This is a genomic window from Aggregatibacter sp. (genome assembly GCF_057314075.1).
Window position 1 is genome coordinate 54,536 of record NZ_DBHLAR010000005.1, and the last position, 115,343, is coordinate 169,878.

The 115,343-nt window shown below is 42.3% G+C and carries 97 protein-coding genes (2 of these 97 running past the window's edge); 46 read left to right on the forward strand and 51 right to left on the reverse strand.

Annotated elements, in window-relative coordinates; genetic code table 11:
- Both zevB and zevA read right to left on the reverse strand, forming a co-directional pair.
- Window positions 1-136, reverse strand: the start of a protein-coding gene (gene zevB / locus ACO5E4_RS03800; protein ID WP_485862125.1) for a zinc transporter permease subunit ZevB. The gene continues 899 nt to the left of window position 1, outside the view; the window shows 136 of its 1,035 coding nt (coding positions 1-136); its start codon is at window positions 134-136; its stop codon lies beyond the left edge, outside the window.
- Window positions 137-150: 14 nt separating this feature from the next.
- Window positions 151-783, reverse strand: a complete 633-nt coding sequence (gene zevA, locus ACO5E4_RS03805; protein ID WP_485862126.1) for a zinc transporter binding subunit ZevA — start codon at window positions 781-783, stop codon at window positions 151-153.
- A 435-nt stretch (window positions 784-1,218) separates the two neighbouring features.
- On the opposite strand from zevA, the gene ettA reads away from it, so the two are divergent.
- Both ettA and ACO5E4_RS03815 read left to right on the forward strand, forming a co-directional pair.
- Window positions 1,219-2,889 carry an energy-dependent translational throttle protein EttA gene (gene ettA / locus ACO5E4_RS03810; protein WP_485862127.1) on the forward strand — a complete coding sequence of 557 codons (1,671 nt, stop codon included), beginning with the start codon at window positions 1,219-1,221 and terminating at the stop codon, window positions 2,887-2,889.
- 198 nt (window positions 2,890-3,087) lie between these two features.
- Entirely contained in the window at window positions 3,088-3,459 is a 372-nt protein-coding gene (locus ACO5E4_RS03815; protein ID WP_314956069.1) for a DsrE family protein, read from the forward strand.
- Between the two features lie 80 nt (window positions 3,460-3,539).
- Here the strand turns inward: ACO5E4_RS03815 and ytfE are convergent, their stop codons facing one another.
- Complete coding sequence (gene ytfE / locus ACO5E4_RS03820) at window positions 3,540-4,217, reverse strand: iron-sulfur cluster repair protein YtfE (RefSeq protein ID WP_209363092.1); 678 nt, start codon at window positions 4,215-4,217, stop codon at window positions 3,540-3,542.
- Window positions 4,218-4,410: 193 nt separating this feature from the next.
- Here ytfE and ACO5E4_RS03825 point away from each other — a divergent pair, with 193 nt between their 5' ends.
- The 3 genes from ACO5E4_RS03825 (at window position 4,411) to parC (ending at window position 10,011) form a co-directional block, all read left to right on the forward strand.
- A complete protein-coding gene (locus tag ACO5E4_RS03825; protein WP_485862128.1) occupies window positions 4,411-5,574 on the forward strand; it encodes a cytochrome-c peroxidase in 1,164 nt (387 codons plus the stop codon).
- 124 nt (window positions 5,575-5,698) lie between these two features.
- Complete coding sequence (parE, locus tag ACO5E4_RS03830) at window positions 5,699-7,597, forward strand: DNA topoisomerase IV subunit B (protein WP_485862129.1); 1,899 nt, start codon at window positions 5,699-5,701, stop codon at window positions 7,595-7,597.
- Between the two features lie 161 nt (window positions 7,598-7,758).
- On the forward strand, window positions 7,759-10,011 hold the full coding sequence (gene parC, locus ACO5E4_RS03835; RefSeq protein ID WP_485862130.1) for a DNA topoisomerase IV subunit A: 2,253 nt from the start codon (window positions 7,759-7,761) through the stop codon (window positions 10,009-10,011).
- Between the two features lie 33 nt (window positions 10,012-10,044).
- Here parC and ACO5E4_RS03840 read toward each other — a convergent pair whose 3' ends face one another.
- The 3 genes from ACO5E4_RS03840 to ACO5E4_RS03850 are packed head-to-tail and all read right to left on the reverse strand — an operon-like array spanning window position 10,045 to window position 11,924.
- Entirely contained in the window at window positions 10,045-10,479 is a 435-nt protein-coding gene (locus ACO5E4_RS03840) for a nuclear transport factor 2 family protein (RefSeq protein WP_485862131.1), read from the reverse strand.
- Between the two features lie 13 nt (window positions 10,480-10,492).
- On the reverse strand, window positions 10,493-11,221 hold the full coding sequence (locus tag ACO5E4_RS03845; protein WP_485862132.1) for a tetratricopeptide repeat protein: 729 nt from the start codon (window positions 11,219-11,221) through the stop codon (window positions 10,493-10,495).
- The gene (locus tag ACO5E4_RS03850; protein WP_485862133.1) at window positions 11,208-11,924 is read right to left on the reverse strand and encodes a YwiC-like family protein; all 717 of its coding nucleotides are present in this window, start codon (window positions 11,922-11,924) and stop codon (window positions 11,208-11,210) included. The genes ACO5E4_RS03845 and ACO5E4_RS03850 overlap by 14 nt, the downstream gene beginning before the upstream one ends.
- Before the next feature lie 101 nt (window positions 11,925-12,025).
- Between ACO5E4_RS03850 and ACO5E4_RS03855 the strand changes: the two genes are divergently transcribed.
- Window positions 12,026-12,379, forward strand: a complete 354-nt coding sequence (locus ACO5E4_RS03855; RefSeq protein WP_485862134.1) for a RidA family protein — start codon at window positions 12,026-12,028, stop codon at window positions 12,377-12,379.
- Here ACO5E4_RS03855 and ACO5E4_RS03860 read toward each other — a convergent pair.
- Genes ACO5E4_RS03860 through seqA form a run of 10 tightly spaced genes read right to left on the reverse strand, consistent with a single transcriptional unit; the run spans window position 12,376 to window position 25,100 of the window.
- On the reverse strand, window positions 12,376-13,254 hold the full coding sequence (locus ACO5E4_RS03860; protein WP_485862135.1) for an endonuclease/exonuclease/phosphatase family protein: 879 nt from the start codon (window positions 13,252-13,254) through the stop codon (window positions 12,376-12,378). The genes ACO5E4_RS03855 and ACO5E4_RS03860 overlap by 4 nt on opposite strands.
- Window positions 13,254-15,314: a DNA polymerase III subunit gamma/tau gene (dnaX, locus tag ACO5E4_RS03865; protein WP_485862136.1), complete on the reverse strand. Its 2,061-nt coding sequence runs from the start codon at window positions 15,312-15,314 to the stop codon at window positions 13,254-13,256. The genes ACO5E4_RS03860 and dnaX overlap by 1 nt, the downstream gene beginning before the upstream one ends.
- Window positions 15,315-15,339: 25 nt before the next feature.
- Entirely contained in the window at window positions 15,340-15,951 is a 612-nt protein-coding gene (gene apt / locus ACO5E4_RS03870) for an adenine phosphoribosyltransferase (protein WP_485862137.1), read from the reverse strand.
- 21 nt (window positions 15,952-15,972) lie between these two features.
- Window positions 15,973-16,929 (reverse strand): lauroyl-Kdo(2)-lipid IV(A) myristoyltransferase, encoded by a 957-nt coding sequence (lpxM, locus tag ACO5E4_RS03875; RefSeq protein ID WP_485862138.1) that lies wholly within the window; start codon window positions 16,927-16,929, stop codon window positions 15,973-15,975.
- 36 nt (window positions 16,930-16,965) lie between these two features.
- Window positions 16,966-17,733 (reverse strand): TSUP family transporter, encoded by a 768-nt coding sequence (locus ACO5E4_RS03880; protein ID WP_485862139.1) that lies wholly within the window; start codon window positions 17,731-17,733, stop codon window positions 16,966-16,968.
- Window positions 17,734-17,736: 3 nt separating this feature from the next.
- Window positions 17,737-18,609 carry a penicillin-insensitive murein endopeptidase gene (gene mepA, locus ACO5E4_RS03885; protein ID WP_485862140.1) on the reverse strand — a complete coding sequence of 291 codons (873 nt, stop codon included), beginning with the start codon at window positions 18,607-18,609 and terminating at the stop codon, window positions 17,737-17,739.
- A 21-nt stretch (window positions 18,610-18,630) separates the two neighbouring features.
- Window positions 18,631-19,704 (reverse strand): chorismate synthase, encoded by a 1,074-nt coding sequence (gene aroC, locus ACO5E4_RS03890; protein WP_485862141.1) that lies wholly within the window; start codon window positions 19,702-19,704, stop codon window positions 18,631-18,633.
- Window positions 19,705-19,726: 22 nt separating this feature from the next.
- A complete protein-coding gene (gene mscK / locus ACO5E4_RS03895) occupies window positions 19,727-23,053 on the reverse strand; it encodes a mechanosensitive channel MscK (protein WP_485862142.1) in 3,327 nt (1,108 codons plus the stop codon).
- A 2-nt stretch (window positions 23,054-23,055) separates the two neighbouring features.
- Window positions 23,056-24,477 (reverse strand): o-succinylbenzoate--CoA ligase, encoded by a 1,422-nt coding sequence (menE, locus tag ACO5E4_RS03900; protein WP_485862143.1) that lies wholly within the window; start codon window positions 24,475-24,477, stop codon window positions 23,056-23,058.
- 5 nt (window positions 24,478-24,482) lie between these two features.
- Window positions 24,483-25,100, reverse strand: coding sequence for a replication initiation negative regulator SeqA (seqA, locus tag ACO5E4_RS03905; protein ID WP_485862144.1), 618 nt, complete (start codon window positions 25,098-25,100; stop codon window positions 24,483-24,485).
- An 86-nt stretch (window positions 25,101-25,186) separates the two neighbouring features.
- Here seqA and ACO5E4_RS03910 point away from each other — a divergent pair, with 86 nt between their 5' ends.
- The 6 genes from ACO5E4_RS03910 (at window position 25,187) to ACO5E4_RS03935 (ending at window position 30,608) form a co-directional block, all read left to right on the forward strand.
- Complete coding sequence (locus ACO5E4_RS03910; protein ID WP_485862145.1) at window positions 25,187-25,987, forward strand: alpha/beta fold hydrolase; 801 nt, start codon at window positions 25,187-25,189, stop codon at window positions 25,985-25,987.
- Window positions 25,988-26,104: 117 nt separating this feature from the next.
- Window positions 26,105-26,383, forward strand: a complete 279-nt coding sequence (gene ybfE, locus ACO5E4_RS03915) for a LexA regulated protein (RefSeq protein ID WP_314955569.1) — start codon at window positions 26,105-26,107, stop codon at window positions 26,381-26,383.
- Between the two features lie 8 nt (window positions 26,384-26,391).
- Window positions 26,392-26,916, forward strand: coding sequence for a flavodoxin FldA (gene fldA, locus ACO5E4_RS03920; RefSeq protein WP_314955472.1), 525 nt, complete (start codon window positions 26,392-26,394; stop codon window positions 26,914-26,916).
- A 19-nt stretch (window positions 26,917-26,935) separates the two neighbouring features.
- Window positions 26,936-27,376 carry a ferric iron uptake transcriptional regulator gene (fur, locus tag ACO5E4_RS03925; RefSeq protein ID WP_314955475.1) on the forward strand — a complete coding sequence of 147 codons (441 nt, stop codon included), beginning with the start codon at window positions 26,936-26,938 and terminating at the stop codon, window positions 27,374-27,376.
- A 163-nt stretch (window positions 27,377-27,539) separates the two neighbouring features.
- Window positions 27,540-30,197 (forward strand): DNA topoisomerase (ATP-hydrolyzing) subunit A, encoded by a 2,658-nt coding sequence (gene gyrA / locus ACO5E4_RS03930; RefSeq protein ID WP_314117009.1) that lies wholly within the window; start codon window positions 27,540-27,542, stop codon window positions 30,195-30,197.
- A gap of 60 nt (window positions 30,198-30,257) precedes the next feature.
- On the forward strand, window positions 30,258-30,608 hold the full coding sequence (locus ACO5E4_RS03935) for a SirB2 family protein (protein WP_485862146.1): 351 nt from the start codon (window positions 30,258-30,260) through the stop codon (window positions 30,606-30,608).
- Between the two features lie 31 nt (window positions 30,609-30,639).
- Here the strand turns inward: ACO5E4_RS03935 and yciH are convergent, their stop codons facing one another.
- The 11 genes from yciH to ACO5E4_RS03990 form a co-directional block, all read right to left on the reverse strand.
- On the reverse strand, window positions 30,640-30,957 hold the full coding sequence (gene yciH / locus ACO5E4_RS03940; protein WP_485862147.1) for a stress response translation initiation inhibitor YciH: 318 nt from the start codon (window positions 30,955-30,957) through the stop codon (window positions 30,640-30,642).
- Window positions 30,958-30,963: 6 nt separating this feature from the next.
- Window positions 30,964-31,656 carry an orotidine-5'-phosphate decarboxylase gene (gene pyrF, locus ACO5E4_RS03945; protein ID WP_485862148.1) on the reverse strand — a complete coding sequence of 231 codons (693 nt, stop codon included), beginning with the start codon at window positions 31,654-31,656 and terminating at the stop codon, window positions 30,964-30,966.
- 33 nt (window positions 31,657-31,689) lie between these two features.
- Window positions 31,690-32,880: a lipopolysaccharide assembly protein LapB gene (gene lapB / locus ACO5E4_RS03950; RefSeq protein ID WP_230621437.1), complete on the reverse strand. Its 1,191-nt coding sequence runs from the start codon at window positions 32,878-32,880 to the stop codon at window positions 31,690-31,692.
- Window positions 32,880-33,176, reverse strand: a complete 297-nt coding sequence (locus tag ACO5E4_RS03955; RefSeq protein WP_006717608.1) for a LapA family protein — start codon at window positions 33,174-33,176, stop codon at window positions 32,880-32,882. Before ACO5E4_RS03955 ends, lapB begins: the two co-directional genes overlap by 1 nt.
- A gap of 97 nt (window positions 33,177-33,273) precedes the next feature.
- Window positions 33,274-33,558, reverse strand: a complete 285-nt coding sequence (locus tag ACO5E4_RS03960) for an integration host factor subunit beta (protein WP_109103673.1) — start codon at window positions 33,556-33,558, stop codon at window positions 33,274-33,276.
- Window positions 33,559-33,618: 60 nt separating this feature from the next.
- Window positions 33,619-35,265 (reverse strand): 30S ribosomal protein S1, encoded by a 1,647-nt coding sequence (gene rpsA / locus ACO5E4_RS03965; RefSeq protein ID WP_485862149.1) that lies wholly within the window; start codon window positions 35,263-35,265, stop codon window positions 33,619-33,621.
- A 97-nt stretch (window positions 35,266-35,362) separates the two neighbouring features.
- Window positions 35,363-36,040, reverse strand: coding sequence for a (d)CMP kinase (gene cmk, locus ACO5E4_RS03970; RefSeq protein WP_485862150.1), 678 nt, complete (start codon window positions 36,038-36,040; stop codon window positions 35,363-35,365).
- On the reverse strand, window positions 36,033-36,881 hold the full coding sequence (locus ACO5E4_RS03975) for a VirK/YbjX family protein (RefSeq protein ID WP_485862151.1): 849 nt from the start codon (window positions 36,879-36,881) through the stop codon (window positions 36,033-36,035). The genes cmk and ACO5E4_RS03975 overlap by 8 nt, the downstream gene beginning before the upstream one ends.
- A gap of 198 nt (window positions 36,882-37,079) precedes the next feature.
- On the reverse strand, window positions 37,080-37,412 hold the full coding sequence (locus tag ACO5E4_RS03980) for a branched-chain amino acid transporter permease (protein WP_485862152.1): 333 nt from the start codon (window positions 37,410-37,412) through the stop codon (window positions 37,080-37,082).
- On the reverse strand, window positions 37,413-38,141 hold the full coding sequence (locus ACO5E4_RS03985; protein ID WP_485862153.1) for an AzlC family ABC transporter permease: 729 nt from the start codon (window positions 38,139-38,141) through the stop codon (window positions 37,413-37,415). It abuts the gene before it with no gap.
- 4 nt (window positions 38,142-38,145) lie between these two features.
- Window positions 38,146-39,078, reverse strand: a complete 933-nt coding sequence (locus tag ACO5E4_RS03990; RefSeq protein ID WP_485862154.1) for a LysR family transcriptional regulator — start codon at window positions 39,076-39,078, stop codon at window positions 38,146-38,148.
- Between the two features lie 269 nt (window positions 39,079-39,347).
- On the opposite strand from ACO5E4_RS03990, the gene metE reads away from it, so the two are divergent.
- Complete coding sequence (metE, locus tag ACO5E4_RS03995) at window positions 39,348-41,621, forward strand: 5-methyltetrahydropteroyltriglutamate--homocysteine S-methyltransferase (RefSeq protein ID WP_485862155.1); 2,274 nt, start codon at window positions 39,348-39,350, stop codon at window positions 41,619-41,621.
- Window positions 41,622-41,755: 134 nt separating this feature from the next.
- Here metE and ACO5E4_RS04000 read toward each other — a convergent pair whose 3' ends face one another.
- Window positions 41,756-42,469: a UTRA domain-containing protein gene (locus ACO5E4_RS04000; RefSeq protein ID WP_485862156.1), complete on the reverse strand. Its 714-nt coding sequence runs from the start codon at window positions 42,467-42,469 to the stop codon at window positions 41,756-41,758.
- Window positions 42,470-42,667: 198 nt separating this feature from the next.
- On the opposite strand from ACO5E4_RS04000, the gene malQ reads away from it, so the two are divergent.
- The 9 genes from malQ to ACO5E4_RS04045 all read left to right on the forward strand — a co-directional run bounded on the left by malQ (window position 42,668) and on the right by ACO5E4_RS04045 (window position 53,945).
- On the forward strand, window positions 42,668-46,441 hold the full coding sequence (gene malQ / locus ACO5E4_RS04005) for a 4-alpha-glucanotransferase (protein WP_485862157.1): 3,774 nt from the start codon (window positions 42,668-42,670) through the stop codon (window positions 46,439-46,441).
- A gap of 12 nt (window positions 46,442-46,453) precedes the next feature.
- Window positions 46,454-47,245: an endonuclease/exonuclease/phosphatase family protein gene (locus ACO5E4_RS04010; RefSeq protein ID WP_485862158.1), complete on the forward strand. Its 792-nt coding sequence runs from the start codon at window positions 46,454-46,456 to the stop codon at window positions 47,243-47,245.
- A 10-nt stretch (window positions 47,246-47,255) separates the two neighbouring features.
- Complete coding sequence (locus tag ACO5E4_RS04015) at window positions 47,256-48,920, forward strand: PTS transporter subunit IIBC (RefSeq protein ID WP_485862159.1); 1,665 nt, start codon at window positions 47,256-47,258, stop codon at window positions 48,918-48,920.
- 375 nt (window positions 48,921-49,295) lie between these two features.
- Window positions 49,296-49,958, forward strand: a complete 663-nt coding sequence (locus ACO5E4_RS04020) for a Bax inhibitor-1 family protein (protein WP_006717583.1) — start codon at window positions 49,296-49,298, stop codon at window positions 49,956-49,958.
- A gap of 84 nt (window positions 49,959-50,042) precedes the next feature.
- Entirely contained in the window at window positions 50,043-50,372 is a 330-nt protein-coding gene (locus ACO5E4_RS04025) for a TusE/DsrC/DsvC family sulfur relay protein (protein WP_109859058.1), read from the forward strand.
- 99 nt (window positions 50,373-50,471) lie between these two features.
- Window positions 50,472-51,353, forward strand: a complete 882-nt coding sequence (gene afeA, locus ACO5E4_RS04030; protein ID WP_021616593.1) for an iron ABC transporter substrate-binding protein AfeA — start codon at window positions 50,472-50,474, stop codon at window positions 51,351-51,353.
- Window positions 51,353-52,243, forward strand: coding sequence for an ironABC transporter ATP-binding protein AfeB (afeB, locus tag ACO5E4_RS04035; RefSeq protein WP_212510551.1), 891 nt, complete (start codon window positions 51,353-51,355; stop codon window positions 52,241-52,243). The genes afeA and afeB overlap by 1 nt, the downstream gene beginning before the upstream one ends.
- A complete protein-coding gene (locus tag ACO5E4_RS04040; protein WP_109859061.1) occupies window positions 52,243-53,100 on the forward strand; it encodes a metal ABC transporter permease in 858 nt (285 codons plus the stop codon). The genes afeB and ACO5E4_RS04040 overlap by 1 nt, the downstream gene beginning before the upstream one ends.
- The gene (locus ACO5E4_RS04045; protein WP_212510550.1) at window positions 53,097-53,945 is read left to right on the forward strand and encodes a metal ABC transporter permease; all 849 of its coding nucleotides are present in this window, start codon (window positions 53,097-53,099) and stop codon (window positions 53,943-53,945) included. The genes ACO5E4_RS04040 and ACO5E4_RS04045 overlap by 4 nt, the downstream gene beginning before the upstream one ends.
- Here ACO5E4_RS04045 and ACO5E4_RS04050 read toward each other — a convergent pair.
- Window positions 53,920-54,192, reverse strand: coding sequence for an acylphosphatase (locus ACO5E4_RS04050; protein WP_109432895.1), 273 nt, complete (start codon window positions 54,190-54,192; stop codon window positions 53,920-53,922). The genes ACO5E4_RS04045 and ACO5E4_RS04050 overlap by 26 nt on opposite strands.
- 156 nt (window positions 54,193-54,348) lie before the next feature.
- Here ACO5E4_RS04050 and ACO5E4_RS04055 point away from each other — a divergent pair, with 156 nt between their 5' ends.
- The 4 genes from ACO5E4_RS04055 to yccS all read left to right on the forward strand — a co-directional run bounded on the left by ACO5E4_RS04055 (window position 54,349) and on the right by yccS (window position 58,183).
- Window positions 54,349-55,023, forward strand: a complete 675-nt coding sequence (locus ACO5E4_RS04055; protein WP_109432894.1) for a curli polymerization inhibitor CsgI-related protein — start codon at window positions 54,349-54,351, stop codon at window positions 55,021-55,023.
- Window positions 55,024-55,096: 73 nt separating this feature from the next.
- The gene (gene mgsA, locus ACO5E4_RS04060; RefSeq protein ID WP_006717566.1) at window positions 55,097-55,555 is read left to right on the forward strand and encodes a methylglyoxal synthase; all 459 of its coding nucleotides are present in this window, start codon (window positions 55,097-55,099) and stop codon (window positions 55,553-55,555) included.
- 8 nt (window positions 55,556-55,563) lie between these two features.
- Complete coding sequence (locus ACO5E4_RS04065) at window positions 55,564-56,019, forward strand: YccF domain-containing protein (protein ID WP_485862160.1); 456 nt, start codon at window positions 55,564-55,566, stop codon at window positions 56,017-56,019.
- 22 nt (window positions 56,020-56,041) lie between these two features.
- Window positions 56,042-58,183: a YccS family putative transporter gene (gene yccS / locus ACO5E4_RS04070; RefSeq protein ID WP_485862161.1), complete on the forward strand. Its 2,142-nt coding sequence runs from the start codon at window positions 56,042-56,044 to the stop codon at window positions 58,181-58,183.
- Here yccS and smrB read toward each other — a convergent pair.
- Entirely contained in the window at window positions 58,180-58,686 is a 507-nt protein-coding gene (smrB, locus tag ACO5E4_RS04075) for an endonuclease SmrB (RefSeq protein ID WP_212510546.1), read from the reverse strand. The two genes, yccS and smrB, sit on opposite strands and share 4 nt — an antisense overlap.
- A gap of 62 nt (window positions 58,687-58,748) precedes the next feature.
- Here smrB and prmB point away from each other — a divergent pair, with 62 nt between their 5' ends.
- The gene (prmB, locus tag ACO5E4_RS04080) at window positions 58,749-59,699 is read left to right on the forward strand and encodes a 50S ribosomal protein L3 N(5)-glutamine methyltransferase (RefSeq protein ID WP_212510545.1); all 951 of its coding nucleotides are present in this window, start codon (window positions 58,749-58,751) and stop codon (window positions 59,697-59,699) included.
- Window positions 59,700-59,779: 80 nt separating this feature from the next.
- On the opposite strand, the gene sucD is transcribed toward prmB, so the two are convergent.
- From sucD to proQ, 9 genes are all read right to left on the reverse strand, one after another.
- Window positions 59,780-60,652: a succinate--CoA ligase subunit alpha gene (sucD, locus tag ACO5E4_RS04085; RefSeq protein ID WP_109432890.1), complete on the reverse strand. Its 873-nt coding sequence runs from the start codon at window positions 60,650-60,652 to the stop codon at window positions 59,780-59,782.
- 11 nt (window positions 60,653-60,663) lie between these two features.
- Window positions 60,664-61,833 carry an ADP-forming succinate--CoA ligase subunit beta gene (sucC, locus tag ACO5E4_RS04090; RefSeq protein ID WP_485862162.1) on the reverse strand — a complete coding sequence of 390 codons (1,170 nt, stop codon included), beginning with the start codon at window positions 61,831-61,833 and terminating at the stop codon, window positions 60,664-60,666.
- A gap of 85 nt (window positions 61,834-61,918) precedes the next feature.
- Complete coding sequence (gene odhB, locus ACO5E4_RS04095) at window positions 61,919-63,124, reverse strand: 2-oxoglutarate dehydrogenase complex dihydrolipoyllysine-residue succinyltransferase (RefSeq protein WP_485862163.1); 1,206 nt, start codon at window positions 63,122-63,124, stop codon at window positions 61,919-61,921.
- Between the two features lie 116 nt (window positions 63,125-63,240).
- Window positions 63,241-66,045 (reverse strand): 2-oxoglutarate dehydrogenase E1 component, encoded by a 2,805-nt coding sequence (gene sucA / locus ACO5E4_RS04100; RefSeq protein ID WP_485862164.1) that lies wholly within the window; start codon window positions 66,043-66,045, stop codon window positions 63,241-63,243.
- A 219-nt stretch (window positions 66,046-66,264) separates the two neighbouring features.
- Window positions 66,265-66,906: an MBL fold metallo-hydrolase gene (locus ACO5E4_RS04105; RefSeq protein WP_485862165.1), complete on the reverse strand. Its 642-nt coding sequence runs from the start codon at window positions 66,904-66,906 to the stop codon at window positions 66,265-66,267.
- A 67-nt stretch (window positions 66,907-66,973) separates the two neighbouring features.
- Entirely contained in the window at window positions 66,974-67,534 is a 561-nt protein-coding gene (mepK, locus tag ACO5E4_RS04110) for a peptidoglycan L,D-endopeptidase MepK (protein WP_314953467.1), read from the reverse strand.
- A 67-nt stretch (window positions 67,535-67,601) separates the two neighbouring features.
- Window positions 67,602-69,065: a L,D-transpeptidase family protein gene (locus ACO5E4_RS04115; RefSeq protein WP_485862166.1), complete on the reverse strand. Its 1,464-nt coding sequence runs from the start codon at window positions 69,063-69,065 to the stop codon at window positions 67,602-67,604.
- Between the two features lie 74 nt (window positions 69,066-69,139).
- Window positions 69,140-71,197, reverse strand: a complete 2,058-nt coding sequence (gene prc / locus ACO5E4_RS04120) for a carboxy terminal-processing peptidase (RefSeq protein WP_485862167.1) — start codon at window positions 71,195-71,197, stop codon at window positions 69,140-69,142.
- A gap of 76 nt (window positions 71,198-71,273) precedes the next feature.
- A complete protein-coding gene (gene proQ / locus ACO5E4_RS04125; protein WP_314953462.1) occupies window positions 71,274-71,882 on the reverse strand; it encodes an RNA chaperone ProQ in 609 nt (202 codons plus the stop codon).
- A 222-nt stretch (window positions 71,883-72,104) separates the two neighbouring features.
- On the opposite strand from proQ, the gene ACO5E4_RS04130 reads away from it, so the two are divergent.
- The 3 genes from ACO5E4_RS04130 to ACO5E4_RS04140 all read left to right on the forward strand — a co-directional run bounded on the left by ACO5E4_RS04130 (window position 72,105) and on the right by ACO5E4_RS04140 (window position 76,496).
- Window positions 72,105-73,385: a PqiA/YebS family transporter subunit gene (locus ACO5E4_RS04130; protein ID WP_485862168.1), complete on the forward strand. Its 1,281-nt coding sequence runs from the start codon at window positions 72,105-72,107 to the stop codon at window positions 73,383-73,385.
- Complete coding sequence (locus tag ACO5E4_RS04135) at window positions 73,351-75,993, forward strand: PqiB family protein (protein WP_485862169.1); 2,643 nt, start codon at window positions 73,351-73,353, stop codon at window positions 75,991-75,993. Before ACO5E4_RS04130 ends, ACO5E4_RS04135 begins: the two co-directional genes overlap by 35 nt.
- 158 nt (window positions 75,994-76,151) lie before the next feature.
- Entirely contained in the window at window positions 76,152-76,496 is a 345-nt protein-coding gene (locus ACO5E4_RS04140) for a YgiW/YdeI family stress tolerance OB fold protein (RefSeq protein ID WP_109432879.1), read from the forward strand.
- An 81-nt stretch (window positions 76,497-76,577) separates the two neighbouring features.
- Here ACO5E4_RS04140 and pepT read toward each other — a convergent pair whose 3' ends face one another.
- Window positions 76,578-77,819, reverse strand: coding sequence for a peptidase T (pepT, locus tag ACO5E4_RS04145; RefSeq protein WP_485862170.1), 1,242 nt, complete (start codon window positions 77,817-77,819; stop codon window positions 76,578-76,580).
- Between the two features lie 266 nt (window positions 77,820-78,085).
- Here pepT and potA point away from each other — a divergent pair, with 266 nt between their 5' ends.
- The 5 genes from potA (at window position 78,086) to cdd (ending at window position 83,057) form a co-directional block, all read left to right on the forward strand.
- Window positions 78,086-79,204 carry a spermidine/putrescine ABC transporter ATP-binding protein PotA gene (gene potA / locus ACO5E4_RS04150; RefSeq protein WP_021617030.1) on the forward strand — a complete coding sequence of 373 codons (1,119 nt, stop codon included), beginning with the start codon at window positions 78,086-78,088 and terminating at the stop codon, window positions 79,202-79,204.
- Window positions 79,188-80,048 carry a spermidine/putrescine ABC transporter permease PotB gene (gene potB / locus ACO5E4_RS04155; RefSeq protein ID WP_021617029.1) on the forward strand — a complete coding sequence of 287 codons (861 nt, stop codon included), beginning with the start codon at window positions 79,188-79,190 and terminating at the stop codon, window positions 80,046-80,048. The genes potA and potB overlap by 17 nt, the downstream gene beginning before the upstream one ends.
- Window positions 80,048-80,821 (forward strand): spermidine/putrescine ABC transporter permease PotC, encoded by a 774-nt coding sequence (gene potC / locus ACO5E4_RS04160; RefSeq protein WP_290521082.1) that lies wholly within the window; start codon window positions 80,048-80,050, stop codon window positions 80,819-80,821. The genes potB and potC overlap by 1 nt, the downstream gene beginning before the upstream one ends.
- Before the next feature lie 129 nt (window positions 80,822-80,950).
- On the forward strand, window positions 80,951-82,048 hold the full coding sequence (locus tag ACO5E4_RS04165; RefSeq protein ID WP_485862171.1) for an extracellular solute-binding protein: 1,098 nt from the start codon (window positions 80,951-80,953) through the stop codon (window positions 82,046-82,048).
- 112 nt (window positions 82,049-82,160) lie between these two features.
- Entirely contained in the window at window positions 82,161-83,057 is an 897-nt protein-coding gene (gene cdd, locus ACO5E4_RS04170) for a cytidine deaminase (RefSeq protein ID WP_485862172.1), read from the forward strand.
- A gap of 76 nt (window positions 83,058-83,133) precedes the next feature.
- On the opposite strand, the gene serS is transcribed toward cdd, so the two are convergent.
- On the reverse strand, window positions 83,134-84,450 hold the full coding sequence (gene serS / locus ACO5E4_RS04175; RefSeq protein WP_485862173.1) for a serine--tRNA ligase: 1,317 nt from the start codon (window positions 84,448-84,450) through the stop codon (window positions 83,134-83,136).
- Window positions 84,451-84,760: 310 nt separating this feature from the next.
- Here serS and ACO5E4_RS04180 point away from each other — a divergent pair, with 310 nt between their 5' ends.
- Window positions 84,761-86,428: an anaerobic C4-dicarboxylate transporter gene (locus ACO5E4_RS04180; RefSeq protein WP_314953445.1), complete on the forward strand. Its 1,668-nt coding sequence runs from the start codon at window positions 84,761-84,763 to the stop codon at window positions 86,426-86,428.
- 129 nt (window positions 86,429-86,557) lie between these two features.
- Here ACO5E4_RS04180 and ACO5E4_RS04185 read toward each other — a convergent pair whose 3' ends face one another.
- The 4 genes from ACO5E4_RS04185 to lrp all read right to left on the reverse strand — a co-directional run bounded on the left by ACO5E4_RS04185 (window position 86,558) and on the right by lrp (window position 91,844).
- Window positions 86,558-87,898, reverse strand: a complete 1,341-nt coding sequence (locus ACO5E4_RS04185; RefSeq protein WP_485862174.1) for a replication-associated recombination protein A — start codon at window positions 87,896-87,898, stop codon at window positions 86,558-86,560.
- Window positions 87,899-87,909: 11 nt separating this feature from the next.
- Window positions 87,910-88,527, reverse strand: coding sequence for an outer membrane lipoprotein periplasmic chaperone LolA (gene lolA, locus ACO5E4_RS04190; RefSeq protein WP_314953442.1), 618 nt, complete (start codon window positions 88,525-88,527; stop codon window positions 87,910-87,912).
- 108 nt (window positions 88,528-88,635) lie between these two features.
- Window positions 88,636-91,347 carry a DNA translocase FtsK gene (locus ACO5E4_RS04195; RefSeq protein WP_485862175.1) on the reverse strand — a complete coding sequence of 904 codons (2,712 nt, stop codon included), beginning with the start codon at window positions 91,345-91,347 and terminating at the stop codon, window positions 88,636-88,638.
- 17 nt (window positions 91,348-91,364) lie between these two features.
- Window positions 91,365-91,844: a leucine-responsive transcriptional regulator Lrp gene (gene lrp / locus ACO5E4_RS04200; RefSeq protein WP_314953436.1), complete on the reverse strand. Its 480-nt coding sequence runs from the start codon at window positions 91,842-91,844 to the stop codon at window positions 91,365-91,367.
- A 374-nt stretch (window positions 91,845-92,218) separates the two neighbouring features.
- Between lrp and cspE the strand changes: the two genes are divergently transcribed.
- Window positions 92,219-92,428, forward strand: a complete 210-nt coding sequence (gene cspE, locus ACO5E4_RS04205; protein WP_314953433.1) for a transcription antiterminator/RNA stability regulator CspE — start codon at window positions 92,219-92,221, stop codon at window positions 92,426-92,428.
- Between the two features lie 94 nt (window positions 92,429-92,522).
- Here cspE and radA read toward each other — a convergent pair whose 3' ends face one another.
- Window positions 92,523-93,896 (reverse strand): DNA repair protein RadA, encoded by a 1,374-nt coding sequence (radA, locus tag ACO5E4_RS04210; protein ID WP_109432870.1) that lies wholly within the window; start codon window positions 93,894-93,896, stop codon window positions 92,523-92,525.
- 4 nt (window positions 93,897-93,900) lie between these two features.
- On the reverse strand, window positions 93,901-94,974 hold the full coding sequence (locus ACO5E4_RS04215; RefSeq protein ID WP_485862176.1) for a CYTH domain-containing protein: 1,074 nt from the start codon (window positions 94,972-94,974) through the stop codon (window positions 93,901-93,903).
- 158 nt (window positions 94,975-95,132) lie between these two features.
- Here ACO5E4_RS04215 and ACO5E4_RS04220 point away from each other — a divergent pair, with 158 nt between their 5' ends.
- The 9 genes from ACO5E4_RS04220 to ACO5E4_RS04260 all read left to right on the forward strand — a co-directional run bounded on the left by ACO5E4_RS04220 (window position 95,133) and on the right by ACO5E4_RS04260 (window position 104,984).
- Window positions 95,133-95,813: a TIGR00153 family protein gene (locus tag ACO5E4_RS04220; protein ID WP_006717512.1), complete on the forward strand. Its 681-nt coding sequence runs from the start codon at window positions 95,133-95,135 to the stop codon at window positions 95,811-95,813.
- 25 nt (window positions 95,814-95,838) lie between these two features.
- Window positions 95,839-97,104 carry an inorganic phosphate transporter gene (locus ACO5E4_RS04225; RefSeq protein ID WP_454905090.1) on the forward strand — a complete coding sequence of 422 codons (1,266 nt, stop codon included), beginning with the start codon at window positions 95,839-95,841 and terminating at the stop codon, window positions 97,102-97,104.
- A gap of 77 nt (window positions 97,105-97,181) precedes the next feature.
- Complete coding sequence (locus ACO5E4_RS04230) at window positions 97,182-97,793, forward strand: TIGR04211 family SH3 domain-containing protein (RefSeq protein WP_454905088.1); 612 nt, start codon at window positions 97,182-97,184, stop codon at window positions 97,791-97,793.
- A complete protein-coding gene (locus ACO5E4_RS04235) occupies window positions 97,793-99,061 on the forward strand; it encodes a multifunctional CCA addition/repair protein (protein ID WP_485862177.1) in 1,269 nt (422 codons plus the stop codon). Before ACO5E4_RS04230 ends, ACO5E4_RS04235 begins: the two co-directional genes overlap by 1 nt.
- A gap of 74 nt (window positions 99,062-99,135) precedes the next feature.
- On the forward strand, window positions 99,136-99,762 hold the full coding sequence (lolB, locus tag ACO5E4_RS04240; RefSeq protein WP_314953424.1) for a lipoprotein insertase outer membrane protein LolB: 627 nt from the start codon (window positions 99,136-99,138) through the stop codon (window positions 99,760-99,762).
- Window positions 99,759-100,679 carry a 4-(cytidine 5'-diphospho)-2-C-methyl-D-erythritol kinase gene (gene ispE / locus ACO5E4_RS04245; protein WP_485862178.1) on the forward strand — a complete coding sequence of 307 codons (921 nt, stop codon included), beginning with the start codon at window positions 99,759-99,761 and terminating at the stop codon, window positions 100,677-100,679. The genes lolB and ispE overlap by 4 nt, the downstream gene beginning before the upstream one ends.
- A 41-nt stretch (window positions 100,680-100,720) precedes the next feature.
- The gene (locus tag ACO5E4_RS04250; RefSeq protein WP_006717500.1) at window positions 100,721-101,671 is read left to right on the forward strand and encodes a ribose-phosphate pyrophosphokinase; all 951 of its coding nucleotides are present in this window, start codon (window positions 100,721-100,723) and stop codon (window positions 101,669-101,671) included.
- A 182-nt stretch (window positions 101,672-101,853) separates the two neighbouring features.
- A complete protein-coding gene (locus ACO5E4_RS04255; protein WP_006717498.1) occupies window positions 101,854-102,000 on the forward strand; it encodes a putative periplasmic lipoprotein in 147 nt (48 codons plus the stop codon).
- A 230-nt stretch (window positions 102,001-102,230) separates the two neighbouring features.
- Window positions 102,231-104,984 carry a hypothetical protein gene (locus ACO5E4_RS04260; protein ID WP_485862179.1) on the forward strand — a complete coding sequence of 918 codons (2,754 nt, stop codon included), beginning with the start codon at window positions 102,231-102,233 and terminating at the stop codon, window positions 104,982-104,984.
- 74 nt (window positions 104,985-105,058) lie between these two features.
- Here the strand turns inward: ACO5E4_RS04260 and pbpC are convergent, their stop codons facing one another.
- From pbpC to tldD, 4 genes are all read right to left on the reverse strand, one after another.
- The gene (gene pbpC / locus ACO5E4_RS04265) at window positions 105,059-107,416 is read right to left on the reverse strand and encodes a penicillin-binding protein 1C (RefSeq protein ID WP_485862180.1); all 2,358 of its coding nucleotides are present in this window, start codon (window positions 107,414-107,416) and stop codon (window positions 105,059-105,061) included.
- A gap of 105 nt (window positions 107,417-107,521) precedes the next feature.
- On the reverse strand, window positions 107,522-108,535 hold the full coding sequence (locus tag ACO5E4_RS04270) for a YeiH family putative sulfate export transporter (protein ID WP_314953411.1): 1,014 nt from the start codon (window positions 108,533-108,535) through the stop codon (window positions 107,522-107,524).
- A 150-nt stretch (window positions 108,536-108,685) separates the two neighbouring features.
- Window positions 108,686-114,445 carry an alpha-2-macroglobulin family protein gene (locus tag ACO5E4_RS04275; RefSeq protein WP_485862181.1) on the reverse strand — a complete coding sequence of 1,920 codons (5,760 nt, stop codon included), beginning with the start codon at window positions 114,443-114,445 and terminating at the stop codon, window positions 108,686-108,688.
- A 52-nt stretch (window positions 114,446-114,497) separates the two neighbouring features.
- Window positions 114,498-115,343: the 3' portion of a metalloprotease TldD gene (tldD, locus tag ACO5E4_RS04280; protein WP_485862182.1), read on the reverse strand. The gene runs 603 nt beyond the window's last position; only the last 846 of its 1,449 coding nucleotides appear in the window; its start codon lies off the right edge, out of view — the gene reads right to left on this strand; it ends in the stop codon at window positions 114,498-114,500.

Below are 115,343 nucleotides of genomic sequence, written 5' to 3' on the forward strand. Positions count from 1 at the left end.
CATGTAAATAGGCAGAGATGATTTGATTAAATTCCCGTTGCCAAAGTACAACATGGGAAAATAACCATGGAAACAAATAAATACAGGCAATTAGCAATATGCCTAACAACAGGAAATAAAATAAACGGGATTTCATGAATCTCTTAAAAACTATTTGCAAATTAACCGCACTTTTTGTGCAAACTGCGCGCCAAGGGTATTATCTTCGTTGCGTTGAGACTGATCTAACGAAGAAGCGTAAGTTTTGAGTTTTTCATTAACATCAGGCTCCAGCACTTCGCCATGACAATTTTCCGGTAATTGAGAAAAATCGACAGCCGAATGAAAAGGTTGATCGTAATACATAGAAACATAATAAGTCGGATCGTAAGTACTTAATGTAAATTCGTTATCCTGCAAAAGCTGCGGTTTTGACAACATAAAATCAAAATAATACAACACCTGCGCCCCACTACTCTTCATGCCGTAATTTTGTGGTTTCGCGCTGTATTTTACTTTATTGCCTTGCTTATCAAATAAATAGCTAAAGTAATGCTCATTGACCACATTGCCGATAACCTCATCAATCAATTTCTGCAATGCTTTCTTGTCACCTTTCGCTTGTTTTACATCATATAACACAGCAGCTGAACTGGGCTCATCTAAAATCCATTGCATCGAAAACCCGACTAATTGTTGTTTGTCAACCAACACCTTCGTTTTCATGTCAATAAACGCATGAGGATGCGCAAAAAGCGTTTGGGCACAAATTAAGGTTATAAAAAATAAGCTTATTTTTTTCACTGGTTCACCTTCCCGGTAAATTTGACTTCATTATTTTAGCATAAATAAAAATGCACCACAGTGCGCTCAAAAAAGCATCCATCATGAAAAAATCACTCGTTTTTTCTGATTTATATCAAACAAACCTAATTTTGCATTTTGCTTCTCACTAAAAAATCGATAACATTCAACACCATCAAGTGATTGCTTGATATTCATAAAGTTCCTAAATAAAATAATCATAAATAGCTAAACTACTTTCCTACCTCTCTTCGGAGAGGTTTTTTTATGTCTAAAATTTTACTGCGATAAATTGGCACAACAGCAAACATCAAGTAGAATGAGCCGCCTGAATCATGACAATAATCTTTATGATTTATTGTTTCTTTAGGGTCATTTCGCATGTCAAAACATCAATAAAAATGACCGCACTTTTCCCTTAACCAGAGAAAAATTATGTCAACACAATTCGTTTACACGATGCACCGAGTAGGCAAAGTGGTTCCGCCGAAACGTCATATTCTAAAAGATATTTCCCTAAGCTTTTTCCCAGGAGCCAAAATTGGTGTGCTCGGCTTAAACGGCGCCGGTAAATCCACGTTGCTTCGCATTATGGCGGGCATTGATAAAGAAATCGAAGGGGAAGCGCGTCCGCAACCCGGCATTAAAATCGGTTATCTTCCTCAAGAACCCAAACTGGAACCGCAACACACTGTGCGTGAAGCAATTGAAGAAGCCGTGGGTGAGGTTAAACGTGCGTTAACGCGTTTAGATGAAGTTTATGCCTTATATGCCGATCCTGATGCAGATTTCGACAAACTTGCCGCTAAGCAAGCGGAGTTGGAAGCCATCATTCAAGCGCATGACGGGCATAATTTAGACAACCAATTAGAACGCGCCGCCGATGCGTTACGTTTACCGGATTGGGATGCCAAAATCGAACATTTATCCGGGGGTGAACGCCGTCGTGTGGCACTTTGCCGTTTATTGCTCGAAAAACCAGATATGTTGTTATTAGACGAACCGACCAACCACTTAGATGCAGAATCCGTGGCTTGGTTAGAGCGCTTCTTACACGACTACGAAGGCACCGTGGTGGCAATTACCCACGACCGTTATTTCTTAGATAACGTTGCCGGCTGGATTTTAGAACTTGACCGTGGTGAAGGTATTCCTTGGGAAGGCAACTATTCTTCTTGGTTAGAACAAAAAGAAAAACGCTTGGCACAAGAACAAGCGCAAGAATCTGCCCGCCAAAAATCTATTGAGAAAGAATTGGAATGGGTGCGCCAAAATCCAAAAGGTCGTCAAGCAAAAAGCAAAGCGCGTATGGCGCGTTTTGAGGAACTTAATTCCGGCGAATATCAAAAACGTAACGAAACCAACGAACTCTTTATTCCACCTGGCCCACGCTTAGGAGATAAAGTCATTGAAGTACAGCATTTAAGTAAATCCTACGGCGACCGCACTTTAATTGATGACTTGTCTTTCAGCATTCCGAAAGGCGCTATCGTTGGGATTATCGGGGCAAACGGTGCAGGTAAGTCGACCTTATTCCGCATGCTTTCCGGAAAGGAACAACCGGATTCCGGTTCCATCACTTTAGGTGAAACTGTCGTATTGGCTTCCGTAGATCAATTCCGCGATGCCATGGACGACAAGAAAACCGTGTGGGAAGAAGTTTCTAACGGACAAGATATTTTAACTATCGGTAACTTTGAAATTCCAAGCCGTGCTTATGTAGGACGCTTCAACTTCAAAGGCGTGGATCAGCAAAAACGCGTAGGTGAACTTTCCGGTGGTGAACGCGGCCGTTTGCATCTAGCAAAATTGTTACAAGCTGGCGGCAACGTATTGTTACTGGACGAACCGACCAACGACCTTGATGTGGAAACCTTACGCGCATTGGAAAATGCTATCTTAGAATTCCCGGGCTGTGCCATGGTGATTTCCCATGACCGCTGGTTCTTAGACCGTATCGCTACACATATTTTAGACTACGGTGATGAAGGCAAAGTAACCTTCTATGAAGGCAACTTCTCCGATTATGAAGAATGGAAGAAGAAAACCTTCGGTGCTGAAGCTCTTCAACCACACCGCATGAAATATAAACGTATTGCGAAATAAGCCTTTGTCGTTTAACCCCAGACTCCATTGAATCTGGGGTTGTTTTTTATATTTCCTCAGTATATTTACATGCCATATTTCATTTATTTCTCATTTTGTGATTTTAATCACAGCCAAATGAAATAAAACTCCTTAAAATCAAAAAATATAAATATATAAATTATTTTATTTGATAAGCCAAAACATAGAGGAAACATCATGAAAAACATTGATTTATTAATTACATTAACTGCCCATGAGCGCGATTCAAATAATGTTACGATTGCTTTTACTGTCGGAATAAACGCCCTCGAAAAAGGCAAAGACACTGTCATTTTATTGCTTTCCGATGCCGTTCATCTCGGCGCTAAAGGTTACGGAGATAAAATCAATATTGGCGTACCGTTCAAACCGGTTCATGAACTCATTGATACCTTTATTGCAAAAGGTGGCAGAATTGCCGTATGTTCTTCCTGTATGCAACATAACGGCGTATCCGAAGAAAGCCTTTATTCTGAAGCAGAAATTGTGACTGCTAGCTTTATCACAGAAGCCTTATTTGTTTCACAAAGACAACTTCAACTGAATTAATCTTTTTATAGTATTTAAATAAAAAGCCATTAAACATCATATTTAATGGCTTTATACACATCAAATTGTTGAAACAGAGTTTATCTGCTACCTTCTTCAATCACACGTGGAAACAGAATATTATTTTCCGTATGAATGTGCATCATCAAATCATCCATAAATTCTTTAATGCCGCTATAGAGTGCACGCCAAGTATTGCAAGCATCTGCCGGTGGCGTTAAGTTATTGGTCAAGGCTTTTAGCACCTCTAAATGTTCGCCATGTTCGGCGTGTTCATGTTCCATCACCTGAATCGGCATTCTTGCCATGGCATAATTGCCCATCTTGATCATTGGAAATAAAATTTGCTCTTCTTTCATCATATGGCTGCTTAAATCGGCATAAACATTGTGTAATTCAGCTGCCACACCTACCGGGCAATCATCACGATCACCATGTACAGATTCTACGCGTTCAGCAAGTACAATAAGCTCTTGTAACTGAGCACGATGGCGCTCATGATAACGATGAATAATATGATCGATGATTTCTGCATACGGTGCAGTCAACCAACGTTGCTCATCATCTTGCTGTTTACTCTCTTGTAGTTCGGTTAAACGCGCTTCAATTTCCGCTAAATTTAAATTTTTCTCGGCAACCGCAGCACCTAAGGTATCCGCACCACCACAACAAAAATCAAGATCGTATTCACGTAAAAGTGCGGTAGATCCCGGAATCGAAATCGCAATTTCACTTAATTTCTTATCGGCAAAAGACATTCTAATTTCCCCCATAATGTGTTAATAACAAAAACCTAGCAAAATAGTAAACTATTTTGTAAAAAGATAAAGCGCTTTTTCAAAAAAAGTGATTTTGTATGATTCAGGTCAAAAGCCATACCCTAAAAGAGTAAGACAGAAAAAAGAAAAAAACGGTATGCTAAATAACATCATTTTATTACTAGGACACACCATGAACCGTTTATTGACCACGCTATTTGCCGTATGGCTACCTATCTCAACCCTTGCCTTAGAAAAAGAAGCCCGTGAAATGCCGAAAGGCGGAATTGATAAAGCGCTATTGGGACAAATTTTATTTTTTGACAATAACCTTTCTTTTCATGGTAATCAAAGCTGCTCCAGTTGTCACAGCCCGGATACCGCCTTTGTTGACTTACGGGAAAACAGTGCAGACAAAATGGTCTCCCAAGGCGATGATCCGAAACTGTTCGGCACACGCAATGCACCAACCATGCTTTATTCCAGCTACGCGCCCGAATTTCATTATGATGAAAAAATTCAAGATTATGTAGGCGGTCAATTCTGGGATGGGCGAGCCAAGAACTTAGCTGAACAAGCCGGTGGGCCACCAATCAATCCGGTGGAAATGGGAATGCCGGACAAACTTTCTGTGGCTAAACGGATCTACAATACACCGATGTATTTCATGCTCTTAACCCAACATTATGGCGAAGCCACGTGGGACAGCGTAGATAGCGTTTATGCCGCGATGGAAGATGCACTTGCCGTATTCCAAAAAGAAAAACGCTTATTACACCCTTTTGATAGCAAATACGACAAATCTTTGCAGGGTAAATATGCGATGACTGCGCAAGAAAAGCGTGGTCAGCAATTATTCTTTGATAACACCAAAACCAACTGCAGCAATTGCCACCAAGCGCAACAAGCTGAACACAAAGAAGAAACCTTCACAAATTATCGCTATTACAACATGGGTGTGCCGAAAAATCGGCGGTTAATCGCTCATAATCAGCTCAGCGAAGATTTTATCGATAACGGCTTGTTGGATAACCCAATGGTCAAGGGGGATCAACGCCAAAAAGGCAAATTCAAAGTGCCAACCCTGCGCAACATTGCCGTCACCGCACCTTATATGCACAACGGCGTGTTTAAACATCTGCGTACCGTGTTAGAATATTTCGATCATTTCAACAACTCGGCACGCAAACTGAACCCTGAAACTCATCAACCTTGGGAAGCACCGGAATACGCCGCAACGATGAATCTTGAAGAACTCAAAGCCCCACCGTTAAGCGATGAACAACTGGATGACCTTGAAGCCTTTCTGAAGACCTTAACGGACGAACGCTACGAAACGCTACTCAAACAACAGTAAAAACGCTCGCCAAAATGACCGCACTTTTCTCTTCTCTCAGCACGAAAAGTGCGGTTAAAAATCCCGTTGTTTTTTGCTATAATCCTGCGCAGTTTTGCTTCCAAGATTTTATTAATGAATGACTATGACAACGAATTATTCCGCCAACGAAATCACCGTTTTAAAAGACCTTGAGCCCGTACAACTCCGCCCGGGCATGTATACCGACACCACCCGCCCAAATCACCTCGCACAAGAAGTTATCGACAACAGCGTGGACGAAGCCCTTGCCGGTTTTGCCACGAAAATCGAAGTAATTTTGCATAAAGATCAATCTATTGAAGTGATCGATAACGGGCGTGGTATGCCGGTGGATATTCACCCGGTGGAAAACGTCTCCGGCGTAGAAGTCATCATGAGCAAACTGCACGCCGGCGGTAAATTCTCCAATAAAAATTACACCTTCTCCGGTGGTTTGCACGGGGTGGGAATTTCTGTGGTGAACGCCTTATCCGAGCGAGTTGATGTCACCGTTAAACGTAACGGCGAAATGTATAAAATCGCCTTTGAAAATGGTCAAAAAGTGGAAGACCTCACCGTTATCGGTACCTGCGGTCGTCGCACGACCGGTACCACCGTACATTTCAAACCGAACCCTAAATATTTCGACAGCGAAAAATTCTCCGTCAGCCGTTTGCGTCATTTACTCCGCGCCAAAGCCGTGCTGTGCTCAGGGCTAGAAATTAAATTTATCGATAAAGTGAATGACACAGAAGACACTTGGCTTTATCAAGACGGCTTGAACGACTATTTAATGGAAGCGGTAAACGGTTTAGTCACCTTACCCGAACAACCGTTCATCGGTGAATTTAAGGGCGAAAAAGAAGCGGTATCTTGGGCGTTATTATGGTTGCCGGAAGGTGGCGAACTCATCGGCGAAAGCTATGTAAACCTGATTCCGACCGCACTTGGCGGCACGCATGTCAACGGTTTACGCCAAGGCTTATTGGACGCCATGCGTGAATTCTGTGAATTCCGCAATTTATTACCGCGTGGTGTGAAACTCACCGCTGACGATTTATGGGATCGTTGTGCTTATGTACTTTCCCTTAAAATGCAAGATCCACAATTCGCCGGACAAACCAAAGAACGCCTTTCCTCCCGTCAAAGTGCGGTGTTTATTGGCGGCGTTGTGAAAGATGCTTTCAGTTTGTGGCTAAACCAAAACGTTCAAACTGCCGAATTATTGGCAGATATGGCGATCAGTTCCGCCCAACGCCGTTTGCGTGCAGCGAAGAAAGTGGTGCGTAAAAAACTGGTCAGTGGCCCTGCGCTACCGGGCAAACTCGCCGACTGCAGCTCACAAGATCTCAATTTAACCGAATTATTCCTCGTGGAAGGGGATTCCGCCGGTGGTTCTGCCAAGCAAGCTCGGGAGCGTGAATACCAAGCGATTTTGCCGTTGCGCGGTAAGATTCTGAACACCTGGGAAGTCTCACCAGAGCAAGTGTTAGCCTCACAAGAAGTGCATGATATTGCCGTGGCATTGGGTATTGACCCTGACAACGATGATTTATCCCAATTACGCTACGGCAAGGTCTGTATTCTCGCTGATGCGGATTCGGATGGTTTACACATTGCCACCCTACTTTGTGCCCTCTTCCTACGCCATTTCCCGAAACTGGTAGAACAAGGCCATGTGTATGTGGCGATGCCACCGCTCTATCGAATCGACTTAGGCAAAGAGGTGTTCTATGCCCTCGATGAAAGCGAAAAAGACGCTATCTTGGATCGTCTGAAAGGGAAAAAAGGCAAGCCAAACGTACAGCGTTTTAAAGGGTTGGGCGAAATGAACCCAATGCAATTACGCGAAACCACAATGGATCCGAACACCCGTCGTTTAGTGCAACTCACCTTTGAAGCACAAGGTGAAGAAAGCCAAGAAACGATCGAAACCATGGATATGCTACTGGCCAAAAAACGCGCTGAAGACCGCAAAAACTGGTTGCAAGCGAAAGGGGATCAAGTGGATTTGGCTGTGTAAGAAGAAAAGTGCGGTAACATTTTTAAACACCTCAAAACATTTCAAAAATCAACCGCACTTTAAATCTCCCCTCGCCCCTCTTTACAAAAGAGGGGGAAATTTGGCGAAAGCCAATAAATTAAACGAATATTATCGACATAAATAAAACGCAAAAATAAATCATGACTGACTCCATCAACTATGAAGGCATTGAACAAATGCCACTACGCCACTTCACCGAAAGGGCGTACCTCAACTACTCCATGTACGTCATCATGGATCGCGCCTTGCCGTTTATCGGTGATGGTTTGAAGCCGGTACAGCGACGCATTATTTATGCCATGTCCGAGCTTGGGCTGAATGCGGCGGCAAAATATAAAAAATCTGCCCGTACTGTGGGGGATGTGTTGGGTAAATTCCACCCGCACGGTGATAGTGCTTGCTATGAAGCCATGGTGTTGATGGCGCAACCTTTCTCTTACCGTTACCCATTGGTTGACGGGCAAGGCAACTGGGGCGCAGTGGACGACCCGAAATCTTTTGCGGCGATGCGTTATACAGAATCCCGTTTATCTAAAATTTCAGAAGTGCTATTGGCGGAGCTCGGTCAAGGTACCGTAGATTATCAACCGAACTTTGATGGCACCTTAGAAGAACCCCAATATTTACCGGCACGTTTGCCACATATTTTACTCAATGGCACAACAGGGATCGCGGTAGGGATGGCAACGGATATTCCTCCGCATAACATTAATGAAATCGCCGATGCTGCAGTGATGTTGCTGGATAATCCGAAAACAACCTTAGATGATTTGTTGACTGTGGTGCAAGGCCCGGATTTCCCGACAGAGGCGGAAATCATTTCGCCGAAAGAAGAAATTCGCAAAATATATCAACAAGGTCGCGGCTCTATCAAAATGCGCGCAGCATGGAAGAAAGAAGACGGGGAAATCATTATCAGCGCCCTCCCGCACCAAGCCTCACCATCCAAAGTAATTGCGCAAATCGCTGAGCAAATGACCGCGAAAAAATTGCCGATGGTAGAAGATATTCGTGATGAAGCAGATCATGAAAATCCGGTGCGCATTGTGATCGTGCCGCGTTCTAATCGTGTAGATACCGATGCCATGATGGCGCATTTATTTGCCACCACCGATTTGGAAAAAAGCTATCGTGTCAACATGAACATGATTGGTTTGGATTACAAACCGGCAGTGAAAAATTTGTTGGAAATCCTCACCGAATGGCTGACTTTCCGTCGCACCACCGTGACCCGCCGCTTGCAATATCGCTTAGACAAAGTGCTTGCCCGCCTGCATATCTTGCAAGGTTTGATGATTGCCTTTTTGAATATTGATGAAGTGATCGAAATCATCCGCAACGAAGATGAGCCGAAAGCTGAATTAATGGCTCGTTTCAACTTAAGCGATGCACAAGCGGAAGCCATTTTGAACTTGCGTTTGCGTCATTTAGCGAAACTGGAAGAACATCAGTTACAAGCGGAACAAGCGGAGCTGGAAAAAGAGCGGTCATCTTTGGAAGAGATTTTAGGCTCCGAACGTCGTTTAAATACGCTGTTGAAAAAAGAAATTCAACAGGATGCCAAAACATACGCCAGCCCACGCCGTTCGCCGTTGGTTGAACGCGCGGAAGCCAAAGCCATTGCAGAAAACGAAATGCTACCGACAGAACCGGTGACGGTGATTTTATCAGAAATGGGTTGGGTGCGTTGCGCGAAAGGGCATGACATTGATCCTCAAGGCTTAAGCTACAAAGCCGGCGACAAATATTTGGCGCATGCCTACGGTAAAAGCAATCAACCGGCGGTGTTTATCGACAGCACGGGGCGCAGTTACGCACTGGATCCGTTAAGTCTGCCGTCTGCCCGCTCCCAAGGCGAGCCGCTCACCGGTAAACTTACCCTGCCGGCAGGCGCAACCATTGATCAGCTGCTCATTGAAAATGAAGATCAACCATTGCTCATGGCATCCGACGCCGGCTATGGCTTTATTTGTAAATTCGCCGATTTAGTCGCTCGTAACAAAGCCGGTAAAGCGCTCATTTCCTTACCGGAAAATGCCAAAGTGTTACCGCCACTAACACTGAAAAATCCGACCGCACTTTTGGTGGCACTCACCTCTGCCGGCAGAATGCTGATTTTCCCTGCACAAGATTTACCGGAACTGTCCAAAGGCAAAGGCAACAAAATCGTCACTATTCCATCCGCTAACGCCAAAGCGCGTTCCGAATTACTGGTACGGTTATTGTTGATTGAAGAAAATTCCAGTCTGATCTTCCATTCCGGGAAACGTAAAGTGACCTTAAAACCGGAAGATTTACAGAAATTCCGCGCCGAGCGAGGTCGCAAAGGGACGCAGTTACCGCGTGGGTTGCATAGCAACGTGGACATCGAAGTGGTGGCACCACAGGAATAAAAAAGATAAGGGTGCCAATGGCACCCTTATTTTTTAGGTTGAAGAACTTTTTTGATTTTCCTGCAATCTCGCTAACCCCTGACTAATCAGCAAACATCCTTTCCAGCCCCAATAGATTCTATGTTGTTGAATGAGCCCGTTTTCGATTTCCATCAATTCTAGAATATCAATTTGCTCACCCTCATCGGTTTGCCTTGGATATTCCCAAACTAATAAACGCCCATTTGTGAGATAGTCACCACGCCGAAACCATTTGACCAACTCATTAGGACGACGCTTTGTCCCTTCCTGTAAGAAAAATTTAATCTCATCCTTGCCATTCAGTACGCCATTTGTTCTATCTAAGATAGCCTGAACCAAAGGACTTTCAAATACCGCATGATCCGCGTACAACGCAATTAACGCCTCAACATCGCGCTCTTTTGCATACTGGTGCCATTTTTCGTATATGTATCGAATCTCATCCATTTATTGTATCCACTTAACCTTCTAATAACGCTAGACGCTCTTTTGCTTCCTCAGAGAAACGGCTTTTTTGTGCGATTAAATCTTTATAAATAGAAATCGCCATCGGTCGATTACGTTTTGTGCCTTCGCCTCGTTCATACATTAACGCTAAGCGGAAAATAGCCTCTTCATTACCTTGTTTAGCCCCTTTTTCTAACCACTTAAAGGCTTTATTAAAGTCTCTAATTTTAATTTCGTTATAGTACAGAGTACCTAAAACGAGCATCGCCTGTGAGTCATTAGCTGATGCGGTTTTCTCCAGCAAAGAAATGCCATGATTAAGATTCTTTTTTACGCCATAACCACCGGCGTAAAGGATGCCTAAATTGGTTACAGCAATTCTGCTTCCTTGTTCTGCGGCTTCGCTAAACCACCAATAGGCTTTTTCATAGTTCTGTTTTACGCCTTCTCCACGAAAATAAAGTCGACCGAGGTCCAGCTGTGCACGTCGATCATCTTTCAATGCAAGAAGATACATCACATTAAACACGGAGGACATATCATTGCGTTGAAAAAAAGCTCGTCCCCAATCTCTTAGCTGATCATTCGTAAGTTCATTACGCAACAGTTTCCCACTGTCTCCCACGGCATATGCCACAGAAAAAGCCGGCGTTTCTACAGCAAGTGCAGAAAAACTAAACAAGCCGAGACCGATTGCAAAATGCTTTAACTGTTTTTTCATCATCTGTCTACAACGTGGCATAAAGTAAATTCGCAAAAAACAATAGGGAAATCCCCATTTCGGTGAAACCCACTTGTTTTACCGACATTTTTTTCTGTGGCAACCAAATGGCACGAATGAATGGCGGCACAAACGCCAATGCCATGAGATATTGTTGGACAAAAACAAATCCGAGAATACAAAGGGCGTGAAAACCAATGGATAATTTTAAATACAACGGATTTTTACGCTCACGCATAACAGATTTCACATATAAAGTGGTTCCAATAAAAAATAAGCTCGGATACAGCGCAACCAGCCAAATTTTGTTATCAAAAGTGCGGTCAGAAAAATAATAGGATCCCATACCGGCAATCGCAAAAATCACGATCCCTGCCAAATCATTTAAAAAAGCGCGCTCATCTTTTTGCTTAACGTAATAAATACTGATCAACACGAACGGCAACATGGCTGCCACAAATAACACCGTATGCCAGTTATAAATCAATACCGGAATGGCAAAAATGACACAGGCGAAGAAATAAATCCACGACCATTTGATATACAACTCCAAATTTCTGCCTTTAAATAAATTCAGAAACGGATAAGTCATTAAATACAAGGAAAACCACGCCAACAAAAAGAAAATATGTTGCCAAATCGGATGACTGAGCAACATTCCGTATAAAAATGGCATAAGTGCCATCACAATGGCACCGTGTTGATTCGAAATTAATAGTTTCATAAATCAGATGAATTATTGAATGGAAGGTCCATGAATTTTAGAGGTTTTTTGTGAGGATTGGTATAATCTCTGAGAATTATTTTTATTCAGAGGAAGATGATATGACACAAATTCAACGCATTGACACCAACGATCGTCTTGCGGAAGCCGTAATTTATCAGGGGGTTGCTTATTTTGCAGGGCAAGTGCCGGAAACCAGCATAGAAAAGAATGCCTATGATCAAACGAAAGAAGTCTTAACGCTTATCGACAAATTGCTGGAAAAAATACATTCCCATAAACGCCGTATTCTAAACGCACAAATTTTTTTGGCGAATATGCAAGATTATGCGTTAATGAATCAAGCTTGGGATGAATGGGTTGATGTGCAAAATCCCCCAGCGCGTGCTACCGTGGAAGCTAAACTTGCGGATCCTCGCTGGAAAGTAGAAATTGTGATCACGGCTGCGGTTTAATCCGCTAATTCCACCTCTAACAGCAACGGTGCATGATCAGAGCTTTCCGTAGGTTCTGTTGTGGCGTTCAACACATTCAGTCCACGCACAAAAACATGATCGAGCGGATTGCCTAAAAAGCGTAAGCGATGATCCTGTGCAAAAGACACTTCAACCAAACCGAATTCGGTGATCAATTTTCGGATAATCGCCATGCGATAACCGCTCCAAGAATTAAAATCACCGGATAACACAAGTGGGCCTTGATGTTGCGCCACCAACTGCATCAGCGTGCGAAGTTGTTCTTCATAAGCCGTCGGATACATTTCAAAATTAATCAAATGCACGTTGACCAATAACAGCGCTTGCCCATGAGCCAGCGGCACACTCATCGCCGCCCCCACTTTGGGAATGCGAATCCAAGGTTCGGATTTTGCGCCGGCACAGTAAAAGTGCGGTGCAAATTGAGAGAGAATTTCAACACCGGATTGCTGTTGTAAATAGGCAAAGGCGCTGGCATAAAGTGCGGTAGGAAATCGCGATGAATATTGCGCTGCCAATTCTTGTGTGTTTAAGACTTCCTGTAATAGCAAAACATCCCGCTCTTGCGCAAAACGTTTTAGCGCCTGTTGCCAGCCGGCATCTTGTCCTTTATGCAAATTCCAAATCAACAAGCGAAATGTCTTCTGTGTGATTTCGGGGAGAAGCTGCTCTGCTTGATAACAAATTAACTCATCCTGTTTTTTTATCGGATGATAGGTGAGATTTGGCGTCGTGCTAAAGTGAATATTGACGGGGGAGAAAATCGTTAGGCTATAAAAAAGATAGCCGGCAATCGCTGCGACAAGTAAAACGAGAAAAGTGATGAATTTAAAGGCATGTTTTTTAAACATCATTACACCGGACGAATACTTTTCATATCAACGCTACAATCAAATTCGCGTTCTAATAATTGCAATTTTTGATCCTGCAATAAATCTTGTTTCGCCTGCTCCCGTAATTGGGCATAAATTTTTCGGCGGTAATCCGTCGGCGTGAGATACTGTTCGTCATCATTGATTTCAACGGTCAATGCAATGGTTTTTCCTAACACTTGTGAAATCGCCTGCTGTAGCAATTTGCAATGCTTATCTTGATTCAAATGCCCGTGGCTGGAACGCACACCCAATTTAAGTTCACTCTCGGTTTCCGTCCAAATAAAGGTATTTAACGCAAATTCTTTGGTGAGATTTTCCACGCCACTTTGTTCAATCAACTGTGCCCAGCGATCTTGTTCTTCCGTTAAATGGACAATTTTTTGCTGTAATTCCGGGGTGATGTCTTGCAGAATGGCAGCCTTGATGTCAGAAGGTTTGGGACCTTGTTCAATCTGTGCCAGTTCCGGATTGCTCCACTCCCAACGGTAATCTTCGCCCAGCACCTCGGAATCATTTTCTTCACGTTCTGATTCATTTGGATTTTCCACCGCACTTTTGGTTTCCGGCGTCTCCACCACATGAGAAAGTGCGGTCAGTTTTTCTGATGAATGTTGTGCTAGGCGATCAGACTTTTTTTTTTCTTGAGAAGGGCTGCTCGGCATCGCATCCAATTGGTCTAAGCCGTTTAATGCGCCAAGGACCGGCGAATTCACTAAGGGTTCTGCCAACTGTGGCGATTGAGGTTGCGCTACTTGAGATTGCGCAGTTTTCGCTACGCTTTCATTGGTAGCGGATTTTTTACGATCTTGATAATGGGCTTTTATTGCCTGAGAAACAACCGGCATTTCAATTGCCGGTGAAACCGTTTGACTAGAAGGTTTAACGCGATTTTCCACCGCACTTGATGGGCTTTGAGGTGAACTTTCTTGCGTACTGACTTCAACATTTAGCGGCTGACCAATGAATTTCGGATGAAACGCCAACGCACGCAATAACACCATTTCTGCGCCCATGCGCGCCGTCGGAGCCAAACTTAATTCTTTCCGGCCGCTCACCACCACTTGATAGAAAAACTGTACGTCCTGTGGTGCGATATGTTTCGCTAAAAAGCCAATGTGATCCGCTTCTGTTAACGAGGTCTGTGGTAATAATTGTTGCATTGCGATCTTGTGCAAATTTTCTGCAACTTCACGCAATAGCTCATCCCAATCACCTGCTTTATTCGCCACGGCATCCACCACTTGCATGAGCTTTTCGCCATTGCCTTGTTGCAGCGCATAAATCATCTCAATGGCTTGGGTTTCATCCAACAACCCCAACATTTCATTGACAATATTGAGCGTTACATTGCCGTTACTCATTGCAATGGCTTGATCTGTCAAACTGAGACTGTCACGGAGACTGCCTTGTGCCGCATTGGCGAGTTTATCCAATGCCAACGACTCAAAAGGAATCTGTTCCTGATTTAGGATGTATCCCAAATGGTTGGCAATTTGTGATGGCTCCAAGGCTTTCAAATGGAACTGCATGCAACGAGATAAAATCGTTACCGGCAGTTTATGAGGATCGGTAGTCGCCAACAGAAATTTCACATATTCCGGCGGCTCTTCCAAGGTTTTTAAGAGCGCATTGAAAGAATGACGGGAAAGCATGTGTACTTCATCGATAAGATACACTTTATAACGCCCCAACACCGGCTTGTACTGCACGTTATCCAACAGCTCGCGTGTATCTTCCACTTTGGTGCGGGATGCCGCATCGATTTCAATTAAATCGATAAAATTGCCTTCTTCAATGGCTTTACAATGTTCACATACGCCACAAGGCTCGGCAGTCACGCCATTAATGCAATTTAGCCCTTTGGCAAATAAACGGGCAATGGAGGTTTTCCCCACGCCGCGCGTGCCGGAAAATAAATAAGCATGATGTAGGCGATTTTCACGCAAGCCGTTAGCAAGTGCGGTCAAAACATGTTGCTGACCGATAACATCAGCAAAGGTTTTTGGTCGCCATTTTCTTGCTAATACTTGATAACTCATGCTTTATCCCTGCCCGTTTAGAAAATTAATGACCGGCAAAATTAACTAAAGTATAAGGTTCTACGCCTAAATTGCGTAAGCGTTGTTCACCACCTAAATCCGGTAAATTAATCACGAATGCGGCATGCTTCACTTCGCCACCCAAACGTTGTACTAATTTAACCGTGGCTTCAACGGTACCGCCTGTTGCCAATAAGTCGTCAATAATCAATACGTTATCACCTTTTTGAATGGAATCCACATGAATTTCCAAGGTATCTTGTCCATATTCCAATTCATAAGATTGCGCAATGGTTTCTCGTGGCAATTTACCCGGTTTACGTACCAATACAAAAGGCACATTTAATGCCAACGCCACCGGCGCACCAAAAATAAAGCCGCGGGATTCCGTCCCAATGACTTTATTAATGCCTTTCTCTTTGCAATGTTGCACCATCAAATCGATTGCCGCACGAAAAGCCGCCGGGTTCTCAACTAAGCTGGTAATATCCCGAAAAATAATTCCCGGTTTTGGATAATCAGGAATGGATTTAATTGAAGAAGCAATAAGTGCAAGTTGTTTTTCCATTTTTTTACCTAAAAGTGCGGTTGTTTTTCCACGTGAATTAAAATGATAAGCCGGCGCGCATATTATCATAAATCGCTGGATTGCCGAACATTAATCATAAAGATCTTCGCCATTTTTTCGGGTGCGCAGAAGCTGTAAAATCCACACGTATTGTTCCGGAGTTTCGGTAACAAAACTTTCAATTTCTGCGTTCATGGCACGAGCAGATTGCTGCGGATCTTCACTCAGTGTCATTGGCGGATGAATTTCCATTTGGTATTTACCCAGCTGCGCGTTATAACGCGGAAACATGGGAATCACAACGGCTTTTGCCAACTTCGCCATTTTATTAATCCCCGGCAAGGTTGCTTTGTAAGTCGCGAAGAAATCTACATACACGCTTTGTTCTTCACCAAAATCTTCGTCCGGCAAATAATACCCCATTTGTCCTTGTCGAATGTGGCTCAAAAACGGTTTGATACCATTTTGGCGCGCATGCATTTTGCCACCAAAACGTTGGCGCGCCAGCGTCCAAAGCCAATCCACCAACGGATTGCGATGCGGGTTATACATGGATGTCATCGGAATGCCATGAGTGTGCAAAATAATCCCTGACGCATCAATCGCCCAACCGTGCGGCACCAATAAAATCACATTTTTACCCTGTTCTTTTGCCTGTTTAATATGTTCAATGCCAATAAATTCACTGCGCTGTTGCAAATGTTTTTTTGAACGCACCGCAATTTCGCCGATCCCTAACATCACTTGCGCCAATACAACAAACATGTCATCAATCACCTGTTCGCGGTGTTGTTCCGACCATTGCGGAAAGCAATATTGCAAATTAATTTGAGCGCGTTTACGTTGTTTTTTCGCTTTATGTCCTACAAATAAGCCAATCTTGGCGGCGAATTTATCGCGCAAACGAAAAGGAATAAACGCCAGTAACAGCAAAATTAAAATACCGAGCCAAATGCCCCAGTATTTAGGCTTTAAATAGGACCACGAGAAATGCGGCTCATAGCCGACACGTGCCGTTAAACGAATATTTTGTTGAGAATCTGTCATAAAAAACGTTGCGGAAATTCACCGCACTTTATCCCGTTAGAAATTGAACCAGCCTTGATCAAAGGCCATTTTTATCGTCATGATAAAAGACATGGCGACCACCATTGGGCGAATCAATGTTTTACCTTTGGTCATTACCATTTTTGCGCCTAAATTGGCACCGATAAATTGGCCCGCCATCATGGTCAAACCGACCGTCCATAAAATTTGCCCGCCGATAAGGAAGAAAACTAAGGAAGCCAAGTTAGAAGTAAAATTCATGACTTTGGCATGCGCGGTTGCCTTGGCTAAATTAAACCCCAGTAATGTCACACAGGCTAAACTCATAATTGAGCCGGTGCCAGGCCCGAAAAATCCGTCATAAAAGCCCATCAATGTACCGATACAAAAAGCAAAAATCGGATAAGACAGGCGTTGTTTACGATCTTCATCGCCCAGTTTAGGCGTCACTAAAAAATAAACGCCGATCGCTAAAATTAAAAATGGCAGCATTTTTTTAATGACGGAGGCGTCAATCAGCTGAATTAAAATCGTTCCGGCGACAGAACCAAAGAAAATCATCAGCAAAATTAACCAAACTTCCGAAAAATTGACCGCTCTTTTACGTAAAAAATAAAGACTGGCGGAAAAGGAACCGCCACAGGCTTGTAGCTTGTTAGTCCCCAACGCGACCGCAGGCGGAATGCCTGTCATTAGCAATGCCGGAATCGTGATTAATCCACCACCGCCGGCAATCGCATCAATAAAACCGGCAACAAACGCCACCCCAAATAAAATGGCTAAAATATCAAGACCGAATTCCATCGCTTACTCCAACCATTCACTCCGATTGGGTGAGTTTAAGATTTGTTGACACAAAAACGGCTCCGGCGGAGTGACTTTGGGTTTGCTTGGTGTTGCCCCCGGTTTTGGCGGTTCAAACCAAGAATAAAGTTCACTATCACAACCATCTCCGGCTGGCACCGGTGCCTGATTTTCACAATGTTGTGCGCCTTGTGGACAAGTGAGCCGCACATGAAAATGGGAGTCATGCCCAAACCACGGGCGAATTTTGTGTAACCAAGCACGATCTGAACCGGCAGTTTCACAGAGCTTTAACTTAATCGCCGGATTAACAAAAATACGCGTCACTTTCGGATCTTCCGCAGCCAACTTAATCAGTTTTGCGTGATTGGCTGTCCAGACACTGTCATCCACCCGTTGCGCTTTGCGGTTCACCACCAACAAACCTTTACCGTCAGAATTCAACGCATCAGTGTCAGACATACTGCCCATACGCAACCAAATGTCCGCATCCAAGCCCATTTGATGGCTGGCATGTCCCGTCAAAAAACGTCCGCCCCCCGGCATGGCAATATCGCCCACCAACATAGTCGGTAAGCCGGCCGCTTTGGCGCGTTGCCCTAGACGTTGCAAATAACGAATCATGTCCGGATGACCATAATAACGGTTCTTATTCATCCGAATAACTTGATAGCCTTCGCCTTTATAAGGCAAGGGTTCTGCGCCGATAATACAGCCGTTGGAATAGCTACCAATCGGCTCGGCTTTGCCATTTTCCGTCGGAATTGGGCGTTTAATTTGTTGCCAGTCTTGTGGGGCGGCAAAAGTGGACGCCGCAAAAAAAACGCTGCTAAAAATGACCGCACTTTTGATGACGTAATAAAGAATCTTATTCACTATGAATGCCCTTGTTACAAATTATCGACACTGCGCTTGAAATCGTAATAAATGATCTAACAACACAATCGCCATCATCGCTTCGGCAATCGGCACGGCACGAATCCCCACACAAGGGTCATGGCGACCTTTGGTTACTACCTCCACGGGTTCGTTATTAAGATTAACGGAACGCCCCGGAAGGGTGATGCTGGAGGTAGGTTTTAACGCAATGGTCGCAATAATTGGTTGTCCTGAGCTAATACCGCCCAAAATGCCGCCCGCATGATTAGAAAGAAATCCCTCCGGTGTCATTTCATCACGATGTTCACTGCCGCGTTGTTCTACGACGGCAAAACCATCGCCAATTTCTACGCCTTTTACCGCGTTAATGCTCATGAGAGCGTGCGCTAAATCTGCATCTAAACGATCAAATACCGGTTCGCCTAAGCCTACAGGCACATTTTCAGCAACGACGGTTAATTTTGCGCCGATGGAATCGCCCTGCTTTTTCAATTCACGAATTAATTCATCGAATTTTTCCACCGCACTTTTATCCGGACAGAAAAACGGATTACTATTCACTTCCACCCAATCGATGTTTTCAAAGGATTGGGGCGCGATTTTTACCTTGCCGATTTGGCTTAAAAAGCCTCGCACTTCAATACCGAATTGTTCACGTAAATATTTTTTTGCAATAGCGCCTGCCGCCACACGCATGGCGGTTTCACGGGCAGAAGACCGACCGCCACCGCGATAATCACGAATGCCGTATTTTTGCTGATAAGTGAAATCGGCATGCCCCGGGCGAAAACGATCTTTGATTTCGCCATAATCTTGCGAACGTTGATCGCCGTTTTTGATGATCATGCCAATGCTGGTGCCCGTGGTTTTCCCCTCAAAGACGCCGGATAAAATTTGCACTTCATCGTCCTCACGACGTGGCGTGGTGTAACGAGAAGTACCCGGTTTGCGGCGATCTAAATCCGGCTGAATATCGGCTTCCGAGAGCGCCATATTCGGTGGCATGCCATCGACAATACAACCTAATGCAATGCCATGAGATTCACCAAAGGTGGTCACGCGAAATAATTGCCCAATCGTATTTCCTGCCATAATCTTCTCTCTTCAATTCGATTTATGATTTCACTTCCACCAACGGCATAATCGCGCCGGTATCTTGATTTTTGATAAAGATATCAAGCTGATTGAAGGCGATCTCAATATTATTTTCCGCAAATAATTCGTTAACACGGCGGTTTAACGCATCAATAGTGTTTGTACGCTCAGAGACTTGAGAAACATAAACCCGCAATTCATGATCCAAGGTGCTGGCGCCAAAACTGAGGAATAAGGCGCGCGGCTCCGGATCTTTCATAATATTAGTTTGTTCAGCTGCCGCTTGTAACAATAAGCGTCTGACCAATTCTAAATCAGAGCCATACGCCACACCAATGGAGATCACCACGCGAGTAATCGTGTTAGACAATGCCCAGTTAGTGACCTGTCCGGTCACGAAAGATTTATTTGGTACAATCACTTCTTTACGATCAGGATCGATAATCGTAATCGCACGAATACGAATTTTCGCTACCGTACCGGTCACATCGTTAATGGTGACAGTATCGCCAACTCGAATCGGACGTTCAAATAAGAGAATAATACCCGACACGAAGTTCGCAAAAATTTCCTGCATACCGAAACCGAGACCTACAGAAAGTGCGGCGAATAACCACTGTAATTTTGACCATGACATGCCCAAGGTGGCAAACGCCCAAGCACTTCCGATAGCCACTAACGTGTACGTTAATAAGGTATTAATCGTATAAGGCGTGCCTTGCGACAACTTCACGCGGGAGAAAATCAACGCTTCTAAAATCCCCGGCAAGTTGCGCACTAAAATGTAAGTAATACCGATAATCACTAACGCCACAAGTAAGTTAAATAGCGAAATACTTTCGGTCACTACGCCGGCTTCTGTTGTGGTCGTTTGTTGCCATAACGTAATGTCGCGTAAGTAACTTGCTACAGTAACTAAATCCGACCACACATAATAGAAAATCGCAAATAATGCCGTCCAAATGAATAAATCGGCAAAGCGTAACAACTGACCACGGACTTGGTTAACCGCCATGCCTTCTTCTTGTTCACTTACCACAACCACATCATCAGAAGGCGAACCATCATTCAACTCAGCCGCTTTTTGCTGACGTTTTTCTTGCAAGCGACGGTATGCTAAACGACGGGAGGAAACCGTAATCGCACGATATAGCGTGTAACGAACCAGAGACCAAATCACCCAAGCGATGTAGGTGTTAATCATGTGGTTAATCAAGTTAAGTGCGGTGTAGTAATAACCGAGCGCGACCAATACAATCAATCCGACCGGCACTAATTGCAATAAAATGCGGACAATTTTTAAAACCAGTTCGTCTCGGTGATCACGGTTTGTCTGGCCTAATGTTTTTGAGGCTTTACGAAAACGTGGCGCAATAATGGCGATACAAAAAATCAAGGCGACCATGGTATTCAATTCGCCAAGCACATCATTGGCTAAACCGCTATCCATAACATTACTGAAAACCGAGGTATTCAATAATAATACTACCGCGACAATGATTCGTTTCGTCACCGCTCTCAGTTTTTCCGCTTCATCCTGAGAGAATCCAAAATGACGAACGGAGATACCATTCGGTCGTAAAAGTGCAAGCACAAAGCTAAAGAACCACCAATATGCCGCCATACTCAACGACCATTGCCAAAATTCCGCCGGATTTCGAACAAAGAAAAAGCCCAACAGTTGGCACACGGCTAAAAACCATAATGTGGATGGCAAAGCAATAATCGCCGTCAATAAAAGTGCCATTGGCGTATGCCACTGACTGTCGGAACGAAGTGTATTAATTTCACTGTTAATGGTAGCTAAACGTTGTTTAATCAGTGTTTTAAATCTGAAAATAATACCGCCAATCAGTACCAAAATTGCCACAAACATGAGCAAATAAGGCAAGTTATCAAAATTTTTCGGAAAACCTAATTTTTTACTAATTCCCTCAAATTGCTCACCAAGTGACATCGGTAACTGCTTAAACCACGCTAAATTGATCGGGTTATTGCTTTTAACCCAAAAGCTTTGCTGATCCAACTTCGCCTGAATTTGATCGCTAAGCTGTGTAATTTGCTGTTGTGTCAATTCTAAAGAAATCGCCAAATTTAATTGGTTATTTAAAGACTTAATCACATCGGAGGCAATTTTACGGCGCTCTGTCAACAAATTGGTGAGCTGTGCTTTTTCTTCTGCCGTAAAGGTTTGGTTCTGCTCGGCTTGAACTTTCGCTAAATACGCCTCCAAATCATAAAGCTCATTGCGGCGTTGGGTCATGTCAAAAATTTGCACACGCAAATCTGCAATTTGTTTTGATAGACCTTGGATATTCAAGTTTGTCGGTAATTTTTGTTTTTGCTGTTGGATGATCCGTGATAGCACCAAGGTGCCTTGTAACGCACTAATTTGCTCATCAATGGTACGCTGCGTTTGCGTTAAGCTGTCTAACACGCTACGCATACGCAATTCATCTTGTGTTAAGGTATTGGTTTTTTCCGTTTGCTCCAACAAAAATTGGCTCAATTGCGCATTACGCTCCAACTCTTTCTGAATGTAATTATTTTTAACCGCACTTTGGCTTTGTTGCTGTACTTGATCAACTTGATTTTGTGTTTGTGCCAAATGCTGTTGATTAATCGCCTCTTGCATTGCGGAAATTTGTTGCTGTTGCACTTGCGCACGGGCGTTTAATAAGTCATAGCGGCTTTGGTATAACACCGTCAACTGATCGCTGTTTTTCAGTAGAATTTGATTGTAATTATTTTTTAAATCAATCAGTTGCGATTCTAACTGATACTGCTGTTTCAATGTCTCTGAGGTCGTGCTCTCGCTCAGCTTTTTGTTCAGCTCTTGCGTGCGTTTTAAATTGGAGGTTAGTGTCGCCTGCGCTCGCTCAGATACGGCGCTTTGCCCCGCCAATTGGCTGTTCACGGTCCCTAACGCCGATTGTGTTTCCTGTTGTTGTTCGGTTAATTTCTCAACCTGAGCCTGTAGATCCGCTAAGCGACGAGATTGATAATCTGCCGCTTTTGCCGTATCCAATTGCTTTTTCAGCGTTTGTAACTCAGCACTATTTTTTTGAATTTCAGCATCTGCGCCATTCAAGGTAGCTTGTAGCGTCTCATTGGTCTTTTGCTGGGCTTGAATTTGTTGCAAGAGATCCAAAGAGGTTTGAATATCTGTGAACAAGGTTTGCTTTTCATCGCCATCCGGCATTTTTTGTGCCGTAGCAAGATCCGCCTTGAGGCTTTTTTCGGTTGGCAAAGACAGGGTATTTTGATCGGCAAAGGCACTGTGTGAGATCGCCATGTTCAAAAATAAGGCAGCACAAAGTGCGGTTAAAAACGCATTTATTTTCATATTTATCCTAATTGTTTCGCTAGCCAGATTGCTAACGTTTTCCGAGAAACTTTGATTGCGCCGTCGCTTAAATTTAACGGCAATTCATAATAGGCAACGGGTTGTTTAAAACGTTCCAATCGCCCCTGTAAAAATACCTTCAGATTTTCCACCGCACTTTTAGTGAGCTCTCGCCATTCCACAATGGCTACCGGTCGTTGGCCGAATTCTGAATCAGGAATGGGCAACACAAAAACCTGTTTGACTAAATCAGATTGTAAAATCAGTTTTTCAATTTCTTCCGGCTGAATATTTTCTCCACCGGAAATAAACATATTATCAATTCGCCCTGAAATCACAAGTTCGCCGTCGTGCCACACACCTTTATCTTTCGTGGCAAACCAACCTTGTTCGTTAAGAAGAGAAACGATACGGCCCTGTTGCCAATAACCTAACGCCAAGCCTGCACCACGCAACCAAATTTCCTCATTGTGCAAACAGTATTCACGTCCGGCTAAGGGCTGCCCTACCCCGTTTTTTTCATCACTTTGTTTAGCAAACACCGTTGAAGCCATTTCTGTCATGCCATAACCGGAATAACTTTTCACGCCTAGGCGATGTAACGATTGTGTCAATGCTAACGGAATATGTGCCCCGCCAAGCAATACCGCACGTGTTTGTCTCGTTGAGGGATTTTCCTGCAAATACGATAACCAGCGTTGCACTTGCGTTGGCACCAAAGAAACATGAGTCACCTGATTGACTGCCGCATAAAAATCATCGCCCGATAACACCAACGTTGCCCCTGTCGTCAGCCAGCGCCACACAATGCCCTGCCCGGAGACGTGATACAACGGCAATGAAAGCAACCAAGAATCTGTTGCGCCAAATTGCATTAAATTACATACGCCTTGTGCATTGGCCAAATGCGCTTGCACATTATGCACAACGGCTTTTGGCAAGCCCGTGGAACCTGATGTGAGCGTCATAGTAGCCGGTTGCGTCAAATTAACGGGAAAATCACCGAAAGCGTCGATTTTCTCTGCCTGCTTTATGGCATCCGAAAAGGTGAAAAAACACTTAAAAATCTGACCGCACTTTTGTTGTTCTGTAGTACATTCCGCCTGATCTGAGGTAAAGAAAAAACCTGCATTATAGGCTTGGCAAAGGGCAATGCGTTTTTCTAGAGGAAACATGGGGTTGAGAATTAAAACGCGGGCACCGATTTGAATCGCCGCTAAATAAAACAGCACCAGTTCTAGACTATTTTTCCCACACAATGCGATGCCATTTTTTGGCTTCACACCAAGATGTTGTAAATACGTGGAGATTTGCTGTGTTTTTTTGAGGAGTTGCGGCCATGTAAAAGCGTCGCCTTGCAAAACTTGCAAGGCGATTCGCTTAGAAAATAAAGGAGATTGTGCAAATTGATGACCCAGTGCCATAAGCGTTAATTTGCCGTAAAAAATGACCGCACTTGATCAATTAAGTATTCCGGCAAATGCATAGACTGCATAGCCCCTTCCAACATAAGCATTTTACGACCGCTGTTGGTATTTGTGATCACCCAATACGGCGTATCCGGAATTTGTTTCGGTTTCGTATGATTTCCTGCCATTAACAAGGTGCCTTCATCACGGGCAAAATAAACGCGCGTACGCCCTTGCAATGACTCGGTGGCGAGGGCAAACCCTTCCGGGTTGGTGCGATATAAAATTGTCAGAATATTTAAGAAACGAATGACCGCTTTATTTTCTTGTTTAAATGCTTCTGAATTGAGTAACGCTTCTAATTTTGTGATGGTTTTCTGCATAACCTCATCGGATTGCTTTTTAATCACCGGCTTGTTAATTTCTTCTTCGAAAACAGGTGGTTGTTCCACTATCTGAATTGGCTCATTGGAAGACGTAGTGACCGTCGTCGATTGACTTTCCGGAAGACTAAAATAAGCATTGCGCGGAGAAAGATTTAATAAACGGCGTAAAATATCCGATGCACTTTCGCCAATAGATTGCGTGTTGCCGGCAATGTATTGATAAAGCTCTTCGTCCACTTCGATAATTTTCATTTTCTTTCTCCACTTGCTTGATCTATTTAAGCTTTTCGCACATTATAGCGAGCTATTAGCAAATTCTCTAGCCCCAAATTTAGCCGATGGAAAAATTACTCAATTTTCAATTTAATGAATTAAAACAAGCAATTAACAAACCTGTTTTGGTGTTCATTCATGGTTTATTCGGCGATATGAATAACTTGGGCATCATCGCTCGCGCCTTTAGTGATGATTATTCTATTTTACGGATGGATTTACGTAATCACGGCTTGAGTTTTCATAGCGAAGACATGAATTATGATTTAATGGCGAAAGATGTAGTTGACGTGATTCATTCTTTGGGCATTCATGAAGTGATTTTAGTCGGGCATTCCATGGGTGGAAAAACCTCTATGGTTTGTGCCGCAAATTACCCTAAATTCGTCAAAGGCTTAGTCGTGATTGATATTGCACCTGTCGCTTATGGCGAACATGGGCATGATGACGTATTTAACGGTTTATTTGCTGTAAAAAATGCTCAACCCCATACCCGTCAAGAGGCTAAACCCATTTTATCGCAGCATATTCGCGATGAAAGCGTACAACAATTTATGTTGAAATCCTTTGATGCCTCAAGTGACGATTATTTTCGCTTTAATTTGACCGCACTTAAACACAATTACCCTTACTTAATGGGCTGGGAATCACGCCACATCACACAGCCCTGCTTGTTTATTAAAGGCGGCAATTCCTCCTACATTTTAACCGAATACACCGACCTGATTTTATCCCAATGCCCACACGCGGCCTCCTTTACTATTAACGGTAGCGGACATTGGGTTCATGCGGAAAAACCGCAATTTGTTATCCGTGCAATCACGCATTTTTTAAATAGAATTAATAGCTCAGATGAATCCAAATAGAATTTCATTTGGTGCGGAATCTATGATATAGTTCGCAACAAATTTCGTTGTGGCTTATCATTATCACTTTCTGAATAATTCTTTATTCAAGTGATAAACACGCCAGTGGTTAACAAAATGGCAAAACAAGATTCTGACTACATTACTTTAGATTTATTTAGTGAAATTCGTAGAGTTGGACGTCCGAAAACCAATCCACTGAGTCGGGAGCAACAAATCCGTATTAATAAGCGCAATCAATTAAAACGTGATAAATCCTGTGGATTAAAGCGTGTCGAATTGAAATTGCATGCGGATTTAGTTCAACAACTAGAAGATTTAGCATCAACTCGAAACGTGAATCGTTCCGAGCTAATCGTAGCAATTTTACAAGATTATTTTAACGTTAAGAAATAGGTAACAAGATGGCTGTTGTCGGCTTATTTTATGGTAGTGATACAGGCAATACTGAAAACATTGCCAAAATGATTCAAAAACAATTAGGTAGCGAATTAGTTGATATTCGTGACATTGCAAAAAGCAGCAAAGAAGATATCGAAGCGTATGATTTTCTTCTGTTTGGTATCCCAACTTGGTACTACGGTGAAGCACAATGTGACTGGGATGATTTTTTCCCAACATTAGAGCAAATTGATTTTACCGATAAACTTGTCGCCATCTTTGGGTGCGGTGATCAGGAAGATTATGCAGATTATTTCTGCGACGCCATGGGAACCGTGCGTAATATTATCGAACCACACGGTGCGATTATTGTCGGACATTGGCCGACTGAAGGTTACAATTTTGAATCTTCGCAAGCATTAGTTGACGATGATACATTTGTCGGATTATGCATTGATGAAGATCGTCAACCGGAATTAACGTCTGAACGTGTCAACAAATGGGTTACACAAGTTTATGACGAAATGTGTTTGGCTGAGTTAGCTTAATAGCAAAAAAGGAGCTGTTATGTCTGAAGAAAACATCAAATTATTAAAAAAAGCAGGATTAAAAATTACGGAACCCCGTTTGACAATTCTTGCTTTAATGCAAAAACACAGTGAACAGCATTTTTCTGCGGAAGATGTTTACAAAATGCTATTAGAAAACGGTGCAGATATCGGTTTGGCTACGGTATATCGTGTTTTAAACCAATTCGATGAAGCCAAAATCTTAATTCGCCATAACTTTGAAGGAAATAAATCGGTTTTTGAGTTGGCGCCAACCCAGCATCACGACCATATTATCTGTACTGATTGCGGTAAAGTGTTCGAATTTAATGATGAATTAATTGAAAATCGCCAAAAAGAAATCAGTAAGCAGCACGGTATTGAACTCTCCAGCCATAGTCTATATCTTTATGGAAAATGTAGTGACATTAATCAATGCCCAGAAAACAACAAAAAATAATCACAAATAAGGCGGTCTTTAAACCGCCTTATTCGTAATAACACATCAAAACCGATCACACTTTTCTCGCCTAAAAACAAGATTTTCCTTAGGGGAAAATGCCTTGTTATGCTATAATCACGCCAATTTTTTCACATTAATTTTAATGATTAGGAAGTTCTAAATGTCTGATTTCGTCCAAGATATTACGCCGGTCAGTATTGAAGAAGAGCTGAAATCTTCATACCTCGATTACGCCATGTCCGTTATTGTAGGGCGTGCCTTGCCTGATGTACGTGACGGCTTAAAACCGGTACACCGCCGCGTGTTATTTGCGATGCACGAAGGGGGCAATGCCTACAATAAACCTTACCGTAAATCTGCCCGCATTGTGGGTGACGTCATCGGTAAATATCACCCACACGGTGATAGCGCGGTATATGATACCTTGGTGCGTATGGCACAACCTTTCTCCTTGCGTTATATGTTAGTGGACGGTCAAGGTAACTTCGGATCTGTAGATGGTGATGCGCCGGCGGCGATGCGTTATACGGAGGCCCGTATGACCAAAATCGCCCACGAATTATTGGCAGATCTCGATAAAGAAACCGTTAATTTCGTGCCAAACTATGATGGCTCAGAAATGATTCCTGAAGTATTGCCAACCAAAGTCCCAGCCTTATTAGTCAACGGTTCTTCCGGTATTGCTGTCGGGATGGCGACCAATATTCCCCCACACAATCTAGGCGAAGTATTAGACGGTTGCTTGGCTTATATCGAAAATAACGATATCACCATTGATGAATTAATGGGTTATATTCCCGGCCCGGATTTCCCAACAGCCGCACTCATTAACGGTCGTAAAGGCATTGAAGAAGCCTATAAAACCGGTCGTGGTAAAATTTATGTACGTGCCCGTGCAGAAATTGAAACTGATGAAAAAGGCCGTGAAAGCATCATCGTGAACGAAATTCCGTATCAAGTTAATAAAGCCAAATTAATCGAAAAAATTGCGGAATTCGTCAAAGAGAAAAAAATTGAAGGCATTAGCGGTTTACGTGATGAATCAGATAAAGACGGTATGCGTATCGTCATTGAAATCAAGCGCGATGCTGTGGGTGAAGTGGTATTAAACAACTTGTATGCCCTCACGCAAATGCAGGTCACTTTCGGGATTAATATCGTGGCATTAGACCATGGTCAGCCGAAACTCTTAAATTTAAAACAGCTCATTGAAGCATTCGTGTTACACCGCCGCGAAGTGGTGACCCGCCGTACCATTTTTGAATTACGCAAAGCCCGTGAACGCACCCATATTTTGGAAGGTCTTGCTATTGCGTTAGCCAATGTGGATCCAATTATTGAGCTAATTCGTCAAGCACCAAACCCGGAAAGCGCCAAACGTGAATTACTTGCTCGTCCATGGCAACTTGGCCATGTTGCAGAGATGTTGGCAGCAACCGGTGTCGATGCCGCTCGCCCGGAAGATTTAGACGAACAATATGGTATCCGTGACGGTTTATATTATTTGACGGAAGTCCAAGCTCAAGCCATTTTAGATTTACGTTTACAAAAATTGACCAACTTAGGTCATGACGAAATTCTAGACGAATACAAAAAATTATTGGAAGCCATCGGCGAATTGCTCTATATCCTACGCAGTCCTGAACGCTTAATGGAAGTGATTCGTGAAGAGCTGGAGCAAATCCGCGAACAATTTAACGATCCGCGCAGAACAGAAATTACCGCCGCTTCCGGCGACATTAATTTAGAAGATTTAATCGCCCAAGAAGATGTGGTGGTAACCCTTTCCCACGAAGGTTATGTGAAATATCAACCCATTAGCGATTACGAAGCACAACGCCGAGGTGGTAAAGGCAAATCTGCGACAAAAATGAAAGAAGAAGATTTCATTGAGAAACTCTTGGTTGCCAATACCCATGACACCATTCTTTGTTTCTCCAGCCGTGGACGCTTATATTGGCTGAAAGTGTATCAACTTCCGCAAGCTAGCCGTGGCTCGCGCGGACGACCAATCGTCAATATTTTACCGCTCAATGAAAATGAACGTATTACCGCCATTTTACCGGTGACCGCTTATGAAGAAGATAAATTCGTCGTCATGGCAACCGCCGGCGGTATTGTGAAGAAAATCGCGTTAACCGAATTCAGCCGTCCACGTTCTAGCGGTATCATCGCGCTGAACTTACGCGACGAAGATGAATTGATCGGCGTAGATATTACCGACGGCAACAATGAAATCATGTTGTTCTCTTCCCAAGGTCGCGTAGTACGTTTCAGCGAATCCGCTGTCCGTGCAATGGGGCGTTTGGCCACAGGGGTACGCGGTATCAAACTTGCCTTAACCAATGATCTGAATGACGATGAAAGTGCGGTTGAAATTGAAGAGGTTTCTGATGACAACACAGAAGAAACCTTAGATCTCAACATCGATAAAGTCGTTTCTTTGGTCATTCCGAAAAATGACGGCGAAATTCTCACCGCAACACAGAACGGCTACGGCAAACGGACGAAATTAGAAGAATATCCGACCAAATCCCGTAATACCAAAGGGGTAATTTCCATTAAAGTAAGTGAGCGTAATGGCAAAGTCGTTGCGGCAACCCAAGTGGTTGATACGGACCAAATCATGTTAATCACCGATGCCGGTACCTTGGTTCGTACCCGAGTCAGTGAGGTCAGCATCGTCGGACGTAACACTCAAGGTGTTCGCTTAATCCGCACAAGCGAAAATGAGCATGTTGTGAGCTTGGAGCGTATCTGCGATGTCGATGACGAAGAAGGCGAACAAGAAAGTGCGGTAGAAAATACCGAAGAATAACAACATAAGAGCATTTTAAGGCAGCAGTGTTTTATTGCTGCCTTAAATATTGGGGGATAAATGGATATTTATTTAGTTTATTTGCACATTATTTGTGCCTTTGTCAGCCTCGGATTACTCATTATTCGTGGTGCTATGCAGTTAACGAAGAAAGACTGGCGAGCAGTCAAATCGTTGAAAATTCTACCGCACTTAATAGATACCCTATTGGTTTTAAGCGGTATTATTATGTTATTTATATTTAACTACGGCTTACCGGTGTGGATTATTGCGAAGACGGTATTATTGATCGGCTATATTGTCTTCTCGGCAAAATTCTTCAGTAAAAAACAATTGCAAAATCAACCGCACTTTTTCTTCTTGGCGCTTGTGTTACTGATAGGCACGATCCTAATCGGTTATTTTCACTAAAAATAAAAAAGTGGGTTTAATACCCACTTTTTTATCCCCCAGCTAATTTCACCTTGTAGCCTTTCTGTTCCAGCAGCTGTTTCAGTAAATCACGTTTTTCACCCTGAATTTCGATAGTATGATTTTTTACTGAACCACCACATCCACAACGTTTTTTTAGTTCCGCAGCTAAGGTTTTCAATTCGCTTTCGGCTAATCCAAGCCCGGTAATAATGCTCACACCATTACCTTTACGGCCACTTTTTTGCAGTTGAATTCGTACGATACCATCACTTTGTGGAATCTCTTCCTGCGGTTTATCGGCTTTAATCCGTCCTACTTCAGTAGAATAAACTAATTGATTTATCATAATAAATTACGCGATAGAAGTATTAATCGCTTTCAATACCTCTGCCGGGTTTTCGGCCTGCGTAATTGGACGTCCAATGACCAAATAATCAGAACCTGAACGAATGGCAGCAGCTGGTGTCATCACACGACGTTGGTCACCAAAATCAGAGCCAATCGGACGAATCCCTGGTGTAACAAGCAAGAAGTTTTCACCACAGTTACGACGTAAAATTTCCACTTCCTGCGGAGAACATACCACGCCATCTAAACCTGCACGTTGAGTCAAATGCGCTAGACGAATCACCTGTTCCATTGGAGAGGCGTTAATGCCAATTTGCAATAAATCCAAATCTTCCATACTCGTTAACACGGTCACTCCAATTAATAACGGTGCATCTTTTCCATAAGGCTCAAGAATTTTTTTCGCTTCCTCCATCATGCGCAAACCACCGCTTGCGTGTAAGTCCACCATCCAAACGCCTAAATCAGCTGCAGAACGAACCGCTCTTGCCACAGTATTCGGAATATCATGAAATTTCAAATCAAGGAAAACATCAAAACTACGCGAATGTAATTGTTTCACAAAATTCGTTCCAAGAGTGGTAAACATTTCTTTCCCGACTTTTAAACGACAATTTTGTGGGTCAAGCTGATCAACTAACGCTAAAGCATCTGCTTCTTTTTCATAATCTAATGCGATGATGACTTTATTTGTCATATATTTCTCCTTACAGATAAGCAATGTTAGCAGCTAATCATGTTCAATCGCGCTAACCGGTTTAATCGTTTCCCATTGACGACAAGAGGGACAACACCAAATTAATTTATGGGTTTGATAACCGCAATTACTACAACGATAATCAAAAGTTTGTTTAATGCGCTCTCCCACCATTTTATGTAACAAAATCAAACTATCCTTCCCTCTTCCATTTTCTGCATCATCAATTTGATATTGAATAAAACGGTGAAAAATAGGCGTAGCCGGATTTTGTTGGAGCTGTTGGTAAAGCTTAAGTTGTGCCGCAGCAAGCCCATCTTTTTCTTCAATAAGATCAGCTAACATCAAGGATACTGCACTATTATGATTTTTTTGATTGGCTTTGATGAGAAATAACTCAAAATTATCTAACTGATTTAATTTTTGGTAGCAGAATTTCAAGGTGTTTAAAACTTCACCTATATAATCAGAATTTTGCGTCAAAATATTTTCTAAAATATCGACCGCACTTTTATAGTTTTCTTGTTTAATCGCTAAATCAGCAAGCATTATGGATGCCCTAGCACAACTAGGAGAAACCTTTAAGGCTTGCAATAAAATCTGTTGAGGGTTTTCTTTGCTATCTTGAGGTAAATTGCGCACGTATTCACAATAATAGTGTGCCAATTCAATATGATTTTTTTTAGGAGAGATTTTTGCAAGCTTTTCAGCAACGTTAATGGCTTTTTTCCATTCTTTCGTTTTTTGATAAATAATTGCCAGTTGTTGTAATGCCGCCTCAGCAAATTCGGGCTCATCAACCATTAAAATATAAAGATGTTCAGCACGATCAAAAAAACCCACTGCCATAAAATCTTTCGCAAGCTGTTGTTTAGCAAGCAATTTTTGTTCAAAGGTATAATGTGGGCTGTTATCTAATGCTTGATGAATTCGTAATGCACGATCTACCTCGCCTCGCGAACGAAAAAGATTTCCCAGTGTTAACTCAGCCTCAAATTGTGATGAGCTATTAATTTCATTTTCACTTTCTTGTTTTTGGAGCATATCCAAAAATAAATCAACTGCTTTATCTGTTTGATTAGCTAGTAAGAAATTAACCCCAGTTACATAATCACGGGAAAGTTTATTACTTATGTCCTCCTGATCTTTTTTAGCACTACGATGCCCCATATACCACCCATAAGCGGCAGCAATTGGTAAAAGAAGGAAAAGCAATTCAAGCATTATTGAGAAACCTTATCTCTGCTGTTTGTTAATTCATTAATTTGTAAGGTTTGACGTTTGATCTGACGATTTAATGCAATATTTTTAAGTTTTAGTTTGATATAGAAAAAACCGGTAATGAACCAACCAAGGATAAGTCCTAAGCCGAATAAAATAGCAACTAAGGTAGAAAGTTGGAATTGGCTTTGTGCGACAATATAGTTGAACGTAATAACTTGATCATTATTTGCACCGACGGTGACTGCAACTAACACAATAGCTAACACGATGATTAATCCGAAAATATATTTAATCATTTTCTTTCTCCTTAAAATAAAGTTGCTTTCATTATGCCAAAAATGAGCATAAAAAACGACACTTAAAAGTGCCGTTATAAAAAGTTAGTCAAATAAATTATGCGTAAACATCAACGCGTTCTCTTAGCTCTTTTCCAGCCTTAAAATAAGGTACACATTTTGCATCTAATTTTACTTGTTCACCAGTTTTAGGATTACGACCTAAACGAGGCTGACGACAATGCAAAGAAAAGCTACCAAATCCACGCACTTCAATACGTTCACCACTTTCTAATACATATGACATTTGTTCTAAAATCGCTTTTACTGCTTCTTCAACAGATTTAACAGGTACACTGTGATTTTTCTGTACTAAAAGTTCAATCAGCTCTGATTTAGTCATACTATTCTCCTAACTCTTTAAACCGGCATATTACTATGCCGGTTTTATTAACAAAGCGAATTATTCACCTTTTGCTGCTTTGAAAGCTTCAGCCATTGCATTTGGAATAGCAACATCTTCTTGCTTATTCACATTTGCAACTGCAGACGCTTCTTCAGCTTGATCTTTCGCACGAACAGATAAGTGAACAATACGAGCTTTACGATCTACGCCGGTGTATTTTGCTTCAATCACATCGCCTGCAGCAACTTCATTTGTTAAATCAGCTGCGCGGATGTAACCTTCCACACCACCGTCTAGTTCAACTTTAGCACCTTTCGCATCGGCTTCAACAACTTTAGCATTTAATACAGTGCCTTTTTTATTGATAGCAACGAAGTTATTGAATGGATCTTCTTCAAGTTGTTTGATACCTAAAGAAATACGCTCTTTCACTGCATCGACTTGTAATACAACTGCGGCAACTTCATCACCTTTTTTGTAATTACGTACAGCTTCTTCACCTTGAACATTCCAAGAAATGTCAGATAAATGAACTAAACCGTCAATACCGCCTTCTAAACCGATGAAGATACCAAAGTCAGTGATAGATTTGATTTTACCAACAACTTTGTCACCTTTGTTGTGAGTTTCAGCGAATTGAGCCCATGGGTTTGCTTTGCATTGTTTTAAGCCTAAAGAAATACGACGACGTTCTTCATCGATTTCTAATACCATCACTTCAACTACATCACCTAAGCTAACCACTTTAGATGGGTGAATATTTTTGTTAGTCCAATCCATTTCAGAAACGTGAACTAAACCTTCAACACCGTCTAAAATTTCAACAAAACAACCGTAGTCAGTTAAGTTAGTTACTTTACCGGTTAATTTGCTGTTTACTGGGTGATTTTCAGCGATTGCAGCCCAAGGATCTTGACCTAATTGTTTTAAGCCTAAAGATACACGAGTACGATCTTTATCGAATTTCAATACTTTAACGGTGATTTCATCACCAACATTAACGATTTCGCTTGGGTGTTTAACACGTTTCCAAGCCATATCGGTAATATGTAATAAACCGTCAACACCGCCTAAATCAACAAATGCACCGTAGTCAGTTAAGTTTTTAACAGTACCTTTAACTTCTGCACCTTCAGACAAGTTCGCTAATACTTCTTCACGATCTTGGCTGCTTTCAGATTCGATTACTGCACGACGGGAAACAACAACGTTGTTACGTTTTTGATCAAGTTTGATTACTTTGAATTCTAATTCTTTACCAAGTAAGTGATCTGCGTCACGAACTGGACGGGTATCAACTAATGAACCCGGTAAGAATGCGCGAACACCGTTTAACTCAACTGTGAAGCCGCCTTTCACTTTACCGTTAACTAAACCAAGTACAGTTGCTTGTTCGTCATAAGCTTTTTCCAATACAATCCAAGCTTCGTTGCGTTTTGCATCAGCACGGGAAGCAACAGTTTCACCGAAACCATCATCCACAGCTTTAAGCACAACATCAACAACATCACCAACTTGAACTTCCAATTCACCTTGTGCATTTAAAAATTCTTCGGAAGGAATTGCAGACTCGGATTTAGAACCGGTATCTACAAGGACGAAGCCTTTTTGGATAGCAACAATGGTACCTTTAACAACTGCACCTTGACGGGTTTCAAGGTCTTTTAATGATTCTTCAAAAAGTTGAGCAAAAGATTCTGTCATAATTAATCTTCAATTTAAGTAAATAACGTCCACTTCTAATCCATAAAAAGTGGGGCTGATAATAAAGTTTATCCATCCTTGGGTAAACCGTAAAAATTTAAGCTTTAATATCGATACGTTGCTGAATATAGTTTAAGGCCTGACAAATCACTTCATCGATACTCAATGTCGTGCTGTCAAGTAAAAACGCATCTTCAGCAGGTTTCAAAGGGGCGACTGCTCGATTTCTATCACGCAAATCACGCTCTTTTATCTCGGCTAAAATCTGTGCAAAGTTACCATTAATCCCCTTATTTTGCAACTGGTTATAACGTCTTTTTGCACGTTCCTCCGCACTCGCATCTAAAAATAATTTTACTTGTGCATCAGGAAATACCACCGTTCCCATATCGCGACCATCCGCAATTAAACCATCATTTTTGGCGAAATCCTGCTGAAGTTGTAGTAATGCAACACGAACTTGTGGGAAAACAGCCACTTTTGATGCCGCATCTGCTACTTCTTGCGTACGAATTAAATGGCTGACATCCATGCCACCTAATAATACATTCACTTCACCATTTTTCGGCACAAACTGAATATCTAAATGACGGGCAAGATCAGCCAATTCGGTTTCATTGGTTAAATCAGCATGGCGTTTTAACGCGGCCAATGCCGTCACACGATAAATTGCGCCAGAATCTAGCAACGCAAAACCTAGTTTTTCTGCCAATGCGTAACATAAAGTGCCTTTACCGGCACCGCTTGGTCCGTCAACCGTAATAATTTTATTCATAATTTTTCTCTGTCAAAAGGGATTGAATCTCAACCGTCATCTGGTCAAACATGTCATAACGTTTGCGATACATAGAACGTTTTTTACTTTGAATTTCTTCTAAAGGACGACGCTCAAGTGCGGTCGGAATTTGCCAATAATTTTCTGCCAACTTACCCTCATTTTCCTGCCAAAATTCATCGTAGTTAAACAATAATTTTGCCGAATCATTCCAACGATATTTGGCCTGACGTTTATGCGGAATGCCTTCTAAGCGACAATTCAACGTCTCCGCAAAAACTTTAAAGGCATTCACCAACATAAACATCGGGCGAACACCATGTAGCAATTTTGTCGCCTGACGCACTAAATCTTGCGCCTCATCGCCTTTTGGTCCTTGAATTGATGCGATTAACAAGCAATTATCCGCTAAAAACGTAAAGCTGGCGGAATAAATCGTACGTTGATTAGCATCAGTTAAAGCGATAGCAAAAAAACCTTCATAAGGATCGATATGGTTGAGCGTTAAATTTAGCGCCAATTCATCCGTTAACTGTGCCAACAGTACCGGCTGTTGTGAAATTAATGTCTCGCACAACGACATACCAAAGTGTTTTTCCGCCATGGCAAAATTGGTCTTAATAGCGTCTAAACGCTGTGTCGCATTAAAGTGTTTATCACAGTACTGGCTTAATAACGTATTCACACGATAAGGATACTGAGCAAAAACCGGCTGCCACAATGGATTTTCATGAATAAAATCGACTAACGCCTGGCATTGCGCTGCAAAAACCAAACGGCGCGCCCGATAACGTAGCCATTCCCGCAACAATTTTAATTTGCGTTTTTCTACGGGAAACATTTCATGAAATGTTGGAAAATGGAATTTCGTCACCACAAACCTCAAAAAGAATTCAATAAATTAAGTGCAAAATTATAGCAAAAAGGCAGTTGCTTTTAAATGCGCCGATAGGCTGTAAAAACGCAGAAAAAAACGACCGCACTTTATAGTTCACGTCATCTTTTCGATGAAAAAAGTGCGGTCATTTTCACGGGTATTTTATGCCACAAAGACCTGCTGCACCAAGAGCATATACAATAAAGTGCCGGCGGCAATGGACAAAAACATATTGCGTTTCCAAAAATGCAATGCCAGCACCACTGCGCCTGCAATAAACTCGGGGAAGCCATGAAAGCCGCTCAATACATCAATATTTTTATAGCAATAGACCACCAGCATGCCAAACATCGCCGCAGGCAACACTCGCCCTAAATAACGAATATATTCAGGAATAGGACGGTTGGCAGGGAAAATCCAAAACGGCAGCCAACGCGTAATTTGCACGGCCAAAACGGCAATAGCAATGGTGAGGATCTGTTCCATCAAGCTCATTTATTGCACCCTCTCTAATTTCGTGGTCAGCTTCGGACGACGGAATGTTAAGATCATCCAAATGCCTATCAGGGTTGGTAATAAGAAATAGTCATGACCAAAAATCAGCAGCGAAATAAATGCAATCGCCAGGCCTAACAAGGAACTTTCGTGAGATTTTTCTTTCGTCCAATTTTCCGCAAAAATCACCAGAAACAACGCAGTCATTGCAAATTCTATCCCTTTCAAATTAAACGGAATGATATTGCCAAACAAGTTGCCCAAGACTGCCCCGACCACCCAATACATATGCAGGTAAAAGCTGACAAAAAACAGATACCAGCCACGATCCAAGTGCGGTGGGATTTTTGCCATATAATTAAGAGAAAAAGATTCATCAACTAGGGTTGCGATAAGATACGGGCGCTTTTTGCCTAAAAATTTACCGTATTTTTCCAACATGGAAATACTGTAAAAAATCTGCCGTCCGCTAACCATCAAGGTAATCAGCAACGCATTGAGGGGCGCAAAAGGCAAAGTGAGCGCACCGGCAATAATAAACTCGACAGAACCGCCATAAATCAACAATGCCATTAAAAATGGGTACCACACGCCAAATCCAAGGGCTTTCATATAAATGCCGTAGGCTATGCCAAGAAATAAAAAACCGGCAATCATCGGTGCGCTATACGGCAATGCCGCCTTGGCTGCGGCAAAAATAGGATGACGCGTTGTCTTAACATCAGACATACAACTAATTCCCTTCTAATACAGATAGTTCAGGTAAGGTTGAAAAGCTTTGTGCTTTAACGGTTTCATAGAAGTCATCCACGAAAGCAACTTGCGCATCCGCTTCACGAAAAGCCGCGTATAAATTGCTGTGTAAACCTTGGTCGGTAATTTTGCGCGCCACAATATAACCACGATCTAAATAAGGTTTCGCCGCCCAAAACGGCAATGCTGCCACACCACGCTTACTGGCCACCAACTGAATAATGGCAATGGTGAGCTCACTGGTTCGACGGGTCGGATTAATACCTTTCGGATGCAATACTTTACGTAGCAAATCCAACATATCATCCGGTACAGGATAAGTAATCAGCGTTTGATCAATAAAATCTTCCGCCTGCCAAATATCCTTCGCGGCAAGCGGGTGATCTTTCGCACATAGCCCTACCATTTCATAGGAAAACAACGGCTTATACACAATACCCGGATTTTCTTCCACTTCTTGCACCACCGCCCAATCGGCACGATGACTTAACAGCAAACCAATGGCGTCGGTATGGAAACCGGACACGATATCCAGTTCTACCAACGGCCAATGTTTACGGAAAGAATCCATTGCCGGCATCAACCAATCAAAACAAGTATGGCACTCCACCGCAATGCGTAATTCCCCCGCATCCCCTTGTTTTACACGTGCCAGATCGCGTTCGGCTTCAACCACTTTCGGCATGATTTCATTAGCAAGTTGAATTAACCGTTCCCCTGCGGCAGTGAAATGCAAGGGTTGGGTTTTACGTTCAAATAACGGCAAACCGTATTGATCTTCTAATAATTTAATTTGGTGGGACAAAGCTGACTGGGTGAGATAAACCCGTTTGGCCGCTAACGAAACGCTGCCGGTTTCTTTTAGGGCTAACAAGGTTTTTAAATGTCTGAGTTCAAGGAAGATTGGTTTCATGAGAAAGATTCATACTTATGAGAAAAATGATGAAACCCTATAATACACGAAAATACCCTGCACTTTAATGTTACATGGAAGAAAAGTGCGGTGCATTTTCACTGTATTTTTTGCTTGTCACATATATTAACGCCATAAATCACAAGATCATTAAAATTTTTCATCAACTTTCAGAAAATTATTAATTTGCATAATAAATTTGATTCCGTCATTCTAGCCTCGTACAGACGTTTAGCCGTCTAAATCATTTAACCTATTGAGGAATTAACATGACAACATTTCATTTATCGGGTTTCCCACGCGTAGGGGCAAAACGTGAACTTAAATTTGCCCAAGAACGTTACTGGCGCGGTGAGATCGCTGAAGCCGATTTATTAGACATCGCAAAAAAACTGCGTGAAATTAACTGGCAACACCAAGCCAATGCAAACGCGGATTTCGTGGCAGTGGCAGATTTCACTTTCTACGATCACATTTTAGATTTACAAGTGGCAACAGGCGCCATTCCTGCACGCTTTGGTTTTGATAGCCAAAACTTAACCTTGGATCAATATTTCCAATTGGCGCGTGGCAACAAAACACAATTCGCCATTGAAATGACCAAATGGTTCGACACCAACTACCACTATCTTGTGCCGGAATTCCACAAAGACACCCAATTTAAAGCTAACCCGGCGCACTATGTGCAACAAATCCGCGAAGCTAAAGCCCTTGGTCATAACGTGAAACCCACCCTCGTTGGCCCATTAACCTTCCTTTGGTTAGGGAAAGAAAAAGGTGCAGCATTTAATCGTTTCGATTTGTTAAACAAACTCGTGCCGGTTTATGTGGACATCTTAAACGCATTAACCGCTGAAGGCGTGGAATACATTCAAATTGATGAACCTGCCTTAACCCTTGATTTACCGGCAGAGTGGATTGCCGCCTATAAAGCGGTTTATGCGACGTTTGCTGCGCAAGTCAATGCCAAACTCTTGCTTGCCACCTATTTCGGATCTGTGGCAGAACATGCGGATTTATTGAAATCCTTGCCGGTAGCCGGTCTTCACATTGATTTGGTGCGCGCGCCGGAACAAGTGTATGAATTCGTTGATTATGACAGAATCCTTTCCGTGGGCGTAATTGACGGACGTAATATTTGGCGTGCGAACTTAAACCAAGTGTTAGATGTGGTTGAACCACTAAAAGCAAAATTAGGTGAGCGTTTATGGATTGCGCCAAGCTGTTCTCTACTCCATACGCCTTATGATTTGGCGGTGGAAACCCAGCTACAAGCCAACAAGCAGGAGCTTTATCAATGGTTGGCGTTCACCTTGCAAAAAATTCAAGAATTACGCGTCATTAAGACCGCACTTGAGCAAAGCAGAGCAGCTGTGCAAGCAGAGCTTGATGCCAGCCAAGCAGCCGCTGACGCGCGTAAAAACTCTCGTGAAATCCACCGCACTTGTGTGGCGGAACGTTTGGCAAACCTGCCGAAAAATGCCGATCAACGTAAATCGCCATTTGCGGAACGGATTAAATTACAAAATGCGTGGTTAAATCTACCGTTGCTGCCAACCACCAATATTGGTTCCTTCCCGCAAACCACGGAAATTCGTCATGCCCGTGCCGCCTTCAAAAAAGGCGATCTCAGCTTGGCAGATTACGAAGCGGCAATGAAAAAAGAAATTGAATTCGTGGTGCGTGAGCAAGAAAAATTGGATTTAGACGTGTTAGTGCATGGCGAAGCGGAACGTAACGACATGGTGGAATACTTCGGCGAATTGCTGGATGGGTTTGCATTCACCAAATTCGGTTGGGTACAAAGTTACGGTTCCCGCTGCGTCAAACCACCGGTCATTTACGGCGATGTCACCCGTCCGGAACCAATGACCGTGCGTTGGTCGCAATATGCCCAAAGCCTCACCAACAAAGTGATGAAAGGCATGTTAACCGGTCCGGTAACCATTTTACAATGGTCTTTCGTGCGTAATGACATTCCTCGTTCCACCGTATGTAAACAAATTGCTGTAGCGCTTTCTGACGAAGTGTTAGATTTAGAAAAAGCCGGCATTAAAGTCATTCAAATTGACGAACCGGCCATTCGCGAAGGTTTACCGCTTAAACGCGCCGATTGGGACGCTTACTTACAATGGGCAGGCGAAGCTTTCCGTTTAAGTTCAATGGGTTGTAAAGATGATACGCAAATTCACACACACATGTGTTATTCCGAATTTAACGACATTTTACCGGCGATTGCCGCCCTGGATGCCGACGTGATCACCATCGAAACCTCGCGCTCCGACATGGAATTGCTCACTGCCTTCGGTGATTTCAAATACCCGAACGATATCGGCCCGGGCGTGTACGACATCCACAGCCCACGCGTACCAACCGCAGAAGAAATCGAACATCTTCTTCGCAAAGCGTTACAAGTGGTACCAAAAGAACGCTTATGGGTAAACCCGGACTGCGGACTAAAAACCCGCGGCTGGCCGGAAACTATCGCCGCATTAAAAGTGATGGTAGATGTCACGAAGAAATTACGTGCGGAATTAGCCTAATTCACAGATAGTCGTTCACAAATAAAGGAAAAGCTGAATCTCAGGAGAGGTTCAGCTTTTTTGTTTTAGGGAAAAGAAAAGTGCGGTCGTTTTTAAAAGAGTTTTATTCAACAAAACACGGAAAGCGGTCTTTTTTAAACGTGTCGCTTCGCCGTGGAAGCAAAGGTAATTTTATCAGGGCGATAACTAATGCTACCGTACTGAAATGGGCGTCCGTCGGCTAAATAAGTGGTACTGGTAACATTCACAACCATATTATACTCACCGAGATCCATGGTGCTTTTTTCTTCTTCATTGGCATAACGAAACGCAATTTCACGCTGTGAATAACTAATTTTTAGACCTAGTTCACTTTCTAAATACTGATAAATGGATTGTTCCGCAATCTCACGATTAATAAAAGGCACAATGCGACGATCAAAGTAAGAGACTTCATATTCCACTGCTTCCCTATCAATTTCACGAACACGACCTATACGGTAAAAATCAATCTGCTCATTTACGTTAAAGATCCGCATTAGTTCTTCTTCCCCTTGCACAATATACAAGCTGGTTAAAGTTGTTCTTACTTGATGGGTTAAAGGACGATTCAACTCGCCAACGGTTTTAATTTCAGAAAGCTGTTGAGGCGTAGATAAATTATGTGCAAGAACAATAGAAGCCCGCCCCTGCTGTTTCTGAATATATCCGTCCATCTCAAGCAGAGAAAGGGCTTTGCGAATGGTATCTTTAGAAAAGCCATATTCTTGCATAAGCTCACTTTCACTGGGCAACTCTTGCTTTGGCGGTAAAATTCCATCGTTTATTTTGCTTTTTATATCGTTATAAACCGCTTTGTATTTACTCACTTTTCCACTCCATTTTGGACTTTTATTCCTTCTTTAAACCGGTAATAGAATACCATAAACTCTTATAGTTATACGTATAGTTTTTGTGATCAAAATCACACTTTTACGTTAACATACATAACTTTTACGTAAAAGTTATTGAGTAAAATAAAATTTAGATTAGAATCTCTACAATTTTTACTTCTGAAGGGAAAAATTATGCTTACTCGGTCAAGTGGTGTTTTAATGCATATCACCTCATTACCCAATGCATTTGGAATTGGTAGTTTTGGACAATCTGCTTATGATTTTGTGGATTTTTTAGTTGAAACAAAACAAACCTATTGGCAAATCCTTCCATTAACCACCACCAGCTACGGTGATTCCCCTTATCAATCCTTCTCTGCTATTGCAGGTAACACACATTTAATTGATTTTGCTTTACTCACCCAAATGGGTTTATTGCAAGAAACGGATTATGCTTCGGTTAATTTTGGTGATGATCCGACAAAAGTGGATTATGAACGTATTTTTTATGCGCGCCGTCCAATTTTAGAAATCGCCGTCAAACATTTCCTTACCGATAAAAAACACCAAGCAGACTTCAAAAACTTTGAAAAAAACAACCGCACTTGGCTGGAAGACTATGCGGAATTTATGGCTATCAAAGAGCATTTCGGCAATAAAGCCCTACAAGAATGGGAAGATAAACAGGTTGTTGCCCGTCAACCCGAAACACTTAGAAAATATCGCGCAATGCTGAAAGCGCAAATTCAGTATTTCAAAGTAACGCAATATTTCTTTTTCCAACAATGGTTGGCATTGAAAAATTACGCTAATCAAAGAGGAATTAAAATTATCGGCGATATGCCTATTTATGTAGCGGCAGACAGTGTTGAAGTATGGACAATGCCGGAACTTTTCCAATTAGATAAAGAACGCAATCCGCTTTTCGTCGCCGGTGTCCCTGCCGATCAGTTTAGCGCCACCGGACAACTCTGGGGTAATCCGCTTTATAACTGGGCTGAACATAAGAAACAAGGCTATGCTTGGTGGATTCATCGCATTGAGGAAAGCTTTAAAATTTACGATGTACTTCGTATCGATCATTTCAAAGGTTTCTCCGATTATTGGCAAGTGGATGGTAAAGCAGACATTGCCAAATATGGTAGCTGGCAACCTGGCCCGGGATATGATTTATTCAAAGCAGTAAAAGCACAGCTAGGTGATTTGCCGATTATCGCTGAAGATCTCGGCAATATTGATGAAAAAGCGAAGAAATTACTGGCTGATTGCGGTTATCCCGGCATGAAAATTTTGCAATTCGGTTTTGAAGATGTGACTGGTAAAAGCCTGGATAGCCCACATTATTGCATACCGCATTGCATTGCTTACACCGGCACGCACGATAATGATGTCACAAATGGTTGGTATGACGGATTAACTTCGAAACAGCAACAATATATCAATGCTTATACCCATCGTGCTGCGGATGAATCTGTTTGTCAGGCAATGATTCGCCAATTATTTGCTACCGTAAGTAATACGGCGATTGCCTCCATGCAAGATATTTTAGATTTGCCCGCCGGCTCAAGAATGAATATTCCGTCCACGATTGGCGGGAACTGGGAATGGCGAATGCAAGAAAGTGATTTAACCAACGCCAAAAAAGATTTCTTAACCCAAATAACCACGTTATATGGGCGTGCCAATAAGGAAAAAAGAATGATTAAATTTAGTGAATTTGTACAACAAACAACAAACAAAAAACTTGAAAAGTTAAGTGATCAGGCGATTTACGTACAGTTATTAAACTATGTTAAAACTCTTGCCGCGAATAAAGGCAAAAATACGGCTAAACGTAAGGTTTACTACATTTCTGCGGAGTTTTTAATTGGTAAATTACTGTCTAACAATTTAATCAATCTTGGCGTATATCAAGAAATCAAAGATGAATTGGCGCAGGCAGGAAAATCCCTAAGCCATATTGAAGATATTGAGCCGGAACCATCTTTAGGGAACGGCGGATTAGGTCGTTTAGCGTCCTGTTTTATTGATTCCATGTCCACACTCGGGCTAAATGCGGAAGGTGTAGGCTTAAATTACCATTGTGGTTTGTTTAAACAAGTCTTTAAAAACAATGAGCAACATGCTGAACCGAATGATTGGATTGAAAAAGAGTCTTGGTTAATCCCGACAAATATCCGTTATGAAGTACCATTTAAAGACTTCACGTTAACCTCTAAATTAGATCGTATTGATATTCTTGGTTACAAAAAAGACACCCAAAATTATCTCAACTTATTTGATATTGAATCCATTAATCATAAATTGATTAAAGAAGGTATCACCTTTGATAAAACAAAAATCAAAGAAAATCTGACCTTATTCCTTTATCCGGATGACTCCGATAAAAACGGTGAATTATTACGTATTTATCAGCAATATTTTATGGTCTCCAATGCGGCGCAGTTATTAATTGATGAAGCTATTGCGCGTGGCAGTAATTTACATGATTTAGCCGATTATGCGTATGTGCAAATTAATGACACGCACCCATCCATGGTGATTCCGGAATTAATTCGCTTATTAACGGAAAAACATCGTATTAAATTTGCAGAAGCGGTAGAAATCGTACGTAATATGGTGGGCTACACGAACCATACGATTCTTGCCGAAGCCTTAGAAAAATGGCCTTTAGCTTATTTAGAAGAAGTGGTTCCTCATTTAGTGAAGATCATCAAAAAACTGAATAAATTAGTGCAGAAAGAATATCCGAATCCTGATGTACAAATTATTGATAAGCAAAAACGCGTCCATATGGCGCATATGGATATTCATTTTTCAAACTCCGTAAACGGTGTGGCAGCACTACACACGGAAATTTTGAAAAATTCCGAACTCAAAGCGTTTTATGAAATTTATCCGGAGAAGTTTAATAATAAAACTAACGGAATCACCTTCCGTCGTTGGTTAGAATTTTCTAACCAAGCGTTATCTGCTTATATTAAACAACTTATTGGCGATGAGTACTTACATGATGCAACACAATTAGAAAAACTGCTTGCCTTTAAAGATGACAAAAAAGTGCATCAAAAATTAGCTGAAATTAAATTCCGGAATAAATTGGCACTGAAAACCTACCTTAAAGAAAACAAAGGCATTGAGTTGGATGAAAATTCTATTATCGATACGCAAATTAAGCGTTTCCACGAATATAAACGCCAACAAATGAATGCGCTTTATGTGATTCATAAATACCTTGAAATCAAAGCGGGCAAACTGCCGAAACGTAAAATTACCGTGATTTTCGGTGGGAAAGCCGCACCGGCTTACGTGATTGCACAAGATATTATTCATTTAATTCTTTGCTTGTCTGAATTAATCAATAAGGATCCGGATGTGAATCAGTATTTAAACGTGTATTTAGTGGAAAACTACAATGTTAGCGTGGCGGAAAAATTGATTCCGGCAACAGATATTTCAGAACAAATATCCCTTGCTTCAAAAGAAGCATCCGGTACCGGCAATATGAAGTTTATGCTGAATGGTGCATTAACTTTAGGCACCATGGATGGTGCAAATGTCGAAATCGCAGAATTAGCCGGCGCAGAAAATATTTATACTTTTGGTAAGGATGCTGAAAGCATTATCAAGCTGTATGAAACTGCCGGTTATGTGTCGAAAGATTACTATGAAAAGGATAAATATATTAAAAGAGCGGTCGATTTTATCCTTGATTCTACGCTAGTGAAACTGGGTAATAAAACGCGTTTAAAACGTCTGCATGATGAATTGCTTAATAAAGACTGGTTTATGACCTTAATTGATTTTGATGCGTATGTGAAAGCAAAAGAACACATTTTAGCGGATTATGAAGATCAAGATAGCTGGAATAGAAAAGTGATTCATAATATCGCGAAAGCGGGCTTTTTCTCATCTGATCGCACCATTGCACAATATAACGCTGATATTTGGCATTGTGAGGATTAAAGGGGAGAATCGATGAAACTGCTCACCCTAAATACACACGCTTGGTTAGAAGATAACCAAGCGGAAAAAATGAATGTTATTGCCGAGACTATTGTTGAAAAGGGCTATGACATTATCGCTTTGCAAGAAGTGAATCAATTAATGTCAGCTCCCCTAATTTCACAAGCATTAAAGCAAGATAACTATGGCGTTGTGTTACTGAATAAAATCAATCAACGGGTGACACAAAAATATTCGCTATTTTGGAGCAATTCACATATTGGCTACGATAAATATGACGAAGGTATCGCCTTTTTAACCCGCCTGCCCGTTTATGACGTGGATACTTTTTATTGCAGCCAACATCAGCGCCTCGATTCTATCCTCTCTCGCAAAATTATTGGCTTAACCGTGGAATATCAAGGCCAACTTGTAGATTGTTACTCCTGCCATATCAACTTACCGAATTGCGCAGGTGAAAATCAACTGGACAACATTCGCAATATCATAGAGCGCAGCCAAAGCCGAAATCTTAAAATTTTGATGGGCGATTTCAATACGGATGCAATCAGCGATCCAAACACTTATCAGAAAATCAAATCTCTCGGTTTACTTGATACTTTTGAGATCGCGGAACAGAAAGATAGTGGGATTACTGTTGAAAAAGCCATTGATGGCTGGAAAGGCCACAGCGAAGAAAAGCGCTTAGATTACATTTTTTTAAATCAACCGAAACAGGTTTTATCCAGTCAGGTGGTTTTTAATGGCAAAAATAAACCGGTCGTTTCCGATCATTTCGGTTTAGACGTTGAGCTCATTTTGTAGGAGAACACATATGAAAAAATTGCTCAGTTTTGAATTTTGGCAAAAATTCGGCAAATGTCTGATGGTCGTGATTGCCGTAATGCCTGCTGCAGGTTTAATGGTGAGTATCGGTAACTCATTACCATTAATTAGTGATGCTGAATGGCTGGCTCGCATTGGCCATATCATTGCGCAAATTGGTTGGGGGATTATTGGTAACTTACATCTCTTATTTGCTTTGGCGATTGGTGGTAGTTGGGCAAATGAACGTGCGGGTGGTGCGTTTGCCGCAGGCCTTGCCTTTATCTTAATCAACTTGATTACCGGTCATTTCTTCGGCGTAAAAATTGAAATGCTGACCGATCCGAATGCCCACGTCAGCACCATCTTGGCCGGTGATATTCCGGTGGCCAACTACTTTGTGAATATCCTTGGACAACCTGCATTAAATATGGGTGTATTTGTAGGGATCATCGCCGGTTTTGTAGGGGCTACCACCTTTAACAGCTACTACAATTTCCGCAAACTGCCTGAAGTACTTACCTTCTTTAACGGTAAACGCTTTGTGCCATTTGTAGTGATTTACCGTTCCGTTTTAGTGTCGTTGGTGTTGGCGGTGTTCTGGCCGGTAGTGCAAACTGGGATCAATCATTTCGGTGAATGGATTGCCAACTCACAAGACTCCGCGCCTATCCTTGCGCCTTTTGTTTACGGCACATTAGAACGTCTTTTACTGCCTTTCGGTTTACACCATATGCTCACCATTCCGATGAACTACACCTCATTGGGCGGAACCTATGAATTCTTAACCGGTATGCAACAAGGCAAACAAGTATTCGGACAAGACCCATTATGGCTCGCTTGGATCAGTGATTTAATCAACCTGAAAGACGCGGGCAATATGACACAATATAACGAACTTCTCTCAACCGTAACACCTGCGCGCTTTAAAGTGGGCCAAATGATCGGCTCAAGCGGTATTCTAATGGGAATTACACTCGCCATGTACGTAAACGTTGATCAGGATAAAAAAACCATCTACAAAGGGATTTTCCTTTCTTCTGCCCTTGCCGTGTTCTTAACCGGCGTAACAGAACCGATCGAATATATGTTTATGTTCGTTGCACTACCGCTTTACCTTGTGTATGCGGTCATCCAAGGTTGTGCATTTGCCATGGCGGATATTGTGAACTTACGCGTTCACTCATTCGGTAACATTGAGTTTTTAACCCGTACACCAATGGCGATTAAAGCGGGCATCGGCATGGATCTCATCAACTTCATTTGGGTATCCAGTGTGTTTGCGATCGCAGCGTTCTTAATTGCGAATTTCATGATTAAGAAACTCAACTTAGCCACCGCCGGTCGCAACGGCAACTACGATGCAAAAGGCACTGACGAAGCCCCTGCTGAGGAGAAAAAAGTCGCTAATGCCAGTGCACAAGTGGTGCAAATCATCAATCTTCTTGGCGGACGCAACAATATTGCCGAGGTAGATGCTTGTATGACCCGTTTACGTATCACCGTTCACAACCCTGATTTGGTGGGCGATGCTGCGGCTTGGAAACAGGCAGGCGCAATGGGTTTTATCGTCAAAGGTACTGGCATTCAAGCCATTTATGGGCCAAAAGCAGATGTACTGAAATCGGATATTCAAGACCTACTCTCTTCAGGCGTTGAAATTCCGAAAATGTAACAATATGCAAACATAGATAAACCAAAAGAGCAGTTAAAATGATCTAACCCCAAAAGAAAAGCTGAATCTCGAAAGAGGTTCAGCTTTTTATTTCTATGAAAAGAAAGTGCGGTGGGTTTTGAGCATATTTTTGAAATGTAAAAACGTCAGGAATAAAACTCAATATCTTTGAGATGCCGTATTACCGACAGATTCAAAATAAACAAATCGGTTTTGCTGAATTGCAAATAAAACAACCGCACTTTTCTGTCTTTCACTTTTAATCATCCATCAGTAAAAAATATTTTCCTTGTAATAATTGACTTTTCTCCCCTCTGCCCTTACCTTACAGCAACGTTATAACCGCTTATTTTCTTTAAATTTAAAGGAGTTTTTATGCAATCTCGTATTATTGTTGACAGCAGAGAAGAATCGTTGCTTAGCACGCACAAAGTGTTACGTAACACCTATTTCTTGTTAGCATTAACATTAGCTTTTTCCGCCGTGGTGGCTTATGTGTCCATGGCAATGAATTTACCAAGACCGGGACTTATCATCATGCTTGTAGGCTTCTATGGGCTGCTTTTCTTAACCAATGCCTTAGCAAATAGCGCATTAGGGATTTTATCTGCCTTTGCCTTTACCGGTTTCTTAGGTTACACCGTAGGGCCAATTTTAAATGCCTATGTAAGCGCTGGTTTGGGTGATGCTATCGTGTTAGCGTTAGCAGGCACCGCAGCCACTTTCTTCGCTTGTTCCGCTTATGTCTTAACTACGAAGAAAGACATGTCTTTCTTATCCGGCACGATTCTAGCCTTATTCGTGGTGTTATTACTTGGCATGGTCGCGAGTTTCTTCTTCCAATTCCCGGCACTTTATGTGGGGATTAGCGCGTTATTCGTGATTTTCTCCACTATGGGAATTTTGTATGAAACCAGTAACATTATTCATGGCGGTGAAACCAACTACATTCGAGCAACCGTCAGTTTATTTGTGTCTATCTACAATCTGTTTATCAGCTTGTTAAACTTACTTTCCTTCTTCTCTTCCAGAGATTAATTATTAATTTGATAGATAAATTCAACGCCCCTTCTTTGGGGCGTTTTTATATAATCCGTCCTCATAAATACTAAGGTTATTATCATGCTTGAAGTCAATAATAAACACATTGAAACCGATGCTTCGGGTTATTTACTCAATATTGATGATTGGGATGTTGAAGTCGCGCAAGCCATTGCGAAATTAGAGAATTTGGAATTAACTGACGCTCACTGGGAAATCATTCATTTTGTACGCGCGTTTTATCAGGAATACAAAACCTCACCGGCGATTCGTATGCTGGTGAAAGCTACCGCACAAAAACTCGGTGAAGACAAAGGGAATAGTCGTTATTTACAACGTTTGTTTCCTGACGGTCCGGCAAAACAAGCCACAAAATTAGCCGGATTACCCAAACCAGCAAAATGCTTATAATTTATTTGATAATTATTTGCATTTAAAAAATAAAAGAATATAATTTACCCCGCAACTTATGTTGTTATTTTTTACTAAAACTTTTCAAAGGAGAAAAACATGCGTTTATTCGCGACATTAATCAGTGTGCTTGCACTAAGTTTAGGCAGCAGCTTCGCTTATGCAAAATTTAAAGTTGTTACCACCTTCACCATCATTCAAGATATGGCGCAAAATATCGCCGGTGATGCGGCTACCGTGGAATCAATCACCAAACCGGGAGCAGAAATTCACGATTATGAGCCAACCCCAAAAGACATCGTGAAAGCCCAATCTGCCGACCTCGTATTATGGAACGGTTTAAACCTTGAACGTTGGTTTGAAAAATTCTTCCAAAACGTGAAAGATAAACCGGCGGTTGTTGTAACTGAGGGTATCGAGCCAATGTCTATTAATGAAGGTCCTTATACCGGCAACCCAAATCCGCACGCCTGGATGTCCCCTTCCAATGCATTGATTTATATTGAGAACATTAAAAATGCGTTGGTAAAATACGATCCACAAAATAAAGAAACGTATGAAAAAAACGCCGCACTTTATGCACAAAAAATCAAAGCGTTGGATAAACCGCTTCGCGAAAAATTAGCACAAGTGCCGGAAGCTCAACGTTGGTTGGTCACCAGTGAAGGCGCTTTCAGCTATCTCACTCGTGACTATGGTTTTAAAGAAGCCTATTTATGGCCGATTAACGCAGAACAACAAGGTACGCCACAACAGGTTCGCAAAGTGATTGAAACCGTAAAAGCCAATAAGATTCCGGTCGTTTTCAGTGAAAGTACCATTTCACCGAAACCGGCAAAACAAGTGGCAAAAGAAAGTGGCGCGAAATACGGTGGTGTGCTTTATGTAGATTCGCTTTCCAATAAAAATGGCCCGGTGCCGACTTATGTCGATTTGTTAAATACCACCGTGTCCACTATCGTAAAAGGATTTGAAAAATAATGTCATCGAATATTGCCTCGATTTGTGTTGAAGACGTTACAGTCCGCTATAACAACGGCCATACCGCCATCCATAATGTCTCCTTTCACTTGGAAGGAGGCACCACCTGTGCCCTCGTGGGCGTCAATGGTAGCGGAAAATCGACCTTGTTTAAAAGTCTCATGGGATTAATTCATCCACAACGAGGCAATATTACGTTGTGTCATTTGCCAATTAAACAGGCATTAAAACAAAACTTGGTCTCTTATGTTCCCCAGTCGGAAGAAGTTGACTGGCAATTCCCGGTGTCTGTTTATGATGTGGTGCTCATGGGACGCTACGGCTACATGAATTTCTTACGCCGCCCAAGTGAAACAGATAAGCAAAAAGTGCAAGAAGCCATGCAACGGGTGAACATTGAGCACCTTGCCCACCGTCAAATTGGTGAGCTTTCCGGTGGACAGAAAAAGCGCGTATTTTTAGCTCGTGCGCTTGCGCAACAAAGTAAGATTATTTTACTGGATGAACCTTTTACCGGCGTTGATGTGCAAACAGAAAATGCCATTGTCGATTTACTTGGGCAATTACGTAGCGAAGGTCATCTCATTTTGGTTTCTACCCACAACTTGGGGGCGGTACCGGATTTCTGTGATCAGGTGGTAATGATTAATCGCACTGTCATTGCGACGGGTTCAACAGAAACCACCTTCAACCAACATAACTTAGAACTCGCCTTTGGTGGCGTATTGCGTCACATTAAATTGCTCGGTACAGACCTACACGATGATGAAGATCCGCGCGCAGTCACCGTACTTACCGATGATGAACGGGCGGCGGTGTTTTATGGTAAAACCAAAGTCGATCCTCCGGCACCAATTGTGAGACAGTGCAAATCAGAGGAAAAACCCTAATGCTAGCGCTCTTACTGGAACCTTTTTCCTATGATTATATGGTGAAAGCCATCTTGCTCAGTTCTGCCGTCGGTGGCGTTTGTGCTTTCTTATCAGCTTATTTAATGCTAAAAGGTTGGTCTCTCATTGGGGATGCCCTTTCCCACTCGGTTGTTCCCGGTGTTGCCATCGCTTATGCGCTTTCCCTGCCTTATGCACTCGGCGCTTTCTTTTCCGGTATCTTAGCCGCCGTGTCTATTTTATGGGTGAAATCCATTACCAAACTGCGGGAAGATGCAGTTATCGGCTTCATTTTTACCACTTTTTTTGCGCTTGGTTTGTTGATCATTTCCCTCAATCCGACCTCTGTCAATGTGCAAGATATTGTGTTAGGTAACATCTTGGGCATTGCAGATGAAGATATTCTTCAAGTGGCAATCATCATTGGCATCAGTCTAATTTTATTACTCATTTTCTGGAAGGATCTGTTATTAATTTTCTTTGATGAAGTTCATGCCACTTCCGTAGGACTCACACCAATTTATTACAAAGTGCTGTTTTTTACGCTACTCAGCGCATGTGTCGTCGCCGCATTACAAACCGTCGGTGCGATTTTAGTTATCGCCATGGTAATCACACCGGGCGCTACTGCCTATTTACTTACCGATCGTTTTAAAACCCTTGCCATGATCGCCGTTATTCTAGGCATTCTTTCCAGTGCGATTGGCGTGTATATCAGTTATTTCTTAGATGGCGCAACGGGTGGCATTATTGTTTGTATTCAGACCGCACTTTTCCTATTGGCTTTTATTTTCTCGCCAAAATACGGCTTAATCCGCCAGCGTAAACCAATCACGAAAGAAGAGGTGCAACAATGAATGCTATTTATCAATGGCTCACCGAGCCTTTCGCGTATCCCTTTATGCAAAATGCGTTGATCACGGCGCTATTGGTCTCCGTTATTTGCGCCATGCTCTCCTGCTATTTAGTGTTGAAAGGTTGGTCGTTGATGGGGGATGCAATTTCTCATGCTGTTCTGCCGGGCATTGTGGTGGCTTTCTGGTTAAGTTTGCCTTTAACCATCGGTGCCTTTGTCGCCGGATTGCTCTGTTCTGTCTGTGTGGGATATTTAAAAGAAAACAGTCGTATTAAAGAAGATACCGCCATGGGCATTGTCTTTTCAGGGATGTTTGCGCTCGGGATTGTCTTGTTTAGCAAAATTGAAACGGATCAACATTTAACCCATATTTTATTTGGTAATTTGCTTGGCGTGAGCGATGCAGAAATGTTGCAAACGCTAGTCATCAGTGCGGTCGTTTTTTTGGTTGTTTTTTTACGTCGAAAAGATTTTTTACTTTATTGTTTTGATGCTACGCAAGCCAAAATCGTTGGCTTATCGCCTCGACTCTTGCATTACAGTTTACTGATTCTTCTCGCGTTAACCATCGTCAGTGCCATGCAAGTGGTAGGCGTAATCTTAGTCGTTGCGATGCTTATTTCACCGGGTATTACCGCGTTTATTTTAAGCAAGCGCTTTGATCATATGATTGTCATTGCCTTGGCAACATCTATCAGCACCAGTATCTTCGGAACGATTATTAGCTACCACATTGATGGCGCCACAGGCTCTTGCATTATTTTGTTACAAGCGGCGGTATTTTTAACCGCACTTATTTATAGCAAAATCAAACTGCGTTTCAGTGTAGCACTTGAAACGCCGTAAATTCTTTGTCGCCAAGATAATCTTCTACAAATACATCGTCCACGATGGCAGTGCGAGGCCCCTCTTGTAACCAAGCATCTAACGCTTCAATTTGACTTTCCGAACCGACGGCGATCACTTCCACGGTGCCGTCGGCAAGGTTACGTACAAATCCCGTTACGCCGATTTTCAGCGCTTGCTTCCACGTAAAATAACGAAACCCAACGCCTTGCACATAACCGTGAACACAAAAACGTTTTTTGACCATACAATTTCCTCTTAAAATTGAATAAAAACAAAAAACTAGCGGTTAAAGACAATTTTCTATTTTCATTTTTCCCAATTTGGAATAGCATACAAACTACGCTTTATTCCATAAAGTGTCATCTAATTTTAATGAATGTCCTTCAAAACAGGAGTAAATATGAAATTTCGTTTTGCTGTATTAACTGCAACACTTTTAGCCAGTACGGCGAGCTTTGCCGGCATGGTAACCAGCTCATCTAATATTGATTTTTTAGCCATTGACGGTCAAAAAGCAAACAAATCTTTATTGAAAGAAACTAACGCATTTAATATCAACGATACGCAAAAACACCAAGTTGTGGTTCGTGTGTCTGAAATTACTCAAGTTGGTTCCGATCGCTCCTTATTCGAATCTGATCCGATCGTTGTGACATTCCAAGGTTCAAGTGAAGATATCGTGATTTCAGCCCCACGTTTACAAAATGAACGTGATGTAAGTAACTTCAAACAATCTCCTGTGATTACCGTAAAAACCCAATCCGGCCACAATGTGGAAAATAAACAAGAATACTTAAAACAAGAAGGTTTATTCCCGGGCATGAACCTTATCAAAGACTTAAACGAATATAACGCGTCTGGCGCACCGGCCTCTTTACCTTCTTTAGCAACAATCACCACCTCAGCTGCAACAGCGGTAGTCGTTGGCGGTCCGGCTGCAACCGGTAAAGTAAACAAAGGTAAAGTAACATTACAAGGTGAAAACGTGGCAGAACAAATGTTGCAATATTGGTATCAACAAGCCGATAAAGAAACACAAACACGTTTCATTGATTGGGCGAAAAAACAAAAATAATTCGGTGTTCTATGCCAATTCATTTATTTCCAAAAAGTGAGCCTGCCCGCTCACTTTTTATTTAGGAGTCACCATGCAAACAACTTATCGCACACTACCCGTCAATAAACATATCGCACTCGTAGCACACGATCACTGTAAAGCAGATCTGATAAACTGGTGTAAAACCCACCGCACTTTTTTGGCAAACCACACGCTCTATGGCACCGGCACCACAGGGAATCTTATTCATCGTGAAACCGGTTTGACCGTCAATAGCTTGCTTAGCGGCCCAATGGGCGGCGATCAACAACTTGGTGGCTTAATCGCTGAAAATAAAATTGACTTGATGATTTTCTTCTGGGACCCGATGAATGCCGTACCGCATGACCCTGATGTTAAGGCGTTAATGCGTATTGCTACCGTTTGGAATATTCCTGTTGCAATGAATATGGCAAGTGCCGATTTTCTGGTCTCTTCACCACTTTTTAACGACACCTGCGATATTCGTATTCCTGACTATCAAGGTTATTTAAACGAACGCTTAAAATAGGCATTGTTATGAATTTAAGCCTGATTCTAAATATTCTCAATTTTGTCCTTGGCGGCTTCGCAACAACATTAGGGTGGTTATTCGCCACCCTAATGAGTGCCGTGTTGATCGTCACATTGCCTTATACGCGTAGTTGTTGGGAAATTTGTAAAATGTCATTGGTTCCCTTCGGCAACGATTTGATTCATGTGAAGTATTTGGAACCCAAAAGTGCGGTGGGAAATTCCCTCGGATCGTTGCTCAATGTTGTCTGGTTCATTCTTTTCGGTTGGTGGCTGTTTCTTGCCCATGTTTTTTGTGGCATTTCTCAATGTCTAACCATCATCGGTATCCCAACCAGATTGGCGAATTTCCATATCGCCAGAATTGCGTTATTTCCGGTCGGGCAACGGGTCATTCCAAAAGAAATGGCTGACCTGATTCGCCGACAAGCTACAGAAAAATATCAGCGTTTTTATCAATAATTCACCACGTCAAAGGTCAAGTATGCATAGCTGGTTCAATGCAAAAGTTATCGCCTCCATTCCGATTTTTATCGCCGTCAATTTGGCGGTGATTGCCATTTGGTATTTTGATATTTCCGAACAAAGTATGCCCTTGGTATTAGGCATCATTGCCGGCGGTTTGGTCGATTTAGATAACCGATTAACCGGTCGAATCAAGAACGTGCTTTATACGCTGCTCGCGTTTTCAGTTTCTACCATTAGCGTGCAACTGAGCATCAACCATAATTTCCAGTTTATGTTGTTGATGACGGCGATGACCTTTGTTTTCACGATGATTGGGGCAATCGGACAACGTTATAGCACCATCGCGTTCGGCACGTTGGTTGTGGCGCTATACACCACACTGACTTATTTGCCGGAAACCGTGTGGTATATGAACCCTCTGATGATTCTTTGCGGCACCTTGCTTTACAGTATCACCACATTATGCGTGCATTTATTTTTTCCGAATCGCCCGGTGCAGGAAAGTGTTGCCAAATCCTTTCTGGCGCTTGCCAATTACCTTGATGTCAAATCAACGTTTTTCGATCCCGATGATATTGAGCAAATTGACAATAAACACATTGCAATGGCGATGAAAAACAGTGTGCTGATTAACGCATTTAATGATTCACGCACCGCACTTTTTTATCGTATTCGTGGTCAACATCGCCACAGTCGTACGACCAAAATGATTCGCTATTATTTTTCTGCGCAAGATATTCATGAGCGCATAAGCTCTAATCATTTTGACTACCAAACCCTTGCGGAACACTTAAAAAATACCGATTTAATTTTTCGCATTCAACGCTTACTGGAACTCCAAGCCCAAGCGTGCCGTGATATTGCGCTAAGTTTGCAACAAAATAAAACCTACCGTTATGATCTGCGTTTAGAAAAAGCCATTAACGGATTAAATCAATCGTTTGAGCTTTATAGTAATAGCCATATTGAAGAAACCGAAAACCTCATTAATCTCCAAACGTTACTGGATAATTTAAAAAGTGTTGACTATCAATTACGCCATATCGATCAAGAAGTGAATGAGTTGGAACAAACCGATACGGCTCAAATTTATACGGAACAAATTACCGGCTTTAAAAATATCCTGCTTGCCCTGCGTAGCCACTTTAATTTCAATTCACAACTCTTTCGCCATGCGGTACGTTTGTCGATTGTGGTGTTTATTTGTTGCACCATCGGCGAATTTTTGCCGTTAGATCGGGCGTATTGGGTTTTATTAACCGCCGTCTTTGTTTGTCAGCCTAATTACACAGCCACCAAACTGCGTTTAAAACAACGCATTGTCGGCACGATTCTTGGGGTAATTATTGCGTCGCTTCTGCCTTATGCGAATCCGACACTGGAATTACAATTAGGCTTAATCGTGCTGACCAGCACCCTGTTTTTCTTTTTCCGAACCAATAATTACAGTTTTTCCACTTTCTTCATTACCTTACAGGTTATTTTCAGCTTTGATGTGATGGGCTTTAATGTGGAACAAGCGCTTTATTCTCGTGTGATTGACACCCTGATTGGCGCGACCATTTCTTGGTTTGCCGTGTCTTACTTATGGCCGGATTGGAAATATTTGCAATTGGATAAAGTCAGCCGTCAGGCAATCAAAAGCGATGCCCAATATTTGCTGTATATTGTCAGTCAATTACAGTTCGGCAAAGGCGATAACTTGAAATACCGCATTGCCCGTCGTTATGCCCATGAATATGCCTCGGCATTAAGTGCTACCATCTCCAATATGAACCATGAGCCGAAAAAATATCAGGCGCATTTACAGGCAGGATTTGAGCTTTTAAAAATTAATTATTCTCTACTTAGTTACATTTCTACGCTGGGCGCCTATCGCAGCAAAATGAAACAAATGCAACAAAGCACCTTCTTCTTAGCGGAATTTTATCCTGCTGCGAAGAAAATCATTCATATCCTAGAGAATATTGAGCAACTGACACCAACACAGTTTGAGACGTTGCACAATAATATTGAAGTGAGTTTGAAACAGGCTCAAAGCCATTTTGAAAAAAATAATAAAGCGGCACAGCTGCAAGCACACATTCCAATGCAGCAACTGAGCATGATCAATCAAATTTTACCGCCGCTTTACCAAGCCATTCAGAAATGTTGCTAGACATCAATCAAGATCAGAATAGCTGCCTCACCGCCCCATTCTTTTGGGGCTTGGTGCAATGCCCGTACTTTCGGGTGTTGTACTAACCAGCGGGGAATCTGGCGTTTTAACGTATAAGTGCCATAACCTGTCATCACACTGGCACAATAAAGATGTTCTTTCTCGCAGGTTTGAATTAATGCCGCCAGCTCTAATTTTGCCTGTTCACGCGTTAAGCCATGTAAATCCAAAAAAATCTCCGGTGAAAAATCGCCACGCCGTAATTGTTTCAACAAATGGGAATCTTCATTTTCACGCAAATATTTGACCGCACTTTCCTCATTTAACAACGGCTCATATTCATCAGAAAAATAAAATAACGTGTCTTGTTGTTCACGCTGTTCCTTTATCGTGGATTGCGTTTTCTTTTTATGGGACCTAGCAGCCACAAAAGTATCCTGTTTTAACGGTTTCACGCCTCTCATTTCAGCACGAAACAGGGAAATTGCTTCCTCATCTAACATTTCGTTTCCTATCTCAAATATGGTATAACTACGCGTAATTTTAACATTGATACGAGCAAATCATGAACCAAATTACCTTTAATCAGGAACTTATTGACGATATTTATTCCGCCAACGTGCAAGAAGAACTGCACACGATCAAAGATTTCCTACGTTGGTGCTACAGCACCTTCAATCGTGCCGACATTTACTACGGACACGGCTATGACAATGCTTGGGATGAAGCACAACAATTGGTCTTAGCTACCTTGCACCTCCCAGCTGATTTCCCAAGTGAATTGTATGACACCCGTCTCACTACGGCAGAAAAGCTTGAAATCATCCGTTTGGTCATCATCCGCATTGAAAAACGCATTCCTGTTGCTTACTTAATTCACCGTGCTTGGTTCTGCGGCTTAGAGTTTTATGTGGATGAACGCGTGATTGTTCCTCGCTCTCCCATCAGTGCCTTGATTGAACAAGGATTCGCCGGCTTATTAACACGTGAACCGCAACGTATTTTAGATATGTGTACCGGCAGCGGCTGTATTGCGATCGCCTGTGCGGAGCGCTTCCCTGAAGCCGATGTGGATGCGGTTGATCTCTCTTTTGATGCATTAAATGTTGCCGAAATCAACATTGAACGCCACAAATTAACTCACCGCGTCTTCCCGATTCAGTCGGATTTATTCTCCCGTTTATTGGAAGAACAGTATGATCTCATTGTCACTAACCCTCCTTATGTAGATCTAGAAGATCTCTCCGATATGCCGGAGGAATTTCACTACGAACCGGAAATGGCTCTCGGCTCCGGCAATGATGGGTTAACTATCACCAAAGAAATCCTGCGCCTAGCACCAAATTACTTAGCGGATGATGGCGTATTGGTGTGTGAAGTGGGTAACAGCATGGTGCATTTAATAGAACAATTCCCACAAGTGCCGTTCAACTGGCTTGAACTCGCCAATGGCGGTGTGGGTGTATTCGCCTTAACCAAAGCGCAATTAATTGAACATCAACATGCGTTTCAATAAACGGAAATAATAAAAAGAAAAAGTGCGGTCGATTTTAAAAACGTTTTTAAAACCAACCGCACTTTTTTCATTCAAGGCAATTATTTATTCAACATTTCTCTTAACGCTGAACCGATTTCTGCCAAACTTCTCACGGTTTTCACACCGGCAGCTTCCAGTGCCGCAAATTTTTCATCAGCAGTCCCTTTTCCGCCACTGATAATGGCACCGGCATGCCCCATGCGTTTGCCTTTCGGCGCTGTCACGCCGGCAATGTAGCTCACCACCGGTTTGGTCACATGTTCTTTAATGAACGCTGCCGCTTCTTCCTCCGCGGAACCGCCAATTTCGCCGATCATGACAATCGCTTCCGTTTGCGGATCTTCTTGGAATAATTTCAAAATATCCACAAAGTTGGAGCCTGGGATTGGATCGCCGCCGATACCCACGCAAGTCGATTGACCAAAACCTTCGTCCGTGGTTTGTTTCACGGCTTCATAGGTCAACGTACCTGAGCGAGAAACAATACCGATTTTCCCTTTTTTATGAATGTTGCCCGGCATGATACCGATTTTGCATTCTTCCGGTGTAATCACGCCCGGACAGTTTGGCCCAATCATGCGCACACCTGTTTGGTTCAAACGTTGTTTCACCACCAGCATATCCAAGGTTGGGATGCCTTCGGTGATACAAATAATCAATTTAATCCCAGCATCAATCGCCTCTAAAATCGCATCTTTACAGCCCGGCGCCGGCACATAAATCACCGTTGCTGTGGCACCGGTTGCCTCGACTGCATCGCGTACGGTGTCAAACACAGGCAATCCTAAATGGGTCGTGCCACCTTTATTTGGTGAAACGCCTCCCACCAGTTTAGTGCCATAAGCTAATGCTTGTTCGGAGTGGAATGTACCTTGACCGCCGGTGAAACCTTGGCAAATTACTTTCGTATCTTTATTAATTAAAATTGACATACTATTGCTCCTTATGCGTTAGCCTTTGCCGCTTTCACCGATTCTACCGCCGCATCAGTCAACGTTTGGGCAGCAATAATATTCAAACCGCTCTTCGCTAAAATTTCACGGCCTAACGGGGCATTATTACCTTCTAAACGCACCACCACCGGCACGTTGACACCCACTTCGTTCACAGCCGCCACAATCCCTTCAGCAATCAGATCGCAGCGTACAATGCCACCAAAAATATTGACGAGTACCGCTTTTACATTTTTATCGGAAAGAATAATTTTAAACGCTTCTGCAACGCGTTCTTTGGTTGCACCGCCGCCCACGTCCAAGAAGTTCGCCGGTTGACCGCCGTGTAACTTCACAATATCCATAGTACCCATGGCAAGCCCTGCGCCGTTCACCATGCAACCGATATTGCCGTCTAATGCCACATAGTTAAGTTGGAAACTTTCCGCTAAGGCTTCGCGCGGGTCTTCTTGGCTTGGATCTTGCATTGCGGCTAAAGCCGGTTGACGATATAGCGCATTGCCATCCACCACGATTTTGGCATCTAAACAAAGGAGGTTCCCCTCTTTTGTAACCACCAGTGGGTTCACTTCTAATAGAGACAAATCTCTTTCTACGAACATTTTTGCCATTTGGGTAAAAATATGAGCAAATTGTTTCACTTGATCGCCTTTTAAACCTAATTTAAACGCCAGCTCACGCCCTTGATATGGCATACCACCGGTAAGCGGATCAATCGCCATTTTGTGTAATAAGTGCGGTGTTTTTGCCGCGACTTCTTCGATATTCATCCCACCCTCAGTGGACACCATGAACACCACACGTTGAGAAGCACGATCGAGTACCGCGCCTAGATACAATTCACGTTCAATTTGTGAGCCTTCTTCTACATAAATCGTGTTTACCGGCTGACCATTGGCATCCGTTTGGAAAGTGACCAAACGTTGCCCTAACCATTTATTCGCAAACTCTCTGACTTCCGCTTCGTTGCGTACAAGTTTCACGCCACCCGCTTTACCGCGTCCACCGGCATGGACTTGACATTTCGCCACCCAAACATCACCGTTTAAGTGTTTAATCGCCTCTGCCGCTTCGTCTGCAGTTTTACAGGCAATGCCTTTACCCACCGGCAAGTTGTATTCGGCAAAAACTTGCTTACTTTGATATTCATGTAGATTCATAGAAAATCCTCTGTTAAATGCCCTAATTTTTGTCGTCTTTGAAACAAAGAACCGCCTGTCTTACGCACACGCGGTTCTTCTTTCTTTAGATTTCTAGCAATAATCTTGTTGGGTCTTCCAACAATTCTTTCACAGTCACCAAGAAACCAACTGACTCACGACCGTCAATTAAACGGTGGTCATAACTTAATGCCAAATACATCATTGGACGAATCACTACTTGACCATTCAGTGCCACCGGACGCTCTTTAATGGCGTGCATACCCAAAATCGCGCTTTGTGGTGGATTGATAATTGGGGTGGACATCAAAGAACCAAACACACCACCATTGGTAATGGTGAAGTTACCGCCAGTTAAATCTTCCACGGTCAACTTACCATCACGTCCTTTTTCTGCTAAAGCTTTAATTGACTTCTCAATGTCTGCCATAGAAAGATTGTCGCAATCACGCAATACCGGGGTCACCAAACCGCGTGGTGTGGAAACGGCAATGCTCACGTCAAAATAATTGTGATAAACCACATCGTCACCGTCAATGGAGGCATTCACTTCCGGATAACGTTTCAAGGCTTCCACCACGGCTTTAATGTAGAAAGACATAAAACCTAAACGTACGCCGTGTTGTTTTTCAAATTTTTCGCCGTATTGTTTACGCAAATTCATGATCGGTTGCATATCCACTTCATTGAACGTGGTTAACATCGCTGTATTATTTTTCGCTTCCAATAAACGCTCTGCAATACGTTTTCGTAAACGGGTCATCGGCACGCGTTTCTCACTGCGTGCGGAATAAGCCATGGTGCTGACCGTGGTTTCTGCCGCTTTAGGCGCAGCTGCACGTTTTGCGATAACCACTTCAACGTCTTCGCGGGTAATACGACCACCGACACCTGAGCCTTTCACCTCAGAAGCTTGAATATCGTGTTCCGCTAACAAACGACGAACCGCCGGACTTAAAGCATCCGAGGTATGAGGTTCATCAGGCACTTCAGTACGACGATCCGCCGGTGTCGGTTCTGCCGTTTTTTCTGTCGTCGCTGTGGCGCCTGTTACAGAGGTTTCTAATTTACCCAACAACTGTTTGCTCACCACGGTGGCGCCTTCATCTTGCACAATTTCACTGAGCACGCCGTCTGCTTGCGCCGGCACTTCAAGCACCACTTTGTCTGTTTCAATTTCCACAATCACTTCATCACGTTTCACCGCATCGCCGGCTTTTTTATGCCAAGTGGCAACGGTGGCATCGGCAACTGACTCGGGCAAATCCGGGACAAGAATTTCAATCGTCATAATTTCATTCCTTTTTTGTATTCATTTAGCTAAGTATCAATGTTGTTAAGCATAAAGTGCGGTCATTTTTTGGGGTGTTTTTAAAATACACGAAAAATACACCGCACCTTAACGGATTAAAGGGTTAAGGCATCTTCCACCAATTGTTTTTGCTGTTTAGCGTGCAATGACAAATAACCTACCGCCGGTGAAGCAGAAGCCGGGCGGCCGGCATAAGACAATTTGGCATTGTCCGGAATCACAGCCTCAAAGTTATGTTTACTGCAGTACCAAGCCCCTTGGTTCAGTGGCTCTTCTTGGCACCATACAAAATCCGTTACATGTGAATAAGGCGCCAACACCGCTTTCACATCCTCGTGTGGGAACGGATAAAGTTGCTCAATACGAATGATAGCTACGTTATCCTGTTCATTTTTACGGCGTTGTTCCAATAAATCGTAATACACTTTACCGGCGCACATCACCACACGTTTCACTTTTTTCGGATCTAGATTGTCAATTTCACCAATAACCGTTTGGAACGTGCCGTTAAGCAATTCATCCATACTGGATACGGCTAACGGATGACGTAACAAGGATTTCGGTGAAATACCAATTAACGGACGGCGCATTTTACGAATCGCTTGGCGACGTAACATGTGATACACCTGCGCCGGTGTTGAAGGCACACAAACTTGCATATTTTGTTGTGCACAAAGTTGCAAATAACGCTCTAAACGGGCAGATGAGTGTTCCGGGCCTTGTCCTTCGTAACCATGCGGTAGCAACATCACTAAACCACACATTCTGCCCCATTTTTGTTCGCCGGAGCTGATGAATTGGTCAATCACGATTTGCGCGCCGTTGGCGAAATCACCAAATTGCGCTTCCCAAATGGTTAAGGTTTTCGGATCCGTGGTGGCATAACCATATTCAAAGGCAAGCACCCCTTCTTCAGTTAAAACGGAATCCCATACTTCAAAGCGACCTTGATTGGCGTGTAATTGGGTTAATGGCACATAGCCGGTACCGTCTTTTTGGTTATGTACAACGGCATGACGATGGAAGAACGTACCACGGCCGGCATCTTCACCGGATAAACGCACATGAATGCCTTCATCCAACAAGGTAGCGTACGCCATGGTTTCCGCCATCCCCCAGTCTAATAATTTTTCGCCTCGACCCATTTCTTGGCGGTCGGCATAGATTTTTTCAACACGAGGGTGCGGTTGCACATAATCCGGATAATGAGAGACACGTTTTGCTAAGGTTTTAAACCGCTCTTCCGGGAATTTGCTTTCATACGGCGCCGTCCAGTCATAGTTGAGATACTGCAACCAGTCCACTTTTGCCATGTCCATCGCGCGCCATTCCGGCACGACACATTCACCATTATCCAAAGCATCGCGGTATAAATTGGAAATTTCTGTGGCATCTTCTTCCGTAATGACGCCCTCTTGAATTAAACGGTTAGCATACACTTTCGGCGGTGTTGGGTGTTTTTTGATAATGCCATACATCATCGGCTGAGTGGCCAATGGCTCATCGGCTTCGTTATGACCATGGCGACGGTAGGAAATTAAATCAATGAAAATATCCCGTTTAAAGACAGTTCGATATTCCACTGCCATACGGGCAGCAAAAGCAACGGCTTCCGGATCATCACCGTTCACATGAATAATCGGCGCCTGAATCATTTTGGCGATGTCGGTACAAAACTCGGTAGAACGGGTATCCGTCGGGTTAGAGGTAGTGAAACCGATTTGGTTATTGATCACAATACGAATCGTGCCGCCGACTTTATAACCCCGTGCATTGGACATATTCAAGGTTTCTTGTACGATACCTTGTCCTGTTACCGCGGAGTCACCGTGCACTGTTACCGCCAACACTTTGTTATGTTCGGTGTCTTGTTTACGGGTTTGTCTTGCGCGCACGGAACCAATTACAACCGGGCTCACAATTTCTAAGTGAGACGGGTTAAAGGCAAGTGTCAAATGCACTTTCTTATCATCTACCGCAAAATCGGAGGAGAAACCTTGGTGATATTTCACATCACCGGTACGATTATCTTCAGCATGTTTACCGGCAAATTCATCAAATAAGTCGCTCGGGCGTTTACCAAATACATTGACTAACATATTGAGACGACCACGATGCGCCATGCCCAATACGACATCGTCCATCCCATGACGGCTGGCATGACGGATGATCTCTTTCATCATCGGAATAAACGCATCGCTTCCTTCCAACGAGAAACGTTTCGCGCCCGGGAATTTCGCTCCTAGATAACGTTCTAAACCGTCAGCGGCCGTTAATTCTTTCAGCAAATTGATTTTTTCGTCTTTACTGAAAAGTGGCTGTTGAATCCATTTTTCTTGTTTGCTTTGCAACCAATTACGCTGTTCCATATCGTGAATGTGCATAAACTCCAGCCCAATATTGCCACAATAGGTGGCTTTCAAATCGCGGGCTAAATCACGTAGCTTCATGCTTTCCTTGCCATAAACGGCATAGTCGATATTGAAACTTTCGTCTAAATCAGCGTCGGTTAATCCATGTTGGTGATAGTCTAATTCAGGCACCGAGGAGGTTTTCCAGCGGTAATAATTGAGAGGGTCGAGGGTAGCTTCAATGTAGCCACGGGAACGGTATGCGTTAATGAATTGTAAAACTTTAACTAATTTCGCGCTCGCTTCCGGATCAATCACGCTCACGCTCTGTCCATGATTTTCTCGCGCTAAACGGCGGAAATAATCGCGCACCGTTGAATGCGCCTGCTCAAGTGCGGTGGATTTTGGCAGCGTTTTAAAAATTTCTTGCCAACTGGCATCCACACTGTTCGGATCTTCAAGATAGCTTTCATAAAGATCCTCAATATAAGACTGATTTGCCCCACCTAGTGCACTGGAGGAGAGCCATTCATGTAAAGAATGCTGCATACATACCACCTTAAGATTTAAATACGCTAACAAACAACGTAACGATAAATAAAATACAGAAGAATTTTCTGCGCTTTGAATGTCGGCATTATGCCAAAAGCATTCATTTGATACTGTGATCTAGGTTTGAATTTTTACAAAAAATTAACTTTTATGTAAAAAAAGAGCAGTGAAAATATTTCAATTTCTCACCGCACTTTCTAAAAAGAAAAATACTATTTATTCGCTCATTTTGACATAAGGATTTGTTCGTTTTTCTTCACCGATGGTAGTATAAGGCCCATGCCCAGGTATCACAATCATATCATCTCCCAGAGGGTATAATTTATTGCGAATAGACGCCAGAATTGTCTCATAACTCCCCCCCGGGAAATCCGTGCGCCCAATGCCATTTTTAAACAACACATCACCGGTAAAAGCAATGCGTTTTTTGTGTTCAATAAAACCAATATGTCCCGGTGTATGTCCCGGCAAGTGTAAAATCTCAAACGTAAAATCACCAATATTGAGTGTTTCACCTTCCAGATCTAACCAACGGTCCGGTTCAAAGGCAGACACCTCAAACAGCATACCAAATTTCTCTGATTGTTGCGGCAAGTTTTTAAACCAATAATCATCTTGCGAATTAGATCCCCAAATCTGTATATTAAAATGCTGTTTTAATTTTTCTGCTGCCCCTACATGGTCTAAATGGCCGTGTGTTAATAAAATTACTTGTAAATTCAGCCCAAGTTCTTCAATCCGTCTAATCAGCTTTTCCGCTTCGCCACCCGGATCAATAATTGCCGCTTTTTTTTCATCATCCCAAATTAAAGAACAATTTTGTTGAAATGCCGTTACGGGGATAATTTCAATGTTCATATGATACTCACCATATTTTTCAGTAAAAAACCGCACAAAAGTGCGGTCTAAATTTCAAATGTTTTTACTAACTACCGCGCCAAGTACGCACCGGACCGGTATCCATATGCACAAAATTACTGCGAGGATAAAAACCAACACCACCATTTTGTAGTGCGTCGACGGCATCGCGTACTTTCGCTAACGGCACCCCATCAATGCGAAAATCGATGGCTTGTCCACGAATATGATAACTATTACTTGCTACCCCTCGACTACGACGATGCATTGCCGCATTGCTAGCAGCAGAACGATATCCACAAATAATTTGGATTTCCGTGTTACGTAAACCAAGATTCTGCTGCAACTGATAAAATTTAGTAAAAAGATTTGGGTCCATTCTATGAACCTGATTGGTACGCTTATCACGTAGAAAATGGTCTAGTAACCGCAAAGTAGCGTTATTAAAACCTCGTCCCAAAGCAAACTCTGCGCTCAGTTTCTCACCGGTATTAATATTACGAAAACTTAATAGACGGGGTTTTGGCGTTGAAACTGCCGCTAAAACCGTATTCGGTAAAAGCGAAGCGCCTAATACAATCCCCCCTAGCGATAACCATTTACGTCGACCATGGTTAATATGACTCATTATGTATTTCCTAAATATGATAATAATCTGTTTACTTAATTAAGGTTACCAAGATAAATTCCACAGATTAACGTTGAATATAGTGTTTTAAAATATCCCAATTAATATAACTTAAATCAGGGGCTTTGTCATAACCGTAAATATCCGGCAATGTGTGAACTTGATCTTTATCCACCCATGCAGTGACATAATACAAAAAGACCGGATTATCGGATTTAATACCAGCTGAAGTTGTTTTTTTACTTTTTAGCACATTTTGTTTTCTTTCATCCGTCCAACCCGCTTCTTTCAATAGAATAGTGGCCAACTGATCTGATTTTTCTACACGGATACAACCGGAACTTAAGGCACGATTTTTATTGCCGAATAAATTACGTTTCGGTGTATCGTGCAAATAAATAGCCTCAGAACTCGGCATATTGAATTTATAGTTTCCTAATGCACTGTTATCACTTGGGGCTTGGCGCAAGCGATATGGGAATCTTTTCGCCGACATATTTTCCCAATCTATCGTGTAAGGATCGATGGTATTACCACTGCCATCAATAATCGTATAGCCATGGCGATAAATATAACTCGGATCTTTACGTACTTTTGGAATAATGTCTTCGTTAATCAAACGGGTTGGCGCATTCCAAGGCGGGTTCACTACCACATTACTCAAACGACTAGACATCACCGGCGTTTTACGGCTTGATTGTCCAACAATCACACGAGAACTTAAAACCACTTGTCCATCGCGATAATAATTGAGTTCGTAACTTGGAATATTCACGAAAATACCATCTTGGAAGGCAGGTAAAATGCGTAAACGTTGAGCATTAATCGCTAACCGATACAGTTCAACCATATTATGCTTATCAACACCCGCGTCAATTACATGAGCTACGCGCGCCGATGTTTGCTTAAAGAGCGCATTTTCGCCGGAAAGATTTTTCACAAAAGTAAAATTATCATTATTTTTGACCGCACTTAACCATGCAGACACTTGCTCATCACTTAACTGACCGGCTTTATAGCTATTGCCTGCATATAACCATTTTTGTGCGGATTTCGCTACATTGGTGGCATAAAACAAATAATCTAAAAATGCGTCGGTTAACAGAACATCTTCAATTAACTCGCCTTTTCCTGCTGCTTCATAGATCGCATTTAAAGCATTTGCTGAGCGTTTCGAAATTCCCCCGGCAATCGCTAATGCATAATCATGTAAAAATTGCTGCTTGGCCTGATTATCTGTCCAAATTGGAGAAAAATGATTCTCAACATAAATCTTGGCAATTAAAGGTTTAAATTGAAGAGATACATCACCAAAATGCTCAGAAAAGCGTTTTTCTGCCTCAACTGCCAAGTGTTCTTCTTCAGCCTTCTTCTCTGCAGCTAAACGTGCTTCCTCGACCTTATTTTCTAGCTCCAACTGCTGTGTGGCTAGCATTGAATCACTTTGCTGTAATTCCTCTGCAGCAACATTCCCTACATAAAGCATGCTTATGATCGCAAGAGTAACTAATTTAAACGTTCGAGTATTCATCAACTTACCTTAATTTTTATAAACTTTCTTAAAAACGACCGCACTTAGAAAAGTGCGATCCAAAAACAAGAGATTTATTGATTTGCAGACTTATCAGTCTGTTTTATTTCAGCCTTTTTCTGCTCAAATTTAACCATATCTGCCGCAATTGCAGCTGCCTCTTTCAGGAAGAAATCCGGTGCTTCATAATCTTTCGGCAAATCATCAATATCTTTCAATGGCTTTTTACCTTCACGTTTGAAACGTTCATTAATGTCTTTCAAACGTTTCTCGTCATCTTTATCATTTTCCGCTTTGCGTTTTTGATAATTTAACGACAAGAACTTACGTTCACGGCGCTCATTACGCACTTTTAAATCTTCGTTAAGTGCAATAAATTCCGGATTTTTCGCCATGCGGTCATTATGTTTTTGCACCAATTCGGAGACCGATTTGCGTGCTTCGCTCACCTCAGAATAATTCACTGACGGAATTTTATCCCATGGTAATGCATTATCTTCTTTTTCTTCACCGTATTCTTTACTATCAATGACATCTGGGAATTGAATATCCGGCGCAACACCTTTCAACTGTGTGCTACCGCCATTAATACGATAGAATTTTTGAATCGTATATTGCAATAAACCCAGTGGGGTTTGATCCAAGTCGTAAACAAAATTCAAGGAACGACTTTGTTGGACGGTACCTTTTCCATAAGAATTTTGCCCGATAACAACACCGCGGTTATAGTCTTGGATTGCTGCTGCAAAAATTTCAGAGGCTGACGCACTAAAACGATTAATCATAACTAATAACGGACCGCTATATTGCTGCGCATTATCCGGATCTTCATGTACACGAATACGTTGATAAGCATCGCGAACCTGAACAACCGGGCCATCGCTAATAAATAAACCGGTCAAACCAACGGCTTCTGTTAAGGCGCCACCGCCATTTTCACGAAGATCAACGATTAATGCAGATGCTTTTTTTACTTTTATATCGTTAAGTAATTTTTTGACATCTTCTGTTAATCCCAAATAAAAACTAGGAATCTTAATCACCGCAACATCAACGCCATCCATTTTCTCAATCGTTAATTTTGCTGCTTGGTCTTCAATCCGAATTTTATCACGTACCAAGGTAACAATACGGGACTTGCCACCTTTATCCGATTCAACTTCCAAACGAACTTTAGAGCCTTTTTTACCTTTGATCTTGTCAACAATGTCCTCTAAACGCCAACCAACTACATCTTCAATTTCGCCTTTTTCCTGACCCACACCAATAATTTTATCGCCAGCTTTAAGTTTTTTGCTGCGCTCTGCCGGCGCACCCGGCACTAACGATTTAATACTGGTTTCATCGTCTTCAGACTGCAAAGTCGCGCCAATACCTTCCAAAGAAAGATTCATACTTTCATTGAAACTTTTTGCCGTACGAGGCGCTAAATAACTGGTATGGGGGTCGATTTCACGGGCAAATGCGTTTAAGTAGGTTTGTACCACATCATCTGCTTTGGTTTGAGTCAAGCGACGAATGGCTAAGTTATAGCGTTTAACTAATTTCTCTTTAATTTCAGGCCATTTTTTATCTTTTAATTTCAAATTGATGATGTCATTTTTGACACGCGCTTCCCATAATTTATCGGCTTCCGCTTCCGTTTTAGGCCATGCGGCTTTTTCACGATCAATTTCAATTTGCATATCGTCATTTAAAGCAGGTTCTTTATCCAACAAAGACAATGCATAACGATAACGCTCATAACGACGTTTCATCATCAAATCATAGATATTAAATGCAATATCCAAGTTGCCTGCATTCAATTCATCATCAATTTTTTTGCCATATTTTGCGCGTAAATCATCAATATCCGACTGTAAAAAAGTATTACGGTTAAAGTCTAATCCTTTGAGATAACGATCAAAAATCTTCTCAGAGAATTCGTCATCTAATTGAAATTTACGATAATGAGACTGTGTCAAACGTGTTGTCGCCCGCTTCGTGGCAAACATATTCGCTTCAGAAGGTTGCAGTGCAACAATATCTGAAGGTTTTAACTTAGGTTGCACCGCGTCAACAACACCCGCATTAAGAAACAACGTTCCTAATACAAGTGCGGTCAAATAATTTTTCGTTTTACTCAATTTCATTCAAACTTTCCTAATATATACGGCAAAAACAAAATAAATGAAGTTATCTGCACAGATAACTTCATTAAAAGTTGGTTTAAGCAAACAAACGGTCTGCTGTGACGTTTACGACCAAACCGTTATCTAATTCTACGCGGGCGGCCTCGTTGGAGAATTCCAACACTTTTGCATTTTGCGCTCTGTCGCCCACTTTGACCTTCACCTGCTGACCTTCTTGTAACTCTGCCATGTTTACGCTGGTCAGCACTAATTTAGGTTTACGTACCGTTTTTTCACCCTGTTTTGGAGTACGACGCGCCGGGCGTTTTTTCTCAGTTGCTGCCTTGGCTGCTTTTTCCGCTGCGCGTTTTTGTGCAACCAATGCTTTAGCTTCAGCTAATTGTTGAGCAGCATGATCCGCATGTTCCTGTTCTAATTCACCAGCCGGATTGCCTTGTAAATCCACACGCACGGCACCTACTTTACAACCATGTAAATAGCGCCAGTTAGACGTATATTGACGCAAAGCATGACGTAATTGTGTTTTACTTACGCGTTCATCATCTTTTAATGCTTCACTTAAATCTTGGAACAAACCGATTTTTAACGGTTTTGCCTCTCCCTCAAGAGAAAAACAGAGCGGAAATTTTTCCGCCAAATAAGCAATTATTTCTTTATTATTAGTTAATTTTTGTACTTCTGTCATGACGAAATCCTGTAGACATCCTATATAGATTTTGAATAGAAAAGACTTGCCACATTTTAGCCACTTTGGCTAAAAATGACAATGAATAATCAGATTTAGCGTGGAGAAATCATAAACGCAGGTAAAAACAACCGCACTTTTTTATGCCATATTCAGCAAATCCGTGCCAAAAGAAAAGAACCAGTATAAAATACGCGTTTCTTTAATGAGGAATAACAATTCATGACAGGCAAGTTACAAACCGATTTGACCAAGGTAAATTACTCCCGCATAGCCCGCTGCGGCGATTGTAATGCCGTGATCAAAATTCTGCCCTTACAAAAAGGCCAACGCGCTGTCTGTCCGCGCTGCCATAATGTGTTGTACTCAACCAACCGCTGGAGCCTTAAACGCTGTTCCATTATTGCCCTTTCAATTTTGATACTCATGCCCTTTGCGCTCACCTACCCGCTGTTGAGCATTCACCTGCTCGGTGAAAAAATTAATGCCTCGGTATGGCAAGGGGTTTGGAAAATGGCAACACAAGGCTTCTCTTATACGGCATTTTTAATTTTTATTTGTGCTGTTTTTATGCCTATTGCCTTTGCGCTTTTAGTCATTTTGTTGCGCTTAGCGCAAATGGTCAAAGCCAAACCACGCAACCTTTTAATCTCCTTAGGCTACATTAAACCGTGGGTCATGTTTGATGTGTATTTAGTGGCACTGGGCGTTACTATGTTCAAAGTAAAAGAATACGCCACGTTAGAATTGGATATTTATTTAATCGCCTTTGTTTTCACCGCACTTTTAACCACGTTATTATTTATCAAAATTAACCCGGCAGAAGTGTGGAATGATTTTTACCCACAAAGTAAGGCGGTCAACGACGTCACAAAAGCAGAGGATTTGCGCTACTGCCATTCTTGCCAATACAGTTTCCTCAATCCCTTGACGGATAATAAAGGCAAAGAAATTTGCCCCCGTTGTTATTCGCAAATTGATATTCCTTCTGCCATAAAATTACAACGGACTTGGGCGTTATTGTTAGCCGGTATTATCATGCTCTTTCCGGCTAACCTGCTGCCCATCTCGGTAATCTATGTCAATGGCGCACCAAGTGCCGATACGCTAATGTCCGGCGTGCTAAGTTTTATTGACATGGGAAGCTATTTCATTGCCTTTGTCGTTTTCACCGCCAGTATTTTCGTGCCCGTCAGTAAAGTATTGATTATTTTATATTTACTGATTTGTGTACATTTTAAGCTGAAACACTCCATCCGCTGGCAAATGCGTTTATTGCATGTGGTCCATTTTGTCGGTCGCTGGTCGATGTTGGATTTATTCGTTTTAGCACTCATGATGTCCTTAGTCACCAGAGGGCAAATTATTGATTTTTCTGTAGGCACTGCTGCGCTGTATTTTGGTGCTGCAGTTTTCTTAACAATGATTGCGGCGGAACAATTTGATAGCCGCTTAATTTGGGAAATTTATGACAGACAACACAAAACACACAACACACACTGAAGTCGATGCCAACGTCACTCAAAATAGACGTATTTCACCTTTTTGGCTTCTTCCTTTCATTGCGCTTTGTATTGGCGCTATCTTGTTCTTCCAAATAATTCAGGAACAAGGCATTAGCGTTCGTATTACTTTTGCAAATGGTGAAGGTTTAGTCGCAGATAAAACTCAAATCCGCTATCAAGGTTTACAGATCGGTGTTGTAAAAAAAGTGAATTTCACCGATGACCTACAAAAAGTCGATGTGGTGGCTAATATTTACCCAGAAGCAAGAAGCGTGCTGCGTGAAAACACCAAATTCTGGTTAGTCAAACCAAGTGCTTCTTTGGCAGGGATTTCAGGGCTAGATGCTTTGGTGTCAGGTAACTACATCACGTTACAACCGGGTGATGGCGATGCCCAAAATCAATTCATTGCGGAAACAGAAGGTCCGATTGCACAATTAAATCCGGGTGATTTATTAATTCATTTAATCGCCGATGATCTGGGTTCTATCTCCATTGGTGCCTCCATTTATTACAAAAAAATGCCTGTAGGGAAAGTCTATGACTACCACTTCACCGAAGACGGCAAAAAAGTAGAAATTGATATTGTCATCGATAAACCTTATGCAAAATTTGTGAAAAAAGACAGCCACTTTTGGAACATCAGCGGCATTAATGCAAATATCGGCGTTTCCGGTTTAAATGTGAACGTAGATAGTTTGAATGCTGTTGTGCAAGGTGCCGCCGCTTTTGACTCACCAAACGACAGCCCGCTTGCGGAAATGAACGAAACCTATACGCTTTATTCCAATTTACAAGCGGCAAAACGCGGCATTAATATCAACGTAAATATTCCGAATGTCGCCGGCTTAGAGGCTGGCAAAACGCAAGTGTATTACCAAAATACCGAGATTGGGGTGCTGTCCAAATTAAGTGCGGTGGAAAATAACGATGAAATGTTAAGTGGCACCTTGCTCATTGATCCCAACCTAACCAATTTATTTAAAACGAATACTCACATTGTATTGCGTGCGAAAAAAAGTGGCTTAGGCGATTTCACAGATGTTCAAAAACTCTTACGTGGTCAATATTTTGAGATTCTGCCGGGCAATGGCGATACTCAAACCACCTTTAATGTAATTAAAGAAAGTGAGTTATTGCTCAAACAACCTAACACCTTAGTGCTCAACTTAACCGCGCCGGAAACTTACGGCATTAGCGAAGGACAACCGCTGCTTTATAACAATATTCAAATTGGTGAAGTGGTCGCACAACACGTTGCTTCCGATGGGGTGCAATTTAAAGTTGCCGTTGCCGCCGATTATCGCCATTTGATCCACGGTGATACGTTATTTGTTGCGGCATCTAATTTTGATGTAAGTATTGGCGTTGATGGCTTACGCTTCGAAGCAGCCACCCCAGAACGATGGTTACAAGGCGGCATTCGAATTATTGCCGGCAAAGAACAAAGTAAAGCACAAGAAAATTACGTACTTTATCGTGATTTAGCCAGTGCAGAAACCGGCATTACGGACAATCGCCCAAACCCGACACTCACCCTGACGACGTCCAATTTACCAAGTATTAACAAAGGGTCATTGGTACTTTATCGCCAATATGAAGTGGGCAAAATTTTAGATATTCGTCCACAACAGCAAAACTTTGCGGTTGATGTATTTATTTATCCGAAATACCAACACTTATTAACCGATAAAAGCCTGTTCTGGGTGGAAAGTGCGGCACAAATTGACATTACGCCGAAAGGTATCAGCATTCAAGCAACACCGATTACCCGTTCACTAAAAGGTGCAATCAGTTTTGATAACAGTGGTAGCAAACATAATCGCACCCTTTATCCGAATGAACTTCGAGCAAAATCTGCCGGGCAGCAAATTATCCTTACCGCAGAAGATGCAACGAATTTAAGTAAAGGCATGGCGCTACGTTATTTGGGCTTAACGATCGGTGAAATTGACAGCGTTCAATTAGATCAAAAGAATAATAAAATCATCAGCAAAGCGTTGATTCATCCGAATTATATGGCGTTAATTGCCAAAGAAGGCTCCCGTTTCAAAGTGATTTCACCGCAAATTTCCGCAGGTGGCATTGAAAATATCGACAGCCTATTGCAACCGTATATTGATGTGGAGATTGGTTCCGGCAAAACGAAAACTCAATTTGCCTTAGCCCAATCCATCAACAATAACATCAAATATACCAATGGGTTGCCACTTGTCTTGGAAACGACAGATGCGTTAAACATTACTACCGGATCGCCGATCATGTATCGTGGTGTAGAAGTAGGTACAATTAAAAACTTAGAGCTAAACTCCCTCGGCGATCGCGTATTAATTCATATTGTCATTGCGTCAAAATACCAACATTTAGTCCGCAAAAACTCTGAATTCTGGATTGCTTCAGGCTACGATTTCAACCTAAGCTTGTCAGGGGCACAATTTAACACCGGCAGCGTGCAGCAATTGCTCAAAGGCGGAATTTCTTTCTCTACGCCATCCGGCACAGTCGTTCAGGAACCGGCGAAAGCGAATCAACGTTTCTTATTGCAAATAAAACGTCCGCAAGATAGCCAAAAATGGAATCAGGGTGCATTGCCACCAAGCCATTAAAGAGCGGTCATTTTTTTACGTATTTTTTATTTAAAGAATTAAGTAAAAAGATTAAAAAATTTAAGGATTTCTTAAGAAACGCCACTTATAATGCGCCACATTCGACACAAACAGCGATGTGGCGTGACTATTTCATCTGATATTATTTAGGAGTCTTTATGAAGAAAATCGTAACCTTAGCAGCATTGTTAGCCATGTCTTCCACCGCATTTGCCGGTTTTCAAGACACTAACGCAAGTAACAATCTAACCACCGTGCAAGCGGCACAAAAAATGGCTGATCACGCACCGGTCACTTTAGAAGGTAACTTTGTTCGTCAAATTGATGACGATGAATTTATTTTCCGTGATAGCACCGGTGAAATCAAAGTGGATGTTGATGATCACGCGTGGAAAGGCGTTAATGTCACACCAAACGATCGCGTTCGTATTCAAGGTTCCGTTGATAAAGATTTTGGTGAACCAACAAGCATTGAAGTACATCAAATTCAAAAAATTCAATAATTCACTCAAGCACACCCAAAAAACAAACCGCACTTTGACTTAAAAAACCAAAGTGCGGTCTGTTTTTGAGATGAATTTATTTTATTTCTGTATCGCTAATTCAAGTAACTTCACGATCACGTTCACCGCATCTTTCATTCCCTCAAGCGCAATCAACTCATGCTTACTATGGAAGTTATAACCACCGGTAAAAATATTTGGGCAAGCCAAGCCTTTTTCTGCCAACCAAGCGCCGTCTGTGCCACCACGAATCAGTTTATGATAAGGCGTGATATTACATTGTTTCATAGCCGAATCTGCCAATTCAATAGCTTGAGGAATCTGTTTAATCACCTCATACATATTTTTATAGTTTTCCGTTAAAACTAGCTCAACTGGTTTTAACAAGCGTTTTTGTCGGTTAAATTTTTCCACTAAATCACAGATAAATTGTTTACGCTTTTCAAAATGAGCACTGTCAAAATCGCGAATTAAATACTGCAATTCCACTTTTTCAAGTGTGCCGTCAAAGTGATGTAAATGGAAAAAACCTTCTCGCTGTTCCGTTTGTTCCGGCACTTCCATCGCCGGGAACGCATTTTGAAATTCGCAGGCCAATGCAAGCGCGTTAATCATTTTGTGCTTTGCATAACCGGGATGAATGTTGCATCCGTGGAAAGTGATTTTTGCGGAGGCCGCATTGAAATTTTCGTATTCCAATTCACCGACTGCGCCACCATCTATCGTATACGCCCAATCACAAGAAAAACGCTCAAACGGGAAAAATTGCATTCCCAAACCAATTTCTTCATCCGGAGTAAACGCCACCCGAATATTGCAGTGAGGTAAATTCTCAGTTTTTAAGCGATAAAGTGCGGTCATAATTTCCGCTATTCCGGCTTTGTTATCCGCGCCCAACAACGTTTTACCGTCTGTGACGATTAACGTTTTGCCGACCAGTTGGTGTAAGAAAGGATAATACACCGGGCTGATAAATTCTTCCCCGATACCCAAAGCAATATCGCCACCACGATAGTTATCAATCACTTCAGGCTGCACATGTTTGCCGCTGCAATCCGGCGAGGTGTCGAGATGGGCAATTAAACCAATTGTCGGCGCGTGAGGATCTACGTTGGAGGGTAAAAATGCGGTTAATACGGCGTGTTTATTGAGCTCAATTTCTTGCAACCCGAGTGCCACCAATTCTTGCTGTAACAGTTTGGCTAAGGCTAATTGACCTGCCGAACTAGGAGAAATTTTAGCACCGGGTTTTGCTTGCGTATCATAACTCACATAATTAAAAAAACGCTCCAACACCGGTTCTCGAGATAATAAATCTTGCATTCTTTTTCTCCCTTATTTTTATCTAATTTGACTTTCCGAAAAAACAATAAAAAATTGTATTAAGTCTAGCGACAAATAGAGCCAAAATCCTTGATATATCACAACTATTTTAGTTTTTATTAAAAAACCTGATTAATTCCTTTTCATTATCTCCCGTTCACTATATCATTAGCGTTCATTTTACAGTCACCGCCTACATTTTTGTGGGCATTTGTTTCTAATTTTTATCGAAAAACTTCGGTACGTTAGGGAGAAAACCAAAGCTAGTGGAAAACTCGGTTCAAAACAAGCCAATTATTGAGCTTCGTTCAATCAAAAAATCCTACGGTTCCAATACCATTATTAACGATTTTAATTTAACCATTAATAATGGTGAATTTGTCACCATTCTTGGCCCATCCGGTTGTGGTAAGACCACCGTGTTGCGTTTATTAGCCGGATTGGAAGAATTAGATTCCGGCAACATTATTTTGGACGGTGAAGACATTACCAATGTACCGGCAGAAAAACGTCACATCAACACCGTATTCCAAAGTTATGCCTTATTTCCACATATGACGATTTTTGAAAACGTGGCTTTCGGTTTGCGCATGCAAAAAGTGCCGGAAAGCGAGATCAAACCTCGTGTATTAGAGGCATTGCGTATGGTTCAGTTGGAAGAGATGGCAGAACGTAAACCTACCCAACTTTCCGGCGGACAACAACAACGTATCGCAATTGCTCGTGCGGTGGTCAATAAACCGAAAGTCTTATTACTTGATGAATCTCTGTCTGCGCTGGATTATAAATTGCGCAAACAAATGCAATATGAATTAAAGCAATTACAACGCCAATTAGGCATTACCTTTATTTTCGTGACCCATGACCAAGAAGAGGCAATCACCATGTCTGATCGTATTGTCTTATTGCGTAAAGGTAAAATTGCACAAGACGGCTCTCCGCGTGAGATTTATGAAGATCCGGCAAACTTGTTTGTGGCACGTTTCATCGGCGAAATTAATGTTTTTGATGCAACCGTCATTGAACGCAAATCAGACGATGTAGTACTTGCCAATGTGGAAGGCCGTATTTGTGATATTTATACGGATATTCCGGTCGAAAAAGATCAACAACTTCAAGTGTTGCTTCGCCCGGAAGATATTGTGATTGAAGAGCTGGATGAACACGAACATTCTAACGCGATTATCGGTCACATTATCGACCGCACTTACAAAGGTATGACCCTTGAATCTACCGTAGAATTCGAGCACAACGGCAAACGCGTGTTAGTGAGTGAGTTTTTCAATGAAGACGATCCTCATATGGATCACAGTATTGGTCAACGTGTAGGGATTACTTGGCACGAAGGTTGGGAGGTTGTACTCAACGATGAAGATAATCAATAATAAATTTCAGAAAATTACTGTTGCGATTATCTTCGGTTGGCTCATTTTCTTTGTGCTAATTCCAAACTTATTGGTATTAGTCGTAAGTTTCTTAACCCGAGATGGTAGTAACTTTTATGCCTTGCCATTTAACTTGGATAACTACATCAACCTGTTTAATCCGCTTTATGCGCAGGTGGTGTGGAATTCATTGTATATGTCGGGCATTGCCACCATTATTTGCTTACTGATCGGCTATCCATTCGCCTTTATGGTCAGCAAAATTCATCCGAAATATCGACCGCTCTTATTGTTCCTTGTGGTATTGCCATTCTGGACAAACTCGCTGATTCGTATTTATGGTATGAAAGTGTTCCTTGGAGTGAAAGGCGTGTTGAATACCATGTTGATGGATATGGGCATTTTGAGTGAACCGATTCGCATTCTAAACACAGAGGTGGCGGTGATCATCGGTTTAGTCTATTTGCTTCTGCCATTTATGATTTTGCCACTTTACTCCGCCATTGAAAAATTAGACGGACGTTTATTGGAAGCCGCAAAAGACTTAGGCGCGAATGCGTTTCAACGTTTCTTCCGTGTGATTTTACCACTCACCATGCCGGGCATTGTGGCAGGTTGCCTGTTGGTATTGTTACCGGCAATGGGCATGTTCTATGTCGCGGACTTACTTGGTGGTGCGAAAGTCTTACTTGTGGGTAACGTGATTAAGAGTGAATTCTTAATTTCCCGCAACTGGCCGTTCGGTTCGGCAATCAGTATCGGCTTAACGATTCTCATGGCCTTGTTAATTTTTGTGTACTACCGTGCCAATAAACTATTGAATAAGAAAGTGGAGTTAGAATAATGAGCCGTTTACTACGTAATATCTTTATGTTTGTGGTATACGCTTATTTGTATATCCCAATTATTATTTTGGTGACTAACTCCTTCAATGAAGACCGTTATGGTTTAAGTTGGAAAGGCTTTAGCTGGAACTGGTATGAACGGCTGTTTAACAATGATACTTTAATTCAAGCAGCGATTCATTCTGTAACGATTGCTTTCTTTGCAGCAACCCTCGCTACCATTGTGGGCGGTTTAACTGCGATTGCACTTTATCGTTATCGTTTCCGTGGCAAACAAGCCGTAAGTGGTATGTTGTTTATCGTGATGATGTCGCCGGATATCGTGATGGCGGTATCGTTGCTCGCGTTGTTTATGGTTGTGGGGATTTCTTTAGGTTTCTGGTCCTTATTGTTGGCACACGTGACCTTCTGTTTGCCTTATGTCACAGTCACTATTTTCTCCCGCTTAAACGGTTTCGATGCCAGAATGTTAGAAGCCGCGAAAGATTTGGGGGCAAGCGAAGTGACGATTTTACGCAAAATCATCCTACCACTTGCGTTACCTGCGGTGGTCTCCGGTTGGTTGTTAAGCTTTACCATCTCGCTAGATGATGTTGTGGTGTCGTCTTTTGTGAGCGGTGTAAGCTATGAAATCTTACCGTTGCGTATTTTCTCCTTGGTGAAAACCGGGGTGACACCGGAAGTCAATGCACTTGCAACCATCATGATTGTGCTTTCATTATTACTCGTAGTTGCTAGCCAATTTATCGGCAGAAAACACAAGGATATCTAGCAGTAATAATGTTTCACAAATAATTTAATATCACATACAATACGCCTTGACGCACAATCAAGGCGTTTTTTTATACCTGCATTTTATGCAGGTGGTTTTTTACCCCTCTTTTACGGAGAACAAACAAAAATGAAAAAATTTGCTGGTTTATTCACCGCAAGTATGATCGCCGTTGCCCTTACCGGTTGTAACGAAAAAGATAACAAGCAAGCGCAAACCACACCCGAAGCTGCAAAAGCTGAAGCGCCTGCAAATGATACCGTGTATCTTTATACATGGACGGAATATGTGCCGGATGGACTTTTAGATGAGTTCACGAAAGAAACCGGCATCAAGGTTATTGTTTCCAGCCTTGAATCCAACGAAACCATGTATGCAAAAATCAAGACCCAAGGGGCTGCCGGCGGTTATGATGTGATTGCGCCGTCTAACTACTTCGTATCCAAAATGGCACGCGAAGGTATGTTAAAAGAACTTGACCACAGCAAATTACCTGTCATTAAAGAATTAGACCCTGATTGGCTCGACAAGCCTTACGACAAAGGCAACAAATATTCCCTTCCACAATTATTAGGTGCGCCGGGTATTGCATTCAACACCAATAGCTACAAAGGCACCGATTTCACCTCTTGGGGTGATTTATGGAAACCGGAATTTGCGAATAAAGTACAATTATTAGATGATGCCCGTGAAGTATTCAACATTGCCTTATTGAAAATTGGTCAAGATCCTAATACGCAAGATCCAACAATTATCAAACAGGCTTATGAGGAATTGTTGAAATTACGTCCGAATGTACTTTCTTTCAACTCTGATAACCCGGCAAACTCTTTTATTTCCGGTGAAGTAGAAGTGGGTCAATTATGGAACGGTTCTGTGCGTATTGCGAAAAAAGAACAAGCACCTTTAGACATGGTGTTCCCAAAAGAAGGGCCGGTACTTTGGGTGGATACTTTAGCCATTCCGGTTACCTCTAAAAATCCGGACGGTGCGCACAAACTTATCAACTATATGTTAGGTGCGAAAGCCGCTGAAAAATTAACCTTGGCAATTGGTTATCCAACGGCGAACCTTGAAGCGAAAAAAGTCTTACCAAAAGAAATCACGGAAGATCCGGCAATCTATCCAACAGCTGAAGTATTAAAAAATAGCTACTGGCAAGATGATGTGGGTGATGCGATTCAATACTATGAACAATATTATCAAGAGCTAAAAGCAGCGAAATAATTTGTTCTCATAGCCATCACAAAAGTGCGGTCGAAATTTATATTAATTTTCAACCGCACTTTTTTTATCTAATGCTAAGATAAGGAAATGAAAAGCGAAAAAGGAGGGGATTATGACAACACCAATTTCAGACAAAATTCACCACGCGTTGTCCCAAATTGATAATGTACTGTTAGCTCAGGATATTTGGCTTATTTTACAAGAGCAAAAATTTGTGGGATTCCTACCGCACTTTGCCATACAGCACTTGTGCAACAAACATCAAATCACGCCTCAACAACTCTCCCTTCAGCTGCTTCCCATTGCCGCTTGTTATGCCACCACGCCCATCTCACATTTTAATGTTGGCGCGATCGTCATAGGAGTGAGCGGCAATTTTTATTTCGGTGCGAATCAAGAATTTTGCCAAACGGATATTCAACAAACCATCCATGCCGAACAAAGCGCAATCAGTCATGCTTGGATGCGCGGAGAAAAACAAATCACCGACATTAGCGTCAACTACACACCATGCGGCCATTGTCGCCAGTTTATGAATGAATTAAATAGCGCAGAAAGATTACAAATTCATTTACCGCATCGTCAGAATAATCCGTTGCACCAATATTTACCCGATGCATTCGGGCCAAAAAACTTGAACATTCAGCTACATTTGCTAGATCAGCATGATAATCAATTATCCTTGAACAGCAACGACCCAGTGATTTCACAAGCCCTTGCGATGGCGAACCAAGCACATGCGCCTTATTCAAAGGCCTTCCATGGCATTGCATTACAAACGCAAGATCAACACATTTATCACGGCAGTTATGCGGAAAATGCGGCGTTTAACCCAAGCCTACCGGCGATGCAAGTGGCGCTGAATTATCTGATATTAAGTGGTGAAGCCGTAGAAAATATCACCCGTGCTGTGATGGTCGAGAAATCTCAAACCTTGAAATACAAAGCAATGGCAGAGGCCCTACTCACCAGCGTATGTGAGGTAAAATTAGAGTATTTTGAGGTATAAAAGTGCGGTGAATTTTCAGTGCGTTTAAAAGATATGGGTGCGTATAACCGCACCCATATTTATTTTTTTAAGTGATTTAGTTTGCAGATTTACCAATCACCTCTAATCCGCCCATGTAAGGACGTAAAACCTCCGGTACGGTAATTGAACCATCGGCATTTTGATAGTTTTCCAAAACTGCCACTAAGGTACGACCTACGGCTAAACCGGAACCATTAAGGGTATGCACCAAACGGGTTTTCTTGTCGCCTTTTGAACGACAGCGTGCTTGCATACGACGCGCTTGGAAATCCCACATGTTGGAGCAAGAAGAAATTTCACGGTACGTATTTTGCGCCGGCACCCAAACTTCTAAGTCGTAAGTTTTGCAAGAACCAAAGCCCATATCACCGGTACAAAGCAACACTTTACGATATGGCAAGCCAAGTAATTGCAAGACTTTTTCCGCGTGACCTGTTAGTTCTTCTAGTGCATCCATGGATTTTTCCGGTTCCACAATTTGAACCAATTCCACTTTATCAAATTGGTGCATACGAATTAAACCGCGTGTATCACGGCCGTAAGAACCGGCTTCAGAACGGAAACATGGTGTATGTGCAGTCATTTTTAACGGTAAATTTTCCGCCTCTAAAATTTCGCCACGTACCAAGTTGGTGACCGGCACTTCTGCTGTTGGAATCAATGCATAAGTGCGTTGCACTTCATTTGGGTCTTGCCCTTCTAGCGGTTTCGTGTGGAATAGATCTTCACTGAATTTAGGTAATTGACCTGTGCCATAAAGCGTATCGTGGTTCACTAAATAAGGCACATAAGCTTCCGTGTAGCCATGCTGTTCCGTGTGTAAATCCAACATAAATTGCGCAATGGCACGATGTAATTTGGCAATTTGACCTTTCATCACCACAAAACGGGAACCGGTTAATTTGACCGCAGAAGCAAAATCTAAGCCTTGTAAATTTTCGCCTAACGCAACGTGGTCTTTTACCTCAAAATCAAATTTGCGTGGCTCACCCCAACGGGATACTTCTAAATTTTCACTGTCATCTTTCCCCAAAGGAACTTCATCAGCAGGAATATTCGGGATGTTCAAGGCAATGTCATTTAACGCATTTTGTACTTTTTCTAACTCAACTTTACCCTGTTCTAATTCTGCGCCCATGTGATCCACTTCTGCTAACAAAGGCGCAATATCCTCTCCACGGGCTTTTGCCGCACCGATGGCTTTAGAACGTGCATTACGTTCTGCTTGTAACGTTTCGGTTTTGATCTGTAAGGCTTTGCGTTTTTCTTCTAATTGTGTGAGGTTGTCCACATCAAGAATAAAACCACGTTTAATTTTTAATTTTTCTGCAACTTCTGCCAGATTATTACGAAGTAAATTCGGATCGATCATACTGTTACCTTTCTCTTCTTCTGTTTATTAATACCGTGTTAAAAATTGCGTTTATTCTATATCGTATTCAACCAATAAACTAGCAAAAACATGGACTAAAGTGCGGTCAGAAATCGCCGTGTTTTTTCGTGCTACCTTATTTTCCACTCAAAAAGAGGTCATTGGATACTCCCTATGAGTTTAAAAGTACGCCAATAAAACTTTGATGTAACGCAACAATTTTCCTAATTCTACTACTTAATAAGTAGTCTTAATGTTAAACTAGCGCCGATTTTCTCATCACCAAATGAAATTATTTTCTGGAGTATCTATGGAATTTCTAATGAACTTAAGTGAAGGCTCGCAATTTGCTATTCAACTTGCGATCGTCTTAATCTGTTTATTCTACGGCGCCAAAAAAGGCGGTATCGCTCTCGGTTTGTTAGGCGGTATTGGTCTTATTGTCTTGGTGTTCGGTTTCGGCATTGAACCGGGTAAACCGGCAATCGATGTCATGTTAACCATCCTTGCGGTGGTGGTAACATCGGCAACATTACAAGCCAGTGGCGGTTTAGATGTGATGTTGCAAATCGCAGAAAAATTACTGCGTAAAAATCCGAAATACGTCAGTATTCTCGCTCCGTTCGTTACCTGCACCCTGACTATTCTTTGCGGTACCGGACACGTGGTTTATACCATGCTACCGATTATTTACGATATCGCGATTAAAAACGACATTCGTCCGGAACGCCCAATGGCAGCCAGTTCTATTGCCTCACAAATGGGTATCATCGCTTCCCCAGTTTCCGTTGCGGTAGTCACCTTAACGGCTTTCTTAGTGAATGCACAAAACCATTTAGCAGGCTTTGATGGTTACTTAGATTTATTAAAAATCACTGTGCCATCCACCCTTTGTGGTGTTTTAGCTATCGGTATCTTCAGCTGGTTCCGTGGTAAAGATTTAGATAAAGACCAAGAATTCCAAGAAAAATTAAAAGATCCTGAATTCAAAAAATATGTGTATGGCGACAGCGCTTCCCTACTCGATAAAAAATTACCACAATCCAGCTGGAACGCGATGTGGATTTTCTTCGGTGCCATTTTAGTGGTTGCCTTATTAGGTTATTTCAAAGAATTACGCCCATCTTTTGAGAAAAGTGCACCTGCGCAGGTAGTTGAAGTACTTTCAGGTGATAAAGCAGTCAAAAGCTTTAACGTGAAAGACGGTAAAATTCTTGCCGTAGCTAAAGACGGTAAAGTCGCTCTTGATGTTAAAGACAACAAAGCCAAAGCCAAAACAGTTTATGACCGCGCTGAGATTTATGACAACGAAGGCACATTAACCCAAACGATTGCTTTACAAGATAACAATGTGATCATTACTGCCGCGGATAAAACAGAAACCATTGAAAATGCGGCAATCGTCTTAAAAGACTCCGTGAAGAAAAAAGTCAATTTAGGCATGGTTCACGTTATTCAAATCTTCATGTTATTGGCCGGTTCATTAATCATCATCTTTACAAAAACCGATGCCGGCAAAATCAGTAAAAATGAAATCTTCCGTTCCGGTATGATTGCATTAGTAGCAGTGTTCGGGATTTCTTGGATGGCAGAAACCATGTTTACCGTCCATACACCGATGATGAAAGCGGCATTAGGTGATGTAGTAAAAGCTCACCCTTGGACTTATGCTGTAATGCTACTATTAATCTCTAAATTCGTTAACTCCCAAGCGGCGGCATTAGTGGCATTCGTACCACTGGCATTAGGTATCGGTGTTGACCCGGCGATTATTCTTGCCTTCGCCGCAGCGTGTTACGGTTACTACATTTTACCAACCTACCCAAGTGACCTGGCAGCAATTCAATTTGACCGTTCAGGCACGACCCACATCGGTAAATTTGTCATCAACCACAGCTTTATTTTACCGGGCTTAATCGGTGTAATTACCTCCTGTATATTTGGTTACATCTTCACAACCCTGTTTGGATACTTGTAATTTAGATTAAATTTAATCAGATGAAAAAAGGCTACTTCTCATGAAGTAGCCTTTTTTATGTGTGTTTAAATCAAAAAACAATTCTAAAATCAACCGCACTTTTATCTGGTTCGAATGTAAATAGAAACCCTACTTATAACGTTTCTCCTGGCTTTCCTGATCCAATCCTTTTAACCAGTCCAGCTTCTCTTTCATCTTAATTTCCATCCCTCTTGCAGTCGGAAAATAAAATTGTGTGTCTTTAAGTTCTGGCGGGAAGTAATTTTCGCCGGCGGCGTAGGCATGAGGTTCATCATGGGCATAGCGGTATTCGGCACCGAAGCCCAAATCTTTCATGAGATTGGTTGGGGCGTTTCGTAGGTGTTCCGGCACATCAAAATCAGCCGATTCCATCGCCAATTTTTTCGCGGCTTTGAAGGCGAGGTAAACTGCATTACTTTTTGGTGCAACGGCTAAATACACGATAGCTTGCGCAATAGCGCGTTCGCCTTCAGCTGCGCCAACGCGGGTAAAACAATCCCAGGCGGAAAGAGCGACTTGCATTGCGCGCGGGTCAGCATTGCCCACATCTTCCGAGGCAATCGCCAACAAACGGCGTGCCACATAAAGGGGATCGCCGCCAGCCGTGATAATCCGAGCATACCAATAGAGCGCCGCATCCGGTGCAGAGCCGCGAATAGATTTATGCAGTGCAGAAATGAAATCATAAAAACGATCGCCTTGTTTGTCGAAGCGCGCTTGACGCTCCCCCAGCACTTCTGTAAGTAAAGTGCGGTCTAAAATTTTACCGTTTTCGGATTCGGCGGCCATGTCCACCATCATTTCCAAGCAGTTCAATGCAAGGCGCGCATCACCATTGACATATTCTGCCAAAAGCGACAATAAATTCGCTTGCAAATCTAACCGCACTTTGCCCAAGCCGTTTTTCGGATCGTTGATCGCTTGTTGCAACACATGCTCAATTTCCTGCGTGGAAAGCGGTTTGAGAATATAAACTCGTGCACGGGAAAGCAGCGCGTTATTTAATTCAAAGGAAGGATTTTCTGTGGTCGCACCAATAAAAATAATGGTGCCGTCTTCGATATGCGGCAGAAAGGCATCTTGCTGGCTTTTATTGAAACGATGCACTTCATCCACAAACAAAATGGTACGCAGCCCCGCCAATTTATTTTGTTTCGCTTTTTCAATGGCTTCACGAATTTCTTTAATGCCGCTGGTGACAGCAGAAATACGCTCCACTTCCGCTTGAATACGTTGCGCAATAATTTCCGCCAAGGTGGTTTTGCCGGTGCCGGGTGGCCCCCAGAAAATCATGGAATGAACATAGCCTGCCTCAATCGCTTTGCGCAACGGTTTACCTTCGCCCAACAAATGAGACTGGCCACAATATTGTGCCAAAGTAGTTGGGCGCATTCTGGCCGCTAAAGGGCGAAAGTCATTTTCGTTGAAATCAAAGCTAAAGTTAGACATGGTTCAATTGCTTATTTTTTACGTTGGTCGTCCAATTCTACGCCTTTGGGGACGCTAAATTTAAACAAACCGCTATCTAGATGTTGGTTGGTAATATTGCGCAAAATATATTGATTAGACTGCCCGTCTTTTTCAATGGTACTAAACCCTTTTAATACACCGTTTTGATCGATACGAATATCAAATTGCTTAATATTGCTGTTTTTGGCTTTCGGTTTTAACACGAAAGTGTCATCTTTTTGTTCTACCGAATATTGCGCCCAATGGCTTTTTTCATTGCTGGTGAGCAACACGAACGGCGTATTATTTACCGCCTCTTTTACCCAATTGGCCGTCACTTGTTCCACAAACGGATCATAGAACCAAAGGGTTTGTCCATCGGCAATAATTTGGGTTTCTTGTGGTGATTTAGTGTCCATACGGAACAAATTCGGACGCTTAATTTGTAATTTTCCATTGCCTTGTTGCACATTTTTACCATTTGCCGAACTCACCGTTTGTGCAAAATCTGCACTTAACGTATCCACTTTATTTAAGCGATTCTGTAACTCAATATCAGCATTTGCCCAAGCAAGAGACGCCATTGTCAAAAGAGAAAGTGCGGTAAGTTTTTGAAACGTTTTTTTCATATTATTCAATTCCTTGTTTAAACCGATTACCTTTAGCCGCTTCAGTCTATGCACCGGTAAACGGCCAAAAATAAAGTGACCATTTAACCTCAAAAGGAGAGATTCATTCTAATAATCCGCCCCGCGCGCCAAAATCTCACGCTTGCCATTTTGCAATGGCGAGACGATCCCCTGTTCTTCCAGTTGATCCATAATATTCGCTGCACGGTTAAAGCCCACGCGGAAACGGCGTTGAATCGCAGAAATGGAAGTTGTGCCCGTGCTGACAACAAACTCGACCACTTCATCAAACAACTCATCGGTCTCGCCCGAATTATCCCCTAAGCGTTCTAAGGCATCTTCGTCTTCATTGCCGTCTAAAATGCCTTCAATATAATTCGGTTTACCACGCGCTCTCCAATCGTCTGCGACACGGCTAACTTCATCATCAGTCATAAAGGCACCGTGAATACGGATTAATTCGGTAGAGCCTTGCGGTGAATACAACATATCGCCCTTGCCCAGCAAAGATTCCGCACCACCTGCATCGAGAATCGTACGTGAGTCAATTTTCGTTGCCACGGTGAAAGCAATACGGCTCGGCACATTGGCTTTGATTAAACCGGTAATGACATCCACAGAAGGGCGTTGTGTTGCCAAAATCAAGTGAATCCCTACTGCACGGGCTTTTTGCGCCAAACGCGCAATCAGTTCTTCCACCTGTTTGCCGGCAACCATCATTAAATCGGCAAATTCATCCACAACGACTACAATATAACTCAGCTTCTCTAACGGAGGCGGAAGCTGATCCATAGAATCACCCGGACGCCATAATGGGTTTGGAATCGGCATTTTTAATGCATCATACTCATCGATTTTCTCATTGAAACCTTCAATGTTACGCACCCGTAAAGCAGACAATAATTGATAGCGGCGCTCCATTTCATCCACACACCAACGCAACGCATTAGCGGCTTTTTTCATGTCCGTAACGACTTCCGTTAATAAGTGAGGAATGTCATTATAGACGGATAATTCCACCACTTTCGGGTCAATCATGATGAACTTCACTTCTTCCGGTTTTACGCGATAAAGCAAGCTTAAAATCATCGTATTCACGCCAACGGATTTCCCGGAACCTGTCGTTCCCGCCACCAATAAATGCGGCATTTTTGCGAGATCCACAATCATGGGTTTACCACTAATATCTTTACCTAATGCCATGGAAAGCAAGGCTTTTGCATTGCGGAATTCATCGCTGTCGAGTACATCGCGAAGCGGCACCATTTGGCGATGATCATTCGGCGTTTCAATACCAATATAAGGCTTGCCGGGAATCACTTCTGCCACACGAATAGCGCGGAACATCAAAGCACGAGCTAAGTCTGTATCTAAGGCAGTGACTTTGGCCGCTTTGACCCCCGGATCCAACTCCAGTTCATAACGAGTCACCACCGGCCCAACCAACACATCTTTCACTTTTGCCTTCACATTGAAATTGCGTAGCTGTTGTTCAATACGTTGCGAAGTTTCCACAATTTCTTCTTGAGTAATATTTTGGGCTTTGCTTTGGTGCCGATCTAATAAATCCAAGCTCGGCAATGGTGTAGTCGGCTTTTCAACGTTAGCTTTATTCTGCTGGAACGCCGGATGAACAAGAGAATCGCCATAAGGCTTATATTGTGGCGTGATCTGAGGCATTGTTGATTCAGCGTCTTCAGTTTTGCTCACTGATGGCGCAACCACCGTTGTTTCATGATGAATTTGAGTCGGTTGTAAAGTTTCTTCAGACATATTCGCCTGTGGCACTGCTAAAGACACCGTCGGCATCATTTCCTGTTCTGAAAAATCATGGGAAAAATCCACCGTACTTTGAAGTTCAGTCGCCGGTTCCACATGCGCTTGTACTGATGATAAAGACGTTTGAGCAAGTGAAGTAGTAGTAAACGCCGACTGAGGCGTCGGTGTGGCAATGGTCACATTGGGTAATGTCTCTTGCTGCTCAAAATCATAAGAAATTAACGGTTCAGCAGTATCAGTCTCTTTTTCCGTAGTAATCGTCATACTGTCAGAAGACACTGATGTCATTTCTTCAGAGAGTCCGGTGATGTGAAGCTGATGATTTGATTCTGTGCCGGTTTCTGCTGAATTTTCTTCGGACAAAGCTTTTGCCTGCGTCATTAGGCTTTCTTGGGATACCAAAATAATTTCTTCTTTTGCTTCAGCGGAAACATTTTCGTTCGATTGCGGTTGCGTTTCTTCTGCTGGCGGCGTTTGCATGGTTAACCATTGATAAAAACGAACCAACAATCGGATAAACGAAGCCCCGGAACACAAAATAAATCCCGCGAGGGCAAAAATCCCTGCGAAGACAAGCAACCCGAATTTTCCGGCGGCTTCATAGAACATTAAAGTGAGCCAACCGCCTAACACGCCACCGGACAAATAATTTGCCGTGTTGTTAAAGGACAATGTACAAATGACTGTCAATCCGCAAAGCAATAAAATAAAGCCGAATGTCCGCAAGCTAAATTTCGTCCATGTCAGCGAAGTTACCCGTTTAGTACGAATTAAATATGTCGGAATAAAACACAACATAAACGGAATAACATTCCCCACATAACCGAAAAGTACAAAAAATAAATCCACAAACCATGCCCCGAATGCGCCGGCTTTGTTGATGGTATCCGGCGAAAAACTGGAGGTCGCCCAAGAATTATCCAGCGGCGTGTATCCCAACCAAGCAATGATCAGATAAAATCCGAAAAGTGCGGTCATACCTAGCAACAAATTTAATAAATAATCTTTCGGGGAAAAATGTTCGGTAATACGTTTAATCATGCGTTACGACTTTATCTCTATTTCAACTGTAAAAAATTAGTTTGTTTGACTTCTTCCATCACCACATAAGTACGGGTATCATTCACGCCGGGTAACCGTAGCAAAGTGGTGCCGAGCAATTTACGGTATGCCGCCATATCCGCCACTCGGGTTTTCAACAAATAATCGAAATCACCGGAAACTAAATGGCATTCTTGAATTTCATCCAACTGTTGCACTGCTAAATTAAATTCCTCAAACACATCAGGTTTACCGCGCACTAAAGTAATTTCCACAATCACCAACAATGGCGAATCCAATAATTCCGGATTCAGTAAGGCGCGATATCCCATAATCACCCCTTGTCTTTCCAAACGTTTTACACGTTCTAAACAAGGTGTTGGAGATAACCCTACTTTTTTCGACAAATCAATGTTGGAAATTTTACCGTTGCGTTGTAATTCATTGAGTATTTTTATATCAATGGCATCTAAAGCTTTTGTTAATTTCTTTTCCATGTGCGACGTTCGTATGAATGAGAGAAAATAGTGATTAATTCTAGCCTATTTGGCCCAATATTGCAGTAAGAAAGTAGAAAGCTCTCCAATATTCATTGAGTACAAAATTTAATTTGTTTAACCCTATTTTGTATTCAATCAAAGAGCAACGCAGATCTGAACAAAAAGAGATTGTTTTCATTTCTTTCGCGTGTTCTAATGAGCCCCACGCTAGACAATCACTTCAGTAAGTTAGTTATTTCGGTTCTTCCTCATTCAAGTTTTGAATTTGTGCTTTGAAGATTCAATTTACCCATCTCTATTTAAGTTAAATCGCTAGCAATTCGTGCTGAACATAAGCACACCATTTCATTATTTAAAATAAGGAAGACAACATGTCTAAATTAAACGGCACCGTAAAATGGTTCAATTCCGCAAAAGGTTTCGGTTTTATCGCACCTGAAGATGGTTCTAAAGATGTTTTCGTACACTTCTCCGGCATCGTGGGCAATAATTTCCGTACGTTAAACGAAGGCGACCGTGTTGCTTTTAACGTGCAAGATTCCCAACGCGGTCCGACAGCCGTTGACGTTGAAGTGATTTAAGAAACATTTCTACATAAAAATAGCCCTTCTCAAAAGGGCTATTTTTTTATCTATCGTTTTTATTCATCCGCATTTTCAAAAGTGCGGTCATTTTTTAAAGCGAATCTAAGATTCCCAGTGCATCAACAAGTTTCTTCACAGTAAACACTTGCATGTTTTCCACCGCATGTTTCGGCTTATTTCCGAAGGGAACAATCGCACGTTTAAAACCGTGTTTTGCGGCCTCACTAATACGTTCCTGCCCACTTGGTACAGGACGAATCTCACCCGCCAATCCCACTTCACCAAACACCACAAGGTCTTGCGGTAACGGGCGATTACGGAAGCTGGAAATCAGCGCTAGAAGCAACGCCAAATCGGCACTTGTTTCGGTCACTTTGACGCCGCCAACCACGTTTACAAACACATCTTGATCCGCCATTTGCAATCCCCCGTGGCGATGCAACACAGCCAGTAATAAAGCAAGACGGTTTTGCTCCAACCCTACGGCAACACGACGTGGATTGGCAAGCATAGAATGATCCACCAGCGCTTGAATTTCCACCAACAACGGACGTGTGCCTTCCCATAGCACCATCACGGAGCTACCGGGCGTTTGTTCATCACCGCGGCTTAAAAAGATCGCCGATGGGTTTTTCACTTCACGCAAACCTTGTTCCGTCATGGCGAATACGCCCAACTCATTCACGGCACCAAAGCGGTTTTTGTGGCTACGCAAGGTGCGGTAGCGGGAATCGGTTTCGCCTTCCAATAATAAGGAACAGTCAATGGCATGCTCTAATACCTTCGGCCCGGCAAGGGTGCCGTCTTTAGTGACATGCCCCACCATGATGATTGCCACTTGTCGAGTTTTTGCATAACGCGTTAAAAAAGAAGCACATTCACGCACCTGTGCCACACTGCCCGGTGACGATTGAATATCCGCCAAATGCATAACCTGAATAGAGTCGATCACGATAATTTGCGGTTTTAATTGATCCGCCAAATTACAAATCTGTTCTACCGAAGTTTCCGACAACATATTCAATTTTTCCGGTGGTAAACCGAGGCGTTTGGCACGCATGGCGACTTGTTGCAAAGATTCCTCGCCGGTCACATAAAGTGCGGTCATTTTTTGCGACAAATGACACATCACCTGCAACAATAACGTACTTTTCCCTGCTCCCGGATGGCCGCCAATCAGAATGGCACTGCCCGGCACTACCCCGCCGCCCAGCACGCGATCCAGTTCATAAAAACCACTGCTAAAACGCGGAGTTTCCTGTAGACTAATTTCACTTAACGTTTGAATTTTGGCGCGAGTCTCTCCGGCATAGCCACTAAATCGATCCGCTTTATTATTTGGCGTAGAAACTAACCGCACTTCGGTGATGGTATTCCAAGCTTTACATGCACCACACTGCCCTTGCCAACGGGAATATTCCGCACCGCAATCGTTACAAACATAAGCTGTTTTTGTTTTCGCCATAGGGTTATCCACCGATCGTTAATGTAATCAAGTAAAGCATGCGTTGTGCATACTGCGGCGTTTGAATAAGGTCGAGCAATTTATTCATCGCCAACGCATTATCTTTCGTCTCACTGTGCAAACGAATGACGTCATGTAGTTTCGCCAAAACATCCGCATTCGCGTCGGCTAAATCGTTCAATACATTTTCTTGTGCATAATGTTGATTCACCGTCTGTTGTTCATTTAATGCTGCTTCTAGCAAAGATTTATTATCTTCGTAATAATGATATAAATTGAAAAAAGCGCCTACGCGTTCTACGGTTTTAATAAAATCTGCCGCAAAGAAATTAGCCCCTAAAGCCAGTGTTTCTTCTACTAAAGACTGCTCATAAGCTAAAAGTGCAATCAATTTTTCTGCTGTTTTTTGCATCCGTTTCTCTGAATACAAAAAGCCGCGCCATTGCTCAATCCAATCACTGGCTTTCGTCGTTTTATTTTGGACTAATTGATATCCGCGTTTTGCTTTACTGATGGAATAAAAATGTACCTTGCCCTCATAATGGGTTAAGAAATCAGCAACAAAGGCAAAAAATGGTTCTAATTCACCTGACTTCACCTCAAACTCAATTTCGCGAATAGGCTGTTGTTTGTCACCTGCAATAACATTTCCTTGATCAAATGCCACTTCAATTTGGCAATCGGGCATATATTGAACCAGCCATGTTTGGCGCATAAAGTCAGTGCTAAAAATCGGCTTTAGGGGCTCTTCAACATTTTCTAATACAAGCCCATGCTGACGAATTAAGGCCGCTAAATTAGGTTCTGATGTCGGCAATTCTACGTTATATTCCGGGCGTACATGCAACCCACCGGATACTTTGCCATCGGTTTTTAAGGTCAAGGTGTAATGGTCACCTTGCTGACGCACACGCAAGCCCATTTTCTGTCGAGTGAAATAGTTATCGGCAGTGTCGTAATAAGTATTGGTTAAAAAGGCTTCTTGCTGCTCAATAACATGAAAATGATGTAGTAAGGTATTGAGCTGTTCCTCATGAATATCACCGACCGCTAATTTTAATTCGATTTCGTTTACCATGATAAAATCCTTTAAGATCATAAAGTTTTGTATTTACTCTGAATTCATGGATTTTATTATCCAATAAAAGCCTGCTTTTTTCGATTAAAATCGTGAATTTTTCATTTACATCAGGTAATATGCGCGTAAATTATTAACCTTAATTAGGAGTCATTTTCATGGCAATGAATAACATCCTTGGATTATTTGCCCACTCCCCTTTAAAGCCGTTACAAAAACACTCCAATAAAGTCACTGAATGCTGTGAATTATTGGTTCCTTTCTTTGAAGCGATCTTCCGTGAAGACTGGAATGCCGCTGAACAATTCCGTTTAGATATTTCCGCTCATGAGCGTCAAGCCGATGCATTAAAACGTGAAATTCGTTTGAAATTACCACGCGGTTTATTCATGCCGATTGAACGTACCGATTTATTAGAATTAGTTACTCAACAAGACAAATTAGCAAATTACGCAAAAGACATTGCCGGCCGCATGGTTGGACGCCAATTTGGCATTCCGCCGGAAATGCATGATGAATTTATGAGCTATGTAAGACGCAGCTTAGATGCTACCGAACAAGCCCATAAAGTGATTGAAGAAATGGATCAGCTATTAGAAACCGGTTTCAAAGGTCGAGAATTAAACTTTGTTAATCAAATGATTAACGAGTTGGATATCATTGAAGATGATACCGATCAAATGCAAATCAAATTAAGAAAAATGCTTTATGAGGTTGAAGGTCGTTACAACCCCATCGATGTCATGTTCTTATATAAAATTATTGAATGGGTTGGCGTGCTTGCCGACCAAGCACAACGAGTCGGCTCACGCATTGAATTAATGCTGGCTCGCTCATAATTTCCATTTACTTAGGTATTTTTCAATGGAACTACTTCATCAATACGGCGCATTATTGATTTTCATTACAGCCGTTTTTGGCTTTTTCATGGCCTTTGGCGTAGGAGCCAACGATGTTTCAAATGCAATGGGAACATCCGTTGGCTCAGGAACAATCACAGCGAAACAAGCCATTATTATTGCAATGATTTTTGAAGCATCAGGAGCTTATCTTGCCGGAGGCGAAGTCACCGAAACCATCAAAAGCGGTATTATCGATACTATGCAATTTGTTGGCGAACCGGAAGTATTGGTCTTCGGTATGATGGCGGCTTTATTCGCTTCAGGCGCGTGGTTATTAATTGCTTCCCGCATGGGCTGGCCGGTATCCACGACCCACTCTATCATCGGAGCAATCATCGGTTTTGCTTGCGTGACTGCAGGACCGCACTCCGTCGACTGGAGCAACATTAAAAATATTGTAGGTAGCTGGTTTATCACCCCATTACTTGCCGGTTTACTCGCTTACGCTATTTTTATCAGCACACAAAAACTCATTTTCGATACAGAAAGTCCTTTCAGAAATGCACAAAAATACGGTCCTTATTACATGGGTATCACTATTTTTATTTTGTGTATCGTGACCTTAAACAAAGGGTTAAAACATATTGGACTGAATTTAAGTAGCACAGAGAACTTACTGATTTCTTTTGCTATCGGCATTATTTCTATTATTTACAGCCACTTTTATTTCCGTAGCATCAAATTTAAATACAAAATGTTGGAAAGCGGCTCCTTCGGAGGCGTAGAAAAGGTCTTTAGTATTCTGATGTTGATGACTGCTTGTGCTATGGCATTTGCCCATGGTTCAAATGATGTAGCTAATGCAATTGGCCCACTTTCTGCGGTTGTTGCCATTATTGAAAGCGGCGGTCAGATTGTTAACAACGTTCCCCTTGCTTGGTGGATTCTGCCTTTAGGCGCTGCCGGGATTGTTGTCGGTTTAATTGTTATGGGTTACAAAGTGATGGCAACCATCGGCACCGGCATTACGGATCTCACCCCAAGCCGTGGTTTTGCCGCCCAGTTTGCAACAGCAACCACCGTGGTTATCGCCTCCGGTACCGGATTGCCGATTTCCACTACGCAAACCCTTGTTGGTGCGGTATTAGGTATTGGTTTTGCGCGTGGTATTGCGGCCATTAACTTAAACGTTATTCGTAATATTGTTGTTTCTTGGGTAGTTACGCTACCGGCCGGTGCGTTCTTCGCCATTATTATTTATTACCTCTTAACAACTATTTTCTATTAATCCTGTCTGAAAAGTGCGGTTAATATTTACGTTAAAAATTCACCGCACTTTTCGTTTTTTTATAAAGGATTTCCCCTATGCAAAAAGCTTTATCTACACTGCTTGCGCTATTTTGCTTCACTGTTGGCATGTCTGCCGCACAGGGAGAAACAAAATACGTCACAGAAAACCTCTCCACGTTTCTACGCAAAGGTGCCGGCGAGCAATTTAAAATTGCCGGCACCATTCAAGCAGGCGAAGCCGTTACCGTATTAGATAAAAAAGAGCGCTACACGCTGGTTCGCGACAGTAAAAACCGTGAAGCCTGGATTTTAAGCAGTGAACTCAGCACTAACGCCAGCAGCAAAGATGAAAATCCGAGATTAAAAAATCAAATTCAAGAGTTGAGTTTAAAACTTAATCGTTTAGACAATGATTGGCAAAAACGCACGATAGAAATGCAACGCCGAGCCAAACAGGCGGAGCAACAAAGCAGCGAATTATTGGAACAAAACTCCCAACTAAAACGGGAATTGGAAATGACTAAAAATAAAAATCGTGATTTAGAAGCCATGTTAGATGCCGGCAAACGCGAAATTGCCATTCAATGGTTTATCTACGGCGGGTCGGTGCTTGGCGTGGGATTGGTTCTCGGCTTAGCACTACCGTTCATTATGCCTAAACGCCGTCGTCGCGATAGTTGGTCATAATGGCGGAAAAATTTCACGTCTATTTAGTCGGAGGCGCAGTTCGCGATCAGCTTCTCAACCTTCCCGTCAAAGATCGGGATTGGGTGATTGTGGGCGCGACGCCACAAGATTTGTTGAATCAAGGCTATCAACAAGTCGGTAAAGATTTTCCGGTTTTTCTCCACCCCAAAAACAAAGAAGAGTATGCATTGGCGCGTACTGAACGAAAAGCGGGCAAAGGTTACACCGGCTTTATTTGCGATTTTTCTGCCGACATCACGTTAGAACAAGATTTAGTTCGTCGCGATCTCACCATTAACGCCATTGCGCAAGATTTAGCCGGCAATTTATGCGACCCATACCATGGCGTGGAAGATCTAGAAAAACGTGTTTTACGTCATGTTTCCCCCGCATTTTCGGAAGATCCTTTACGCGTTTTGCGCGTTGCCCGTTTTGCCGCTCGCTATCATTACTTAGGCTTCAACATCGCTGATGAAACCCTACAACTAATGGCCGCACTTAGTGCGCAAGGCGAGCTACAGCATCTGACGGCCGAGCGCGTTTGGGCAGAAACTGAAAAAGCCTTAAATGAAAAAAATCCTGAAATTTACTTTGAAACCTTGCGTCAAGTTGGAGCACTCAAAGTACTCTTTCCCGAATTAGATGCCCTTTATGGCGTGCCAAATCCGGCAAAATATCATCCGGAAATCGACAGCTTCGTGCATACGATGATGGTATTACAACAAGCAACACTGCTTTCCGAACAGGTCGATTGCCATAAAAGTGCGGTTCGTTTTGCCGCCATTTGTCATGATTTAGGCAAAGCCTGTACCCCAAAACTAAACTGGCCTCATCACCACGGACACGAAAAATTAGGTATTGCACCGACAAGGGCTCTATGTAAACGTTTAAAAGTGCCGACATATTATCAACAACTGGCAGAACTCACCTGCGAATATCATTCACATGTACACAAAGTGTTTGAGCTACGCCCGGAAACGATCGTGAAACTTTTTAATACCTTTGATGTGTGGCGTAAGCCATTGCGTTTTATGGAGTTTCTTCTTGTTTGTTTTGCCGATACACGAGGCCGCAAAGGATTTGAACACATTCAATACCCTCAACAAGAATTTGCCATCGCCTTGTATCAAGCCGCATTAAAAGTAGATATTCAATCTATTATTGCTGCCGGTTTTGAAAACAAAGCCATTCGTGATCAGCTTAATCGCGGACGTATTTTTGCCGTCAAACAAAAACGCCAAGAAATCCTACCGCACTTTAAACCCTAAACCGGCGTTGAATGCTTTACGCCATAAAAATCGAACCGTAAAATCAGCGTTATTTTTTATCAAACAGGTCTTGTATGAAAACCATTAAATTTTCTCTTTGTATTCTCTTCGCCGGACTGTTATTGGGCGGCTGTACCGTCGATCAGCAACGCCCTACCGATGTAAAATACATCGAAAAAACAGATCCCACATGGCAACAGCATTTAAAACAGTTACAACAAATCAAAAGTTACCAAGCTTTAGGCCAACTGGGTTATATCAGCACGAAAGAACGTTTTTCTACCCGTTTTGACTGGCAATACCTGGATCCACAAAATTACACGTTAAAACTTTATTCCACACTCAGCAGTGAAACGCTACAAATTCAAATGCACCCACAAGGCATGACAATTTCTGACAATAAAGGCCGTCAACGTTCCGCTACCGATGCCAAAATGTTACTCAGAGAAATTATCGGCATGGATTTTCCACTCGATCAATTTGTCTTTTGGCTAAAAGGCCAACCGAAAGATAACAGCGACTATTTAGTGGCAGACAATCATTTCCTCGGCTCTTTTACTCATCGCGTTGATGGTAAAACATGGACGGCCGACTATCTGTCCTATCACCTCAATCAACAGCCACCGATGCCGGAAAATATCTTGCTGAAGACCGAAGGACAAACTCTGAAGATTCGTGTGGATGAATGGAACTTAAAATGAAAACATACCAATTTTCCACCGCACTTTTAGTGCCGGAAAGCTTAAATAATGAAGCCGGCCTGCGTTTCCCTTGCCCGGCGAAATTAAATCTGTTCTTGTATATCAACGGAAAACGCCCGGATGGTTATCACGAATTACAAACGCTGTTTCAATTTCTGGATTTTGGCGATTGGCTATCGATTAAGGTAAGAAATGACGGCAAAATCAATTTAATTTCGCCAATCGCTGATTTGGCACCTGAAGATAATTTGATTTATCGTGCGGCACATTTATTACAACAAAAAACCGGTTGCTCACTCGGCGCGGATTTGCAATTAGATAAAATTCTGCCCATCGGTGGTGGCGTGGGTGGCGGCTCCTCCAATGCGGCAACGGCGCTTGTCGCCTTAAATTATTTATGGAAAACCCATTTAAAAACCGAACAACTTGCCACCCTTGGTTTAACCTTGGGCGCAGATGTTCCCATTTTTGTGCATGGCAAAGCGGCTTTTGCTGAAGGTGTGGGCGAAAAAATCACTTATTGCGCACCACCGGAGAAGTGGTATTTAGTGATTAAACCGAATGTGTCTATTTCTACCGCCGTGGTTTTTTCCTCTCCTGATTTATCGCGAAATACCCCGAAAAAATCACTGCAACAATTATTGTCCGAAGAATACGTAAACGATTGCGAAAAAGTTGTACGAGATCACTATTCAGAGGTTGAAGAAATACTGAACTGGTTGGTAGAATATGCTCCGGCAAGATTAACAGGAACCGGCGCTTGTGTTTTTGCGGAATTTGACGATGAAAGATCCGCGCGATCCGTGCTCGACAACATGCCAAAAGCATATTTTGGATTTGTCGCCAAAGGATTAAACGTTTCACCGTTACACACAATGCTGGAACAGCTAAAAAGTGGTAATCCGTTTCTCCGTTAACCCCCTAATTTTATCATCTAACACCTGAGGTCAAACTTACAATGCCTGATATTAAACTCTTCGCCGGTAACGCAACACCGGAACTCGCCAAACGCATTTCAATATGCTTAAAAACGAAATTAAGCGATGCTACCGTTGGTCGTTTCAGCGATGGTGAAGTACAAGTGCAAATTAATGAAAATGTTCGCGGTAGCGATGTATTCATTATTCAATCAACCTGTGCGCCAACAAATGACAACTTAATGGAATTATTGGTTATGGTTGATGCCTTACGTCGCGCTTCTGCCGGTCGTATTACTGCCGTGATTCCTTATTTCGGTTACGCCCGCCAAGACCGCCGCGTTCGTTCTGCGCGGGTGCCGATTACAGCCAAAGTGGTTGCCGACTTCTTATCCGGCGTTGGCGTTGACCGTGTGTTAACCTGCGATTTACACGCAGAACAAATCCAAGGTTTCTTTGATGTGCCGGTAGATAACGTATTCGGTTCTCCGGTATTAATTGATGATATTTTGAAAAAAACCGACTTAGTGAATCCAATCGTTGTGTCTCCGGACATCGGTGGTGTGGTGCGTGCTCGCGCTGTGGCAAAATTATTAAACGACACCGACATGGCGATTATCGACAAACGCCGTCCACGTGCCAACGTTTCTCAAGTAATGCACATCATTGGTGATGTAGCAGATCGCGATTGTATCTTAGTTGATGACATGATCGACACCGGCGGCACCTTATGCAAAGCGGCTGAAGCCTTAAAAGAACGTGGTGCTAAACGCGTCTTCGCTTACGCTACACATGCGGTATTCTCAGGTTCTGCCGCGAAAAACCTTGCCAGCGATGCGTTAGACGAAGTTGTTGTAACAGACACCATTCCGTTAACTGACGAAATTATCGCATTAGGTAAAGTTCGCTCATTAACATTATCCAAAATGCTTGCAGAAGCAATTCGCCGTATCAGCAACGAAGAATCCATTTCTGCAATGTTTGATGAATAAGCGAAAAAGACGCATAAAATCAACCGCACTTTAAATGACAAAAGGCTTAGAAAACTAAGCCTTTTGTTTTTATATCAAATCAATATTCCTACTTTTAATTATTGGTTTCCTTGTTTCGCCACCTTAAATCTGCCTTCCCATGCTATAATTACAGCCATATTTTTGACACATAGAGGTATCACATGAAAAAACTTATTTTAGTCTTTACGGCAATTTTAACCATCACCGCCTGTTCTCAGCCAAAAGATATTTATTTTAATGGCTCCGAAGGTTCTCACTCCGGTTTAAAATTCGATAAAAACACCAAAACACTGGGTATCAATAATTAACGCCAAATCCTATCTCAAAGTGCGGTAGAAAATTTACCTATTTTTTCGACCGCACTTTTAATCTCCCCTTAAAATTCGGCTTAACCCTAGCTTTTTTCCTTCATGAAATACACGGGCTTGTGATCTCGATCACAGCATATATCTTGGTCTATCGTTATATTTATTAATACATAACGTTAAGCAATTTAACGTCTTTAATGTAATATCTCATTGCAAAACAAGGATGAACCATGAAAAAAATTAAAAATAGATTTCATAGATCTCATGACATGAAAGCCATGAAGTTTGGCGTCACCGCCCTTGCCGTACTTTGTTCCGCTCCAGCACTAAGTGCTGATTGGGCTGAACTGAGTACCAATATTGAAAATGGCTCTATTGCTCAAAAATTCCACTATTACAGTGGTGAGGGAAAACAGGCTGAACTGAATCCAATGAATATTCAACAGCACGCTTTAACAGGGAATATTATTGGTGCAATCAGTGATAATGATTTCAGCGAAAACACTGATATTAATGGTTTCACCTTAACGATCAAAGATACACCACTCACTAAAAAGAGAGCCGTTTTCAGCGCGGGTTCCCACAGCGGAAACGTGACCCAAAATACGCTTAACCTGAATAAGGTTACCGAAGGTTTCGATCTAAATGTCCGCGGTGGCCATTCTTATAAAGGCACGGCAAAGGGGAATCGCCTCAATATTACCGATTCAACCATTGATACAGCCTTAGGAGGAAGTTCACGCAATGGTGTTGCTGATGAAAACAGCGTAAATATTGTCAATTCAGAAGTCCGTGTTATTCACGGTGGACGCACTTGGTTCAGTAAACAAGGGGCTAAAAATAACAGCGTTGAAATTTCAGGCGCTGTTGCCTCATGGGTTTATGGTGGAGAATCCCAAGGAGGAGAAGTAAGTGGTAATAAAGTTACTATCAAATCTAATGGCGATAAAAAATCGCTATCACGTGGCGTTATTGGGGGGAAAAGTGCTTCAAGCACCAAGGCAAACGTCAATAACAATGAAGTCACACTGATTGGGTCTGATGTTGAAAGCAGCAATGAAAGCGATAGCGGTGTATATGGTGGATTTGCCGCATACGGCAACGCGAATAACAATAAAGTGACCATCAAATCTGAAAGCAATAAACAAGCCATCATTAACGCCAATGTGTTTGGCGCAACCAATGAAGGTCAAAATACATTTGGCGGACCGATTTCTACCGCCAATGGTAATGAAGTCAATATTACAGGGGCCATCGTGAAAGGCGATATTTATATTGCAAAATCAGCAGGAAGCAATACCAGCTACGGTAAACTTGTCATCAATGGAGATAAACACTATCGCGCCCAAGTTGAGAGTGTTTATGGTGGCTACACTCTCTCCGGAGAAGCGTCACACAATAACCTTAATATCGCTAATACGGATGTTAAGGGCGATGTTTATGGAGGTTATATTAACGATGGGTACAACAAACAAGCCGCACAGAATACAATTACGTTAGATAACACCAATGTCGGTGGTAATGTTTATGGTGGGTATAATAAAGGCACAGAAAGCCATACCACCAACAACGTCATTACATTAAAAAACCAAGTCAAAATTGACGGCGAATTAGCCGGCGGTATGGCTGAAAGTGATTCTTATGGAAGTGGTGGATTCGGAGGTGGATTCGGAAGTGGATTCAGAAGTGGATTACTTTCTATCAGCGGATTAAACACCACCGGAACCGGCACAAACAACACCATCAATTCTGATGTTACCAGCGGAAACACCTTGAATGTTTATTCCAATAATGTCACGGTAAAAAATATTAAAAACTTTTCTGCCTACAATTTTTACCTACCAAGTCATGCTCAGGCAAATAGCAGCATTCTCACAACAACCGGAAACGAAGACATTGATTTACGAAACAGCCAAATCAGCATGCAGCTAAATGCCGGGGCCTTAAACTTAAAAGTGGGTGAAAGCATTAATCTCATTAAAAGTAACAATGCGAAAGTACTAACAGAGAGCTCCATCCAAAAACATGTCATGGAATCAGGGCTGATTGGCAACTACGGATTTAATATTAATAGTGATAACACGGCTTTAAAAGCAACATTAATATCTAAAACAGCCAATGCGAATGCTAAAACAGCACTCAATGCAGCACATTTATCCACTGAATTAGTGGGTCAATTATGGGATGTCACTCGAGATGCTATCGACAACACAAACATGAATGAGCAAAAATCAATGACGGCTTTTGCCTCTGCTAATGGCTTCAAATCTAACAATGATAATAGTGACACCGATATGAAAGGAGCAATCCTTTCTGCCGGCCTCGCGATGAAAGTTAGAAACCATGTTTATGGTGGTTTCATTGAAAATGGCCATGGTCATTATCACAGTTATCAAACAAATATTACCTTTGATGGCAAAATTAGAACCTATGGCGTAGGCGCATTTGCCCGATTTAATGTTTCACAGAACGTCTATTTTGATGGCGTTGTAAGAGCAGGCAGAAACAAAACCCTAAACAACGGCACTAATGGATTCAACTACCGTTTAGATATGCCATATTACAGCGCCGGCATTGCTATCGGACATCAACTTTCATTCGATCATATCAGCTTAGATAATTCTTTAGCTTATGTTTATTCCCGCATGGGCAGTGATAGCGCAGAGATCAAAGGTACAACAGTGCAATTTGCTCATATCAATGCAAATCGATTAAAAGCACAAACCAAGTTAAGTTATCTTACCGGTAACTTTCAACCTTTTGTTAAGTTGAAATTTGATTATAAGCTTAATGGTGCATCAAAAATTACAGCTCAGCCAGATGAGGAAGGTTTCCAACAAGCATCTAAAGGGGGAAGCGTAGGTGGAGAAATCGGTTTCAAATATCACTTCACACCGGCTGCAAAAGCCAGCCTCAGCTTTGGGCACATGACCGGTAAACGAGAAGAAACCAATGGTAAACTAGAATTTACTTATCAATTCTAATTAAAAAAGTGCGGTTCAATTTCAATGCGTTTTTTATTAAAAACAACCTGAAATTCGACCGCACTTTCTTTTTCCTAGCGAGTTATTTTCACCGTCACATTGATTGTCGTCCGATAGCCTGCCTCATCAACAACGGTAATTTGATATGTACCGATATTTGTTGGTTTCCATAAAAATGTTTCATCTGCTCTGCTCTCGCCTAAATACGCGTTATTCACAAACCAATAAAGATGCTGAACTTCGCCTGATGTCGTGGCAATTAACGGGATATGGTCTTCTACGCTATTCACATTAATAAAATAAGTCCGATTTTCCAGTGGTGAGGTAATTTTCAACGGATTATGCGTAATCTGTTGTAAAGATTGATTTTGCTGTTCATAAGGGCATTCCGCATTGACCATCGGGCTACGTTTCATAATTCCGGCTTGAGCAAACAATTTTTGATAGTCACTGCTCCAGATCTCATAAATTTTTTGTTCCGTTTCCTCGAGCGGATCTGTTGCACAAGCTAAAATATCCGTGCCTTTACGTACGCGTAACTGCTGATAGATATTGCTCACCTGAATGGGCGATTTACCGGGAATAAAAAGAGTATTGGTAAGTTGCTGGCAATGTCTATTCGGTAAGTTGCCGTCAGCGGCACATACCGGTACATCTTTTAAAGTCAACTTTTCACGGCTAAGCGGATCTTGCATAGCCGGAGATTGCGCAATAATAGCGTCTGCCAGCTGTAAAAATAACGGTGCAGCAAGGCGACGCCCGATAAAGTGCGGGTTGCTTTTATTGTTAAAATTGCCAAACCACACCACCAACGTGTAATGGCCAAAATAGCCCGCCGTCCAAGCATCGCGCAACCCATTGGAGGTGCCGGTTTTCCAATAAGTCGGCAACTTAGTTTTGATGGCTTTGTTATAAATATCGGTGCGAATATTCTGCGCTAAGATGTCGCCTAACATATAACTGCTTTCCGGACTTAATAACGGGACAGATTGTTCAGAGGAGCCATCTTTCAAGGTTTGCAACGGTTGCCATTTTCCCCCATTGGCAAGCGCAGCATATAAGCCTGCCAGTTGTTGCAAGGAAAGCTCCGCTCCCCCCAATACCAAAGACAACCCATAATGGGCTTTTTCCTTCGGCAAAACGATCTCCGCTTCTTTCAGCAAATCGTAAAGATCAGGATATTTCAGACGTTGTGCCATCTCGACTGCGGGAATATTGCGGCTTTGTAATAACGCCTGTGTCACGCTGACCGGTCCAAGAAAATTGCCTTCGTAATTTTCCGGCTGATAATCGGCAAAGTGTGTCGGTAAATCTTTTAAAATCGTTTTCGGGTGGGCTAGCCCTTGATCAAAGGCCAAGCCATAAATAAACGGCTTCAAGGTCGAACCATAAGAACGTTTTGCCAGCGTGCCATTAATTTGCCCACTGATTTGCGGATTAAAATAATCACCGGAACCTACCAAGGCTTTAATTTGCATAGTGCGATTATCCACCAACAATACCGCCAGATTATTCACGCCATAGTTTTTTTGTTGTTGCAAATAACGCTGGCTAATTCGCTCAACCAAACGCTGTAATCCACTGTTTAGGCTGGTCACAATGCGTCCATTTTGCATTTCCTCTTTTTCCGCATATTGTTGCAATACTTGGTCGGTAAAGTGCGGTGCAAAAAACGGAAGTTTTTCAATGGGGCGTAAAGGATAATTTAATTTGAAATGGGATTGCCATTGGCGATCTTGCGGATGAGTTTCTACCCAACGGGCATACAGTTTATTACGGGCATTAAACAGTTGCGGATTCAGCTGTTGATTATTCTGCTGAATGTAGCCATTTGGGTTTTTCGGCAAAATCGCCAATGTCATGGCTTCCGCTAAATTCAAGTTTTTGTTGGCACGATTAAAATAAATCAGGCTTGCCGTCCCGGCACCTTCAATGTTCCGACCATAAGGCGCAAAGTTGAAATAGGCTTCTAAAATATCCTGTTTGGAATATTGCAATTCTAATTGAACAGCACGGAAAATTTGCTCAATTTTCCCGTGGATACTGCGGCTGTCAATATTCCATAGAATCCGCGCCAATTGCATGGTGATGGTAGAACCGCCCTGCGGTGAGCCACCTAACAGATAGGTTTGTGCCGCGCCACGCAACAAGCCGTAAGGGTTTACCCCAAAATGATAATAAAACCATTCATCTTCCTGAAAAAGTACGGCATCCACTAATTGTGGCGAGAGTTCTTCTAATGGCGTCCACAGGCGATATTTCTGATCTTTTGCTGTTGTTAGGCGTAATAAATTCTGCTGTTCGTCATACACTGCAACGGAATAGGGAAAACGTTGTTTCAAAGGCTCATGAGGTAAAAAATGAACCACTACGGCCGTAACGAATAAACCGCATAAAACAACATACAAGCATTGACGAAATTTCTGTGACATAACCATCAAACATGACTAAAAAAGTGCGGTAGATTTTCAATGTGTTTTATCGCTAAAACACCCCCGCCCTTTTTACTTAACTTACGAATTAAATTCCTTTTCTGTCTATGACAAAAAGAGCCCCGCTTCATAGTTGACTAACAAACCTCCGACAATTAACCAAAGGTAAACCAAGGTACCGAGAATCAACGGCTTAAAACCGGCCTGTTTAATTGCACCGATATGCGTTGTTAACCCCAACGCGGCCATCGCAGAAACAAGCAGAAACGTATCAAGCTCAACCAAACATTTTACTAACGCTTGTGGCAACAAATTAAACGAATTGAACACTGCAACAGCAATAAACCAAAGCGCAAACCATGGAATAGTAATTTTCCGTGACGCTCCTGCTTGCGCATCTTTAGTCAAAAGCCAAGACAATCCCAATAAGAAAGGGGCCAACATCATGACCCGAATCATTTTCGTGATCACCGCTGTATCTGCGACGACAGGGCTAATGTTGCCGCCAATGGCATAAACCTGCGCCACTTCATGCACGCTAGAGCCCACATAAATACCGAATTGGTATGGTGTCATTAATGTGCTGAGCCAAGGATAAAAAAGCGGATACAAAAAAATGGAGAGCGTGCCGAAGATCACCACCACCGCAATCGCCACCGACACTTTATGCGATTCTGCCTTTGTTACCGGTGCGGCGGCCATCACGGCAGCTGCACCACAAATACTGCAACCGGAAGCCGTGAGATAAACAAGTTGTTTATCCATTTTCAGATAACGAATACCAATAATACAGGTGAGCAAAAAAGTAGAAAGTAACATCAGGCCATCGGTCAGAATTGCGTTTATTCCCACGTCAGTAATATCTTGCAACGTGATTCGAAAACCATACAACACGATCCCGGCACGTAAAATCTGTCCTTTAGCAAACAAAACGCCTTTTTCAATATGGCTTTCATAACGTTTATAAACACTATTACCAAAGAGCATCCCCAGCAAAATGGCAATAATAAGCGCGCTTAAATGCGCCTGCTGAGCAAATGGTGTTTGACTTATTTGTTGTGCGATAAATGCTAAAAATGCCACACAAATAAGCCCGAAATAGAATGATCGATTTTTCATTTGATTTGTCATGAAAGGGAAATGAGGCTTCATTATACGCTGAGAACAGCGAAAAATGCAGTTGATTCTGACCGCACTTTAGGGCTTGTAAACCGTTCGCAATAAAAAACTCTCCGTCAAACGAGGGAGAGTTTTTTCTTTTTTAAGCGATTATTGAATCACTTCAATATCCCCTTTCGCAGCAGATTGGGCATTAACCGCACGGTTATACATGTTTTCTGCATAAGCCTGTGGAATTTTGAATTTACCCACGTTCACTGCTTTTAATTGATATTGAATGACGGTGGTGGTCTCTCCCACGGAACCGTAGCTCAACATACGGTCTTCACGCAAATCACGGTGTACCCAGTTAAAACGTTGTTGAGTTTCCTCTTGTGCGCTCATGTCACCATTCCCCGTTACCACTTCAAATCCAGCCGGATAAAGGTCGGTAATCACCATGTTGTCTTGCACATTTTGCAATGAACGCACATTGACTTGTACGTTAATGATGTCGCCAAGTTTCACGGAAGTCACCGGTTTGCCGTCTTTATCTAAGTAAGTGCGGTCGATTTCAACGCCGTTTTTAATGGCCTCAGCAGACGGTTGTTGTACATAGCCGGATTGGCTAATAGCATACCAGGCTCTTTGCGTACTTTGGTTAACAAAGTTAAGCGTTGCTTTGTCTGCATTGATATTGGCTAACACAAAAGCGCCTTGTACTCTGCCGATATTTTGACCTTCTTGTTGAATATGTAATTTTTCAAGTTGGTCAGGGTATTGCTTACCGTAAGCCTCTAACGCTAAAAGCACCATTGCGGAAGACAAGCTGTTATAACGGTCGTCATTTAAATCTTGCACAATGCCTTCAAACAATCCGTTAGACAATAGTGCCGCCTGTTTCGGGAAATGGTGTGACAACACATACAACACCGAACTTTTCTCAATCAACGGATCTAAATAATCGCGGTAGAACCATTCGTTTTTTGCCTGCGGATGAGCAAAGTTTGCCATCAGATTGTTCATCAGCGTGTTTGCATCTTCTTCCTGTTTCACCAACTGATAGGCACCAGCCAACCAAGCCGTTGTTAAATCAGATTGCCATTCTTCCGCTTTGAAATGACGCTCCAATAGACTACGGATAGACATTAAGCTGTCGCTTGGCACTTGACCTAAACGCGCCAATAAGTAGGTCGCATAAGCGCGTTGACGCAACATGGCTAAATCATCTTCACTTTCCGGACGACTTAAACGTTCTAATGCCGCAATAGTTTGATTAAACAAGCCGTTTGGTGCGACCCATGCTGCCGGTAATTGCACGTTGTGCTCTTGCGCTTCAATGAAGAAATGCGCCACATAAGCCGTTAAGAATGCATCTTCTTCATCTAAACCGGACCATACGCCAAAGCCTTCGTTCTCAGTTTGGCGTGCCGGTAATAAACTAAAGACACGATTCAAATTGTTGTGTAATTGCTGTTTAGTGGCTTCAATAGCCTGCTTGTCGCCCGCTTGTGATAAAACGCCAAGTAAACTTTGATACTCAGGATTATTTGCCAATAACAGATTAGGCATTGCCGCACTGATAATTTGTTCCGTACACAAGTTGTCATAGTTGCCTAAATAACTTGTGATACCTTTCGCTAAGGCTAACGGGGCGGAAGAAATTAGCGCATATTGCTCACGGCGTTGTGGGAACAAGAGATTAGGTAATTCGCCTTGTACCTGTTGATTTGCCGCCACATCACCCACTTTGATGAATTGCTGTTTCGCCGTTAATGGACGCACGGAAATACCATATTTGCGTTCAACCTGTACCGGTTGTTGCTGTTCATCTAAGTAAGCCGCGGTAAAATATAAAATGCCGCTACCAAGCAAATCTGTTGCTTTTAATTGGAAATCCACCACGCCTTCGCTCATCGGGGCTAATACAATGGAGGTTTGCGCATTACTTAATACTTGGAATTGCGGTGCAACATTGAGCTGAACAAGCACATTTTGTTTACTCTTCGTATTATTCGAAACGGTCAAACTGACTTTACTTTCATCATTCGGTGCCAAGGTTATCGGCGCACTTGGCGATAAAATCATGTCGTCACGCACCAAGGTTTCCGCTTGTGCGATATTCATCTGTGAACCGTCATTTGTTACGGCAACCGCCATGACTTTTAAATTACCATTAAAGCCCGGTGGAATTTGGTAAGTTACCGTTTTGCTTCCATCCACATCCACAATATTTGACCAGAACACTGCCGGTTTATCGGTTTTACGTTTAAATGGATTGGTATTGGCCGCTAAGGCTTTTGCCAACATTGCCACTTCTTCCGAGTCACCACCGGTTTGTGCAAACTGCAATACTTTACGAAATTCCGGCAAAATCAAATCCAAAATCTGCAACGTTTCCACTTGAAGGGCATATTTCGGGAAGAAAAACTTCAACGGATCTTCTTGTTTATGACCAGCCACTTGCAAGATGCCTTCATTTACCGCATAAATTACTGCTTTACTTGGTTTATCGGAAGATAACGTAAACTGCACTTTATCACCGGACTTCACTTGCTGCGGTACATTTAACGTCACATTCAAACGATGGTTATCCACATTGACGCTAAACGGCGCAACGCCATAACTTAGCGGGCTAGTGAAAATATCATCAGATTGCATATCACGAGAGAATTGCACGTTAATATAACCACTTCCCTCAAAATTCTCAGGAATTCTGATTTTTTGTACAGAACGGTTAGTCGTGGATTTAAACCATTGATGGGCATATACACGATCACGTTCAATGGTGATTAATCCGCTCCCCGCATAAGGTGCATTAATTGCCACCTCGATTTCTTCACCCGGCATAAATTGTTTTTTGTTCAAGTTCAATTTAAGTTCAGTGTTTTTATCCATGGCGACAGAGACGTTGCTGTTGCCAATCACCGTATAAGGAATGCGATTGACGGTTTCACCGTATTGGTTATTAATGACCAGTACAAAATCACCACTGCGTTCAGTGTTTAAAGCAAAATCAGACCCATTTTGATCAATATCCAACGGTTTTTCATCAATTTGATTTTCTACCAGTTTAGATTCGTACTTATAAGCACCGGAACGTTGTTCGGTTAGCACGGAAACATATTTACGCTCCATTAAGACCGCACTTAGCCCTTGCACGGAAATTTTTTGCAGACTTGGATTAATCGCAATTAAGTTCACCTGACTTACGCCGTTTTCTCTTAAATAATTCAAGTCTTGTGCACTGCTGTAACCCACTAACCAAGGTTGCGCAGAAACTAACACCGATTGCACTTTGGATACGCCACGACCGCTGTTATTTTCATAGCCGTCCGCTGTGAAATACAACATTTGTACGGTATTTTCCGCTTCTTGCGCTAAATTCAAGGCAAAAACGGCATCACCGTTGTTATCCGTGGTTTGATCCTGTAATTCGGTTTCCAACAAAATCGCATTTTTATTGCGTTGATTATCATAGAACTGATAATTCTTGTATTCAGGAAAACTCGGGAAGAGAGAATGCAACATGATGTTTGCACTCACCCGGCGTTTTTGCGCCGGCATACCAAATAAATTTGTTAAATGGATGGTCGCCTTTAAATCCTGCGGAGAAACCCAACCGGCTTGTTGGCTACGATTAAACATCGTATTGATTTTCAACGTATCCGGTTCAAATTCCTGCACTTGGAACGTCATAGAACCAACATCAATTTGTTCTTGCTGTTGACCAATTAAAATATGTGCCGTCCATTCACCGGTTTCTGCATTTTCCGACAACGGATAAGTCAAATCATTAAAACCACTTTCACTCACTCGGATTGTTTTTTGCCATTGGGTTTTACCGGATGGTGACGTGATTTCTAAAGTGAGTGGCACATTGGCCAAGGATTTTTTCCAATCCAACGCCTTGCTGATCATGCCGATATACACGGACTCACCGGGGCGATAAATACCTCGATCATTAAACAAGAAGGTCTTAATGGCGTTTTTTTCCGGCGAAATTTCCTGACCCCGAATATCAAAACGGGAAAAATCTAAAGTGCGGTCTGATTTATCAATCGGTAGGAAAGACTGATCTTGCCCACGTGTGACTAAATACATAACCGGTTCAAGTTCTTGCTTGAAATTCTCTAAAGATGGAAGCTGAGCGACCCCAAGTTTATTGGTAAATTGGCTGGCGATCACGGTGTTATTACGGGAAATAACTTTCACCAACGCATTCGACACCGGTGCACCACTGGCAATCGATTGCACGAAAACAGATTGTGTCCCATCTGCGGCTTTTTTCGCAATAATGCCTAAATCCGTCAACACAATTAAACGGTAATCACTGGTTTGCGAATCCGGATCGGAATTCCAATAATAATAGCCATCTTCATCTTTACTATCTTTTAAATTATCGCCATCAGATTCACTGCCAGAAGAAACCGCACTTGCTTTCACCCAGAAGATCCCTTGTTTCGGCAAACCTTTTTGCGATAAATCTACGCTGAGATAATCTGATTTACGTGGATTATCGTTAGCTACAGTAAGGGTTTCCGTTTTAAACGTAGCAATATCGTCAAATTTCAAATTACCTAAATCCGGTTTTTGGAAATTGTTGCTATTTAAATTTGCCACATGACGAAGTTGCTCAGCCTGTACGCGGCCAATATCCAGTTGCACACTGTCAGCGTTACGTACAGCAAGGGTTAATTTGCCGTCACCATATTGAGACAATAAAGAACCTTTTCCCACAAAGCCGACATAAGTCGGATAATTCGGCGCACATTCTAAGCTGCCAATCGGTTTTTTCAGTTGATAACCGCCCAAGGCTGTGAATTTGTTATTCAGTTGCAAATAAAGGCAACGCCCTTCCGGAATATCAAAACGGAAAGATTGTTGCGCTGAGTAAGGATGTTCGCTTGGAATTAATTCCGGTTGAACACGTTCGCCACGTCTAACAGCCGCTTCCGTTAATTTTTCCGATTCCCAACTTTGTCCTTCGGGTAATGTCGGTAATAAGATCGCAATAAGATTCTCGGCAATGTCTTTGCCTTTCACGCCATAGTTGAAATTAAAGGTTAGAACCTGTTCTGCTTCATTTTGCTGATTGTTAATAACCTTAAAACTATTATCCTCGTTTTGCAGACTATATTTCGTCGGCACCGGCACGAGTTTGGTGATGTCTTTTTCTAAGGTATTCACACCGGTCTTCGCCCGCAAGGTTTGGCTAATTTTGGTTTGCACAAATTGATTCGGTTGGGTCGATAAAGACAGGTCATCCGAGCTGATCCACGCTTCCAATTTATTGTCGGAATAACGAATCTTAAATTTCAACGGATTAATCAAATTAAGCGATTGATCCTGATTTTTGCGAACTAAATTTACTTCAACCGCACTTTCTAATGCCTTAGGATCAACCGGATTAGAAAACACCAAATGCGTTAACGCATGACGAACATGAAAGACATTCGGATCCTGATAAAAGTCCGCATCGGAGTCGACAACACTAAAAGGCTGGGTTTTCACAGAATGAGGCGTGGTGACTGATTTCGCATAGGTTAATCCTGGGTTTAATGCCGTTTTATCTAACGTGATTTTATATTCTTGCCCAGTTGGCCAATCCTGTGCGGGCGTAAAACTCAGTAAATTATCACTCGACCAAACCCATTTCCCTTCAAGGGCAGGTTCCATTTTAATGCCTTGCGTGATCTCAGACTTCAGTTTATCAATCGGTGCGGCAGCACCATTAAATTCAATATTCAGCGGATAAATGGTATTTGATGCGCCTTCTTCCCCGTAATAGGTTGGTTCAATGGGATTAAATTTCACGTGAACCGCATTGTTTTCATTTCCCTTTTGCTGCTGATACCAATAACTGCCACCACCGGCTGCTATGGCTAATACGAGTGCACCAAGCACTGAAAATTTTACTTTGCCTTGCATCAGATACTCCCTTGATTAACGTTAAAATTGACGCTGTTATTTACCATTATCATTAATTCGTTCCGCCTACGGTAATTTGATCGATTTTCAATGCCGGTTGCCCTACGCCTACCGGCACGCTTTGTCCTTCTTTACCACAAGTCCCAACACCATGATCCAATGCCACTTCATCGGCAACCATGGACACATTTTGCATCACTTCAATACCACTACCGATTAAGGTTGCGCCCTTCACCGGCTTGGTGATTTTGCCTTTTTCGATCAAATAAGCTTCTGAAGTAGAGAACACGAATTTGCCGGAGGTAATATCCACTTGGCCGCCACCAAAGTGCGGTGCAAAAATGCCGTGTTCTACGGACGCCACTAAATCCTCAAATTTATCTTTGCCTGCCAACATATAAGTATTGGTCATGCGTGGCATTGGCAAATGGGCATAGGATTCACGACGTCCATTGCCTGTCGGTTGCACGCCCATCAAACGGGCATTCATTTTATCTTGCATGTATTTCTGCAAAATACCGTCTTTAATCAATACGTTATATTGACCTGGCACGCCCTCGTCATCCACGGTGACTGAGCCTCGGCGATCCATTAAGGTACCATCATCCACAATCGTGCATAACGGCGATGTGACTAATTCGCCGATTTTGCCGGTAAATAATGAACTTTCTTTACGATTAAAATCGCCCTCTAAGCCGTGCCCAACCGCTTCGTGTAATAACACCCCCGGCCAACCGGCGCCTAACACCACCGGCATTAATCCTGCCGGTGCCGCCACCGCGCCTAAATTCACCAATGCTTGACGCACCGATTCTTTCGCAAAATAGACCGCTCTTTGCTCACCTTGATAGCTCTCAAAGAACCATTCCAAACCGAAACGACCGCCTGCGCCCGCACT

Coding starts and splice junctions, on each gene's coding strand:
- ettA (WP_485862127.1), top strand. CDS start 1,219: ATGTCAACACAATTCGTTTACACGATGCACCGAGTAGGCAAAGTGGTT.
- ACO5E4_RS03815 (WP_314956069.1), top strand. CDS start 3,088: ATGAAAAACATTGATTTATTAATTACATTAACTGCCCATGAGCGCGAT.
- ytfE (WP_209363092.1), bottom strand. CDS start 4,217: ATGTCTTTTGCCGATAAGAAATTAAGTGAAATTGCGATTTCGATTCCG.
- ACO5E4_RS03825 (WP_485862128.1), top strand. CDS start 4,411: ATGAACCGTTTATTGACCACGCTATTTGCCGTATGGCTACCTATCTCA.
- parE (WP_485862129.1), top strand. CDS start 5,699: ATGACAACGAATTATTCCGCCAACGAAATCACCGTTTTAAAAGACCTT.
- parC (WP_485862130.1), top strand. CDS start 7,759: ATGACTGACTCCATCAACTATGAAGGCATTGAACAAATGCCACTACGC.
- ACO5E4_RS03840 (WP_485862131.1), bottom strand. CDS start 10,479: ATGGATGAGATTCGATACATATACGAAAAATGGCACCAGTATGCAAAA.
- ACO5E4_RS03845 (WP_485862132.1), bottom strand. CDS start 11,221: ATGCCACGTTGTAGACAGATGATGAAAAAACAGTTAAAGCATTTTGCA.
- ACO5E4_RS03850 (WP_485862133.1), bottom strand. CDS start 11,924: ATGAAACTATTAATTTCGAATCAACACGGTGCCATTGTGATGGCACTT.
- ACO5E4_RS03855 (WP_485862134.1), top strand. CDS start 12,026: ATGACACAAATTCAACGCATTGACACCAACGATCGTCTTGCGGAAGCC.
- ACO5E4_RS03860 (WP_485862135.1), bottom strand. CDS start 13,254: ATGATGTTTAAAAAACATGCCTTTAAATTCATCACTTTTCTCGTTTTA.
- dnaX (WP_485862136.1), bottom strand. CDS start 15,314: ATGAGTTATCAAGTATTAGCAAGAAAATGGCGACCAAAAACCTTTGCT.
- apt (WP_485862137.1), bottom strand. CDS start 15,951: ATGATAATATGCGCGCCGGCTTATCATTTTAATTCACGTGGAAAAACA.
- lpxM (WP_485862138.1), bottom strand. CDS start 16,929: ATGACAGATTCTCAACAAAATATTCGTTTAACGGCACGTGTCGGCTAT.
- ACO5E4_RS03880 (WP_485862139.1), bottom strand. CDS start 17,733: ATGGAATTCGGTCTTGATATTTTAGCCATTTTATTTGGGGTGGCGTTT.
- aroC (WP_485862141.1), bottom strand. CDS start 19,704: ATGGCAGGAAATACGATTGGGCAATTATTTCGCGTGACCACCTTTGGT.
- mscK (WP_485862142.1), bottom strand. CDS start 23,053: ATGAAAATAAATGCGTTTTTAACCGCACTTTGTGCTGCCTTATTTTTG.
- menE (WP_485862143.1), bottom strand. CDS start 24,477: ATGGCACTGGGTCATCAATTTGCACAATCTCCTTTATTTTCTAAGCGA.
- seqA (WP_485862144.1), bottom strand. CDS start 25,100: ATGAAAATTATCGAAGTGGACGAAGAGCTTTATCAATACATTGCCGGC.
- ACO5E4_RS03910 (WP_485862145.1), top strand. CDS start 25,187: ATGGAAAAATTACTCAATTTTCAATTTAATGAATTAAAACAAGCAATT.
- ybfE (WP_314955569.1), top strand. CDS start 26,105: ATGGCAAAACAAGATTCTGACTACATTACTTTAGATTTATTTAGTGAA.
- fldA (WP_314955472.1), top strand. CDS start 26,392: ATGGCTGTTGTCGGCTTATTTTATGGTAGTGATACAGGCAATACTGAA.
- fur (WP_314955475.1), top strand. CDS start 26,936: ATGTCTGAAGAAAACATCAAATTATTAAAAAAAGCAGGATTAAAAATT.
- gyrA (WP_314117009.1), top strand. CDS start 27,540: ATGTCTGATTTCGTCCAAGATATTACGCCGGTCAGTATTGAAGAAGAG.
- ACO5E4_RS03935 (WP_485862146.1), top strand. CDS start 30,258: ATGGATATTTATTTAGTTTATTTGCACATTATTTGTGCCTTTGTCAGC.
- yciH (WP_485862147.1), bottom strand. CDS start 30,957: ATGATAAATCAATTAGTTTATTCTACTGAAGTAGGACGGATTAAAGCC.
- pyrF (WP_485862148.1), bottom strand. CDS start 31,656: ATGACAAATAAAGTCATCATCGCATTAGATTATGAAAAAGAAGCAGAT.
- lapB (WP_230621437.1), bottom strand. CDS start 32,880: ATGCTTGAATTGCTTTTCCTTCTTTTACCAATTGCTGCCGCTTATGGG.
- ACO5E4_RS03955 (WP_006717608.1), bottom strand. CDS start 33,176: ATGATTAAATATATTTTCGGATTAATCATCGTGTTAGCTATTGTGTTA.
- ACO5E4_RS03960 (WP_109103673.1), bottom strand. CDS start 33,558: ATGACTAAATCAGAGCTGATTGAACTTTTAGTACAGAAAAATCACAGT.
- rpsA (WP_485862149.1), bottom strand. CDS start 35,265: ATGACAGAATCTTTTGCTCAACTTTTTGAAGAATCATTAAAAGACCTT.
- cmk (WP_485862150.1), bottom strand. CDS start 36,040: ATGAATAAAATTATTACGGTTGACGGACCAAGCGGTGCCGGTAAAGGC.
- ACO5E4_RS03975 (WP_485862151.1), bottom strand. CDS start 36,881: ATGTTTCCCGTAGAAAAACGCAAATTAAAATTGTTGCGGGAATGGCTA.
- ACO5E4_RS03980 (WP_485862152.1), bottom strand. CDS start 37,412: ATGAGCTTGATGGAACAGATCCTCACCATTGCTATTGCCGTTTTGGCC.
- ACO5E4_RS03985 (WP_485862153.1), bottom strand. CDS start 38,141: ATGTCTGATGTTAAGACAACGCGTCATCCTATTTTTGCCGCAGCCAAG.
- ACO5E4_RS03990 (WP_485862154.1), bottom strand. CDS start 39,078: ATGAAACCAATCTTCCTTGAACTCAGACATTTAAAAACCTTGTTAGCC.
- metE (WP_485862155.1), top strand. CDS start 39,348: ATGACAACATTTCATTTATCGGGTTTCCCACGCGTAGGGGCAAAACGT.
- malQ (WP_485862157.1), top strand. CDS start 42,668: ATGCTTACTCGGTCAAGTGGTGTTTTAATGCATATCACCTCATTACCC.
- ACO5E4_RS04010 (WP_485862158.1), top strand. CDS start 46,454: ATGAAACTGCTCACCCTAAATACACACGCTTGGTTAGAAGATAACCAA.
- ACO5E4_RS04015 (WP_485862159.1), top strand. CDS start 47,256: ATGAAAAAATTGCTCAGTTTTGAATTTTGGCAAAAATTCGGCAAATGT.
- ACO5E4_RS04020 (WP_006717583.1), top strand. CDS start 49,296: ATGCAATCTCGTATTATTGTTGACAGCAGAGAAGAATCGTTGCTTAGC.
- ACO5E4_RS04025 (WP_109859058.1), top strand. CDS start 50,043: ATGCTTGAAGTCAATAATAAACACATTGAAACCGATGCTTCGGGTTAT.
- afeA (WP_021616593.1), top strand. CDS start 50,472: ATGCGTTTATTCGCGACATTAATCAGTGTGCTTGCACTAAGTTTAGGC.
- afeB (WP_212510551.1), top strand. CDS start 51,353: ATGTCATCGAATATTGCCTCGATTTGTGTTGAAGACGTTACAGTCCGC.
- ACO5E4_RS04040 (WP_109859061.1), top strand. CDS start 52,243: ATGCTAGCGCTCTTACTGGAACCTTTTTCCTATGATTATATGGTGAAA.
- ACO5E4_RS04045 (WP_212510550.1), top strand. CDS start 53,097: ATGAATGCTATTTATCAATGGCTCACCGAGCCTTTCGCGTATCCCTTT.
- ACO5E4_RS04050 (WP_109432895.1), bottom strand. CDS start 54,192: ATGGTCAAAAAACGTTTTTGTGTTCACGGTTATGTGCAAGGCGTTGGG.
- ACO5E4_RS04055 (WP_109432894.1), top strand. CDS start 54,349: ATGAAATTTCGTTTTGCTGTATTAACTGCAACACTTTTAGCCAGTACG.
- mgsA (WP_006717566.1), top strand. CDS start 55,097: ATGCAAACAACTTATCGCACACTACCCGTCAATAAACATATCGCACTC.
- ACO5E4_RS04065 (WP_485862160.1), top strand. CDS start 55,564: ATGAATTTAAGCCTGATTCTAAATATTCTCAATTTTGTCCTTGGCGGC.
- yccS (WP_485862161.1), top strand. CDS start 56,042: ATGCATAGCTGGTTCAATGCAAAAGTTATCGCCTCCATTCCGATTTTT.
- smrB (WP_212510546.1), bottom strand. CDS start 58,686: ATGTTAGATGAGGAAGCAATTTCCCTGTTTCGTGCTGAAATGAGAGGC.
- prmB (WP_212510545.1), top strand. CDS start 58,749: ATGAACCAAATTACCTTTAATCAGGAACTTATTGACGATATTTATTCC.
- sucD (WP_109432890.1), bottom strand. CDS start 60,652: ATGTCAATTTTAATTAATAAAGATACGAAAGTAATTTGCCAAGGTTTC.
- sucC (WP_485862162.1), bottom strand. CDS start 61,833: ATGAATCTACATGAATATCAAAGTAAGCAAGTTTTTGCCGAATACAAC.
- odhB (WP_485862163.1), bottom strand. CDS start 63,124: ATGACGATTGAAATTCTTGTCCCGGATTTGCCCGAGTCAGTTGCCGAT.
- sucA (WP_485862164.1), bottom strand. CDS start 66,045: ATGCAGCATTCTTTACATGAATGGCTCTCCTCCAGTGCACTAGGTGGG.
- ACO5E4_RS04105 (WP_485862165.1), bottom strand. CDS start 66,906: ATGAACATTGAAATTATCCCCGTAACGGCATTTCAACAAAATTGTTCT.
- mepK (WP_314953467.1), bottom strand. CDS start 67,534: ATGAGTCATATTAACCATGGTCGACGTAAATGGTTATCGCTAGGGGGG.
- ACO5E4_RS04115 (WP_485862166.1), bottom strand. CDS start 69,065: ATGAATACTCGAACGTTTAAATTAGTTACTCTTGCGATCATAAGCATG.
- prc (WP_485862167.1), bottom strand. CDS start 71,197: ATGAAATTGAGTAAAACGAAAAATTATTTGACCGCACTTGTATTAGGA.
- proQ (WP_314953462.1), bottom strand. CDS start 71,882: ATGACAGAAGTACAAAAATTAACTAATAATAAAGAAATAATTGCTTAT.
- ACO5E4_RS04130 (WP_485862168.1), top strand. CDS start 72,105: ATGACAGGCAAGTTACAAACCGATTTGACCAAGGTAAATTACTCCCGC.
- ACO5E4_RS04135 (WP_485862169.1), top strand. CDS start 73,351: ATGACAGACAACACAAAACACACAACACACACTGAAGTCGATGCCAAC.
- ACO5E4_RS04140 (WP_109432879.1), top strand. CDS start 76,152: ATGAAGAAAATCGTAACCTTAGCAGCATTGTTAGCCATGTCTTCCACC.
- pepT (WP_485862170.1), bottom strand. CDS start 77,819: ATGCAAGATTTATTATCTCGAGAACCGGTGTTGGAGCGTTTTTTTAAT.
- potB (WP_021617029.1), top strand. CDS start 79,188: ATGAAGATAATCAATAATAAATTTCAGAAAATTACTGTTGCGATTATC.
- potC (WP_290521082.1), top strand. CDS start 80,048: ATGAGCCGTTTACTACGTAATATCTTTATGTTTGTGGTATACGCTTAT.
- ACO5E4_RS04165 (WP_485862171.1), top strand. CDS start 80,951: ATGAAAAAATTTGCTGGTTTATTCACCGCAAGTATGATCGCCGTTGCC.
- cdd (WP_485862172.1), top strand. CDS start 82,161: ATGACAACACCAATTTCAGACAAAATTCACCACGCGTTGTCCCAAATT.
- serS (WP_485862173.1), bottom strand. CDS start 84,450: ATGATCGATCCGAATTTACTTCGTAATAATCTGGCAGAAGTTGCAGAA.
- ACO5E4_RS04180 (WP_314953445.1), top strand. CDS start 84,761: ATGGAATTTCTAATGAACTTAAGTGAAGGCTCGCAATTTGCTATTCAA.
- ACO5E4_RS04185 (WP_485862174.1), bottom strand. CDS start 87,898: ATGTCTAACTTTAGCTTTGATTTCAACGAAAATGACTTTCGCCCTTTA.
- lolA (WP_314953442.1), bottom strand. CDS start 88,527: ATGAAAAAAACGTTTCAAAAACTTACCGCACTTTCTCTTTTGACAATG.
- ACO5E4_RS04195 (WP_485862175.1), bottom strand. CDS start 91,347: ATGATTAAACGTATTACCGAACATTTTTCCCCGAAAGATTATTTATTA.
- lrp (WP_314953436.1), bottom strand. CDS start 91,844: ATGGAAAAGAAATTAACAAAAGCTTTAGATGCCATTGATATAAAAATA.
- cspE (WP_314953433.1), top strand. CDS start 92,219: ATGTCTAAATTAAACGGCACCGTAAAATGGTTCAATTCCGCAAAAGGT.
- radA (WP_109432870.1), bottom strand. CDS start 93,896: ATGGCGAAAACAAAAACAGCTTATGTTTGTAACGATTGCGGTGCGGAA.
- ACO5E4_RS04215 (WP_485862176.1), bottom strand. CDS start 94,974: ATGGTAAACGAAATCGAATTAAAATTAGCGGTCGGTGATATTCATGAG.
- ACO5E4_RS04220 (WP_006717512.1), top strand. CDS start 95,133: ATGGCAATGAATAACATCCTTGGATTATTTGCCCACTCCCCTTTAAAG.
- ACO5E4_RS04225 (WP_454905090.1), top strand. CDS start 95,839: ATGGAACTACTTCATCAATACGGCGCATTATTGATTTTCATTACAGCC.
- ACO5E4_RS04230 (WP_454905088.1), top strand. CDS start 97,182: ATGCAAAAAGCTTTATCTACACTGCTTGCGCTATTTTGCTTCACTGTT.
- ACO5E4_RS04235 (WP_485862177.1), top strand. CDS start 97,793: ATGGCGGAAAAATTTCACGTCTATTTAGTCGGAGGCGCAGTTCGCGAT.
- lolB (WP_314953424.1), top strand. CDS start 99,136: ATGAAAACCATTAAATTTTCTCTTTGTATTCTCTTCGCCGGACTGTTA.
- ispE (WP_485862178.1), top strand. CDS start 99,759: ATGAAAACATACCAATTTTCCACCGCACTTTTAGTGCCGGAAAGCTTA.
- ACO5E4_RS04250 (WP_006717500.1), top strand. CDS start 100,721: ATGCCTGATATTAAACTCTTCGCCGGTAACGCAACACCGGAACTCGCC.
- ACO5E4_RS04255 (WP_006717498.1), top strand. CDS start 101,854: ATGAAAAAACTTATTTTAGTCTTTACGGCAATTTTAACCATCACCGCC.
- ACO5E4_RS04260 (WP_485862179.1), top strand. CDS start 102,231: ATGAAAAAAATTAAAAATAGATTTCATAGATCTCATGACATGAAAGCC.
- pbpC (WP_485862180.1), bottom strand. CDS start 107,416: ATGTCACAGAAATTTCGTCAATGCTTGTATGTTGTTTTATGCGGTTTA.
- ACO5E4_RS04270 (WP_314953411.1), bottom strand. CDS start 108,535: ATGAAAAATCGATCATTCTATTTCGGGCTTATTTGTGTGGCATTTTTA.
- ACO5E4_RS04275 (WP_485862181.1), bottom strand. CDS start 114,445: ATGCAAGGCAAAGTAAAATTTTCAGTGCTTGGTGCACTCGTATTAGCC.